This is a genomic window from Psychrobacter sp. CAM01 (genome assembly GCF_032842965.1).
GTDB lineage: Bacteria > Pseudomonadota > Gammaproteobacteria > Pseudomonadales > Moraxellaceae > Psychrobacter > Psychrobacter celer.
In genome coordinates, this window is the sequence record NZ_JAWJBL010000017.1 from 1 (window position 1) to 115343 (window position 115343).

Annotated in this window: 109 protein-coding genes and 2 tRNA genes (1 of these 111 running past the window's edge); 87 read left to right on the forward strand and 24 right to left on the reverse strand. The window is 47.0% G+C overall.

All coding sequences use genetic code 11. The features are described from left to right. Window positions 1-364 precede the first annotated feature (364 nt). From R0I52_RS08415 to R0I52_RS08460, 10 genes are all read left to right on the forward strand, one after another. Window positions 365-1441 (forward strand): triacylglycerol lipase, encoded by a 1077-nt coding sequence (locus tag R0I52_RS08415; RefSeq protein WP_317053965.1) that lies wholly within the window; start codon window positions 365-367, stop codon window positions 1439-1441. Between the two features lie 27 nt (window positions 1442-1468). Then, complete coding sequence (locus R0I52_RS08420; protein ID WP_317053966.1) at window positions 1469-2569, forward strand: lipase secretion chaperone; 1101 nt, start codon at window positions 1469-1471, stop codon at window positions 2567-2569. Between the two features lie 304 nt (window positions 2570-2873). Then, window positions 2874-3005, forward strand: coding sequence for a hypothetical protein (locus tag R0I52_RS08425; RefSeq protein ID WP_317053967.1), 132 nt, complete (start codon window positions 2874-2876; stop codon window positions 3003-3005). 428 nt (window positions 3006-3433) lie between these two features. Next, complete coding sequence (locus R0I52_RS08430; RefSeq protein ID WP_105244875.1) at window positions 3434-3922, forward strand: META domain-containing protein; 489 nt, start codon at window positions 3434-3436, stop codon at window positions 3920-3922. A 171-nt stretch (window positions 3923-4093) separates the two neighbouring features. After that, window positions 4094-4627 carry a hypothetical protein gene (locus R0I52_RS08435; RefSeq protein ID WP_317053968.1) on the forward strand — a complete coding sequence of 178 codons (534 nt, stop codon included), beginning with the start codon at window positions 4094-4096 and terminating at the stop codon, window positions 4625-4627. Window positions 4628-4632: 5 nt separating this feature from the next. After that, the gene (locus R0I52_RS08440) at window positions 4633-5073 is read left to right on the forward strand and encodes a hypothetical protein (protein WP_317053969.1); all 441 of its coding nucleotides are present in this window, start codon (window positions 4633-4635) and stop codon (window positions 5071-5073) included. Between the two features lie 107 nt (window positions 5074-5180). Further along, complete coding sequence (locus R0I52_RS08445; RefSeq protein ID WP_317053970.1) at window positions 5181-5837, forward strand: hypothetical protein; 657 nt, start codon at window positions 5181-5183, stop codon at window positions 5835-5837. A gap of 219 nt (window positions 5838-6056) precedes the next feature. After that, on the forward strand, window positions 6057-8078 hold the full coding sequence (locus tag R0I52_RS08450; RefSeq protein ID WP_317053971.1) for a hypothetical protein: 2022 nt from the start codon (window positions 6057-6059) through the stop codon (window positions 8076-8078). Between the two features lie 219 nt (window positions 8079-8297). Further along, the gene (locus tag R0I52_RS08455) at window positions 8298-14471 is read left to right on the forward strand and encodes a DNA repair ATPase (protein WP_317053972.1); all 6174 of its coding nucleotides are present in this window, start codon (window positions 8298-8300) and stop codon (window positions 14469-14471) included. Between the two features lie 15 nt (window positions 14472-14486). Then, window positions 14487-14633 carry a DUF2256 domain-containing protein gene (locus R0I52_RS08460; RefSeq protein WP_207969334.1) on the forward strand — a complete coding sequence of 49 codons (147 nt, stop codon included), beginning with the start codon at window positions 14487-14489 and terminating at the stop codon, window positions 14631-14633. A gap of 71 nt (window positions 14634-14704) precedes the next feature. On the opposite strand, the gene R0I52_RS08465 is transcribed toward R0I52_RS08460, so the two are convergent. The 3 genes from R0I52_RS08465 to R0I52_RS08475 all read right to left on the reverse strand — a co-directional run bounded on the left by R0I52_RS08465 (window position 14705) and on the right by R0I52_RS08475 (window position 22684). After that, window positions 14705-16252, reverse strand: coding sequence for a hypothetical protein (locus tag R0I52_RS08465; protein WP_317053973.1), 1548 nt, complete (start codon window positions 16250-16252; stop codon window positions 14705-14707). A gap of 424 nt (window positions 16253-16676) precedes the next feature. Further along, complete coding sequence (gene metH / locus R0I52_RS08470; protein ID WP_317053974.1) at window positions 16677-20489, reverse strand: methionine synthase; 3813 nt, start codon at window positions 20487-20489, stop codon at window positions 16677-16679. A gap of 635 nt (window positions 20490-21124) precedes the next feature. After that, window positions 21125-22684: an alanine/glycine:cation symporter family protein gene (locus R0I52_RS08475; protein WP_317053975.1), complete on the reverse strand. Its 1560-nt coding sequence runs from the start codon at window positions 22682-22684 to the stop codon at window positions 21125-21127. A 1090-nt stretch (window positions 22685-23774) separates the two neighbouring features. Here R0I52_RS08475 and R0I52_RS08480 point away from each other — a divergent pair. The 4 genes from R0I52_RS08480 (at window position 23775) to R0I52_RS08495 (ending at window position 27522) form a co-directional block, all read left to right on the forward strand. Further along, window positions 23775-24407 carry a LemA family protein gene (locus tag R0I52_RS08480; protein WP_317053976.1) on the forward strand — a complete coding sequence of 211 codons (633 nt, stop codon included), beginning with the start codon at window positions 23775-23777 and terminating at the stop codon, window positions 24405-24407. A gap of 169 nt (window positions 24408-24576) precedes the next feature. Next, a complete protein-coding gene (locus R0I52_RS08485; RefSeq protein ID WP_317053977.1) occupies window positions 24577-25728 on the forward strand; it encodes a TPM domain-containing protein in 1152 nt (383 codons plus the stop codon). Between the two features lie 56 nt (window positions 25729-25784). Next, window positions 25785-26309 (forward strand): TPM domain-containing protein, encoded by a 525-nt coding sequence (locus tag R0I52_RS08490; protein ID WP_075102557.1) that lies wholly within the window; start codon window positions 25785-25787, stop codon window positions 26307-26309. Window positions 26310-26523: 214 nt separating this feature from the next. Then, window positions 26524-27522, forward strand: a complete 999-nt coding sequence (locus R0I52_RS08495; RefSeq protein ID WP_317053978.1) for an adenosine deaminase — start codon at window positions 26524-26526, stop codon at window positions 27520-27522. A gap of 120 nt (window positions 27523-27642) precedes the next feature. Here the strand turns inward: R0I52_RS08495 and R0I52_RS08500 are convergent, their stop codons facing one another. Beyond that, complete coding sequence (locus tag R0I52_RS08500; RefSeq protein ID WP_317053979.1) at window positions 27643-28479, reverse strand: NAD-dependent deacylase; 837 nt, start codon at window positions 28477-28479, stop codon at window positions 27643-27645. A 35-nt stretch (window positions 28480-28514) separates the two neighbouring features. Between R0I52_RS08500 and R0I52_RS08505 the strand changes: the two genes are divergently transcribed. Then, window positions 28515-28877 (forward strand): hypothetical protein, encoded by a 363-nt coding sequence (locus R0I52_RS08505; RefSeq protein ID WP_317053980.1) that lies wholly within the window; start codon window positions 28515-28517, stop codon window positions 28875-28877. Window positions 28878-29141: 264 nt separating this feature from the next. Here the strand turns inward: R0I52_RS08505 and R0I52_RS08510 are convergent. Then, window positions 29142-29218, reverse strand: a tRNA-Arg gene (locus R0I52_RS08510). Window positions 29219-29519: 301 nt separating this feature from the next. Here R0I52_RS08510 and R0I52_RS08515 point away from each other — a divergent pair. The 4 genes from R0I52_RS08515 (at window position 29520) to queF (ending at window position 33236) form a co-directional block, all read left to right on the forward strand. Next, the gene (locus R0I52_RS08515) at window positions 29520-30188 is read left to right on the forward strand and encodes a c-type cytochrome (RefSeq protein ID WP_317053981.1); all 669 of its coding nucleotides are present in this window, start codon (window positions 29520-29522) and stop codon (window positions 30186-30188) included. A 315-nt stretch (window positions 30189-30503) separates the two neighbouring features. Continuing rightward, on the forward strand, window positions 30504-31466 hold the full coding sequence (locus R0I52_RS08520) for an ABC transporter ATP-binding protein (protein WP_317053982.1): 963 nt from the start codon (window positions 30504-30506) through the stop codon (window positions 31464-31466). Window positions 31467-31513: 47 nt separating this feature from the next. Then, window positions 31514-32287, forward strand: a complete 774-nt coding sequence (locus R0I52_RS08525) for an ABC transporter permease (RefSeq protein WP_317054029.1) — start codon at window positions 31514-31516, stop codon at window positions 32285-32287. Between the two features lie 79 nt (window positions 32288-32366). Continuing rightward, window positions 32367-33236 carry an NADPH-dependent 7-cyano-7-deazaguanine reductase QueF gene (gene queF / locus R0I52_RS08530; protein WP_317053983.1) on the forward strand — a complete coding sequence of 290 codons (870 nt, stop codon included), beginning with the start codon at window positions 32367-32369 and terminating at the stop codon, window positions 33234-33236. Window positions 33237-33330: 94 nt separating this feature from the next. On the opposite strand, the gene R0I52_RS08535 is transcribed toward queF, so the two are convergent. Continuing rightward, window positions 33331-35055, reverse strand: coding sequence for a proline--tRNA ligase (locus R0I52_RS08535; protein WP_317053984.1), 1725 nt, complete (start codon window positions 35053-35055; stop codon window positions 33331-33333). A gap of 758 nt (window positions 35056-35813) precedes the next feature. Here R0I52_RS08535 and R0I52_RS08540 point away from each other — a divergent pair. After that, window positions 35814-36593: a DUF4230 domain-containing protein gene (locus R0I52_RS08540; protein ID WP_317053985.1), complete on the forward strand. Its 780-nt coding sequence runs from the start codon at window positions 35814-35816 to the stop codon at window positions 36591-36593. Between the two features lie 17 nt (window positions 36594-36610). On the opposite strand, the gene R0I52_RS08545 is transcribed toward R0I52_RS08540, so the two are convergent. Then, window positions 36611-38215 carry a cryptochrome/photolyase family protein gene (locus R0I52_RS08545; RefSeq protein WP_317053986.1) on the reverse strand — a complete coding sequence of 535 codons (1605 nt, stop codon included), beginning with the start codon at window positions 38213-38215 and terminating at the stop codon, window positions 36611-36613. 245 nt (window positions 38216-38460) lie between these two features. Here R0I52_RS08545 and R0I52_RS08550 point away from each other — a divergent pair, with 245 nt between their 5' ends. From R0I52_RS08550 to R0I52_RS08580, 7 genes are all read left to right on the forward strand, one after another. Further along, entirely contained in the window at window positions 38461-39132 is a 672-nt protein-coding gene (locus tag R0I52_RS08550; protein WP_317053987.1) for a phosphoribosylanthranilate isomerase, read from the forward strand. 164 nt (window positions 39133-39296) lie between these two features. Continuing rightward, the gene (gene trpB / locus R0I52_RS08555) at window positions 39297-40571 is read left to right on the forward strand and encodes a tryptophan synthase subunit beta (RefSeq protein ID WP_317053988.1); all 1275 of its coding nucleotides are present in this window, start codon (window positions 39297-39299) and stop codon (window positions 40569-40571) included. A gap of 130 nt (window positions 40572-40701) precedes the next feature. After that, window positions 40702-41526 (forward strand): tryptophan synthase subunit alpha, encoded by an 825-nt coding sequence (gene trpA, locus R0I52_RS08560; protein WP_317053989.1) that lies wholly within the window; start codon window positions 40702-40704, stop codon window positions 41524-41526. 317 nt (window positions 41527-41843) lie between these two features. Further along, entirely contained in the window at window positions 41844-42821 is a 978-nt protein-coding gene (gene accD / locus R0I52_RS08565) for an acetyl-CoA carboxylase, carboxyltransferase subunit beta (protein ID WP_178377953.1), read from the forward strand. Window positions 42822-42983: 162 nt separating this feature from the next. Then, complete coding sequence (folC, locus tag R0I52_RS08570; protein ID WP_317053990.1) at window positions 42984-44351, forward strand: bifunctional tetrahydrofolate synthase/dihydrofolate synthase; 1368 nt, start codon at window positions 42984-42986, stop codon at window positions 44349-44351. 375 nt (window positions 44352-44726) lie between these two features. After that, window positions 44727-45947, forward strand: coding sequence for a LysM peptidoglycan-binding domain-containing protein (locus R0I52_RS08575; RefSeq protein ID WP_317053991.1), 1221 nt, complete (start codon window positions 44727-44729; stop codon window positions 45945-45947). Window positions 45948-46233: 286 nt separating this feature from the next. Beyond that, window positions 46234-46764 carry a DUF2726 domain-containing protein gene (locus R0I52_RS08580; protein ID WP_100749076.1) on the forward strand — a complete coding sequence of 177 codons (531 nt, stop codon included), beginning with the start codon at window positions 46234-46236 and terminating at the stop codon, window positions 46762-46764. A gap of 54 nt (window positions 46765-46818) precedes the next feature. Here R0I52_RS08580 and R0I52_RS08585 read toward each other — a convergent pair whose 3' ends face one another. Further along, window positions 46819-47778: a DUF1853 family protein gene (locus R0I52_RS08585; protein ID WP_317053992.1), complete on the reverse strand. Its 960-nt coding sequence runs from the start codon at window positions 47776-47778 to the stop codon at window positions 46819-46821. A gap of 139 nt (window positions 47779-47917) precedes the next feature. Between R0I52_RS08585 and R0I52_RS08590 the strand changes: the two genes are divergently transcribed. Then, window positions 47918-48220 (forward strand): monooxygenase, encoded by a 303-nt coding sequence (locus R0I52_RS08590; RefSeq protein WP_317053993.1) that lies wholly within the window; start codon window positions 47918-47920, stop codon window positions 48218-48220. Between the two features lie 79 nt (window positions 48221-48299). Here the strand turns inward: R0I52_RS08590 and R0I52_RS08595 are convergent. From R0I52_RS08595 to gatC, 4 genes are all read right to left on the reverse strand, one after another. Continuing rightward, a tRNA-Pro gene (locus tag R0I52_RS08595) sits at window positions 48300-48376 on the reverse strand. Between the two features lie 115 nt (window positions 48377-48491). Further along, window positions 48492-50018, reverse strand: coding sequence for an Asp-tRNA(Asn)/Glu-tRNA(Gln) amidotransferase subunit GatB (gatB, locus tag R0I52_RS08600; protein ID WP_317053994.1), 1527 nt, complete (start codon window positions 50016-50018; stop codon window positions 48492-48494). Further along, window positions 50018-51514 carry an Asp-tRNA(Asn)/Glu-tRNA(Gln) amidotransferase subunit GatA gene (gene gatA / locus R0I52_RS08605; RefSeq protein ID WP_317053995.1) on the reverse strand — a complete coding sequence of 499 codons (1497 nt, stop codon included), beginning with the start codon at window positions 51512-51514 and terminating at the stop codon, window positions 50018-50020. The genes gatB and gatA overlap by 1 nt, the downstream gene beginning before the upstream one ends. Before the next feature lie 75 nt (window positions 51515-51589). Then, window positions 51590-51904 (reverse strand): Asp-tRNA(Asn)/Glu-tRNA(Gln) amidotransferase subunit GatC, encoded by a 315-nt coding sequence (gene gatC, locus R0I52_RS08610; protein WP_317053996.1) that lies wholly within the window; start codon window positions 51902-51904, stop codon window positions 51590-51592. Between the two features lie 620 nt (window positions 51905-52524). Here gatC and R0I52_RS08615 point away from each other — a divergent pair. From R0I52_RS08615 to rplQ, 33 genes are all read left to right on the forward strand, one after another. Then, window positions 52525-53553 carry a rod shape-determining protein gene (locus R0I52_RS08615; RefSeq protein ID WP_083608617.1) on the forward strand — a complete coding sequence of 343 codons (1029 nt, stop codon included), beginning with the start codon at window positions 52525-52527 and terminating at the stop codon, window positions 53551-53553. A 273-nt stretch (window positions 53554-53826) separates the two neighbouring features. Beyond that, window positions 53827-54681: a rod shape-determining protein MreC gene (gene mreC, locus R0I52_RS08620; protein ID WP_317053997.1), complete on the forward strand. Its 855-nt coding sequence runs from the start codon at window positions 53827-53829 to the stop codon at window positions 54679-54681. 74 nt (window positions 54682-54755) lie between these two features. Next, window positions 54756-55241 (forward strand): rod shape-determining protein MreD, encoded by a 486-nt coding sequence (mreD, locus tag R0I52_RS08625; RefSeq protein ID WP_075102266.1) that lies wholly within the window; start codon window positions 54756-54758, stop codon window positions 55239-55241. Window positions 55242-55419: 178 nt separating this feature from the next. Further along, window positions 55420-56130 carry a nucleoside triphosphate pyrophosphatase gene (locus tag R0I52_RS08630; protein ID WP_317053998.1) on the forward strand — a complete coding sequence of 237 codons (711 nt, stop codon included), beginning with the start codon at window positions 55420-55422 and terminating at the stop codon, window positions 56128-56130. Between the two features lie 152 nt (window positions 56131-56282). After that, window positions 56283-57920: an Rne/Rng family ribonuclease gene (locus tag R0I52_RS08635; protein ID WP_317053999.1), complete on the forward strand. Its 1638-nt coding sequence runs from the start codon at window positions 56283-56285 to the stop codon at window positions 57918-57920. 441 nt (window positions 57921-58361) lie between these two features. Next, window positions 58362-58673 (forward strand): 30S ribosomal protein S10, encoded by a 312-nt coding sequence (rpsJ, locus tag R0I52_RS08640; protein ID WP_010196670.1) that lies wholly within the window; start codon window positions 58362-58364, stop codon window positions 58671-58673. A gap of 47 nt (window positions 58674-58720) precedes the next feature. Further along, window positions 58721-59359 (forward strand): 50S ribosomal protein L3, encoded by a 639-nt coding sequence (rplC, locus tag R0I52_RS08645; protein WP_075102269.1) that lies wholly within the window; start codon window positions 58721-58723, stop codon window positions 59357-59359. 14 nt (window positions 59360-59373) lie between these two features. Next, on the forward strand, window positions 59374-59976 hold the full coding sequence (rplD, locus tag R0I52_RS08650; protein ID WP_075102270.1) for a 50S ribosomal protein L4: 603 nt from the start codon (window positions 59374-59376) through the stop codon (window positions 59974-59976). After that, complete coding sequence (gene rplW / locus R0I52_RS08655; RefSeq protein ID WP_075102271.1) at window positions 59973-60323, forward strand: 50S ribosomal protein L23; 351 nt, start codon at window positions 59973-59975, stop codon at window positions 60321-60323. The genes rplD and rplW overlap by 4 nt, the downstream gene beginning before the upstream one ends. 11 nt (window positions 60324-60334) lie before the next feature. Then, complete coding sequence (gene rplB / locus R0I52_RS08660) at window positions 60335-61165, forward strand: 50S ribosomal protein L2 (RefSeq protein ID WP_075102272.1); 831 nt, start codon at window positions 60335-60337, stop codon at window positions 61163-61165. A 12-nt stretch (window positions 61166-61177) separates the two neighbouring features. After that, a complete protein-coding gene (gene rpsS / locus R0I52_RS08665) occupies window positions 61178-61453 on the forward strand; it encodes a 30S ribosomal protein S19 (RefSeq protein ID WP_010196682.1) in 276 nt (91 codons plus the stop codon). A 10-nt stretch (window positions 61454-61463) separates the two neighbouring features. Then, window positions 61464-61793: a 50S ribosomal protein L22 gene (gene rplV, locus R0I52_RS08670; protein WP_045446615.1), complete on the forward strand. Its 330-nt coding sequence runs from the start codon at window positions 61464-61466 to the stop codon at window positions 61791-61793. Window positions 61794-61796: 3 nt separating this feature from the next. Continuing rightward, window positions 61797-62519 carry a 30S ribosomal protein S3 gene (gene rpsC, locus R0I52_RS08675; protein ID WP_075102273.1) on the forward strand — a complete coding sequence of 241 codons (723 nt, stop codon included), beginning with the start codon at window positions 61797-61799 and terminating at the stop codon, window positions 62517-62519. 3 nt (window positions 62520-62522) lie between these two features. Next, window positions 62523-62936, forward strand: a complete 414-nt coding sequence (rplP, locus tag R0I52_RS08680; RefSeq protein WP_075102274.1) for a 50S ribosomal protein L16 — start codon at window positions 62523-62525, stop codon at window positions 62934-62936. Beyond that, on the forward strand, window positions 62936-63133 hold the full coding sequence (gene rpmC, locus R0I52_RS08685; protein ID WP_025644397.1) for a 50S ribosomal protein L29: 198 nt from the start codon (window positions 62936-62938) through the stop codon (window positions 63131-63133). The genes rplP and rpmC overlap by 1 nt, the downstream gene beginning before the upstream one ends. Next, the gene (gene rpsQ, locus R0I52_RS08690; protein ID WP_021813375.1) at window positions 63130-63405 is read left to right on the forward strand and encodes a 30S ribosomal protein S17; all 276 of its coding nucleotides are present in this window, start codon (window positions 63130-63132) and stop codon (window positions 63403-63405) included. Before rpmC ends, rpsQ begins: the two co-directional genes overlap by 4 nt. A gap of 182 nt (window positions 63406-63587) precedes the next feature. Beyond that, on the forward strand, window positions 63588-63956 hold the full coding sequence (gene rplN, locus R0I52_RS08695; protein WP_010196702.1) for a 50S ribosomal protein L14: 369 nt from the start codon (window positions 63588-63590) through the stop codon (window positions 63954-63956). Window positions 63957-63964: 8 nt separating this feature from the next. After that, window positions 63965-64282, forward strand: coding sequence for a 50S ribosomal protein L24 (gene rplX / locus R0I52_RS08700; RefSeq protein WP_317054000.1), 318 nt, complete (start codon window positions 63965-63967; stop codon window positions 64280-64282). A gap of 21 nt (window positions 64283-64303) precedes the next feature. Beyond that, window positions 64304-64840: a 50S ribosomal protein L5 gene (rplE, locus tag R0I52_RS08705; protein WP_075102276.1), complete on the forward strand. Its 537-nt coding sequence runs from the start codon at window positions 64304-64306 to the stop codon at window positions 64838-64840. 12 nt (window positions 64841-64852) lie between these two features. Further along, window positions 64853-65158: a 30S ribosomal protein S14 gene (gene rpsN, locus R0I52_RS08710; RefSeq protein WP_075102277.1), complete on the forward strand. Its 306-nt coding sequence runs from the start codon at window positions 64853-64855 to the stop codon at window positions 65156-65158. Between the two features lie 11 nt (window positions 65159-65169). After that, entirely contained in the window at window positions 65170-65568 is a 399-nt protein-coding gene (gene rpsH, locus R0I52_RS08715; RefSeq protein ID WP_100749085.1) for a 30S ribosomal protein S8, read from the forward strand. Window positions 65569-65788: 220 nt separating this feature from the next. Beyond that, window positions 65789-66322 carry a 50S ribosomal protein L6 gene (gene rplF, locus R0I52_RS08720; RefSeq protein ID WP_075102279.1) on the forward strand — a complete coding sequence of 178 codons (534 nt, stop codon included), beginning with the start codon at window positions 65789-65791 and terminating at the stop codon, window positions 66320-66322. An 11-nt stretch (window positions 66323-66333) separates the two neighbouring features. Beyond that, window positions 66334-66684, forward strand: a complete 351-nt coding sequence (gene rplR / locus R0I52_RS08725; protein ID WP_317054001.1) for a 50S ribosomal protein L18 — start codon at window positions 66334-66336, stop codon at window positions 66682-66684. Window positions 66685-66686: 2 nt separating this feature from the next. Further along, the gene (gene rpsE / locus R0I52_RS08730) at window positions 66687-67202 is read left to right on the forward strand and encodes a 30S ribosomal protein S5 (RefSeq protein ID WP_075102281.1); all 516 of its coding nucleotides are present in this window, start codon (window positions 66687-66689) and stop codon (window positions 67200-67202) included. A 20-nt stretch (window positions 67203-67222) separates the two neighbouring features. Further along, window positions 67223-67402: a 50S ribosomal protein L30 gene (gene rpmD, locus R0I52_RS08735; RefSeq protein ID WP_071003155.1), complete on the forward strand. Its 180-nt coding sequence runs from the start codon at window positions 67223-67225 to the stop codon at window positions 67400-67402. Next, window positions 67402-67842 carry a 50S ribosomal protein L15 gene (rplO, locus tag R0I52_RS08740; RefSeq protein ID WP_198336875.1) on the forward strand — a complete coding sequence of 147 codons (441 nt, stop codon included), beginning with the start codon at window positions 67402-67404 and terminating at the stop codon, window positions 67840-67842. The genes rpmD and rplO overlap by 1 nt, the downstream gene beginning before the upstream one ends. Before the next feature lie 19 nt (window positions 67843-67861). After that, window positions 67862-69193, forward strand: coding sequence for a preprotein translocase subunit SecY (gene secY / locus R0I52_RS08745; protein WP_178377954.1), 1332 nt, complete (start codon window positions 67862-67864; stop codon window positions 69191-69193). Window positions 69194-69225: 32 nt separating this feature from the next. Further along, window positions 69226-69342, forward strand: coding sequence for a 50S ribosomal protein L36 (gene rpmJ, locus R0I52_RS08750; RefSeq protein WP_011279805.1), 117 nt, complete (start codon window positions 69226-69228; stop codon window positions 69340-69342). 251 nt (window positions 69343-69593) lie between these two features. Then, window positions 69594-69950, forward strand: a complete 357-nt coding sequence (gene rpsM / locus R0I52_RS08755) for a 30S ribosomal protein S13 (protein ID WP_075102284.1) — start codon at window positions 69594-69596, stop codon at window positions 69948-69950. 20 nt (window positions 69951-69970) lie between these two features. Continuing rightward, complete coding sequence (gene rpsK / locus R0I52_RS08760) at window positions 69971-70360, forward strand: 30S ribosomal protein S11 (protein WP_058368279.1); 390 nt, start codon at window positions 69971-69973, stop codon at window positions 70358-70360. Between the two features lie 48 nt (window positions 70361-70408). Continuing rightward, window positions 70409-71050: a 30S ribosomal protein S4 gene (gene rpsD / locus R0I52_RS08765; RefSeq protein WP_186475030.1), complete on the forward strand. Its 642-nt coding sequence runs from the start codon at window positions 70409-70411 to the stop codon at window positions 71048-71050. Between the two features lie 81 nt (window positions 71051-71131). Next, window positions 71132-72139: a DNA-directed RNA polymerase subunit alpha gene (locus tag R0I52_RS08770; protein WP_317054002.1), complete on the forward strand. Its 1008-nt coding sequence runs from the start codon at window positions 71132-71134 to the stop codon at window positions 72137-72139. Window positions 72140-72158: 19 nt separating this feature from the next. Continuing rightward, the gene (gene rplQ, locus R0I52_RS08775) at window positions 72159-72518 is read left to right on the forward strand and encodes a 50S ribosomal protein L17 (protein ID WP_075102287.1); all 360 of its coding nucleotides are present in this window, start codon (window positions 72159-72161) and stop codon (window positions 72516-72518) included. A 79-nt stretch (window positions 72519-72597) separates the two neighbouring features. On the opposite strand, the gene R0I52_RS08780 is transcribed toward rplQ, so the two are convergent. Both R0I52_RS08780 and R0I52_RS08785 read right to left on the reverse strand, forming a co-directional pair. Then, the gene (locus R0I52_RS08780) at window positions 72598-73218 is read right to left on the reverse strand and encodes an L-threonylcarbamoyladenylate synthase (RefSeq protein ID WP_317054003.1); all 621 of its coding nucleotides are present in this window, start codon (window positions 73216-73218) and stop codon (window positions 72598-72600) included. A gap of 396 nt (window positions 73219-73614) precedes the next feature. Next, entirely contained in the window at window positions 73615-74331 is a 717-nt protein-coding gene (locus R0I52_RS08785; protein WP_317054004.1) for an elongation factor P hydroxylase, read from the reverse strand. Window positions 74332-74526: 195 nt separating this feature from the next. Between R0I52_RS08785 and R0I52_RS08790 the strand changes: the two genes are divergently transcribed. From R0I52_RS08790 to lysM, 6 genes are all read left to right on the forward strand, one after another. Beyond that, window positions 74527-75120: a DUF177 domain-containing protein gene (locus R0I52_RS08790; RefSeq protein WP_317054005.1), complete on the forward strand. Its 594-nt coding sequence runs from the start codon at window positions 74527-74529 to the stop codon at window positions 75118-75120. A gap of 319 nt (window positions 75121-75439) precedes the next feature. Beyond that, window positions 75440-75622 carry a 50S ribosomal protein L32 gene (gene rpmF, locus R0I52_RS08795; RefSeq protein WP_010196743.1) on the forward strand — a complete coding sequence of 61 codons (183 nt, stop codon included), beginning with the start codon at window positions 75440-75442 and terminating at the stop codon, window positions 75620-75622. 422 nt (window positions 75623-76044) lie between these two features. Next, window positions 76045-77013 (forward strand): ACP S-malonyltransferase, encoded by a 969-nt coding sequence (fabD, locus tag R0I52_RS08800; protein ID WP_317054006.1) that lies wholly within the window; start codon window positions 76045-76047, stop codon window positions 77011-77013. Beyond that, on the forward strand, window positions 77010-77738 hold the full coding sequence (fabG, locus tag R0I52_RS08805) for a 3-oxoacyl-ACP reductase FabG (protein ID WP_075102292.1): 729 nt from the start codon (window positions 77010-77012) through the stop codon (window positions 77736-77738). The genes fabD and fabG overlap by 4 nt, the downstream gene beginning before the upstream one ends. Window positions 77739-78014: 276 nt before the next feature. Further along, window positions 78015-78251: an acyl carrier protein gene (gene acpP, locus R0I52_RS08810; RefSeq protein ID WP_068034635.1), complete on the forward strand. Its 237-nt coding sequence runs from the start codon at window positions 78015-78017 to the stop codon at window positions 78249-78251. Between the two features lie 388 nt (window positions 78252-78639). Then, on the forward strand, window positions 78640-79149 hold the full coding sequence (gene lysM, locus R0I52_RS08815; protein ID WP_105244917.1) for a peptidoglycan-binding protein LysM: 510 nt from the start codon (window positions 78640-78642) through the stop codon (window positions 79147-79149). Between the two features lie 202 nt (window positions 79150-79351). On the opposite strand, the gene queG is transcribed toward lysM, so the two are convergent. Beyond that, a complete protein-coding gene (queG, locus tag R0I52_RS08820; RefSeq protein ID WP_317054007.1) occupies window positions 79352-80587 on the reverse strand; it encodes a tRNA epoxyqueuosine(34) reductase QueG in 1236 nt (411 codons plus the stop codon). A gap of 85 nt (window positions 80588-80672) precedes the next feature. On the opposite strand from queG, the gene R0I52_RS08825 reads away from it, so the two are divergent. Next, window positions 80673-82493: an NAD(P)H-hydrate dehydratase gene (locus tag R0I52_RS08825; protein WP_317054008.1), complete on the forward strand. Its 1821-nt coding sequence runs from the start codon at window positions 80673-80675 to the stop codon at window positions 82491-82493. A gap of 137 nt (window positions 82494-82630) precedes the next feature. On the opposite strand, the gene R0I52_RS08830 is transcribed toward R0I52_RS08825, so the two are convergent. Beyond that, on the reverse strand, window positions 82631-83137 hold the full coding sequence (locus R0I52_RS08830; RefSeq protein ID WP_317054009.1) for a DUF4124 domain-containing protein: 507 nt from the start codon (window positions 83135-83137) through the stop codon (window positions 82631-82633). A gap of 1035 nt (window positions 83138-84172) precedes the next feature. On the opposite strand from R0I52_RS08830, the gene R0I52_RS08835 reads away from it, so the two are divergent. The 9 genes from R0I52_RS08835 (at window position 84173) to R0I52_RS08875 (ending at window position 93472) form a co-directional block, all read left to right on the forward strand. Next, window positions 84173-85885: an acetolactate synthase 3 large subunit gene (locus tag R0I52_RS08835; RefSeq protein ID WP_317054030.1), complete on the forward strand. Its 1713-nt coding sequence runs from the start codon at window positions 84173-84175 to the stop codon at window positions 85883-85885. Then, window positions 85885-86382 carry an acetolactate synthase small subunit gene (gene ilvN, locus R0I52_RS08840; protein WP_075102296.1) on the forward strand — a complete coding sequence of 166 codons (498 nt, stop codon included), beginning with the start codon at window positions 85885-85887 and terminating at the stop codon, window positions 86380-86382. The genes R0I52_RS08835 and ilvN overlap by 1 nt, the downstream gene beginning before the upstream one ends. Window positions 86383-86523: 141 nt before the next feature. Beyond that, window positions 86524-87540, forward strand: coding sequence for a ketol-acid reductoisomerase (gene ilvC, locus R0I52_RS08845; RefSeq protein WP_075102297.1), 1017 nt, complete (start codon window positions 86524-86526; stop codon window positions 87538-87540). A gap of 334 nt (window positions 87541-87874) precedes the next feature. Then, on the forward strand, window positions 87875-88303 hold the full coding sequence (locus R0I52_RS08850) for a hypothetical protein (protein WP_075102299.1): 429 nt from the start codon (window positions 87875-87877) through the stop codon (window positions 88301-88303). Window positions 88304-88690: 387 nt separating this feature from the next. Further along, window positions 88691-88903 (forward strand): cold-shock protein, encoded by a 213-nt coding sequence (locus R0I52_RS08855; RefSeq protein WP_071003179.1) that lies wholly within the window; start codon window positions 88691-88693, stop codon window positions 88901-88903. 209 nt (window positions 88904-89112) lie between these two features. Further along, window positions 89113-89676 carry a DUF421 domain-containing protein gene (locus R0I52_RS08860; protein ID WP_317054010.1) on the forward strand — a complete coding sequence of 188 codons (564 nt, stop codon included), beginning with the start codon at window positions 89113-89115 and terminating at the stop codon, window positions 89674-89676. Window positions 89677-90149: 473 nt separating this feature from the next. Continuing rightward, window positions 90150-90899 carry an electron transfer flavoprotein subunit beta/FixA family protein gene (locus tag R0I52_RS08865; protein WP_075102301.1) on the forward strand — a complete coding sequence of 250 codons (750 nt, stop codon included), beginning with the start codon at window positions 90150-90152 and terminating at the stop codon, window positions 90897-90899. 155 nt (window positions 90900-91054) lie between these two features. After that, entirely contained in the window at window positions 91055-91987 is a 933-nt protein-coding gene (locus R0I52_RS08870; RefSeq protein ID WP_075102302.1) for an electron transfer flavoprotein subunit alpha/FixB family protein, read from the forward strand. Between the two features lie 276 nt (window positions 91988-92263). Continuing rightward, on the forward strand, window positions 92264-93472 hold the full coding sequence (locus tag R0I52_RS08875) for a cupin-like domain-containing protein (protein ID WP_317054011.1): 1209 nt from the start codon (window positions 92264-92266) through the stop codon (window positions 93470-93472). Between the two features lie 128 nt (window positions 93473-93600). Here R0I52_RS08875 and R0I52_RS08880 read toward each other — a convergent pair whose 3' ends face one another. Together R0I52_RS08880 and R0I52_RS08885 are read right to left on the reverse strand one after the other, a co-directional pair. Next, the gene (locus tag R0I52_RS08880) at window positions 93601-94401 is read right to left on the reverse strand and encodes an RNA methyltransferase (protein ID WP_317054012.1); all 801 of its coding nucleotides are present in this window, start codon (window positions 94399-94401) and stop codon (window positions 93601-93603) included. 100 nt (window positions 94402-94501) lie between these two features. After that, window positions 94502-95485 carry a class 1 fructose-bisphosphatase gene (locus R0I52_RS08885; RefSeq protein WP_317054013.1) on the reverse strand — a complete coding sequence of 328 codons (984 nt, stop codon included), beginning with the start codon at window positions 95483-95485 and terminating at the stop codon, window positions 94502-94504. A gap of 394 nt (window positions 95486-95879) precedes the next feature. Here R0I52_RS08885 and R0I52_RS08890 point away from each other — a divergent pair, with 394 nt between their 5' ends. Genes R0I52_RS08890 through R0I52_RS08900 form a run of 3 tightly spaced genes read left to right on the forward strand, consistent with a single transcriptional unit; the run spans window position 95880 to window position 98766 of the window. Further along, window positions 95880-96953 (forward strand): aspartate carbamoyltransferase catalytic subunit, encoded by a 1074-nt coding sequence (locus R0I52_RS08890; protein WP_317054014.1) that lies wholly within the window; start codon window positions 95880-95882, stop codon window positions 96951-96953. Between the two features lie 60 nt (window positions 96954-97013). Beyond that, complete coding sequence (locus R0I52_RS08895; protein ID WP_410524052.1) at window positions 97014-98225, forward strand: dihydroorotase; 1212 nt, start codon at window positions 97014-97016, stop codon at window positions 98223-98225. Next, window positions 98218-98766: a DUF2127 domain-containing protein gene (locus tag R0I52_RS08900; RefSeq protein ID WP_317054015.1), complete on the forward strand. Its 549-nt coding sequence runs from the start codon at window positions 98218-98220 to the stop codon at window positions 98764-98766. The genes R0I52_RS08895 and R0I52_RS08900 overlap by 8 nt, the downstream gene beginning before the upstream one ends. 265 nt (window positions 98767-99031) lie before the next feature. Here the strand turns inward: R0I52_RS08900 and R0I52_RS08905 are convergent, their stop codons facing one another. From R0I52_RS08905 to R0I52_RS08920, 4 genes are all read right to left on the reverse strand, one after another. Then, entirely contained in the window at window positions 99032-100306 is a 1275-nt protein-coding gene (locus R0I52_RS08905) for a sodium:proton antiporter (RefSeq protein WP_317054016.1), read from the reverse strand. A 48-nt stretch (window positions 100307-100354) separates the two neighbouring features. Continuing rightward, window positions 100355-101944, reverse strand: a complete 1590-nt coding sequence (locus tag R0I52_RS08910) for a DUF2254 domain-containing protein (RefSeq protein ID WP_317054017.1) — start codon at window positions 101942-101944, stop codon at window positions 100355-100357. Between the two features lie 303 nt (window positions 101945-102247). Next, the gene (locus R0I52_RS08915; protein WP_317054018.1) at window positions 102248-105247 is read right to left on the reverse strand and encodes a M66 family metalloprotease; all 3000 of its coding nucleotides are present in this window, start codon (window positions 105245-105247) and stop codon (window positions 102248-102250) included. A 167-nt stretch (window positions 105248-105414) separates the two neighbouring features. Further along, window positions 105415-106986, reverse strand: coding sequence for a YihY/virulence factor BrkB family protein (locus R0I52_RS08920; protein WP_317054019.1), 1572 nt, complete (start codon window positions 106984-106986; stop codon window positions 105415-105417). 282 nt (window positions 106987-107268) lie between these two features. On the opposite strand from R0I52_RS08920, the gene wrbA reads away from it, so the two are divergent. Both wrbA and R0I52_RS08930 read left to right on the forward strand, forming a co-directional pair. After that, a complete protein-coding gene (wrbA, locus tag R0I52_RS08925) occupies window positions 107269-107886 on the forward strand; it encodes an NAD(P)H:quinone oxidoreductase (RefSeq protein WP_207969307.1) in 618 nt (205 codons plus the stop codon). 91 nt (window positions 107887-107977) lie between these two features. Further along, a complete protein-coding gene (locus R0I52_RS08930; protein WP_317054020.1) occupies window positions 107978-108466 on the forward strand; it encodes a hypothetical protein in 489 nt (162 codons plus the stop codon). A 135-nt stretch (window positions 108467-108601) separates the two neighbouring features. Here the strand turns inward: R0I52_RS08930 and R0I52_RS08935 are convergent, their stop codons facing one another. Then, window positions 108602-109354 (reverse strand): DUF3108 domain-containing protein, encoded by a 753-nt coding sequence (locus tag R0I52_RS08935; protein WP_317054021.1) that lies wholly within the window; start codon window positions 109352-109354, stop codon window positions 108602-108604. 458 nt (window positions 109355-109812) lie between these two features. On the opposite strand from R0I52_RS08935, the gene R0I52_RS08940 reads away from it, so the two are divergent. Further along, entirely contained in the window at window positions 109813-110103 is a 291-nt protein-coding gene (locus R0I52_RS08940) for a co-chaperone GroES (RefSeq protein WP_075102316.1), read from the forward strand. 162 nt (window positions 110104-110265) lie between these two features. After that, on the forward strand, window positions 110266-111918 hold the full coding sequence (groL, locus tag R0I52_RS08945; RefSeq protein WP_317054022.1) for a chaperonin GroEL: 1653 nt from the start codon (window positions 110266-110268) through the stop codon (window positions 111916-111918). 272 nt (window positions 111919-112190) lie between these two features. Here groL and yaaA read toward each other — a convergent pair whose 3' ends face one another. Continuing rightward, on the reverse strand, window positions 112191-112991 hold the full coding sequence (gene yaaA, locus R0I52_RS08950; RefSeq protein WP_317054023.1) for a peroxide stress protein YaaA: 801 nt from the start codon (window positions 112989-112991) through the stop codon (window positions 112191-112193). A gap of 496 nt (window positions 112992-113487) precedes the next feature. On the opposite strand from yaaA, the gene R0I52_RS08955 reads away from it, so the two are divergent. The 3 genes from R0I52_RS08955 to R0I52_RS08965 form a co-directional block, all read left to right on the forward strand. Continuing rightward, window positions 113488-114645 carry an NAD(P) transhydrogenase subunit alpha gene (locus R0I52_RS08955; RefSeq protein ID WP_317054024.1) on the forward strand — a complete coding sequence of 386 codons (1158 nt, stop codon included), beginning with the start codon at window positions 113488-113490 and terminating at the stop codon, window positions 114643-114645. A 97-nt stretch (window positions 114646-114742) separates the two neighbouring features. After that, entirely contained in the window at window positions 114743-115090 is a 348-nt protein-coding gene (locus tag R0I52_RS08960; RefSeq protein WP_317054031.1) for a proton-translocating transhydrogenase family protein, read from the forward strand. Beyond that, a protein-coding gene (locus R0I52_RS08965; protein ID WP_317054025.1) for an NAD(P)(+) transhydrogenase (Re/Si-specific) subunit beta crosses the window boundary here: on the forward strand, window positions 115087-115343 show its 5' end (the start). The gene runs 1144 nt beyond the window's last position; only the first 257 of its 1401 coding nucleotides appear in the window; the start codon lies at window positions 115087-115089; its stop codon lies off the right edge, out of view. Before R0I52_RS08960 ends, R0I52_RS08965 begins: the two co-directional genes overlap by 4 nt.

The window sequence follows — 115343 nt, forward strand, 5'->3', positions numbered from 1 at the left end:
GGTGGCTTTATGAATGCCAGTGTAGCGTTTAAAACCAGCGTCACTTTGTTTGAGTAGCTTATCTATGTTTGGCATATCTATTAAGTAAGTAGAGTTCAATAATATACGTTGTGTCTTACAACTACTTTTGCAAGAGGTCTATTGATATTAAATCTATCATTATTATTGACAATAGTTGCTTTACAGCCCCATCCGAACCGTTATGACCCTCCAGTCACGATAATATATTCATATTTTGACAATTTAGTTGAATCTTGTAAAAGATAGAAGTAATGTAATTTTGCATGCTAAAGGGATTAGCAGCAGTCTTTGCCGACGTTATGAGGTAAAGGCACTCACCATTAATGATGACAAGGATGTTGTTATGACGCTCTCCTCGTACGTTCGTGCTGCGCTCACGCCGCGCACTTTTTTACCAATACTGGGCTCTATCAGTACTGGCGTTTTATTAATGACCATGCAAACCACTTCAGCGCAAGCGGCAGGGCAGTACTATAATTGTGCCAACGCCAATGGCTGCACGCTAGTCGATAGCAAATACTTTACCTCCAGTTATACCAAGACTCAGTATCCAGTGGTCATGGCTCATGGGCTTGGCGGTTTTACCAAGATGTTTGGGGTCTTAGATTATTTCAACGGGATTCCTAGTGAGCTGATGAAAGGTGGATCAGAGGTGTACACCACCAAAACATCAGCGGTGAATAATAGCGAAGTTCGCGGCGAGCAGCTATTACAGCAAGTCAAAACCATCACTGCCATTTCAGGCGATCCAAAAGTCAATTTGTTTGGGCACAGTCAAGGCGGTATAGACATCCGCTATGTCGCTGGCGTTGCACCAAAATACGTCGCCTCGGTCACCGCCGTATCAAGCCCAGAGCAGGGCTCAAAAACAGCCGATTTTGTCAAAAACGTCCTTGAACCAAACAATGACACAGGTGAGCCATCAAACGTCACGACACAGCTGGTATCAGGGGTGTTTAATTTGATTGGCGGCTTTATAGATGTGGGATCAGGCATCAGCTTTAAAGAGATACAAGCGCAAGATGGCTGGCAATCACTCATGGCGCTATCAACCGATGGTGCGGCCAAATTCAATGCCAAATTCCCCGCAGCAATGCCAACAAGTTACTGTGGTCAGCCAACCAGTACCTCTGCAAACGGTATCAAATATTACTCATTTAGTGGGGTAGGACAAGTCGTGAGAGCCCTTGACCCTAGTGATTATCTGCTTGCAGCAACAAGCGTACCGTTTTTATTTGATGCCAATGATGGTCTGGTTTCTGCCTGCTCAAGCCGACTTGGGTATGTGATTCGTGACAACTACCTCATGAACCATTTGGATTCAGCAGACCAAGTACTAGGTCTGACGGCATGGGGCGAGTCTAAGCCAAAATCTATCTATCGTACTCAGGTCAATCGCCTAAAAAACGCCAATCTTTAAGCTGACTTGTAAAAAGAACTCTCATCTATGTCGAATAATCGCCGTCCAGCCTATTTACCAATCGCTATCATCGCTGTGGTCATCATAGTCATCGCGGCGGCGGTGATTGTGTGGTTTAAACCAGATAATAAACCGATGGCGACTCAGCAGTCGCTATCTGCTTCACCCACTGATAAGTCTGAGAGTACGCTGTCCACGGCGCAAAGCAATACTCAAGCTGAGGCACCATTTGCTCAAAGCGATGCTTTATTTGTCACTGGGTTAGAGCGTTTGCCGCGCTCATTAAGAGGCACGCAAGTGGACGGCGAAATCATCATTGATGAAAACAAGCAATTGGTCGTCACTGAAGGTCTGCGGCGTTTATTCGATTATTTTTTATCAGCAATAGGAGAGGAGGACGAAGCGGTTATTTTTGCGCGTGTTGAGCGTTATATCCGTCACCATACCCCAGAGCCTGCGGCCAGCCAAGCGGTCGCTATCTTTGGCAACTATGTGGCATATCTCAAAGCACTGCCTGATATAGAAAAACGCTATGGCAATCTGCAATTACAAGCGAGCAAAAGCGGTGAGCTGGATTTGAATGCCATTGCTCAGCAAAGGCAAGAGGTGGCGAGTTTACGTCAGCAGTATTTTGACAAAACCACCATCGAAGCCTTCTTTGGTGCAGAAGATAACTACGATGACTATAGTATGGAAATGGTCAGAATCAATCAAAACGAGCAAATGAGTGAGGCACAAAAACAGGCTGCCAGACAAGATTATGTGAGCCGTCTACCAGATGGTGCGATCAAAACCAATATCAAGCAGCAAGCCAATCTTAATGAGCTTATGGCTCGTACTGAGCGGATGAAAGCGGCAGGTGCCAGTCCTGAAGCGCTATACAATATGCGCCGAGAGTTAGTGGGCGCACCAGCGGCCGAGAGACTGGCGCAAGTCGATCAAGAGGATGCCAATTTTGACCAGCGCTTTACTCAGTATGAAACGCAAAAGGCGCAGCTATTGAGTCAAAGTGCCAATCCAGCAGAGGCGCAAAGTCAGATCGAGCAGCTTGAGCAGCAACTGTTTGATGACGCTGAGCGCAAGCGTCTGTCTGGCTATGCTGCGCTGCAAAAAACACAGACTCAATAGATGCATTTTACTAACATTAAATAACTTACTGTAATGTAAGGGACAGGTATGCTAAAAGTGTGAACAAGCGATGTGATTGGGAAAAGTACCATCCAATGGCTGTGGCTTTAATGCAACGATAGTGATACTTTGCTACAACCAACCATTTATTAAAATTATTCTAGCCTATATAGTCAATTCAAAACAAAACTGTCATAAGTTCCAAAGCGCTACTGGGATGAATTTTTCGCAGCCTCTGTGTATACAGCACGCAAGGAAAATTTATACCAGTAGCGCTATAACATTTTTAAATTGAATCTAATATATGAAAAACTTAACCAAAGCATTGATGACAGGCATTGTCATGGTCACCGTACTGGTCAGTTGCCAGTCGATGTCAAGTATGACAGCGCCCGCTACTGAAGAGCCAAACATTACTGGTACAGATGTGATATAAAATAGTGGTACATACGCTTATTAAGACTGACGTTGTATCTACCGTTTTGATAAGTGATATCAGTCATCAGATGCGATAGTTGCACGATAAAAACACCTCACTATTTAGTGGGGTATTTTGGTTTGAGAGAAATATCACCAGCCAAAACCATCAAAAGTTATCGCGCTTTTGGTGAGTTGGTGAATTGGTGAGTTGGATGACTGGAGCTTACCCTCAATTGCCAACATTGTCGCGATTGTATCGGGCAACAAATATCTGCCAAGTAATAACTCAATTAATAATGACAGCAAGCGCTGGGTGAGACACTATATCGCGACTGCTCAAGATCATTCATAGCAATAAAAAAATTTTGATTGGGTCTTTAGCAGTTGCCCTAAGCGCAAGCTTAAGACGCGATAAACTTGTTGAATTCAATAGAAGGAATAAGTATGAAAAATATGACAAAAATGATAATGGGTGCCACCTTTGTTGCAGGTGCGCTTACTGCTGGTTGTCAAACGACGGCGACTCTCCCAGCGCCAGTCAGTCAGCCAGTGACCGAAACGGCGCTCCAAGCGCACAACTGGCAGCTGGTTGATGCCAAACGTATGAATGGTGAGCGAGTAACTGCACTATTTTTTGATCCAGCCAAGCCGCTCACTTTGAGCTTTATGAATGATAACGGTAGAAACTACGTCGCATTTATGAATACCTGCAACAACATGAGCGCAGGTTACAGTGTCGTCAATGGTGATGTGCAGATCAAAAATGGCATCAGTACAATGATGGCCTGTCCTGAACCGCAAGCCAGCTTCGATACAGCAGCAGTCGCCACGGTACAAGGCAAGTATAGCCTCAGCAAAAACGCCAAAAAAGTGCCAATCTTAACCATCAAAAATGACAATCAAGTGGCTTACTTTAAAGCTGTGTCTAAATAAGCTAACGATGTATAAGAGCAATATAAACACTTTGTTTAGATTTGATAAGGCCTCACTCATATGTGGGGCCTTTTTTTATCCGAAGTTTGTCGAATTTTGCGCTACACTAGCGTACAGCTGCTGTTATGCCTTATAGATTTCACTGGATACTACTTTATGTTTAAAACCATTATGTCGAAACCAACCACAAATAACATCATGATAAAAGGGGCGACGACGATCGCTATACTGGCAGCTCTCACTGGCTGTCAGACATTGCCTAGCACTGAAATCAAAAAGCCGAACAATATAGTAGTGGATAGTAACCCGTTAACTGCTGCTATGCCTGCCATTGATCGTCAAGGACACATTGCTTACGTAGAAGAGCAAGGGGTAGGAAGCGCCAAAGTATCGACACTCTATAGTATCCGTCCTGATGGCAGTGATCTTCAGCGCATTGATCAAATCAATGGCTATATCTATGCGCCAGCGTGGTCAGCGGATGGTCAACAGCTCGCCTATAGCAAACAAGCGCCAAACCAGCACCCAAATATCTATATCCATGACCGTAACCGCGATACGCATAACCTAGTGGTCAATGCGCAAGGGAGCATCTGTCTGCCTCGTTTTCACCAGATGGCCATCATCTGCTATATAGCTCAACGGTCGCTGGCAATGCAGATATTTATAAAAAGCGCCTCAGTGATGGCGACACCCGCCAGCTGACGACGTTGCTCAGTACCGAAGTGCAGCCAAGCTATGCGCCTGATGCTCAGAGTTTTGTCTATGTCAGTGACAAAGTACGTGCAGGCAGTCCTCGTCTTTATCGTTATTACTTTGCTACCCAGACGGCCGTGCCTATCACCACCGCTGGCTATGCTGCCAGTCCGCAGTTGAGTATGGATGGACGGCATCTGGCGTATCTCAATGGTCGCAAGGCTGCGGTGATGACGCTGGCGACTGGGCATGTGCTCAATTTGGCAGATACAGGGCTTGATGAGCCAGCGCGTCTGTCGCCTTCGGGTACGTACGCCGTTTATCCAGCGTATGCGCCAGATGTAGACGGCTCGCAGCGCAGTCATGTGGTGATTCACTCACTGTCTGGTCATCCAAGCTATACCATCAGCAGCCAAGATGGCGGGGTGATACGCTCGCCAGTTTGGGGACGTTGACGACAAAAGTTGTATATTGAACCTGATAAATAGGTATAATCGGTAATAACGAAACATAAGTCGGTTGCAACAGCCGGTTTGGTTGTAGGATAAGGAGTGTGCGTTTGATGCAGGAGTCTTTTGCGGTATTTATCACTAAGATAAGTCTTTATCCGACAGTGATCTTTACGGGTTTGGTGATGTTTGTCACCTTGTATTGGCTGGTATCGTTACTTGGCATGGCCGACATGGATACGGTCGAGCTTGGCGACGCTGGCGGTGAGGCAGATATCTCCGATCTGTCATCGACGGGCTTTTTTACCGGTCTTATGCTCAAATTTGGTCTTTATGGCGTGCCGCTTATTATTATCTTAACCCTTATTAGCCTTATCGGCTGGCTGCTTAGCTATCTGTATACCAGCTTTTTACATCAATACTTTCATTCAGGTGCGCTTTATTATGTGTTTGGTACCGGGGCGTTGGTGTTTGTCTTGGTGGTATCGATGTGGCTAACTGGTCTTATCATCTCGCCCATCCGCAAGAACATCGCCAACATTCCCAAACGCAGCGCCGCAAGCAACATCGGTAAAGTTGCCATCGTGCGGACGCTAAGCGTGACCGACAAGCATGGCGAGGCTGAGCTGGCTGATGGCGGTGCAGGACTGATTCTCAAGGTGCGCTCACAGAGCGCTGACAATCTATTGAAACAAGGCGATAAGGTCATATTGGCTGAGTATATCGCAGACGCCAATGCCTACTATGTGACGGCGGCCAAAGACGAGTAACGGCGATATATTGTATCGATGACAGGCGACAAGCACTGGGCTGTGTGTTTATTAGACTAAAAAGTGTGGCAGTGAGACCAACTGCTAACTATCCGTCAATCAATATCCACCAATAAATACCCGCCGCTGTGGCGATACCGCAGTCAAATTTTATGAAAGAGACGATATATAGCTTTACATTATATAGTTTTACACTTGCGTTTTATTAGAGGAATAAATATGGACATACTTATCATCGTCGGCGTGGTTGTGGTGCTGGCGTTTGTTTTTATTATGGCAGCTCTTTTGATGCTCAAGGCCTTTTATTTTAAGGTAGAGCAGGGCAAAGCACTGATTATCAACGGCGTGAACAAAATCGCGGTGCGTTTTGATGGTGGCTTTGTCTGGCCGATTATCAACAAAAAAGAGCTGATGCGTATCTCGCTTATCACCTTAGAGGTCGATCGCCGCGGCAAAGAAGGGCTGATCTGCGCTGATAATATGCGTGCCGACATCACGGTGGCGTTTTATTTACGAGTCAACGAAACCGAAGAAGATGTGCTCAAAGTTGCCAAATCGGTCGGGGTGGAGCGAGCCTCTGATAAAGTGGCGGTCAATGAGCTGTTTAATGCCAAATTTTCCGAAGCACTAAAGACGGTCGGCAAACAAATCGACTTTGTCAAACTCTTCGAAAACCGTAGCGAGTTTCGTGACAGCATCGTGCAAGAAATCGGTAATGATCTCAATGGTTATGTGTTAGAAGACGTGGCGATTGACTATCTGGAGCAAACGCCAAAAGTGTCGCTGGATGCCAGTAATATCTTGGACTCTGAAGGCATCAAAAAAATCACCCAGCTGACCGCGATGCAAAACGTCATCACCAATGAGCTTGAGCGTGACGAAGAGCTGGCGGTGAAGAAGAAAAACGTCGAAACCGTCGAGGCGATGCTGGAGCTGGAGCGTCAGCAAGCAGATGCCGAGGCCAAACAAAAACGCGAAATTGCGTCAGTCATCGCTCGTGAAACGGCCGAGACGCGCAAGATTGAAGAAGAAGAGCGTAAAAAATCAGAAACCGCTATCATCATCGTCGAGCAGGATCTGGCGATTCAGCGCGAAAACCAGCAGCGCGAAATCGAGGTTGCAGAGCAAAACCGTATGCGCGCCGTCATCATCGAGCAAGAAAAAGTGACGCGAGCGCAGGATCTAGAGATCGTCTCGCGTGAGCGTGAAGTTGACTTGCAGCGCATCGAAGCTGAGCGTGCCATCGAGCTTGAGAAAAAAGAAATCGCCAACGTCATCCGTGAGCGTATCGCAGTCGATAAGACCGTGGCGCAAGAAGAAGAGCGCATCAAAGAAGTCCGCGAAGTCAGTGAGGCGGAGCGTGACAAGCAAACGCGCGTCCTTGCCGCTGAGGCAGATGCAGAAGAGCTCAAAGTGCGTCAAGTCAAAAAAGCCGAAGCTGAAGAGCTGTCAGCGAAGCATAAGGCGGTGGAGATTACCACCCTTGCCAATGCCAATTTAGAGGCGTCGGCCAAAGATGCTGAGGCCAAAGTTAAGCTGGCTGAAGGAATCAAGGCCGAAGAGTCGGCGCATGGTTTTGCCGAAGCGGCCATCCAAGAAGCCAAGGCCATGTCGCTAGAAAAAGAAGGCATCGCCAAAGCCAATATCATCAAAGCAACAGGGCAGGCCGAAGCGCAATCTGAGCGCGAAAAAGGTCTGGCCGATGCCGAGGTAATCGCCGCTCGCGGTGAGTCAAACGCCAAAGCCGAGCGCGATGTCGGTATGGCCAATGCGCAAGTCGTTGCCGCTCGCGGTGAGTCGGATGCCAAGGCGGAACGCGACGTCGGTCTGGCCAAAGCCGAAGTCACGCGTGCGCACTTCCAAGCTGAGGCCGATGGTCTGGTCGAGAAGTTCAACGCCATGGGCAGCATGAGTAAAGAGGCTCGTGAGCACGAGGAGTTCCGTATGGGGCTTGAGACTGCCTTGCAAGAAGCCATGGCATCTATCGATGCTGGTAAAGAGATTGCCAAAGAAAATGCTGACGTATTGGCTGTGGCGCTACAAAAAGCCAAAATCGATATCGTCGGCGGCGAAGCCCACTTCTTTGACAACTTTGCCAAATCACTCTCTATCGGCAAAGCCATCGATGGCCTTGCTGGTAAGTCAGATACCCTAAGCGGTATCCTCAATGGTGTGCTGGCCAATCAGGCGATGAATAAAGCCAACAAGTCAGATAACGCGCCGACTCAATATAATGATTAGTATATTTGATAGTCAAAAATCTGCTGCTGTGGCGGCAGGTTTTTTGGTCAGCTCATGACAGTACCGAGCTGGCTGGTCTAAAAAAGCTTATCCACGTCTTTGTCGCTTAACGTTACTTTTCGTTTTTTTAGACCAGTCAATATTTTCTTAGATTTATCTCATCTTTTCTTATTGCCCAAAATTCTCTTATTATATAAAAACAGAAGTGGACGACTCACGATGGCGGATACGCAAAACTCACCCAATCTAGATAGCACCGACAACGACAGCCAAGCCAATCAAGCCCAGCCCAGCAGTCAAGCCGATCAGGCCGTCGCTTCAGGTAACGCCTATGAGCTTATAAAAAAACGCCTTATCGAGCAAGGTAGCCGCTTAGAGCAGCAAACCGCGACCTTGAATAATGCGCGCCTACAAGAGTTTGGCAGCACGCAGATGCAAGTGATTGCCCGCACGCGTATTCGTACCGAATATAACTGTGTGGCGCAAGATATGGTACAGGTCGGTGATTATTTGCTATTTGGTTACAACGTCTTTATGGGGCTTAAGCGCGCCAGTAGTATCAAGGATGTGCTATCGCTATATCGTCTGAGCAAGGCAACTGATGGTGGCGATACGGCTGAGGAGGACGCACAGAAAAGCCAAGCCAATCAAGAAGAGGCGTATCAGTTAGAAGAAGTCGAGTTGGCAGGGACGTTTTTAGATCAAGATGCTTTTGTGCAAGACTTCAACGAGCTATACCGCTATTACAAGCAAACGCGCCTTATGCAGCTGACGGTCAAAGACAGCAAGCTTTTGCTGGCGTTTCAGATCGGTGAGCGTATCAGCGATATTCGGGTGTTTCGATTTGCGCTTGATTTTAGCGAAGGCACACCAGAGGCTGCGCAAGTGGCTTATGTCGACAATCGCGGTGAGCGCGATATTGAGCTACCACCTGCTTATGATTTTGAGTGGATAGAGACCACGCGTGAGCAGATGATTAATGGCAAATATCCGCACATGAATATCCTAGACACCATCTTTGTGGAAACGGTCGGCGGTGACTTGACCATCAAAATCGAAAACAATACCGAGTCAGGGCAGGGCATCTATAGCGAGCCGGTCGATGACCGCACCCAGTCGCTTACCGATGCTCAGATTGATTATGCCAAGGTGGGCAGCTTGATTTTGCTTAAGATATTACCGTATCGCGAAGACAGCTATCGCTACTTTGTTTATAACACCTTGACCGAGGCTGTGCTGCGGCTGGATGCCATCGGGCAGTCGTGTGTGCAGCTGCCTGAGGATCACGGCATCATCTTCCCTGGAGGCTACTATCTGCAGACAGGCGAGTATAAACTGTTTGATGCTCATAATGGCGATGCCAACACCAGTACGGGTAGCGGCACGGGAAAAAACCTAAAGTTTAAACGTAAGATCATCTCGCCCAATGGCGAAGATGTATTGTTTTTGTTTTATGACCGAGCACTTGGCGTCACGGGGTTATTTCCTTACAACCTTATCAAAAAACAGCTGGCAAACCCCATTTATTGTAACGGCATGGCGCTGGCTGAAAACGGCCGTTTGGTGCTGTTTAGTGCGCAAAATGAGCCGTCACGCATTCATCCAATGCAGATATGGCATACGCCGTATGCGTCTCATGAGTATGTCAGCGAGTTGCCTGAAAGCACGAGCTTTTATGGCAAAATCGGTAACAAAGAGCTGGTACGCGGTATCTCAGATCTTTATAGCATCACTCGCCTCATTGACAATCAAAGCGTCTCGCAAAAGCTTTATGAAGAGCTCGCCGACAATACCAGCCGTCTCTTTGATAGCTATTATTGGTTGTCCGAGCCAGAGCTGGGCGATATTGCAAGCAGTATCAAAGACGTCACCGCCACCGCCGAGCTGGTCATTGATGAGTTTGCCAAAGTCCAAAGTATCCAAAAGCAGACCCAAACAGCACTAGCGGATGCCGACGCTCAGCAAAATGATATCCTGCAGCAAATAAAAATCACAAACTTTGAGTCAGCCAGTGACTATGTGGCGCAGCTATCGGCGCTCAGGCGGCAAAAAGGTCGGCTGGTCGGCTTAGAGGACTTGCGCTATCTAGATACCGATAAGTTACAAGCATTGCAAAAGCAATTGGAGGAAGCAGAGAGCGAGCTGGCCGAAAAAACCGTGACGTTTTTAAGCGGTGAGGAGGCATTATCCAGCTATGAGGATATCTTAGCAGATGTCAGCGAACGTCTAAACACCGCCGAAACCAATAGCGAGCTCAAACCGGTGCTTGAGCAAATCGACGATACCGCTGCAGGGCTGGACTTGTTGACCGAGCTGCTGGGCACTCTCGATGTCGCTGATGCCACCGTCCGTACGCAAATCATCGATGACATATCGTCCATTTACTCGCGCCTCAATCAAAACAAGGCCAAGCTCAATCATAAACGTAAAAGCTTAGGTTCTGACGAAGCGATTGCGCAATTTGGGGCGCAGTTTAAGCTGTTTGGTCAGTCGATTGCCAATGCCTTATCGATTGCCAATACGCCGGAGAAATCAGATGAGCAAATGGCCAAGCTACTGGTGCAGCTAGAGGAGCTTGAGAGTCAGTTTGCTGATCCTGAGACGGGGGGCGGCGATCAGTTTTTGGCAGATATCATCACCAAGCGCGAAGAGATTTTTGATACTTTTGAAAATCATAAACAGCAGCAGCTCGATGCCCGTAATCGCCGGGCGCAAAACCTAGGTGATGGCGCACTGCGGATGCTTGAGAGTATCAAAAAACGCACCCAAAGCACTGGCGTCACTGGATTTGCCGAGGAAGAAGCGCTCAATACTTACTTTGCCTCTGATGGTCTGGTACAAAAAGTGCGGAGCATCGCCAAAGACTTGCAACAGATGGGGTTTAGCGTCAAAGCAGACGATATCGACGCACGCCTCAAAGCCATTCAGGTTGAAAGCTATAAGAGCCTCAAAGACAAGTCGGATCTGTTTGAAGACGGTGGGCAGATCATCAAGCTTGGCCGTCATCGCTTTTCGGTCAACACTCAGCCGCTGGACTTAACGCTGCTTAGTCGTCAGCAGTCCGATGGTACGCGCGTGCTCAATTTGCATCTGACGGGTACCGACTATTATGAAGTGCTCGATAATGCAGAATTAAATGCGCTGCGCCCGTATTGGGACATGAGTATCGCCTCTGAGTCTGATACGGTGTACCGCGCTGAATACTTGGCCTATCGCATCATCGAGAGCGCGAAAAACAATCAAGACGGCCTGACACAGGCGCGTCTGTATCAGGCTTATGACGACACGGTCAGTATGGCCAATACGGCTCATACGATAGATAGCAGCGGCGAGATTACTGCCAGCAGTCCACTGGCCACATTGGTCAAAGCGTATGCCACGCCGCGTTATCAACTTGGGTTTGACAAAGGCATTCATGATCATGATGCCACATTGCTATTGCTCCAAATCCTGCCCACGCTACGCGATGCCGGTTTACTTATTTATACGCCGCAAGTGCGCGCGCTGGCGCAGCTGTTTTATTGGCAACTGTCCCTTGTACAAGCGCTTGGCCTAGAAGCTCTGCGACCCTTTGGCTATGACACTTGGCTAAATGAAAACGTGCTGATACAAGTCGGCAGCTGGCTCGATAGAGCAGTAACTGCCGAGCAGCTGCGGCGTAGCCTTGGCAGCGATCGGGCGCAGGCGCTATTAATTGCTGATATGACCATGCTCATGCGCGAGTTTGTTACGGCTTATGATGGCAGCCATACAGGCAGTAATAGTCATCATACTAGCAATAGCAATGACGCCACTATCTTTCAACACCAGCACGTACAGCAAGCCTGCGAATACTTGGTCAGTGTCATGGGGCAGGCTGGCACTGATGCAAGTGGGATGCTCGCCAGTGGTCTAGATAGTGATACTATCGATCACAAGCTATCATTATCATGGCAAACCAGCCAGCAAGCGCAAGCGCTGTGTGATCAGCTGCGCCAAGCATTGGATGCTAACCCAAGCGGTGGGCAAGCTACTCAAAGCATGACGCAGCTGCAGTCCTCTATTGGCAAGCTGACCTTGCAGCCCAAATCTGCCTATGAGCTACTAGCCACTTGGTTTTATGCTTTGCTAGATAGCATAGCTACAGATCAGACTACAGATGGTAGCAGTGATGATGATGGTGATGCGCCTAGCGAAGATGCGCGCACTAAGCGAGCAGAAGAGGAAGCGCGGCGTCAGCAGCAGGTGGAGATCGGTCGCCATTATGTACCTGAAGCGATTGCTATTATGCTTACCCAGTTAGATGACCCCATGCGCGCATCTTTATTGCAGCGCTTGAGTACGTCGGGCGTCAGCGTTGATGCAAGGGCGTCGGAGCAAGCCTCGGCATCGACCTTATCCTTTATAGCAGCATCCTCGTCTTTATCCAATGGCAAACACCCGCTAAATCAAGTACAAAGCTTTGCACGTAGTACAAGTAAGGTGGCGCTTGAGATACAGGTAGGCAGCTTATTGGGCGAGCATCAGCGTATTCATCAGCAGACCCTCACCTTTGCGGTCGATGATTTTTTAAGCCGTTTGCATCATCACGACAGCCAAGTCATTCCGGCCTATAGGCGCTATCTGGCGATGCGTACTGAGATATTGCATGAGGCAAAAGACGCGCTGCGGCTAAATGAGTTTATGCCGCGTCCGCTATCATCCTTTGTGCGTAACCGCCTGATTAATGAGAGCTATCTGCCATTGATTGGTGACAATCTTGCCAAGCAAATGGGTACCGTCGGTGAGGACAAGCGTACCGATCTGATGGGTATCCTTATGATGATATCACCGCCAGGGTACGGCAAAACCACCTTGATGGAATATGTGGCGAGCCGCTTAGGGCTTATTTTTATGAAGATAAACTGTCCCTCGCTCGGTCATGATGTCACCTCCCTCGACCCCGAAAAAGCGCCCAATGCCACCGCACGCGAGGAGCTAAACAAGATTAACCTTGCCTTTGAGATGGGCAGCAACGTCATGCTCTATCTGGATGACATCCAGCATACGCATGCCGAGTTTTTACAAAAATTCATCTCACTGGGCGATGGCACGCGGCGCATCGATGGCGTTTGGCAAGGCAAGACCAAAACCTATGACATGCGCGGCAAAAAGTTCTGTGTGGTCATGGCGGGTAACCCCTATACCGAAAGCGGCGAAGCCTTTAAAGTGCCTGATATGCTCGCCAACCGCGCCGATATCTATAATCTTGGCGATATCATGAGCGGTATGGAGGAGGTGTTTGCGCTCAGTTATATCGAAAACGCCTTGACCTCAAACAAGGTACTCGCGCCCCTTGCCAATCGTGATTTAAGCGATGTGCATCGACTGGTCAAAATGGCAAAGGCCGACAATGCAAACCTCGCGCAAGCCCAAGCTAGCGAGCTGAGCTATCCGTATAGCACCTCAGAAGTTAATGAAATTGTTGCTGTCTTGCGTCATATGTTTGCCGTGCAAGCAGTCATCCTTGATGTCAATCAGGCCTACATCGCCTCGGCCTCGCAAGATGATAAATACCGCACCGAGCCGATATTTAAGCTGCAAGGCAGTTACCGCAACATGAATAAGATGACCGAGAAACTATCGGCCGTCATGAATCAAGCAGAGCTGGATCAGCTAATCGATGATCACTATTTGGGCGAGTCGCAGCTACTCACCCAAGGCGCAGAGAGCAATCTACTGAAGCTTGGTGAGATGCGCGGCGTGCTGACAGAGGATGAAAAGGCACGCTGGGCGCAAATCAAAGCCGACTTTTTGCGTAACAAAGCCATGGGCGGCGAGGATGGCGATATCGGCGCACGTATCGTCGCGCAGCTTGTCGACTTGGCGAGCGGCTTTCATGCCATTAGCAGTCAGTTTGAGAGCTATGTAACAAAAAATGATCCTGAGCAGCTGGCGCGTTTAAACGAGTCAGCTGAGCAAATTAAACGAGACGCCCAGCTTGAGTCACAAAAAATCCTTGCCGATAGCTTTATTAACAATGCTAAAGTCGTCAGCGATAGTATCGATAATGGCTTTGAGAAAAGTATGAACCAGCTAACACAGCTCTACAAGCACGACCATAAAGCCGAAGGCGAGTACCTCAAGCAAAACCAAGAGATGCAAAAACAGCTGATGGTACAACTAGTGGGCGCGCTCGAGCAATTGGCACAGCAGATGGCTCAGAGTCTATCGAGCCGTACTGACGATCAAGCATCGACCACCGATGTCACAGAGCAGGCTGCGCTGATAGCACACGCTCTCAAAGATGCGCTTGCACCGCTAACGATGCGTATGGATGAGAAGCTGGCGATTGACAGCAGCACCGATCAATCTGGTAAGCTGATCGTCAATAGCCTAAATAGGCTGAATAAAATATTTGATGATTATGAGTAATCGGTAAGGGTCATCATGGCACATAAAAAGGTAAATCTACCTGAGAAAATATGCCCCGTCTGCCAGCGTCTTTTTACATGGCGCAAGAAAAGGGAGAAGGATTGGGACAATGTGGTGTATTGTTCGGAGCGCTGTCGGCGGAGTAAGACAAAAAGCGAGTAGTCCAAATAAAAACTCAGCCTATGAATCGATAAGCTGAGTTTGATTCTGATAAGTTCATTTTTTATTATTAATTATTGACGTTCAAAATCTAGTGATTCATTGCTGTCTATCACACCGTTACTATTGTCATCGAACTCAAGAGTAAGTACATCTCCAGATACCCGTGCATATCGAGTCAGAGGGTCTGAGAGTCCAGTACTACCATTATTGTCGAATAGTTGATTGACGGTTAAAGCTCCTGTCGTCGTATTTAAAGTGTAATTTCCCCATTCCATACCAGAGGGTTCATTTACGGTATTGTCATAAGGAGCTTCTTCATCGACTTCTAGATGAACATAGGTGCCATCGTCAAAGAAAGCAAGCGCTAATAGCTCATTTCCAGTAATGTCATTTTTCCACAGACCTAAAATGTTTTCAGATTTAGCTTTTGAGAACGTAAACGACTCATTGCTTTCTATAATACCGTTTTTATTTTCATCCACTGATAACGTGAGGGTATTACCAGAAACACTTACATAACGATCAAGAGGGTCTGAGAGTCCAGTGTCACCGTTATTGTCAAACCTCTGATTAACGGTTAGTGCTCCCGTTCTATTATTTAATGTGTAATTACCCCATTCCATACCTGATATCTCATTATTTGGAGTATCAAACGGTATATCTTCATCGACTTCTAGATGAATATAGCTACCATCCTCCAAAAATGCCAAAGTTAACAGTTCATTATCGGTATTTTTATTTTCCCAAAGTCCTATTAGCTCCTTTGTGTCTATTTGGTCTAAGGGGATATTGTCAGCGGTACGCTTTGAAAACCCAAACCTCTCATTATCGTCTATAACTCCATTTTTGTTATTATCGACTTCAATGACCAAACTGCTATTAACTAATCGAACATATCGATCGAGAGAGTCCGATAACCCTGAGCTGCCATTATTATCAAATCGCTGAGTGGTAGTCAGTAATCCGGTTTCATCGATAATATAGGTACCCCATTCCATACCGTTTTGAGGATTGTTAGTTGACTCGTCTTCATCGACTCGTATATGAACATAAGTACCGTCTTCAAAAAAAGCCAAACCTAACAGGCCGTCATCAATATCATCACTACCCCAAGCGCCTAAGAGACCTTCAGACTTAGTTTCTGAGTAATCAAAAGTTTCATTTTCATCTATAGTACCGTCATTGTTTTCATCCACTTCAAGTATGAGATTACCATCTGACACTCGAGCATAACGAGTGACAGCATCTGATAGCCCAGCATTGCCATTATTATCGAAAATAGGTGTTGTGGTTAGTTCTCCAGTGACCTCGTCAATAGTGTATTCACCCCATTCCATACCACCCTCTGGGTTAACTACAGCTTGTTTTAGAGATTGTACGCTTGCTAGTCGCGGTGTATTGGGTGTGTTGTTTGCTTCTAAATGAATATAGGTGCCATCATCTAAGAAGGCGAGTGTCAGAAGCTCATCGTCGCTATCACTACCATTCCAAATCCCAAGTATTTCAGTCGTAATATCTGGTGGATCAGAGGGCATAGCAGACGTATCATTATCATCACCACATCCTTGTAAAAACAGCGCGGTAGTAATGGCCAGTAGTGTCAATTTAAAGGGTTTCATTTTTATCTCTCCTTGAATAAAAAAATGTAAAATCGAGCTAAGCTCACACGAACGTCCTTGTTCTTCCTTTTATTAAAAAAAGCCTTGAAGATAACGGCATGGTAAATAGTTTAAAAACACGATTTATATCTGCAGTTATAAATATATCAAAGAAATCCGGATATGCGAATAAAAATATGAAAAATTTCAAATATTAGGAATATGGTGTAAATGACTGAAGTGAAAAATATACAAACGTTGTTTTATACCAAAAGAGAGCCTTTTGGATGATGCCTAGAAAACAAAAAGTGACAGTGCTATTGTTAGATAGTGTTAAATGAGATACGGCGAGAATTATGACAATAAAAATAGTAATGAAAAAACGGCGTACTAACTCTTGGTTAGTACGCCGTTGGCTAAAAACATCTCGCTAAATATCAATAACCTACAAATTCGGATTTAACCACTTCTCCGCAGTATTTATATCCCACTCTTTACGGGTGGCATAATCCTCTAACTGATCACGGTCTATTTTACCGACGTTAAAGTAGTTGCTATCAGGATGCGAGTAATAAAAGCCGCTGACCGAAGATGCCGGCCACATGGCAAAGCTTTCAGTTAGTGTTGTGCCGATAGCGTCCACTGTACCCAGCCAATCAAATAGTTTGCCTTTTTCCGTATGCTCAGGGCAGGCAGGGTAGCCAGGCGCGGGGCGGATGCCGACGTACTTTTCTTTGATCAGCTCATCGTTGGTAAGCTCTTCATCAGCCTGATAGCCCCAATAGTCTTTACGGATGCGCTCATGCAAATGCTCGGCAAAGGCTTCGGCTAGACGATCAGACAGTGCTTGTACCATGATGGCATTATAATCATCACCTGCCGCTTTATACTTCTCAGCGAGATCTTCAGTACCGACGATGGAGACGGTAAAGCCGCCTAGATAGTCAGTGTGCTGCTCTGATGGTGAGATAAAGTCGGCCAAGCTAAAGTTTGGCTTGCCGCTGGCTTTGTCGCTTTGTTGGCGCAGATGCTCAAAGGTATGGGTTGGCTGCCCGCCATTGGTAGGCGCTTTATCATAAACGGTGAGGGTATCGTTACCTGTGCGCCGCGCGGGCATGATTTTAAATACCCCTTTAGCGACGACTAACTTTTCATCGATCATTTTTTGTAGCAGATTTTGCGCATTATTAAACAAGTCACGCGCGGCTTCTCCAACGACCTCATCCTGCAAGATTTTTGGATACTTACCCGTCAATCCCCACGAGATAAAGAATGGCGTCCAGTCGACATAAGGCAGCAGGGTTGGGATCGGATAGTCGTCAAGTATCACTTGGCCAAGTTTATTAGACTTAGGTGGCACATAGTTATCCCAGTCATAGTCAAAACCACGCTTGATGGCGTCAGCGTATGATATCTTGGCCGCTTTAGGCTGGCGCTTGGCCAGACGCTCGCGCACCTTGATATATTCTTCGCGGGTTTCATCGATGAGGCCTTGACGGTGCTCTTTCGACAGCAGCTTGGTCACCACGCCGACCGAGCGTGAGGCGTCCGAGACGTAGATGACCGCATCGTTTTGGTATTGCGGTTCGACTTTTACCGCGGTGTGCGCCTTGGAGGTCGTTGCACCGCCGATCATCAGTGGCAGAGTCATGCCGCGCTCTTGCATTTGCTTGGCGACATAGACCATCTCATCGAGGCTCGGGGTAATGAGTCCTGATAGGCCGATGATATCGACTTTTTCTTTGATGGCGGTATCGAGAATGGTCTCGCACGGCACCATCACGCCCAGATCGACGATATCATAGCCGTTACAGCCGAGCACCACACCGACGATGTTTTTGCCGATGTCATGGACGTCACCCTTGACCGTTGCCATCAAGATCTTACCTTTGACTTCGCCCTCGACTTTTTCTGCTTCGATATAAGGGTTGAGCCAAGCGACCGATTGTTTCATGACGCGCGCCGACTTGACCACTTGCGGCAAAAACATTTTACCCGAGCCAAATAAGTCACCGACGATGTTCATGCCATCCATCAAAGGCCCTTCGATGACGTCGAGTGGTTTGGGGTATTTCTCCCATGCTTCTTTAGTATCGGCTTCGATAAAGGTGGTGATGCCTTTGACCAGTGCATGGGCAATGCGCTCTTCTACCGTACCTTCACGCCAGCTCATATCGATGGTACTGTCCTTTTTCTTACCGCCATCTTGATAGCTCTCAGCGATGGTCATCAGACGTTCGGTGGCATCTTGTCCACTCTCGCCTTGATTGCGATTGAGCATCACATCCTCAATCGCCTCGCGCGCCTCGACAGGAATATCGTCATAAACCTCAAGCATTGATGGGTTGACGATACCCATGGTCAGACCATTTTTGATCGCATGATAGAGAAATACCGAGTTAATCGCTTCACGAATCGGGTTACCACGGAAGCTAAACGAAACGTTGGACACGCCGCCTGAGACCATGGCATTGGGTAGATTTTCAGTGATCCATTTAGTGGCGTTAATAAAGTCAGCGCCGTAATTGTTGTGCTCGGTGATACCAGTGGCGACCGCAAAGATATTGGGGTCAAAGATGATGTCTTCAGATGGGAAGCCAACTTCATTGACCAACACGTCATAGCTGCGCTGGCAGATCTCGATTTTGCGCTCATAAGTATCCGCTTGCCCATCTTCATCGAAAGCCATGACGATGACCGCAGCCCCGTAGCGCATACAGAGCTTGGCATGCTTGACAAACTCATCGTAGCCTTCTTTTAACGAGATGGAGTTGACGACAGACTTACCTTGAATACGTTTAAGCCCTTCTTCGATGATCTCCCACTTAGAGGAATCCATCATCAGCGGTACACGGCTGATATCTGGCTCGCCTGAGACCAAATTGACAAAATGAATCATCGCTTGTTTGGAGTCGAGCATGCCCTCGTCCATGTTGATATCGACGATTTGCGCGCCGCCTTCGACCTGATCGCGCGCCACATCTAACGCTTCGGTATAGGCTTCGGTTTTGATTAGTCGCAAAAACTTCTTCGAGCCTGTGACATTGGTACGCTCACCGACGTTGACAAACAGACTATCGGCGGTGATGTTAAATGGCTCAAGCCCAGACAGACGGCAGGCAGGGGCAATCTCTGGTATCACGCGCGGCGGATAGTTTGCCACCATATCCGCAATATGGCGGATATGCTCAGGAGTAGTACCACAGCAGCCACCGACGATGTTTAGGATGCCCGCTTTGGCAAAGCCTTCAAGCAGGGCAGCCGTTTGCTCGGCGGTCTCATCATACTCACCAAACTCATTGGGCAAGCCAGCATTAGGGTGGGCTGAGACATAAGTGTCAGCGATGTTTGAGAGCGTCTGAATATGCGGGCGCAGCGCATCAGCACCGAGCGCACAGTTAAAGCCAACTGACAACGGCTTGGCGTGACGGATTGAGTTATAAAACGCTTCCGCCGTCTGACCAGATAGGGTACGGCCTGAGGCATCGGTGATGGTACCTGATATCATAATCGGCAGCTCAAAACCAATATCATCAAATACGCCGGTGATGGCAAATATCGCCGCTTTAGCGTTTAGAGTATCAAAGATGGTCTCAATCAACAGGATATCGACGCCGCCTTCGATCAGCGCCAGTGTCGCCTCGCGGTAATTGAGCACTAACTCATCAAAGGTGATATTGCGAAAGGCAGGGTCGTTGACATCGGGAGAGATCGAACAGGTGCGTGAGGTGGGGCCAATGACCCCAGCGACAAAGCGCGGCTTCTCAGGGGTTTTTGTGGTAAATTCGTCAGCTGCCTTACGTGCTATCTGCGCTGCGGTCTTGTTCAGCTCTGGCACCAGATATTCCATATCGTAGTCAGACATCGATAGCCGCGTACCATTAAAACTATTGGTCTCGATGATATCAGCGCCTGCTGCGAGATGATCGTGATGAATGTCGCGTATCATCTGCGGCTGTGTGAGCACCAGCAGATCATTATTGCCGCGCACGTCTTGCTCGATATCAGCGAAGCGCTCACCGCGATAGTCGGCTTCCTCGAGCTTATATGTCTGAATCTGTGTTCCCATCGCCCCATCAAGCACTAAGATACGTGACTTCATTTGCTCAGTGATACGCACGCGAGCGCTGAGCTGCTGCTTTTTATAAGGAAAGACGGCAGGTGGTGTTAGTACAAAGCCGTCCGCTGACGGTACTGATTGATCGGTTTGCGAAGAAGCCTGAGAGGTTGGCTGTTGAATCGTCGGCTGTTGAGTCATAGGAGCGCTGCTTATTTCGTCAATATTTCAAGAAAGGGGAGGGCAAAAAGGTGTCAGTACATAACGCGTATATAAATACCGGTTATTACCACAAAATAGAATAGGCAAATACGCATTATTTTAGCATGAAAAATCTATCACACACGGGCAAGCCGATATTCCTTTGTGTCATATGATAATGAAGCGTTCTTGCATGGGTTATCACGCGTGGCACAAAAATCATGCTTTTATAAAAGCTTGTCAGCTGAGCTGTGGTTTTTTAGCTGATAGCAGTTTAGACCATTTGATAAACGGGTACAAATGAATATCATTTCGCCTAAAGATTACATAAAGCTTTGACTTTACTAACATATATAAAGGGCAGCTGGTGGATAAAATGCGTCGTACCACCAACATCACTAAAACTAAAGATGCGGCGAGCAAGGGGATGATAGATGTGGTGGATCATGTATTGATCTAGACTCTCGCATCCTGACCAATCCTATTATCCAGCTTTGATTAATGAAGACATATCCTAGTGCTGCGGTGTTTTTTATGGGTAAGTGTTAAAAATAATGAAGAAAAACAACGGTTAAAAAAACCCGAGACACTGGTCTCGGGTTTTTATATTGTTAAGACTCAATACCATCGAGCGATTATTTAGGCTCTTTATGTAAAGGGTTCGCATTCACTCTTTGTTGCTCCTTTATATGACGCTCTTCCCAATAGGTGGCGTTTTTGATACCAAACTTCTTAGGATCAAAGGTGAACCTGTTAGAAGTAGTACCGCCGCCTGCTTTGAGCTGGGCTTCATAGTCTCGCAAAATATCGATAGCAGGACGTGCCACAAAGAAGATGACGATGATACCAACGATGTTAAGCCATGCCATGAGACCAACACCAACGTCGCCGAGGCCCCAGATGTAGCCTGAGCTGTTAAGCGCGCCGTAAGCTACCATAAACATGATAACGAGCTTCACAATAAACTGACCTGTCTTACTCGCGCCTTTACCCATTGAGCGGGTCAGGAATGAGATATTGACTTCCGCGATATAGTAGTATGCCAAAATAGTGGTGAAGGCAAAGAAGAATACCGCGACAGCAATAAAGGTGTCACCAAAGTTGCCGTACACAGACTCCATCGCCATTTGGGTGAATGATGGAGAGTTGATCTCAACATCAGCGGCGACGTTTTGGACGATAAACTGTCCTTCAGCCAGCTCGCCTTGAATGTTGTACATGCCAGTTGATAAGATCATAAAAGCAGTAGCAGAACAAACAAGCAAGGTATCTACATAGACTGAAAATGCTTGTACCAAACCTTGCTGAGCTGGGTGATCGACCGCAGCGGCAGAGGCGGCGTGAGGACCCGTGCCTTGACCTGCTTCGTTTGAGTAAATACCACGTTTTACGCCCCAACCAATGGCAGCACCAAAGCCTGCTTGAGCAGTAAAGGCATCACCAATGATTGCGCCAAATACTTGCGGGATCATGCTGAAATTGGTAAACATGATAAGTAAGGCAAGGATAATGTAGCCTAGCGCCATAAATGGTACCGCATACTCAGTAAAGGTTGCGATACGCTTGATACCACCAAAGATAATAAAGCCTAAAACCACCAAAATGATAGTAAGGGCTATCAGACGCGTGGTACCCGTCTCTATGCCGGCTAGGGTTATCGCCGAGCCTTCACCTGCGACCTGCGCGACAGCGTTGATGACGCCGTTTGCCTGTACGCCAGGTAAGAACACACCACAAGCGACAATAGAGGCTATGGCGAATAAGATACCATACCACTTTTGGCCAAGGGCACGCTCAAAGTAATATGCAGGGCCACCGCGATATTCGCCCGTAACGACGTCGCGCTCTTTATAGATTTGACCCAAAGTCGATTCGACATACGCGGTAGATGCGCCCAAGAACGCCACGATCCACATCCAAAATACCGCACCTGGACCACCAAAGCCGATCGCTGCTGCCACCCCAGCGATGTTACCCATACCAACGCGGCCTGCGAGCGAGACGGCAAGCGCCTGAAATGATGAGATACCATCATTGTCTGGCTTGCCTTTAAACAACAGTCGGAGCATCTCCCCAAATAGACGAACTTGCACAAAGCGCGTCATAATGGAATAAAATAGACCTGCGCCCAAGCATAAATAGACCAGCGCTGGGCTCCAAATAATTCCATTTGCTAAATTGACTAAACCTTCCATATTATGTATTCCTAGTACTGTCTCAAAGTGGCGCTGTATGCTAGGCGTAAACTAACTGGTTAACTTACTTATTCAAGTTAAGCAGTTAAATTATCAGCATCGACTTACCTGTGCTAGCGTAGTCTCATACGTTGTGTCACCACTAAGAATGGACTGTAGTTGTCTGTATTTGTCCGTAGGGCTGATCAGCAAATCACTCTACTGCTCGCCGCTTATCTGTACTATATCAGTCACGGCTACGATTTATTGCTGTCTGAGCATGAGGTACGGTATAAATGACCAAGGGCTCAGATATGTTATAAGTAGACCCACAAACAAAACAGGCGGTTATATAATTTAAATAGCCATCAAACTGATAGCAGGGCTTGCTATGAGCAGCACGGTGCGATGACAGGGTGTTGGACCAATAACAAACGAATCTGTTTAGTGAGTGTGGCGCAGTTTGTCAATGTTTTCATCAAGCTATCGATGGACTGCTAATACTAATCAAACCATAAGTCCACTACCAAATGTATTCAAACCGTACGGCTACGTAACTGCAATTTGCCATATTTTTCTATTAATTACTAGAATTTTCTTTATATATAAGCGTATATATTCATATTTAAGAAGGCTGTTTTCTCAAGGGTGGCAAGGAAACAGACCTATGTTTATGCCTGTCCTGGCAGCAGCTTTTTGTTAAAAAACGATACAGGCGTCTGCTTACCGGCAACATCGCGGTTGTGTTTTGGTAACGATGAATTGTAAAAGCAGTACGATAGCGCCATTATTACTACCATATTGTATAAGCTATAATAATAAAAATAGACGCGAAATAGACGTAAACAGGTCCTGCAAAAAGTGAAAAAAGAGAAAGATAAATAAGCGGCTTGCGCTCGTGACTGTTTGGGTTTTTGATTTTGAGTTTTGACTATGGAGTCCGTCTATTAAATCATAAAGCTTACCTATATAAGTGATAAACCAATTTAGGGTGTGGGCAGAGGCTAATGACAAACAAGGTCGGCGCATATCAGCACGATTGACAAAAAGAGCATACATAAGTTGCGATATATTTCTTATTATTTTGTTATTTATTATTAGGAGAGAAGTGATGACACGTAAATCTATGGTAAAACCCATGCTGATAGCAGCGGTACTAGCGACGTCTAGTGCCGGGCTCAGCGGCTGCGGCTATAATAATTTGCAAGCGCAAGATGAGCAGGTGACCGCATCGTGGTCAGAGGTAGTCAACCAGTATCAGCGCCGCGCAGATTTGGTGCCAAACTTAGTCAAAGTAGTACAGCAGTATGCGGAGCAAGAGCAAGAGGTGTTTACTCAAGTGGCCGAAGCGCGTGCGCGTGCCGGCAGCATTACCGTCACGCCAGAGGTGCTCAACGACCCAGAAGCGATGGAACGTTATGCCGCCGCCCAAGAGCAGATGACAGGGGCGCTGTCGCGTTTGATGGCAGTGTCTGAGCGCTATCCTGAGCTCAAATCAGATGCGTTGTTTCAAGATTTACAAGCGCAGCTAGAAGGCACAGAAAACCGTATCGCCGTCGCGCGCAACCGTTATATCCAAGAAGTGCAGGGCTATAACACCACCGTGCGTCAGTTCCCGACCAATATCACTGCCAAAGTGTTTGGAATGGATACTAAGCCAAACTTTAGCGTGAATAACGAAGAGGCCATTTCGACTGCGCCAAGCGTCGATTTTGGTGGCTCGGCAAACACGAGCGCTGAGTAGCTCCTAAGTCGCCATAATAAGTCGCCATAAAATAAAGCGGTGTTGGCCGCTTTATTTGCTTTAGGGGTTGTGGCACTGGTGTTTATGATCCAGACTTTTATGAGCCTAATTTTTAGTATTTTATAATTTTACAACAAGTACAGCGGTCACTTAAGGTGGTATAGATTAGATGAATCATTCAAAAGCAATCTTATCAGTATTACTATTTACACTGAGTCTGGGCGGTGCACCGATGCTGCACGCCGCGCCCAATGACGCTACTGATAGTGCGATCGCTGTAGATAATGGCTCAAACGTGCAGAGCCGCAGTGTCGAAGAATTGGTCGCAATTGCCAAAGCAGGCGAATCCAATGAAGCCATTAATGAGGCAGTATTGGGGAATGAGGCGATCAACGAAACCATTCTTAGCAATGACAGTAAAGATGGCAATGACGCCATTAATTCTAATGCAGCGCAAACGACTGCTGCGCCAATACAATCAAGCGCCAAAAGCGTCGATGCTGACAAACTGATCCTAAATTCGCCTGTGGTGGATCAAGCCAATATCTTAAATCCGCAAGAAAAACAGCGCTTAGAGGCGCAGCTTAAGAGTATCTATCAGCAAGGTCTGGCGCAGGCGGCGGTTGTGATTGTACCGACGACCAACGGGCTGCCGATATTTGACTATGCCTTGCAAGTGGCAGAAAAATGGCAGCTGGGCGATCAAGATATCGATGATGGTCTGCTGATGGTGGTCGCGGTCAATGACCGTAATATGTATGTTTTGACCGGTTATGGGCTTGAGGGTGTGTTGCCTGATGCTGCGGTCAATCGCATCATTCGAGAAGACATCACCCCTTTGTTTAAACAAAACAATTATGGCGCTGGTATATTGGCAGGGGTAGACGCGCTAAAGACACGCCTGAGCGCTGATCCTGAGGTGCTGGCGCGTGCCGATGCCCAAGCAGCAGAGCGTAGTGCGCAGCAGGGAGGTGACGAGGTACCATCGCCGATCTTTTTGTTTATCATAGCGATGATTTTCGGTGGTTTTATCACCAACATATTTGGCCGTGTGTTTGGCTCTATCCTGACAGCTGGCGGCTTTTTTGCAGGCTCACTGGCGCTGGGTGGTGGGTTTTTTATGACCGTCATTATGGCGATATTTTTGTGGATGTTCCTTATCTCACGTGGCTCAGGCGGCGGCAGTGGTGGCCGCGGCGGCGGTGGTGGCATGATTTTCTTACCGGGCATGGGCGGCGGTAGTGGCGGCAGCTTCGGTGGTGGTGGTTTTGGTGGCGGCGGTGGTGGCTTTGGCGGCGGCGGTGCCGGTGGCTCTTGGTAGCCTGATACAATGAAAAAAACAATCGTGAGCAACGACGTATTTGAGGAAGTAATATAATGGCAGAAAACAATACTGCACATCCCAGCTTTGCCCGCTGGTGGCGCCAAGTCTTGTTTGTGCCTTTGATGCACAGCAAATGGCTGACAGCGGCTGCCAAAGCGCGCTTGACAGCAAAAGTAACCAGCGCGGAGCGTGGTCATCGCGGCGAGGTGTTTTTGATTATCGAAAATCACCTTCCTATTCAGCAGGCTTATCATATGGGCTGCCGTGAGCGCGCCATTGATTTGTTTAGTGAGTACCGCGTTTGGGATACCGAAGAAAACACAGGCGTGCTGGTCTATGTCAATATCTGTGAGCACAGTTTAGAGATTGTGGCAGATCGCGGCATCAGTGCCCATGTCAGCCCGACAGTGTGGCGCGCCATGTGTGACAAAGCTGTCGCTGGTATTGCCAACCAAAAAACAGAAGAAAGCTTGCTTGAGCTATTAGATGAAGTGGGGCAGGTGCTGCGGCAGTATTATCATCTCGAGCATGACCCTGCAGGCAACGAGCTGTCTGATACAGTGGTGTATTTGAAGTAAGCTTGCTAGTCTTTACTTGCTAGTGTTTAAAGAAAGCCTGATCAACACGCCCTAAGCATTTTTACTAAATGTTTTCACTTAGGAGCTTTTACTTAGCAGGCTTTTGTTAAATTCTTAAAGCGCTGTGCTGCTCACTTATTCACCTGTAGGGTTTTTGCGTCAATTCAAATATAATATCGTCTGTCCTAAGACAAACCGCCCTTACTGAGATATTATGATTGAATTAATAAAAAAACTGCCAAAAGCTGAGCTACATTTGCACATCGAAGGCTCGCTCGAGCCTGAGCTGATGTTTCGATTGGCGCAAAAAAACGACATCCAAATACCTTATAAAGACATAGACGACGTCCGCCGCGCCTATAACTTTACTAACCTACAGACCTTTTTAGATATCTATTATGCTGGTGCCAACGTCCTTATCACCCAGCAGGATTTTTATGATTTGACGTGGGCCTATATCCTAAAGTGCGTCGAAGACAACGTCATTCATACCGAGATATTTTTTGACCCGCAGACCCATACCGAAAGAGGTGTTGAGTTTGCAACCGTTATTAATGGTATCAAATCAGCGCTGGCAGATGCCAAGGCTGAGTACGGTATCAGCTCTTGTATCATCATGTGTTTTTTACGGCATTTGTCGCAAGATGCAGCATTTGAAACTTTAGAGGCGGCCATGGCATTCAAAGATGATATCGTCGGAGTGGGCCTTGACTCATCCGAGCTGGGCAACCCGCCGTCTAAGTTTACAGAAGTATTTAGACAGGCCAAAGCCGCTGGCTTTAAAGTGGTCGCCCATGCTGGCGAAGAGGCGGATTTTTCTTATATTTATGAGGCGTTAGATGTTTTGCGCAGTGACAGGATCGATCACGGCGTGCAGGCGATACATAGCGCGGCACTGATGCAGCGCCTAAAAGAGGAGCAAATACCGCTGACCGTTTGCCCGAATTCAAATATCGAGCTTAAGGTGTTTGAGAGCTATCAAAATCATAATATAAAAACGCTGTTAGACTATGGGCTAAATGTCAGCGTTAACTCTGACGACCCTGCGTATTTTAAAGGCTATATCAATCAAAACTTTATCAATCTGGTAGAAAACTTGCCGCTGACAGAAGACGATATCGTCACTTTGATAAAAAACTCCTTTAGAGCGTCATTCATAGATGATGATCTAAAACGAGCGTATTTGGCACGAGTGGATCTTGCGCTGCAATAAGCACGGCTCACGATGTCAAAAAAGGGGGAGCGCTTTATATAACGCGCTCCCCCTTTTTATTGCGCGACTTGATAGCGACGTATCTGAGTTATTTGGACTCAACGATATCACTGGCCGCACTTATAAATCAGTAATCGCTTCTATCAGCGGCGGCAGTATCACGCCTGCTTTTTCTGCAAATGTGATATCGACGATGGTGTTTGGTGTGGGATTGGGATTTATCTCCATAACTTGCGCGCCGTTTTGTTTGGCTAACTGCGCCAATCCCGCAGCAGGATAGACGAGGCTTGAGGTCCCGATGCTGATAAACACCTCGCAATGGGCCGCGGCTTCCTCTGCAGTCTGCCACGCCTGTACAGGCAGGGCTTCGCCAAACCAAACGATATCTGGTCTGATATAACCATCGCAATGCGGACAGGTGAGCAAGGTATCGTCAAAGCTCATATCAAGACGCGTATTAACGCTCATTGTGTCTTGCATCGTGTCTTGATGGTCGGATGCGGCGCTTGATTGCTCCTGATAGGGCGCATTACATTGACCACAGCGGTTGCGCCACAGATGCCCATGTAGGTGAGTCACCGGGCTACCCGCTTGTTCGTGCAAGTCATCGACATTCTGGGTGATGAGTGTCACTGTTTGATCGGAGGTTTGCGCATGATATTGCCACTGAGCCAATGCATAATGAGCAGGGTTTGGTGCTTTATCAGCCACCAACTGCCTGCGCCACTGATACCAAGACCATACAAGCTTTGGATCACGAGTAAAGGCTTCAGGGGTTGCCAAATCTTCGATGCCGTAGTTTTCCCATAACCCTGTCTGCTTATCTCGAAATGTTGGGATGCCGCTTTCTGCAGAAATACCAGCCCCAGTCAAAATGCAAATTCGTGATTTCGATTTCAACAGTTGTGCGGCACGCTCTACTTCTGCTATGAGTGCGGGTGTTAATTCTGCTAACATGAGCCAACCCTTGTTAATGATGGATATGTTTTCTTATGATAGACGGAATGTGGTGGCTTGTCATACTCTTCGCTGTGATTGTCGCCTTGTGGCTATTGGCAAAATCACGTGGTACAAAGACGGATGCAGGGCGCAGTGGTAAGCAATCAAACCAGCTGCCCTCCAATGACGCGCTACAAAAAACCTCAGTGCTGTTTAAGCAGTTTTTTCCTGATTATCAAGTCACGCGTAAAGCCAAGCATTTGCTCATTCGTAAGCACAATAAAAAAGTGGCGATGATTACCATTGATAAGACACTGGCAGCCGGCCAGCGCCGTTTGGGCGATATTCCTGTGATCAATTATCACCGCGTGCCCAGCCGCGCCCAGCTCGCTACTCATTTGCAAGAGGCAGAGTAGGCGGCGCTTGTATTAGTGGACAAAGTGCAAGTAGGTATTTTAAAAGAAAGTTTTTTAGAGCTGGTCATTTAACAAGCTAGCCGTTTAAAAAGGGCGACTTAAATAGTCACGTGACGAATAACAAGCGAGAGGCTGCGAGTACATTTAACAACACTTGATAGAAGCTACTAGGTCATGATAAATAATATCAAAAGATTTGAAGTGCTGATATTAAAGGGCTCTAGAGGTATGAGGTAATGCTGATGAGGGGTGAAATACGATGATTGGTGCGCTCGGCGGGAATCGAACCCACGACCCTCGGCTTCGGAAACCGATACTCTATCCAACTGAGCTACGAGCGCATAAAACAGACTTAAAAATCAAGACCGCTTAGTCTAACAAATAAAAGTCAGAAAGCCAATAAACGAAGGCAGAGATTGAGGTTTTTTAAGAAAAAACAGGATAGTCATTAAACAAGCATGGCAATCTACCCGCCTTTTCCCTTATAATGTCAGGGAGAATTCATATTTATAATCACCGATTGCAAGTGTGCTGGCACGCGGGATGGCTGTTTGCTATTGATGACGAGAGGTCGTCAAAGGAGGACAGACAGAATGTCCAAGCCGTGCCAGCCTTTGTATACGTAATAAGAGAACGTGACGAATGAGAAAAGTAGTTATGTTATCGGCAGCTGCCATTCTAGGAATCGCTAGTATCGCGGTGAGCCAAGCTGAAAGTGTTGTCGACACGCCTGTGACTGTCTCTGATGTAGCAGAAGCGCAGGAAGTGGTAGAAAACGCACCTGAGCAATTGGGCGATGACCCACAAGCTGCTGCAGATACCACTGATGGCGACGCTGCGACTGACGCTGCGGCCTCAGAAGATGGCCAAGCAGATGACGCAGTAGAAACTGCCGCTGCCGCACCTACCGCCGAAGAAGAGATTCCACAAGATACGCCGCAAGTGCAAAAGCTGATCGCGCTATATCCAAACTTGATTGCTCGTATTCAGCCAGTTGCCAAAGTCTGCTTCGAAGACGACGAAGTGTGTGACGTGACCGCGCGCGCCGCTGGCCCAGCCGCTGGCGATGGTCCTCGCGACGGCAAAGCTGTGTATAATGCGGTATGTCAGACTTGTCACGGTGCAGGCCTACTTGGCTCACCTGTGTTAGGCGATGCTGGCGCATGGGGTCCACGTATCTCAAAAGGTAAAGACACCCTATATACCCATGCCATCAATGGCTTTAACGCCATGCCTGCCAAAGGTGGTGCTGATATCCCTGATGAAGAAGTCCAAAACGCTGTCGATTATATGGTTGATCAAGCAAGCTAAGTAGTTGCTTTTATCGACTTGGGGTGTCTGATGTAGATTAAATAGGCATCCGTAACCTGTCACGGTCTATTGGCTTGTCGTGAGCGACTTGCCGCAAACCATATGTATCCGTAAGCTATATGTAGCCTATAAATCGCCTATTTCATTTTATGAGGTAGGCGTTTTTTTATGATGAGTATTATCAAACGAATGGTTCTGGTAAGGCACCGTTGAAATCCGACCTTAGTAGCCTCATTTTATGAGATTACATCGTCTCATTTAGCTGTTTTTCTCTTCTCAAACGCTTTTACATCGATAATCAATAAAGAGGTATTCATGTCTGAGGTACCAGCACTTGCTATCCAGAATTTATCCAAAACCTATGGTAATGGGTTTTCGGCACTCAAAGATGTCAGTTTAACCGTCCCGCAGGGTGGTTTTTTTGCGCTGCTGGGGCCAAACGGTGCTGGTAAGTCAACGATGATTGGCATTATTAGCTCACTTTTTAAACCCACCACTGGTAGTGTCAAAATCTTTGGCACCGATTTGCTCGAAAACCCAGCGCTGGCCAAGCAGTATCTTGGTGTGGTGCCGCAAGAGTTTAACTTTAATCAATTTGAAAAAGTCCAAGACATCTTGATTACCCAGGCAGGGTATTTTGGTATCCCGGCCAAAGAAGCCCGTCCGCGGGCGAAGCGCTTGTTGACCGCGCTTGGGCTGTGGGATAAGCGCAACAGTAAATCACGCGAGCTATCTGGCGGGATGAAACGTCGTCTGATGATTGCTCGTGCTTTGATTCACAAACCAAAACTATTGATTTTGGATGAGCCGACGGCTGGGGTCGATATCGAGCTGCGTCGCTCTATGTGGGAGTTTATGCAGCAGATCAATATCGAAGAAAAAACCACCATTATCTTGACCACTCACTATCTTGAAGAAGCAGAGCAGCTGTGTAAACGCATTGCGATTTTGGACCATGGTGAGATACGCATCAATACCGAAATGAAAGATTTGCTCGCTCAACTGTCGGTGGAGACATTTGTTTTTGATCTTGAAGCGCCGTTGACCCAGCTGCTAGAGCTGGATGGGGTGACAGGGTTGTCGCAGCCTGATGAGCAGACCCTGGAGGTAACCTTGACAGAAGGCGAGTCGCTAAATGGTGTGTTTAACCAATTATCTGCTCAAGGCATTACGGTGGCCAGTATGCGCAACAAAGCCAACCGCTTAGAAGAGCTATTTATGCGCTTGGTAGAAAAAAACATTCAAAGTGCAGACAGTATGAAGGAGGCGGGATTATGAGTCAAAAGGCCGTGGATCAAAATCAGAGCATCGACTATCACAAAACCATGTCGTGGAATAAAAAATGGATCTCTTTTCGTACCATCTGGCTAAAAGAGGTGCGCCGAATCCTGCGTATCTGGCCGCAGACCCTACTGCCACCTGTCATTACCATGAGCCTGTATTTTGTCATCTTTGGTAAGATGATCGGCTCACGTGTCGGTGAGATGGGCGGGGTGCCGTATATGCAGTTTATCGTGCCTGGTCTAATCATGATGGCGATTATCACCAACAGTTACTCCAACGTTGTCTCAAGCTTTTTTAGTGCCAAGTTTACCGCCAGTATTGAGGAGCTTTTGGTCTCACCGGTCTCCAAGCATGCGATTTTGATGGGGTATATCAGCGGTGGTATTTTTCGCGGGCTGGCGATCGGTTTGATTGTCTCGATTGTGGCGTTGTTTTTTACCGATTTGGGTATTGAGCACTTGTTTGTCACGGTGTTTACCGTCCTTGGTACCTCGATTTTGTTTTCATTGGGCGGCTTTATCAACGCGGTATTTGCTCGTTCGTTTGATGACATCTCTATCATTCCAAGCTTTGTATTGACGCCGCTTACTTATCTTGGCGGGGTATTTTATTCGATGGAAAACCTCTCACCGTTTTGGCAAAACGTCTCGTTATTGAACCCTATTGTCTATATGGTCAACTCTTTCCGCTACGGTATTTTGGGGTATTCTGATGTCAACGTTTGGTACTCGATGGCGGCGATTTTTGTATTCTGTGCGATATTTTATACCATCGCTTATCGTTTATTGAGTAGTGGCTCACGCGTACGCTTATAATTGTCAGCGTGTTAAGTGATGGTCCAAAGCGCTGTCGGTTGAGCAGTTAGGGTTTAACGATTAAATATTAGGAAAGTAAATGAGCATACACGGCATCTTAGGTGAGCAAACCACCGATTATCCGACGCAGTATAGTCCAGAGACGCTATATCCGATTGCGCGTAGTCTGGGTCGTGACGCGATTGGTTGGCAAGACGATAAATTAGCCGTGGGGGTGGACTGGTGGCAAGCCTTTGAGATGTCTTGGTTAAATAAGCAAGGCGTCTCGCAAGTTGCCATTGCGCGCTTTGCTATTCCTGCCAGCTCGCCATTTATTGTCGAGTCAAAATCGTTGAAGCTTTACTTAAACAGCCTAAATTTTACCGAGTTTGCCAGCTGGGACGACGTGCAGGCACTGATAGCCAAAGACTTATCAGCCTGCGTGCAAGCTCAGGTAACCGTTGAGTTGTTTCGCTTAGATGATGAGACATCAGGGCTGCACATTGCTCAGCCTGATGGCGTCTGTATTGATGATGCCTTGGCAAATAGTAGCGAAAAGGTAACACTGTGTGCGCATCCCGATGCGTCATTGCTGCGTGATGAAGCAGAGGTGCGTGGTGAGAGTGTGATAAGTGATGGCACTCAGCCTTATCATTTTTATTCTAATTTGCTGCGTAGTAACTGTCCGGTGACCAACCAGCCGGATTGGGGTACATTAGCTGTGTCAATCACAACGGACCAGCCCATTCATACGGCTAATATGCTGCGCTATCTCTTAAGCTTCCGTCAGCACAATGGTTTTCATGAGCAATGTGTTGAGCAGATATTTGCTGACTTGAGTCAACACTATCAGCCACGCGCATTGATGGTTCGTGCGTGGTACACCCGCCGCGGCGGTATCGATATCAATCCTTGCCGCGTCAGTGATATGAGTTTGTTGCTGACGCCAAGTCGTTTGATTCGTCAATAGAGCCATAGTTGAAATAGCTTGGCTGATACAAAAAAAGCGCCTGTCTTATTCAATAAGACAGGCGCTTTTTATCGCATAGATTTTACTAATAAAACTATTTGCTACTTACTTTTGCCATGACTTCTTCGCGGCTGAGCATTTGTTTTTCTGATTCACGGCGATTGACGTATTCAAACTTGCCTTCGGCCAAGTTACGGTCAGAGACCACGATGCGATGCGGAATGCCAATCAGCTCAAGATCGGCAAACTTGACCCCTGGACGCTCGTTACGGTCGTCTAGCAATACGTTGACGCCCTGCGCTTTTAGCTCTTCGTATAACGCGGTGGCCGTTTGCATGACGGTTTCTTCTTTAGACTTCATCGGAATGATAGCGACTTCAAAAGGCGCAATCGAGTCCTCGACGGTCGGCGTTTGTGGCCACATGATGCCGTTTTCGTCGTTATTTTGCTCGATGGCTGCTGCGATGATACGGCTGACGCCGATACCATAACAGCCCATCATCATGGTCACAGGCTTGCCATCCTCACCAGAGACGGTTGCGTTCATCGCTTGCGAGTATTTATCGCCCAACTGGAAGATATGACCGACTTCGATGCCGCGTTTGATTTTGAGCGTGCCTTTACCATCAGGAGAAGGGTCGCCTTCTTGCACATTACGCACATCAACGATACGCGTAATGCTGGCGTCACGTGCCCAGTTCATGCCGATGGTATGTTTATTCACTTTATTCGCGCCTGTCACAAAGTCTGACAAGGTCGCCGCTGAGCGATCGACAAATACCGGCATATCCAAATCCACACCGATATAGCCTTTATGCAGGCCAGCGGCTTTTAGCTCTTCATCAGAGGCCAAGGTCAATGGCACGTTGGCTTCTTCGATTTTCTCAGCTTTGATGGTATTAAGCTGATGGTCACCGCGTAGTACCACCGCAATCAGCTGCGGCGTGCCATCTTCTTTATGACCATGGACGATCAAGGTTTTGACGGTATTGGCAAGCGGGATATCTAAGTGTTCCGCCACCATCTTACAAGTGGTCATGCCTTCGGTGAGCACATCTTTGCGCTCTTGCTTTGGCGGTTGGCGTTCAGCCATATTAAATGAGATAGATTCGGCAAGCTCGACGTTGGCCGCATAGTCTGAGGAGTCAGAAAAAGCGATATCATCTTCACCGCTGTCAGCCAACACATGAAACTCATGCGAGGCAAAGCCGCCGATAGAGCCGGTATCCGCTTGTACCGCACGGAAATCTAAGCCTAAGCGGGTGAAGATACGCGTATAAGCCTCATACATATCATGATAAGTCTTTGCGAGCGAAACTTGATCGACATGGAACGAGTAGGCGTCTTTCATAGTGAACTCACGCGCGCGCATCACGCCAAAGCGGGGACGAATCTCGTCGCGGAATTTACCTTGGATTTGAAAGAAGGTAATCGGTAGCTGCTTATAGCTGCGAAGCTCGCCTTGGGCCAGATTGGTAATGACCTCTTCGTGCGTTGGGCCTAGCACAAAATCCCGATCGTGACGGTCTTTAAAGCGCAATAGCTCAGGACCATAGTCATCAAAACGCCCGGTGGTCTGCCACAGCTCAGCGGGCTGCGTCATCGGCATCAGGACTTCTTGAGCGCCTACGTTTTGCATCTCTTCACGAACAATACGTTCGACCTTTTGCAAGACGCGTAACCCCATGGGCAACCAGATATAAAGCCCCGAGGCGATTTTGCGAATAAGACCGGCGCGCACCATCAACTGACTTGAGACGATGTCGGCGTCGCTTGGGGTTTCTTTTAGAGTGGCAAATAAAAATTGACTGGCTTTCATAAATAAAGCGTAACCTTATCAACGATAAAAAAATAAGAAATAGTGGGGTGTTGAGCATAGGGCTATCGTTTCATGGACGCCGTAAGCTTACCTTTATCACTTAGCAATGAACTAGGGGCTTCCTAGTAGATAATGTGTCGCAACTGGTCTCTAACCACTAATCGCGGGCAACTACGCTTTTGCGGCCAAGACACTGGTAAAGCAGTATCGTCACAAAACTGCTCTCACAATAAAAGGGCAGATTTTGATTGACGTATCGATAGAGTAGGCGGCGACATATCGGAATTGAACAAGTCATCAAACGTGTGATGAAAACCTATCCTGCAAAAAACCTGACCAATAAATCTGTGCCGACATTTTATCAATACAATCTGTCTATGTTAGGTAAAGTTCGCCCAAGACGCAATGACTTTTTGTTTTTTCAGCCGCAACTTCGGTCAAAGAATGGCAGATGATTATTGAGACTCGATTATTTACCAGTGTTAAGCTGATTTATGGCAAATGGCGCGCGTATTTTTACTCATAATCTGGTTGCAGGTTATGTTGCGTCTTGGTAGCTATTACTTGAAGTAATAGGTGATTAGTAGCATTTATAGTTAGTAGCATTGATAGACAGGCGGATGAGATAGGCAGGTGGCATCACGCAGCGAGATAAAAGTACGATTTGCTAATAGCGAGGCAATAAACAACGCTGTTAAGTCGCTGTCGCCAAGAGACTCATCTGATCTATATAACTGATAATACTGAAGGTGGTGTCAATGAATCATCCCAACAACCAAGCGCCTGCGGATAACGCGCGCGACAATAAATATCCAGCGCCAAATCCACCAACAAAAAAGCCCATTGTCTTTATGTCGTGGCTGATGTTGTTGATTGGCTTGGCAGCGCTGGCATTTGCTATCTATAGTATGCAGCCGGTAAGTGAAGAAACGCCTATCGAAACCATCAGTCGTGAGGGCGTGGTGACGCAAATTCAGCAGTTAAACCGCCTACAGACGGTCGCCTTTAGTGTCGATACGGTGATTACCAGTGAGCGGCAAGGCAGCTGGATGAAGCTGTGGCAAGATGAACAAAAGGGGCTGTTTATCGCTCGCGGGCGAGTCGATGCAGGGATCGATTTGAGTGCGCTGACGCCTGAGATGGTACAAGTCATCCAGCCCGATCCAGCGACTGACAGTGAAGCGCTGCGCAAAGCTGCCCAAAATGACACGCAGGCCACAACTGTCAATACCGCTGCCACGATGCCGCAAATCAATATCACTTTACCGCCGTCAGAGATATTTTCAGTATATCTGGATGATATTGAGATTTATGACTGGCAGACGGGCGCGTTTGGGCTGATGCAGGTCGATCCCAAGATACTTGCGCAAGCACAGACCATGGCAAAAAAAGAAGTGCTAGAGCGTGCCTGCCGCGGTGATGTGATGAATATTGCTTTGCAAAACGCCCAAACGCAGCTGCAACAGTTATTTGCCATGACGGGCGCGGTGGTGACGGTGACTACGCAAGGAGCAGGGGCTTGTCAGATGCCCTCGTAGCACGTCCGTCGACTGTATTACGATTTTTTAAACTCAGCAATGGCCAACTGACGAGCCGCTTTATGCTCAACCATCGGCACAGGGTAGTTGATATCAGCAAACCTGCCGCCCTTTGCCAGCTCTTTACGCATCTTGTCCTCACTATGCAAGATGCTGGCAGGAATATCTTTTAATTCAGGTAGCCAAGTTTTGATAAACACGCCATCCTTGTCATGCGTTTTGCCTTGGCTAAAGGGATTCATGATCCGAAAGTAAGGCGCAGAGTCCGTACCGGTTGAGGCGCTCCACTGCCAGCCGCCGTTATTAGAGGCAAAGTCGCCATCGATCAGCTGCTGCATAAAATAGCGCTCGCCTAAGCGCCAATCAATCAGCAAGTCTTTGGTCAAAAACATCGCTGTGACCATACGCAGGCGATTGTGCATAAAGCCAGTCGCATTTAGGCCGCGCATCGCCGCATCAACGAGTGGCACACCTGTCTTGCCAGTACACCATGCCTCAAGGTCATCCTTGTCATACGACCAATCAATCTTCTTATCTGTCTGTTCTTTATAGGCCTTGTGGCGGATAAGGGCAGACTTGTCCACTAGCACATGACGATAAAAGTCGCGCCATGCCAGCTCACTTATCCAGCGATTGATGTCTTCATTGTCGCCATCATTGCCGTGTAGCTTTTCTTGCGCTAGTCTTGCCTGTAGATAGCATAATCTAGGACTGATGACGCCAATGGTTAGGTAGGCGGATAGCTGACTGGTGGCCTCGAGGCTAGGCGTATCACGGCTGATATCATAGTCGTCGATGTCGTCGGCAATAAAGTCGTTTAGGCGCTGACAGGCGGCTGTTTCGCCTGCAGGGTAGGCGGCGCGGGCTTTTGTTAATTGAGCATCCGTATCGAGATGCTGCGATAAATCAGCCGTTTGTCGTGATTCTTGATAAGCACTGACCACCTTATTACTCAATGCTTCGATGTCTTTGATAGTAGTCGCGCTGTCTTTTGATAATTTCAGCTTGGTTTTATTATTATTTATGGCGGTGGCTTCATGCATTTGTATGCTGCTGATATCCAAAGTATGCCGCCATTTTTTATAAAACGGGGTAAACACTTGATACATGCTATCGCCATCATTGGTGGTGAGGCTCTGTGGTGGCAAGATACATTGGTCATGCCAGCGTACAAACTCGATATTGTCCTTTGCAAGCCGCTTTGCTAATTTTTCATCACGGTCGATCTCATTGCCTTCGTACTCATGATTGGCCATGATACAGCGGATGTTATTGTCCTGACATAGTGTGCTGAGCGCGTCGATGCAGTCGGCAAAGCTGGGGCAAAGTTGTACAGTCAATGTGATGTTTAGCTGCGTTTGTAGCGCCTTGGCAAGTATGGGCAAGGTGCGGGCGATATGATCCACCTGTACTAAGGAAGTATCGTGCGCATGCCACTGCTCAGGCGTCAAAAAAAACACCGCACTGACGCGCGCCTGATCTGCCTGCGCGCGCTCACAAAGTGCCGTCAGCGCTGTATTGTCATGCAGTCGTAAATCTCGGCGAAACCACATTAGATAATGCGGCATATTCACATCCGTAGTATCATCGCTATCGTCATTAGCAGACGCAGTCTTAGACATGCAAGTATCCTTATACCAATCAATCGTAATCATAAATAAAACTATGAATAAAAGTATGCTAGGATAAGTTTTTCGATGCAATGGGTTTGGCAGATGAGTAACAAATCAGCATCATAGCGTCAGGTCAATATAAAAGGGATACAACGAGATTGGGAACACCAGACTCTCAGTGCAATATATGCTCAGGACAAGGGTAAATATTGAACCTATTAAATTTTTTAAGCCTTTCAAATTAAGGTCAGACAATGCAGGTGAAGTTTTGCGGGTTTACCCAGCTCAGTGATGTTCAGACTGCTGTGCAGTTGGGTGTGGATGCGGTTGGTTTGGTGTTTTATCCACCAAGCCCGCGTGCTGTCACGCCCAAACAGGCGCAGGCATTGAGTGCGGCTGTACCGGCGTTCGTCAGTGTCGTGGCACTGGTGGTCAATATGACTCATGATGAGCTGCTGGCGCTGGCAAACCATGTGCCTTTTGATGTCATTCAATTCCACGGCGACGAAACGCCTGAGCAGTGCCAGCAGCTGGCAAACGCGGTCAATAAACGCTGGATCAAGGCGCTACGTATCGATGCCGAGCAAGACACGGCAGCTAGCGTGCGTGCGCGTATCGATAGCTTTGCCGCGATGGGTGCCAGTAGTATCTTGCTCGATGCCTATCATCCGCAAAAATACGGCGGTACGGGCGCGCGCTTTGATTGGAGCTTGATACCACAGGACAGCGCGCTACCGATTGTCTTAGCCGGCGGCCTCGCTGCTGATAATGTCGCAGGCACACTTAATTTACCTATCTATGGCGTCGATGTCAGCGGCGGTATCGAATCTGCTAAAGGCAAAAAAGACGCTGCCAAAATGCGCGCCTTTATGAAGGCAGTCAAACGTGACCGATGGCAAAACGAGACGGTCACTGACGGGCTCTAAGATAATTGCTATATTGGTGTCTATGTGATGTCTATATATTGTTATTTGCTCGTTATTCCGAATTTTTGCTTGTCGCCTAGTTATATGACGATATGGCGGCAAGCCTAGACGCTTTATCTCCTTCATCTTTATATTAAAAGCCCCCACTTATCGTAGGAATTATCATGAGTCATGCCTCAAACAAAGCGCTATCTGATGCTGCAAAATCTATCAATACCTTTACCAATCCAGCAGATGTGCAAGACTTTAATCAATACCCTGATGCACGCGGACACTTTGGTGTCCATGGCGGTCGTTTTGTTTCTGAAACGCTGATGGCGGCATTAGAAGAGCTTGAAACCTTATACACCAAAGTCAAAGCCGCCCCGGCTTTTTGGGAAGAATATCACAACGATTTGGTCAATTATGTCGGTCGCCCAACCCCGCTTTATCATGCCAAACGCCTGAGTGATGAGATCGGCGGCGCGCAGATTTATTTTAAACGTGAAGACCTCAATCACACAGGCGCACACAAGGTCAATAATACCATCGGGCAGGCACTACTTGCCAAGATGTGCGGCAAAAAACGCATCATCGCCGAGACGGGCGCAGGACAGCATGGCGTGGCGACAGCGACAATTGCCGCGCGCCTAGGCTTAGAGTGCATCGTCTATATGGGCGCTGATGACGTCGAGCGCCAAAAGATGAACGTCTATCGTATGCGCCTGCTTGGTGCGACAGTGGTGCCAGTGACGTCTGGCTCGCGCACTCTCAAGGACGCGATGAACGAAGCGATGCGCGACTGGGTGACCAACGTTGACACCACTTATTACATCATCGGCACCGTTGCAGGGCCGCATCCTTATCCGCTACTGGTACGTGATTTCCAAGCGATTATCGGTAAAGAAGCCCGTATTCAACATTTAGAAAAAACCGGCAAATTGCCTGATGCGTTGGTTGCCTGTGTTGGTGGTGGCTCCAACGCGATTGGGCTGTTTTTTGATTTCTTAAACGATACTGACGTTAAAATGTATGGCGTCGAAGCAACGGGTGACGGTATAGAGACTGGCCGCCATTCAGCGCCATTGGCCGCTGGTCGCATCGGCGTGCTGCATGGCAACCGCACTTACCTGATGGCAGACGATGAAGGTCAAATCCAAGAGACGCACTCTATCTCAGCGGGTCTTGATTACCCTGGCGTCGGTCCTGAGCATAGCTTCTTAAAAGACATGAAACGCGTCGAATATGTCGGCTGCACTGATAAAGAGTCGTTGCACGCCTTTCATGAAGTCACGCGCAAAGAAGGCATCATACCTGCATTAGAGTCTGCGCATGCTGTCGCCTATGCATTGAAACTGGCGAAAACCATGACCCCTGATCAGACAATCATCGTCAATATGTCGGGTCGCGGTGATAAAGACTTGCATTCAGTGATGAAGGCAGAAGGGATTGCGTTGTAGTGGTGAGCATTGTTTTTGCGACAAACCCACGTTGATGACATACATTGAGTGGCTCTTTGATTGAATGATCAAGCGCCACTGTAGCCAGTTTTTATTAATTTTAGAGACGATTATGACCCGAGTTAAAAGTATGACCAGAATTGAAAGCACTTTTAAAGCTTTAAAATCACAAAACAAGAAAGCCCTGATTCCTTATGTGATGGCAGGCGATCCAAATCCTGCGACGACTGTAGGTCTATTGCATGACTTAGTCAAGCATGGCGCGGATATGATCGAAGTGGGTTTGCCGTTTTCTGACCCCATGGCCGATGGGCCAACTGTTGCCTTGGCAGGCGAGCGCGCCTTAGCAGCTGGTACTAGTACGCGTGATGCGCTAAATATGGTGGCAGAGTTTCGCAAACAAGACACGCAAACGCCAATTATCCTCATGGGTTATCTAAACCCTGTCGAGATCATTGGTTATGATAATTTTGTCACCTTATGCGAGCAGGCAGGCGTCGATGGTATTTTGATGGTGGATTTGCCGCCAGCGGAGGCGGGGAGCTTTACTCAGCATTTAACTGAGCACGCGATGAATGAGATTTTCTTATTATCGCCCACCACTTTGCCTGAGCGCCGTGAGCAAGTGCTGACCCACTGCGGTGGCTATATTTATTATGTGTCGCTCAAAGGCGTGACGGGCTCAGCGACGCTCGATACCGATGATGTCGCCATTCAAGTACAAGCCATCAAAGCAGAGACCGATTTGCCGGTCTGCGTGGGTTTTGGTATCCGTGATGCGGCCTCTGCTAAAGCGATCGGTCAGCATGCTGATGGGATTATCGTTGGTAGTGCGCTGGTACAAAACTTCGCCGATATCGATGCTAGTGATGCGGCGGCAGTGGCCAATGCTCAACAAAAAATCATGGCAAAAATGGACGAGCTGCGCGGTGCTTTAGACAGTTTGACAGTTTAACGGACGGTATCATAGGTAAGCGGTGAGTTGTTCAAGGTGTCCTTAGGGGTGATGAGCTGAGGCGACGGCGCGCTGGACGAATGACAAGGTTTATCATAACAGGGTTTATAATAACAATGTCTATAAAGACAGCACGAAATGGCTTTGCTAAAGTTAGTTTACGTGTGTAAACTAACCTCACATATAAATTGTGACCGTCTCGCATGAGCGTACCTGTTGATGGCTTATATCATCGAGTGCTGTGACGATTAAATTGATTTTATAAATGGACTCTTAGGGACAAGTAAACGAGCCAACTTGCCTGTAAGCCTTTGATAATGGCGAATACTATGACTGATACAATAACCAAAGCTGATATGACAACTCCAAATAATATCGAAAAAACCGCAACTGACAAACCCAGCGCCGAAAAAAACGGCAATGCTGCTGGCCAATCTTGGTTTAATCGCCCAATACCTGGTATTAAGCAGCAACTGACCGCTCCATTGACTGCGGTTGAGACTGAACCATCGACCAAGTGTAGCAACTGCCACTCGATGATTACCAATACCGCGCTGATTTTTAACTGTTATGTGTGTCCGCATTGTGACCATCATCTACCGATGAGCGCCCGTGAGCGTCTAAATTGGCTGCTCGATCAAGTAGATGGCGAGCTGGGGCAAGAGTTCAATGCAAAAGATCCATTGAGTTTCGTCGATAGTAAGCCGTATCCGCAGCGCATGAGCGAAGCACAAGACAAGACAGGCGAGTCTGAAGCGCTGATCGTGATGTATGGCAAGCTGCGCAATCTAGACATTGTCACGTGTGCCTTTGATTTTCGCTTTATGGGCGGCTCGATGGGATCGGTGGTCGGCGATCGGTTTGTACAAGCCGCTGAAAAAGCCCTTGAGGAAAAAATACCACTGGTCTGTTTTGCAGCCTCAGGCGGCGCGCGTATGCAAGAAGGCTTGCTGTCGTTGATGCAAATGGCGCGCACCGCCGCTGCGATTGAGCGCTTGCGATTGGCGGGCGTACCGTATATTGTGGTGTTGACCAACCCCGTCTATGGCGGCGTGACAGCCTCGCTGGCGATGCTAGGAGATATTCATTTGGCAGAGCCAAAAGCGATGATTGGTTTTGCTGGCAAGCGCGTGATCGAGCAGACGGTACGCGAAACCTTAGAAGAGCCGTTTCAGCGCGCTGAGTTTTTGTTAGAGCATGGGGTGGTGGATGAAGTGGTGCATCGTCATCAGCTGATCGATACCATTTATCGTCTGCTGGCAAAACTGTGTCACGTCACCAATGTGGATGCGTAACGCCGCACCGGTTATGGCGCTTATCGCATAGGCATAGCTACAAAGCTGCTCTTAAAAATAGCATTTATCGTCAATCACGGTAAATGCTATTTTTGCTTTTTGGCTGGGTAGTTATATACTGTCTTCAGTTTTTATTTGATTCTTTTTTGATAGGTTTTCTTCATGTCTGACTCCTTAGTTGCTACCTCAAGTACGCCCGATAACCAGTCTAGTTTGACCGAATGGCTCAATTATATGCAGCAGATCCATGTGTCGGCGATTGACATGGGGCTGTCGCGCGTGTTGCCAGTGGCTGAGGCGCTAGGCTTGGTACAGTCCGCCAAAAACGATGCTTATGTATTTACTGTAGCGGGCACCAATGGTAAAGGCTCAACGACCGCAGTGATTGCGCAAATGTGCCAAGCGGCAGGGTATAAAACGGCGCTGTATCAATCACCGCATTTAAGCGTTTTTAATGAGCGGGTGCGCATCGATGGCGAGATGGTCAGCGATGAGACCTTAATCAATGCCTTTAGTAAGGTGGAGGCAGCGCGGCTGCAGTGCGATTTGACATTGTCGTTCTTTGAGATGACGACACTTGCTGCATTATTGATATTTGCCGAAGCAAACTGCGCGGTATGGGTATTAGAAGTGGGGCTGGGCGGTCGCTTGGATGTGGTCAATATCATCGATCCTGACATGGCGGTGATTACCAATATCGGTATCGATCATATCGATTGGTTGGGCGACAATGTCGAGGATATCGGACGCGAAAAGGCAGGTATCTTGCGTGAGGATATCACGCTGATTTATGGGGCGACTACGATGCCAGATAGCGTGCAGCAGGCGATTGATCAGCATCAAGCGCGCTGCTATCAGGTCGAGCAGGACTTTGCTTACCAAAGCCTCGACTCAGCCACATGGCAGTATAGCAATGCCGCTGTCACGATGCAGCTACCACGCCCAGCATTGTCGCTTATGAACACTGCCAATGCCTTATCGGCTGTGCTAGCCAGTCCATTAGATATCGATATCAGTGCCATCGAGCAGGCTCTGCAGACAGTCAAGCTGGCAGGACGGTTTGATTACCGCCATACCCAGCAGCATCATTGGCTATTTGATGTGGCGCACAATGAGCAAGGTGTCGAGTTTTTATTGACGCAGCTTGTACCGCTTTGGCAGCAGCACCTCGCCGAGCAGCACGAGTCTAAAGACAGTCATAGCGGAAGCCAACCTGCCAGCATCAAAATGTTGTTTTCTATGTTAGGTGATAAAGATATCGACCATGTCGTCCAGCGCTTAAGCCAAGCTGGCTTGCCGATCAGCGAGTGGTTTATCGCGGAGATTGACTATCCACGTGCCGCGAGTACCGAGCATTTATACAGCGTCCTGTCTCGCCATGTCGAGCAGACGCAGATACATCAGTTTGACAGATTAAAAGATGCCACGCAGGCGGTGATGCAAGTGAGCAGCGCACAGGATCTCATCGTGGTGTGTGGCTCGTTTCATACCATCGGTGAGGCATTAGCAGCATTGACCACCGATCAGTGATAATTGATGAAGTGACGACCCGTGATTAATTATAGTCGATACACTGTAAAAATGTCATAGCGCTACTGGGATGAATTTTGCGCAGCCTCTGGGAACGCAGCACGCAAGTAAAATTTATACCAGTAGCGCGTTTAAATCCATAACAGTTTTACATTCAGCTAACTATAAAAGGGCTTTGCTTTCGTGTTACGCTTAGCACAAGTGTGATAGCAGACAGCGCGAAAAATATGCTTTATAATCAAAGTGATTGAAATATAGCGTATAACGCCAAAAAACTGACGGATGGGTAAACTTTTAGAGCCTTGCCCGCCAAGGTCTTAGAGCGATAGCTGCGCCGCTCAATCAACCTTATTACCAACTAAGAGACGTAAACGGATGAACTTTTCGAGACAAGCCTTATTGGGCATTGGGATGATTATCGGCGGTAGCGTGATGCTATACGCTATGGTGCAACAAATCGGCGATAATAGTCAGACTGCGCCGACCTCAGCGATGGTCGAAAGCTCAAGCACTGAGCAAACCACGCAGCCGCCATTGACAACAGACATCGAAACAGAAAAACGCATCTTGGCACAAAAACAAAAAGAGCGCGCCGCTCGCGTCGCAGAGCAAGAAAGACGTGCTCAGCAGTTTTTGATTGAGCAAGAAGCCGCTGAAGCTGAAGCACTGGCCAAAGCGCGCGCAGAAAGCCAGCAATATATAACAAATACTACCGCTGCTGACGATAGCGACAGCGCCGCGGCTAAGAAAAAAGACGATACCGCTTCGGCGACAGCAAGCCTTGAAGGTACGGAAAGTTCTGAAAGCGCTGATAGCAATACGGCGCAAGCCGCCGCAGCCGAAAAATTAAAAACTGCCCAGCAGCAAGAAGCCAAACGTCAAGCCGCTCTCAAAGAGAAACAAGCCGCCAAAGAATTGGCACAGCGGCAACAGCAAGCGGAACAAGCCAAACGTCAAGCAGAAGCTGAGCGTCAGGCTGCCGAGCAGGCCGCTGCAAAAAAGCAAGCGGCTGAAAAAGCTGCCGAAGCCGCCAAAAAAGAGCCGCCCAAATCCCCCACTGACTATGAAGTCAAACGAGGCGACGGCCTGATTAAACTTGCCAGGCAGTATAACGTACCGGTGGAAGCGCTGGCTCAGGCAAATAATATGTCACCCTCGACCTCACTGCAGCTGGGTCAGACACTGACTATTCCCTCACGCAAACAAGTACAGCGTCTAGAGCGAGAAGCAGCGGCAGCCGAAAAAGCGCGTGAAGCGCAGCGCAAAAAAGAAGAAGCATTGGCAAAAAAGTCAGCAGAGGCCAAACGTGATGCGCAGCAAAAACTGCGTGATGCCCGCCAACAGGTCAAGGAAACCGATGCCAAAGGAAGCTTTGGGGTGCAAGTCGCACTTGCCAATGATCAGGCCAAAGCAGATGAATTGGCCAAAAAGTTTCAGGCAGCAGGGTATCAAGTAAAGACCAGTCCGACCAGTCGCGGTGTCCGCGTCATCGTCGGTCCTGAGCGCGGTAAAGTGGCAGCGCTGGCGCTCAAAGACAAGATCAACAGCGACCCTAAAGTAAACACCACCAGCGCTTGGGTATTATACTGGCGCTAAACCGCGACTAATGTATCGCCACTGGTAGTGAGTGCTGGTAGTGAGTATAGACGCCTTCGCTGTTTCGATGATATGAGAAAACACGACACTAGATGTCGTGTTTTTTGTTTTATTGATTGCTCAGCTGGGTAGGTTTCGCTACCATGCTGCGCATTTATTTTGTTTTTGTATCACCTGTCAGCCTAAAAAGGTTGACCTGCCGTGATTATTCAAATTCCCAGCTGTGCTTGTGTGTCGGCGCAGCTGGGACTTGGATAATCACTTGTTTATTTTATAAGGTAAAACCATGTCGTTTGGCGTTGTATTTTTAATATTGGCCGTTGGGTTTTTAGGGCTGATTACGTTACCAAAACTATCCTCAAAGCGTCAAAGCATCGAGCCTGAGCCAAAGCCTGTGCGCGGTGATGAATTGGCCATTTGGCCATTTGCACCGATGCCCATCATGACCGATACTGAGGTGATTTTTTTTAAAAAATTAAAAAACGCTTTGCCTGAGTATCACATATTTGTACAGGTGCAGCTGTCGCGAATCATCGAAGCCAATAGCGATGAGACCTCCGAGCGTAGTTTTTGGTTTAACCGCATTTGTCGTCAGAGTGTCGATTATGTCATCGTCGATATCGACGCACAGACCACCTTGGTGGCTATCGAGCTTGATGATTGGACACATAGCAGCAAATCACGCCAAAAAGCCGATGACAAAAAGGACAAAGCCCTTGCTAGTGCAGGTATTCCTATCGTGCGCTTTCACGCTGAGCGTATGCCAAGCGCAGATATGCTCAGATATGAGCTGATGCAGGTGATTGAGACGTACTGATAATGATCGTCATTGGCCGTGATTAAAACTGACCTCTCGGATTGAGGGTGCGGGCTACTCACACTGCCTCGGATAGATGACAATTGGCCTGTCACCTTCAAAATACAGTCCTGTCTTTGGCAAGCTCTTCTCTGACCAAACCTGTGCAAGCGCTCGTCTGGCGTAACGGTCATAAAAGCTGCGTTTGGTAAACCACTCAATATAGTACGCGCGCCGCAGAGTGCTCGTATCGAGGGTCGCAAGACTGACGGCGTCGCTTTTATCGCACCATTCATGCAGTGGAAAGCTGGGCGTTAGCCAGTCTGGTTTATCAAAGCCATAGGTATTGAGCGGTAAAAAAAAGCGGCCTTTGATAATACCGTAGCGTTTGTCGATTTTTACTTGTCCGTGATTAGCGGTATCGACCCACACAGCGCGGAACTGCTTGGTCTGCATGTGGGTCATTTTGCGCTGTAAGTTATCATTGGAATTGATACCGACCCAGTTTACAGGCTCAAACGGCGGTGCCCCCATAAAAAACTTGATCGCCAGCTCCCAGTGTTCGGTCAGATTGTCCTGATGATTGTATAAAATCAGATCCAGCTCGCCCGTCGTCTGTTTGCCGTTATACAACTGCACATTGTTAGCAAGCGTCTCGTACGGATGTAATTTGCGCACAAAGCCATCTTCTAGCCAAAATGATAACAATCCCTCAAAGTGAAAACCTAAGCGATTGGGACTGGGACGTGCCAGTAGATATCGCGTCAGCGCCTGATACGCATTGGTGGTATCGAGTTCCTCTAAGCGCGTCTGATAGGCTGCAAACTGCTGCTGCCAAAAGTGCGCGCTATGGACCGACACGGTATGTGTGTTCTGATGCGGCGCAACGTCCAACCACTTTGTTAAGACAGTGGGGCAGGCCAGCACATAAGCCAAATCGCGCACACAAGGGCGCCGATAGGCTTCCCACGGTGCGGTATGTAGATAAGTAAACGGGCCATGAGCCGTCGGCTCGATCATAGGATAAACCATCATTACAGTGTACGTTTACCCTAGCGGCTCATGTACCAAAAGTCTATAGTCAATCGATGACGTATTATATTATGCTAAAACTGCAACTGTCTGGCCGCTAATGGGCGGCTATTTACCCATCTTATATGATGAGGAATACGCCATGAAATACCTATTACAAATCGACTTTCCCTATAGTGGGCCTTTTGGTCACGAGTTCTTTGCCGCGATGAAAGAGCTGGCCGCTGATATCGCAAACGAGAGCGGTCTGGTCTATAAACTATGGAAAGAAAATAAAGACACGCAAGAAGCGGGTGGTATTTATGTGTTTGATAACTTAGATGACGCTAATCGGTATTTGGCCAAGCATATCGAGCGCTTAGAGTCGTTTGGGTTTACAGGCATCAAGTCTAAAGTGTTTGTCATCAATGAAGCGTTGAGCGCAATTACGAAGGCATCTTTGTAGTATTTGGTAAGAAGTCATTAACCATAAAAAAAGCCAACCATTGATAGCAATGGTTGACTTTTTCTTTAACTACGATGTTTGGTCGGAACGGCAGGATTTGAACCTGCGACCACCACACCCCCAGTGTGGTGCGCTACCAGACTGCGCTACGCCCCGAATGACTGACTATTTTACGCAAAATTAGGCATATTGCAAGGGCTATTTATCTTGCCACCCTTTTGCCCCAAAATTTGACATATCCATAGCCAGTATGAGCGACATATTGGCAGAGCTATCCCAACAGCTCTTTTAAAATTTGGTTGACTTGCTGCGGGTTGGCACTACCGCGACTGGCTTTCATCACTTGCCCGACCAGACCGTTGAAGGCTTTTTGCTTGCCGCCTTTGTACTCATCTACCATCGTTTGATTGTTGGCGATGACCTCTTCGACCATGGCTTTGATAGCGCCAGTGTCCGTTTCTTGTTTTAGGCCCTTTTCTTCGATGATTTTATCTGCCGCATCATCGCCGTCGCCGCCTTCGCGCTCATATAAGGCGCTAAAGACTTTTTTGGCCAATTTACCAGATAGCGTGTCGTCTTTGATACGAGCCAGCATACCAGCCAATTGCTTGGCGCTGATAGGGGAGTGGGTGATGTCTTTGTCGTCTTTATTGAGGGCACCGAGCAAGTCGCCCATCACCCAGTTGGCTGCCATTTTGGCATCTTGCTGGCCCACTTCTGCCACCACAGCTTCGAAATAATCAGCAAGCTGACGGCTGCCTGTTAGGATACGAGCATCGTATTCTGACAGACCAAGCGCTACCTCAAAGCGCTCGCGGCGAGCCACAGGCAGCTCAGGCATGGCAGCACGAATGCTGTCAATCGTATGCTGCTCGATATGGACAGGCAGTAAGTCAGGGTCAGGGAAATAACGATAATCGTTGGCGTCTTCTTTGGTGCGCATGGTGCGGGTTTCGTCGCGCTCAGGATCGTAGAGCATCGTTGCCTGCACGACTTTACCGCCGTCCTCGATGATATCGATTTGACGTTCGATTTCGCGGTTAATAGCACGCTCGATAAAACGGAACGAGTTTAGGTTTTTAAGCTCAGTACGGGTACCGAGCTCGCCGCCAGGTTTGCGCACAGAGACGTTACAGTCACAGCGGAATGAGCCTTCTGCCATGACCGCATCCGAGATGCCCAACCAAGTGACCAGCTGATGAATGGCCTTGATATAAGCCAGCGCTTCATCCGCTGAGCGCATGTCAGGCTCAGAGACGATCTCGATGAGTGGCGTGCCCGCACGGTTGAGATCGACACCCGTCATGCCATCGACGGCATCGTGGACTGATTTACCCGCGTCTTCTTCTAGGTGCGCGCGGGTGATACCCATCCGTTTTGGGTATTCGTTTTTTTCGCCTTCATTAACCATCACATCGATATAGCCGGCACCCACAATAGGATTGGCCATTTGGGTGATTTGATAGCCTTTGGGCAAATCAGGATAAAAGTAGTTTTTGCGATCAAAGGTGTTAAAAAGACCCAGCTCAGCATTGACGCCCATACCGAACTTCAGTGCGCGCTCGACCACGCCAGCGTTGAGTACCGGTAGCACGCCAGGTAAGCCTAAATCGACGATGTTGGCTTGGCTGTTTGGCTCGTGGCCGAAGTCAGTTGGTGCGCTAGAGAAAATTTTACTGTCAGTGTTTAGCTGGCAGTGAATCTCAATGCCGATGACCACCTCGTAACCATCGACAAACAATTCGGGGCGAACGCTGTCGTTGTGAGCGGTATTCTCAGTCGTAGTAGCTGTGTTCATTATACCGTCTCCTTTGCGACGAGTGAGTGTTGTAGATGATGATCGGTATGCTGCTGGAACAGATGAGCGGTCGTTAGCAGCTGACTTTCTTGCCAGTGCTTACCGATTAACTGTAAACCGATCGGCAGACCGTCTGAGGTCAAACCAACGGGCTGACTGAGTGCGGGCAGACCAGCTAGGTTGACTGCGATGGTATACACGTCGCCTAGGTACATGGTTGCAGGGTCGAGGTCTTCTGCCAGCTTATAAGCTGCGGTCGGCGCGGTGGGACTGGCGATGACGTCACAATTGGCAAAAGCATCATCAAAGTCTTTGACAATTAAGCGGCGCACTTTTTGTGCTTTGGTGTAGTAAGCATCGAAATAGCCTGCCGATAGCGCATAAGTACCAGTAAGGATACGGCGCTGTACTTCAGGGCCAAAGCCTTCAGAGCGTGAGCGCGTGTATAGGTCAATCAGATCTTTTGGTGCTTCACAGCGATAGCCAAAGCGCACGCCATCGAAGCGTGATAGGTTGGAAGACGCTTCGGCAGGGGCGAGCATATAGTAAGTGGCCAGCGTGATATCAGGATCGGTGATATTGACCTCGACGATGGTCGCTCCTAGCTCTTCGTACTTTTTGAGTGCGGCACGGGCGGCTTGTTCGACTTCGCTGTCGAGGCCTTTGCTAAAGTATTCTTTAGCGACGCCGATACGTAGTCCTGCAAAGGGTTTGTCGCCTGCAGCGGCCTCTGCATCATTGATGTCTTGTACATAATCTGGCATGTCGTGCTTGATGGAGGTGGCATCGCGCGGGTCATGACCGATCATCGGCTGCAGCAGATAGGCACAGTCTTTGGCGCTTTTGCCCATGCTACCGGCTTGGTCGAGACTTGAGGCATAGGCAATCATGCCAAAGCGTGACACACGGCCATAAGTGGGCTTGATGCCGGTGAGGCCACAAAATGAAGCTGGCTGACGAATCGAGCCGCCCGTATCACTACCGGTCGCCACAGGCACAAACCCGGCGGCGACAGCGGCTGCACTACCACCAGATGAGCCGCCAGGGACGCGTTCCAAATTCCATGGGTTTTGTACCGTGCCATAGTAAGAGCTGCTGTTGTCCGAGCCCATTGCAAACTCATCCATATTGAGCTTACCTAGGCTGATCATGCCGGCTTTTTCGATATTGGTCACGATGGTGGCATTATAAGGCGAGACAAAATTGTGTAGCATCTTTGAGCCACAAGTGGTCAGCACGCCTTGGGTACAAAAGATGTCTTTATGTGCCATGGGCACGCCAAGCAGGGGACGCTTATCGCCTTGGGCGCGCATCTCGTCCGCGGCTTTCGCTTGCGCGCGCGCCGTCTCAGCGGTGTGGGTGATAAAGCTGTTGACCTTAGCGTCTAGGGCGTCGATACGTTTGATATAGTGTTCGGTTAATTCTGCGCTGCTAAACTGCTTTTCTTGCAAGCCTGTAATCAGCTGCTCGGTACTTAATAGGTGAATCTCAGACATAGGGTGTCGTCCGTCAAAGTGTTAATAGCATAAAATAAGATAAAGCCAATAAAGCTAATAAAGTCATGCAAGTCGTTATTCAATCACTTGTGGCACCAGATATAGGCCGTCTTCGACTGCTGGTGCGACCGACTGATTGCGCGTGCGATCGATATCATGTTTGGCGACGTCAGCACGCAGCTCTTGGCAGGCTTCATGGATGTTTGATAAAGGCTTGATGCCCGCGGTGTCGACAGTACTTAGGGTATGCATCAGTTTTAACACTTTGCTGATGTCGTCCGCGTAGCTGCTCGCCGTGCTTTCATCCACGCCCAAACGGGCAAGGTTGGCAACTTCTAATATTTCTTCACGGCTGACGTTGTTGTCAGGCGTTGCTGGTTGCTGTGACATAGTTTCTCCAATGAAGGACAGTTTTGGTTAGTGTCAATTTGGGTGGTGTCAAGACGTGACCACTAAAAATAAGAGGACTGCTAAATAAGATTGTATCTTGAGTTGGCTTATTATAAAGCATCTGGCCTAAGTTTACAGAGCACAGCATTTGATTGATGCATAATATCAACCAAGTTAAAATGATTTACAAAACTGACCGTATAGTTAGTGTTTCATTTTTAAATGCTCACCCATTGTTCGCTGAAATACGTTACAGTATGCACCTGCTATTGAGCAAAATCATCATCTGTCTGTAGCGCCTTGTTAGTTATTGAATTAAATGGTCTTTCATGAAGTCAAATGGTATTGCTGACGATTTCAAACTTTGTAACAACTTTTAGCATTTAGGACCAAAATCCTGACTGACTGACGCAAATATCTGTGTTTTTTTTGAGCCAAATCGGTATAATTTGCCTCAGTTTTTTCATTTCATTATTATTGCTTAGGTTTGACTTGTTGCGAGGTTCAATTTTCGCTACAGGTAATGTCTATCGACGACCTGCTCAACACTGACGAGGAACGCCTCAGTCACTCTCATTCGCCTCATTCGCCTCATTTGTAATACGCTGGAAATATTAGTCATGAACCTGTTTGGATTTTTATCAAATAATATCGCTATCGACCTCGGTACTGCGAACACCCTCATTTTTATTCCTAATAAAGGCGTCGTGCTTGACGAGCCTACGGTGGTCGCGCTACGAAGTAATCGTACTCAAAACCCTACCGTCGCCGCTGTTGGTATCGATGCCAAGCAGATGCTAGGCCGTACACCTGCCAATATCACCGCCATTCGTCCACTAAAAGACGGGGTGATTGCAGACTTTGAGGTGACCCAAAAAATGCTAAAACACTTTATCACTAAGGTAAAAGCCAAGCGTTTTATGGCGGAGCCAAATGTGGTGGTATGTGTGCCATGCAAGTCTACTTTGGTAGAGCGTAAAGCAATACGTGAGGCGGTGTCATCAGCAGGCGCCAATAAAGTATTGCTGCTTGAGGAGCCAATGGCAGCAGCAATCGGTGCTGGCATGCCTGTCCATGAAGCCAGCGGTTCGATGGTGGTGGATATCGGTGGTGGTACCACTGAGATTGCCGTGATTGCACTATCTGGCTGCGTCTATGCCGAGTCGATTCGTATCGGCGGCGATATGTTTGATGAGGCCATTATCACCCACGTACGCCGTACTCATGGCTGCGTCATCGGTGAGACGACGGCTGAGCGTATCAAACAAGAAGTGGGCTCCGCACTAAACGAAGACAGCCAGCTAGAGGTAGAAGTACGTGGTCGTAGCATGGCAGAGGGTGTGCCAAAGACCTTTACCGTCAATTCAGAAGAAGTACAAAAAGCCCTTAGCGATCCATTAAGCGGTATCGTCAGTGCGGTCAAAGCAGCACTCGAGCAAACGCCACCTGAGCTATCATCAGACATCGCTGAGCGTGGTATTGTCTTGACAGGAGGCGGTGCGCTATTACGTGATTTAGACAAGCTTATCTCCAAAGAGACCGGTCTGCCAGTGACGGTCGCCGAAGACCCATTGACCTGCGTGAGCCGCGGCGGTGGTATTGCACTTGATTTTATCAACAACAAAAGCCTAAACATGATCTTTGTCTAAACGGTTTTAGCAGGCGCATGGCTGGGGTAGTACTAGCTGTGCGCTGATGAGGGCAGTAGAGCGCGTGGCAGTATCCATCATGTTCAACAGATCCGAATACAGGTATCGCTTTATGGGCAAGTGAAGTAAAAAAGGTGAAAGCAAGGTGGCCAGATGCGCGGCCTTTTATCTCACTGATAAGTATAAAGCACGCTAATAAGTACAAAGTACGCTCAAGCCATGAAAAGCAAGACCATATCCTTGCTTATTTTAAAATTGCTAATTAGACCTCTTATGATTCCAAGTATTTTTGCCCGTCAGCCGTTATCAATTCGTAAGACTGCCATTGTATTGATAGTCGCATCGATACTGATGTGGTTTGATAGCAAAAACTCAGAGTGGTTTAACCCTATCCGTAATACCAGCCATGCAGCCATGCAGCCTATCTATCAGCTATCACTGTTGCCGAGTTATGCTCAGCACTGGGCTAGTGGTCGTTTGCAGTCCAAAGAAGCCCTGCGCCGCGAAAACATGCAGCTAAAATCACAGCTGATCCACGCGCAGGCCAAGCTGCAACAGCAAGATTATATCTTGGCACAAAACGCTCGCTTGCAAGGCATTTTGTCGACCACCAAGCCTGAGCAGTTCGATCTTAATTTGGCGCAAGTGATTGGTACCGACACCAACTTGCTCAGGCAAATTGTGGTCATCAATAAAGGCGCGCAAGATGGCGTACAAGTGGGTCAGACGGTCATCGACGAAGATGGTATATTGGGGCAAATCATCAATGTCTATCCCAATACCAGCCGATTACTACTAATCACCGACGAGCAGCAGTCTGTGGCGGTGACGGTCAAACGTACCGGTCAGCGTGCCATCGTGACAGGCAAAGGCATCCCGACGTCTTTGAGTTTGGATTATGTGTTTAAAACCTCAGATGTACGGGTGGGTGATGAGCTGGTGTCGTCAGGGTTGGGTGGCCGTATCCCAGCAGGGTATCGCGTTGGCCGTATCGCTCAGATCGAGGACACGCAGGCGGATAACTTTAGAAGCATCGAGGTCACACCCACTGCCAATTTTATTGACAATGCCTATGTACTGATATTGCAAGACAAGCTGATCAATAAAAACAATACCGTCATCAACTAGCTATCGCCTAAGTCTAAGAAGGTGTCTCATCGTTTGGCGTTTGCAGCCGCTACGCCTCATTAAGGTAAGTGCTCATGTCGTATCCTGATTCTGAGAATGAAACAGTACTGCTGATTGCTGTCATTATTGTCAGTATCGTCGTGGCCTCATCCCTCAATGTCTATCCATTAAGCCCCAGTATGGCCACCTTGCGACCCATGGTCATGATTATGGTGCTGATTTTTTGGCTGCTGTTTCAGCCGCGCTATGTCGGTATCTTTACCGCCTTTACGGTGGGTATTATTGCCGATTTGTTGATGGATACCCATTTAGGTCAGCAAGCCTTTGCTGCTGTATTGGTCGCTTTTGTTATCAAAGTCACCAGTATTTATGTCAGACAATTAAATACATGGAGCGCTTGGCTACTTGCCAGTTTTAGTTTACTGATCTTTCAGTTGACGCTGTGGATATTGCAGATGTTTATCCAAAATGTGTTTGTCGCTCAGTCCGCTTTGTCATTAGTCATGAGTATCCTTAGCTGGCCTTTGGTGCTTTTGGTGCTACGTAAGTTTGCGCGTTGATATTGACGCATTCATGAGCAAATCGATCATCCTGTAAGACAAGCGCGCTCATTGTGCGTGCTGCTAGCAAAATACGCCCTCATGAAATGTTAAAACGAATCGACATGACCGTATCTGCAAACGCTGTCAGCCCAAAAATTTATACAATAAGACAAGTTTATATAATAAGAGATTAATGATGGATATTATTTTAGCGTCCGGCTCGCCGCGTCGTCGAGAGCTGCTGTCTAGAGCGCAGCTGGACTTTACGGTCATGAGTGTCGATATCGACGAAACCCCGCATGCTAATGAATCCCCCAAAGACTATATCGAGCGCATGGTCGCGACCAAAGCGGCCGCCGCGGTACAGCAGCTAAATGCTACCAGCAGGGAAGAAGATGCTGATAAAGATGTCGAGCCGCGCCTGGTGTTAACAGCCGATACCATCGGTGTCCTAGCAGACGGCAAGACGGTGCTGGTCAAGCCTACAAGCCGTGAGCAGGCGTATGAGATGTGGCAGCAGATGTCTGATACGGCGCATGAGGTATGGACAGCGGTGCAAGCGACCCTTATCTCTCGCTCTGCTCATCTGGTGTCCTGCGATGACGCCGCTGCCCATGCAACAGCCGCCCATGCACTCAAGCAGCCTGTATGGCAGGTCGTTTCTCAGCAGCAGCTCACGGAGCGCACGGAGGTGACCTTTATCCCCTTAACGGCGCAGATGATGCGTGAGTATTGGGAGACGGGCGAGCCTCAAGACAAAGCAGGGGGTTATGGCATTCAGGGGTTAGGCGCTGCTTGGGTGAGCCGTATCAACGGTAGCTATACCAATGTCGTCGGCTTGCCACTTGCGCAAACGTTGGCACTAATCAATACCGTCAGCCAACACAGTAGCGCAAGCGTGTCGTGATAATCAGCCGCTGAGTTGTTTTTTATGTGCACTTTTTATGCACATAATGACACGCTAGGATAATGGGCAAGCACAAGGCGCATTTGTTACACTGTAAGCCTAATAGGCGATGAACGTCGAATAAGAAAGCTGAGAGATAAGAGAAAAACATTATGTCCGAAGAGCTGCTGATTAATATTAGTCCAATGGAGTCGCGTGTCGCCGTGCTAGACAACGGTGTTTTGGGCGAGATTTATATTGAGCGTCATCATAAATTGGGGTTGGTGGGCAATATTTATTTGGGTACAGTGGTACGGGTCCTGCCAGGTATGCAGGCCGCTTTCGTTGATATCGGTCAATCACGCACAGCGTTTTTACATGTCAACGATATGCAGCGCGAGCCGCGCCCGGCAGTAGATAAGACAAACGCAATAGCCAAAGACAGTCACGCCCAAGCTGGTGCTACTGTCGCTGGTATGGCCAACGAGCGTACGATTAGCGATGGCACCGTGATCGGTGCGACGAACGATATAGCAGTGACGCCGCCTGTGGTCGAGGTACAGAGCACAGAGGTGGTGCCAGCTGCCAAGACTTTGATTCAGCACCGTTTGCATGAGAGCCAACGTATCCTTGTGCAAGTGACCAAAGATCAGCTTGGTAGTAAAGGCGCGCGCTTGACCACCAATATCTCGCTGCCTTCACGTTATTTGGTTTATCTACCATCGAGCGACCATATCGGCATCTCACAGCGTATCGATGGCGCTGATGAGCGCACACGTCTAAAAACCGAGTTAACCAGTCTGATGCAGACAGTCAATCTCAAGGGCGGCCTGATTGCACGTACGGCCGCTGAGCGCGTACCAGTCGCAAAACTAGAAGAAGATATCTACTATCTGTTACAGTTGTGGCGGACGATCTGCGCACGCCGTCAAGAGATCAATCATCATCAAAGCTCAGAGCTTATCTATCAAGAGTTATCCTTACCGCTGCGCTCGATACGCGATTTGGTACATAGTGATACCGAAAAAGTCGTCATCGATAATAAGCAGGTGTATGAGCAAGTCAGATACTTTGCCAAAGAGTTTGTACCCTTTATCTATGATCGCATCGTTCACTACACGGCAGAGCAATCACTGTTTGATGTGCACCGAGTCGAAGATGATCTGCGAGATGCGCTCAAACGCCGTGTCGATCTCAAATCTGGCGGCTATTTGATTATCGATCAAACCGAAGCCATGACCACCATAGATGTCAACACTGGCTCTTTCGTCGGTGGTCGCTCATTAGAGGATACGGTCTATAAGACCAATCTTGAAGCCACCCATGCCATCGCCCGCCAACTACGACTGCGCAATCTGGGCGGTATTATTATCCTCGACTTTATCGATATGCTTGAGCAGCAGCACAAAGATGACGTATTAACCAGCCTGCAAGAGCAGTTGGCGCAAGATTATGCTAAGACCAAAATCACCCAAGTCAGTGAGCTGGGCTTGGTTGAAATGACGCGCAAACGTACCCGTGAGTCGCTGGGGCAGCAGCTCTGTGAACCGTGCTCTACCTGCCAAGGTCGCGGCTTTGTTAAGACCGCTGAGACCGTCTGCTTTGAGATTTTCCGTGAAATCATGCGCTGCGCTCGCACTTATAATTCTCCAAAAAAGTTTACCGTGGTGGCCCATGCAGCCGTAATCGACTTACTGCTCACCTCAGAATCAGACACCGTCGCAGAGTTGGAGTATTTATTAGGTCGCGTCATCACCTTCGATGTCGAAAATCTCTACACCCAAGAGCAATATGATATTGTTTTAGACTAGAATAACAGCCATTGTTGAGAGAGTTTATTGATGTTTTATCAAGGTATAAAAGAGACTTTAATAAAAATATTATCGATAAAAACGCTTGTTTATAAAGGGTAAAATCTCAAGCGCCCATTGATATTGCTCTTGCAATGACCAAAATTCTATGTATAATACACACCACTGAATTATATATGCGCAGCCAATAAAACAGCTGGCGCTATGACAGCTAGAGCATCGTTTCTAGCACTATTTCATTATGCCTTTGCTGACATCCATAAAAGTGGGAGGGTTGGCGGGGCTTTAAATTATTTTGCTTTTAGCACGCTGCTGGTTCTCTCGAAGAACAGATTCTGTAAAGAATGGGAAGCCGCTTGAAGTAAATCTTTAACCAAACGGCTTTTGATCATAATCTTGCAGCGCAAGAATGACAAAGGCACATATTAGGAGCTTGCTGGCATGGCTAACCAGAGAATCCGTATCCGTCTCAAGTCATTTGATCATCGTCTGATTGATCAGTCGGCCCAAGAGATTGTCGATACTGCAAAGCGCACCGGTGCGCAAGTTTGTGGTCCTGTACCGTTGCCGACTCGCATTGAGCGTTTCAACGTTCTAACCTCACCACACGTCAACAAAGACGCACGTGACCAGTACGAAATTCGTACCCACAAGCGCATGGTTGATATTGTTCAGCCTACTGACAAAACTGTGGATGCGCTAATGAAGCTTGATTTAGCGGCGGGTGTTGACGTTCAAATTGCTTTGGGTTAATGCAAAACACACCCAACCCATTAATATAAGATATAAAGAGGTCTAAAATGGCGATCGGTTTAGTCGGTAAAAAATGCGGCATGACCCGTGTCTTCACTGAAGCAGGCGCATCTATCCCTGTCACAGTGGTTGAGGTCGATGCAAACCGCATTACTCAAGTAAAAAATACTGATGTAGATGGTTATCAAGCCATCCAAATCACCACAGGTACCCGTCGTGACAGCCGCGTAACGGCCGCACAAAAAGGTCACTTCGCGAAAGCTGGCGTTAAAGCTGGCCGTGGTGTTTGGGAATTTCGTGTCAATGATAGCGAACTTGAAGGTCGTGAGATTGGCGGTGAGATCCTAGCTGACTTGTTCGAGCAAGGTCAGATGGTTGATGTCACAGGACAAAGTAAAGGTAAAGGCTTTCAAGGCGGCGTAAAGCGTCACAACTTTAGTATGCAAGATGCGACTCACGGTAACTCAGTATCTCACCGTGCCCTTGGTTCAACTGGTCAGAACCAGTCACCAGGTAAAGTCTTCAAAGGCAAAAAGATGCCAGGTCAAATGGGTAACAAGCGCGTTACCGTTCAGGGCCTAGAAGTGATATCAGTGGATGCCGAAAAAGGGTTACTTGTCATCAAGGGTGCTATCCCAGGTGCCACCGGTGGCGATGTCATCGTACGTCCGTCAGTCAAAGCCTAAGCAAGGGGATTAACGTGGATTTAAAAACAGTTACAGGTGCGGCGGTTGAGCTTTCTGATACGGCTTTTGGTCGTGAATTCAACGAAGCATTAGTGCATCAGGTCGTCACCGCATATCTTGCAGGTAGCCGTCAAGGTACACGTGCGCAAAAAACCCGTGCCGAAGTTTCTGGCGGTGGCATCAAGCCATGGCGCCAAAAAGGTACTGGTCGCGCTCGTGCAGGCTCTATTCGTAGCCCAATCTGGCGTTCAGGTGGTCGTGCATTTGCTGCAAAACCACAAGATTGGTCACAGAAAGTAAACCGTAAAATGTATCGCGGTGCGATGCAGTGTATCCTAGCCGAATTGATTCGCCAAGAGCGTTTGATTTTGGTAGAAGAGCTAAGCGTTTCTGAGCCAAAGACCAAAGAGCTGATTGCAAAGTTAAATGAGCTTAATGCACCTCGTGCACTCATCGTCACCAAAGAAGTTGACGAAAATTTATACTTAGCCGCTCGCAACATTCCACACGTCAATGTACTTGGTACAAACGAAGTGGATCCAGTGAGTTTGATCGCATTTGATAAAGTGATCATGTCAGTTGAAGCTGCGAAACAATTTGAGGAAGCACTAGCATGAATAACGCAAGACTTTATCAGGTCTTAAGAGGGCCTGTATTCTCAGAAAAATCTCAAATGCTTGGCGACTCACTTGGTGTGCAGGTATTTAAAGTTGACTCTAACGCTACTAAGCTAGAAGTCAAAAAAGCAGTTGAGATGATGTTCGAAGGTGTTGAAGTTACTAAAGTGAACACTTTGAATGTTAAAGGTAAGACAAAGCGTTTTGGTAAGAGTATCGGCCGTCGTAACGACTATAAAAAAGCCTATGTTACCTTAAAAGCTGGTCAAGATGTACAAATGGCTGATGCTGGTGAAGAAGTTGCAAACGCGACTGATTCTACTAGTGAAACAGCGAACAACGAATAAGGATTACACTCATGCCTATCGTAAAAGCAAAGCCAACATCACCAGGCCGTCGTTTTGTTGAAAAAGTGGTGCATCCACACCTTTACAAAGGTCGTCCTTATGCAGCGCTTGTCGAATCAAAAAGTAAGTCAGGTGGTCGTAACAATAACGGTCGTATAACCACTCGTCACGTTGGTGGTGGTCACAAGCATCATTATCGTGTTATCGATTTCAAACGTACTAAAGACAATATCCCAGCAACGGTCGAGCGTATCGAATACGATCCTAACCGTACTGCTCATATTGCACTACTTAAGTACGCTGATGGCGAACGTCGTTATATTATTGCACCAAAGAAACTAGCTGCTGGCGATACTGTACAGTCAGGCGAAGCTTCTCCAATCCGCCCAGGTAACTGCTTACCGCTAAAAAACATCCCATTGGGTACTGTGATTCACAATATCGAGCTTAAAATCGGTAAAGGTGCACAGATTGCTCGCTCTGCGGGTGCTAGCGTTCAGCTACTAGGCCGTGATGGTATCTACGCAATTCTACGTCTACGTTCTGGCGAGACTCGCCGTGTACACGTGAACTGCCGTGCGGTTATCGGTGAAGTATCTAATACTGAAAATAACTTGAAATCACTTGGTAAAGCCGGTGCTTCACGTTGGCGCGGTGTTCGTCCTTCAGTTCGTGGTGTCGCTATGAACCCGGTTGATCACCCACATGGTGGTGGTGAAGGTCGTAACAAAGGTCGCCATCCTACTAGCCCTTGGGGTCAGAAGTCTAAAGGACTTAAAACGCGTCACAATAAGCGTACTGACAGTATGATCATCCGTCGCCGTCGCGCCAAGAAGAAATAAAGGAAGAGTTTCATGCCTCGTTCATTGAAAAAAGGTCCATTCATAGACGCGCATTTGTTTGCCAAAGTTGAGAATGCATTAGACACCAACTCTCGCAAGCCAATTAAGACTTGGTCGCGCCGCTCGATGATTCTGCCACAAATGGTTGGCCTAACTTTATCTGTGCACAACGGCCGTACTCACGTACCGGTTATCGTAAGCGAGCAGATGGTTGGTCATAAACTAGGTGAATTTGCCCCGACTCGTACATATCGTGGTCATGGCATTGACAAAAAAGCTAAGAGATAAGGTGCTTACCATGGAAGTAACTGCAAAATTACGCGGTGCCGCCATATCGGCACAAAAAGTTAGACTCGTTGCTGATGAAGTTCGTGGCAAATCGATTGAGCGTGCTTTGGATATCCTAACGTATAGCAACAAAAAAGGCGCTGTGTTTGTTAAGAAATGCCTTAACTCAGCCATCGCCAATGCCGAACACAACAACGGCTTAGATATCGATACTCTAAAAGTATCAACCATCTACGTTGATGAAGGCATTACGCTAAAACGTATCCTACCACGTGCTAAAGGTCGCGCTGATCGTATCAGTAAGCGTACTTGTCACATCACTATAAAGGTAGGAGAATAAGTTATGGGTCAAAAAGTACATCCAATCGGAATTCGTCTTGGTGTTGTAAAAAAGCATAACGCAAACTGGTATGCTAACCCTAAACAATACTCAGAATACCTCATCAACGATATTCAAGTTCGTGAGTATCTGCGCAAAAAGCTAGACAACGCGATGATCAGCAACATCATGATCGAGCGTCCTACTGGCGCAGCTAAGATCACCATCGCTACTGCGCGTCCTGGTATCGTGATCGGTAAAAAAGGCGAAGATATCGAAAGACTTCAAAAAGAATTGACCAAAATCATGGGCGTACCTGCTCAGGTCAACATTGAAGAAATCACATCGCCTGATCTAGATGCACGTTTGGTAGCTGACGGTATCGGTAGCCAGCTTGAGCGCCGTGTTATGTTCCGTCGTGCCATGAAGCGCGCCGTACAAAACAGCATGCGCTCTGGTGCTAAAGGTATTAAAGTTGAGCTGTCTGGCCGTCTTGGCGGTGCTGAGATTGCTCGTACTGAATGGTACCGTGAAGGTCGTGTGCCATTGCATACACTCCGTGCGGATATTGACTATGCGTCAATTCGCGCCGAGACAACTTACGGCACCATCGGTGTTAAAGTTTGGATTTTCCGCGGAGAGATCCTTGACGGTATGAACAGTGTTTACAATCCCGTCAACGAAGAGAAGCCTCGTGCGCCAAAACGCCGTGGTCGTGGAAACCGTCGAAACTCAGACAGAGGTTAAACTATGTTACAGCCAAAACGTACCAAGTTTCGTAAAATGCACAAAGGTCGTAACACAGGTCTTGCTCATCGTGGAAGCACCGTTGCATTCGGACAAATTGGTCTAAAATCACTGACGCGTGGTCGTATGACAGCTCGTCAAATTGAAGCAGCACGTCGTACCATCACTCGTAAAATCAAGCGTGGCGGTAAAATTTGGATTCGTGTATTCCCAGACAAACCAATCACCAACAAGCCTCTAGAAGTACGTATGGGTAAAGGTAAAGGTCCTGTCGAGTATTGGGTATGCGAAATCAAACCTGGTAAAGTGCTATATGAAATCGAAGGGGTCTCAGAAGAGCTTGCTCGCGAAGCCTTAACGCTTGCTGCGGCAAAACTGCCCTTTAAAACTACCATTGTTAAGCGGACGATAATGTAATGAAGATCAGTGAATTACGTGATAAATCATTAGAAGAACTGACCCAGTTACTTGATGAAAAGCAACTTGATGCTTTCCGTATTCGTATGGCTAAAGCAACTGGTCAGTTGGGTAATACCCATGAAGTACGTGCCAATCGTCGTACGATTGCTCAGCTTCAGACTTTGATTAACGAGAAACAACGAGGCGACTCATGAGCGATAACAATCAAACAGCTACCAATGCTAGCGTATTGACAGGACGAGTTGTCAGCGACAAGATGGACAAATCCATCACAGTTTTGATTGAGCGTCTGGTTCGTCATCCTTTGTATGGCAAACAGCTTCGTCGTTCTACAAAAATCAAAGCCCATGATGAGAATAACGTTTGCCAACAAGGCGACCTTGTCCGCATCAAAGAAACGCGTCCAATCTCAAAAACTAAGTCTTGGACTTTAGTTGATGTGGTTGAAAAAGTAGAAAAAATCTAAGTAAATTGCATTAAAAGCCAGAAGCTGTTAAAATAGCCGCCTTTTTAAGGATGCTGATTGCGCCCGTCGCATATCACTCACATTAAGAGTAAGTCGCGGTTATTTATAAAGAAAAGCCGTCTACTCATACTGTGCTAGCGGCAGCAACTGGTTTTTATTGCTCATACGTGTGGAGTAACGCTATGATTCAGGTTGAGTCAATGCTGGAAGTTGCAGACAATAGCGGTGCAAGGCGAGTTCAGTGCATTAAAGTACTGGGTGGTTCTCATCGTCGTTATGCATCAGTTGGCGACATTATTAAAGTAACGGTTAAAGAAGCCATTCCGCGTGGTCGTGTCAAAAAAGGCGACGTGATGAATGCAGTAGTTGTACGTACCAAAAAAGGCGTTCGTCGTCCTGATGGTTCTGTCCTGCGTTTTGATGACAATGCTGCGGTATTGTTGAACCAAAATAAAGCACCGATTGCAACTCGTATTTTTGGACCGGTAACTCGTGAACTACGTGGTGATCAGTTTATGAAAATTGTATCACTAGCACCAGAAGTATTGTGAGGTAATCCATGTCAAAATTACGTAAAGGCGATACAGTTATCGTGATTGCTGGGAAAGACAAAGGCAAGCAAGGTACTGTACTAGCTGTAAAAAATGATCGTATTAAAGTAGAAGGCATTAACATCGTCACCAAGCACCAAAAGCCAAATCAGGCGACTGGTACTGAAGGTGGTATCGTTAAGCAAGAAGCTTTTTTGCATATTTCAAATGTCGCAATCTTAAATGCGCAAACCCAAAAAGCAGATCGTATTACTTATCAGTTTGACGAAGACGGCAACAAACAACGCGTCTATCGTTCAAACGGTGAAGTAGTGGCGACTGCGTAAGACACTAAGGGTGTAATGGTAATGGCAAGATTAAAATCTTTATATAACGATAAATTAAAACAGCAAATCAAAGAAGAGCTTGGTTTGGCAAACGTGATGCAGGTGCCTAAAATCACCAAAATCACACTAAATATGGGTGTGGGCGGCGCGTCTCAAGACAAGAAATTGCTTGAAGGTGCTGTATCTGACATGACCGCAATCGCTGGTCAAAAACCTGTTATCACCAAAGCGCGCAAATCAGTTGCTGGTTTTAAGATTCGTGAAGAATGGCCGATTGGCTGTAAAGTAACGCTACGCGGTGAGCAAATGTACGAATTTTTAGATCGTCTCATTGCCATTGCAATTCCTCGTATTCGTGATTTCCGCGGTTTTTCGCCTAAAGCCTTTGACGGACGTGGCAACTACTCATTGGGTATCAAAGAACAAATCGTATTCCCAGAAGTAGATTTTGACAAGATCGATCGCATCCGCGGTATGGATGTGACCATCACCACGTCAGCAGGTACTGATGAAGAAGGTCGTGCGTTGCTTAAAGCATTCGGCTTCCCATTTAAATAAGGTAAAGACGTTATGGCAAAGAAGAGCATGATTAACCGCGAATTAAAACGCGAAAAAATGGTTGCTAAGTATGCTGAAAAGCGTATCAAGCTAAAACAAACTATCAGTGATATCAACGCATCAGACGAAGAGCGTATGGACGCGATGTTAGAGCTACAAGCGCTACCACGCAACGCCTCACCAGTACGTCTACGCAATCGTTGTGCTATCACCGGTCGTCCTCACGGTTACTTCCGCAAGTTTGGCTTATCACGCAATATGCTGCGTGAGCGTGTCATGCAAGGCGATGTGCCTGGTGTTCGTAAAGCAAGCTGGTAAGGAGTAACTACATGAGTATGCAAGATACCGTTGGGGATATGCTAACCCGTATTCGTAACGCACAAATGGCCAATAAAGTGTCGGTAGCAATGCCGAGCTCTAAACTACGTAAATCAATCGCTGATTTATTGGTTGCAGAAGGTTATGTGGCGAGCGCAGTTGTGACAGAAGAAGAAAACAACAAAGCGACACTAACTATCGAGTTAAAATATTTCGAAGGCCGCCCTGTCATCGAAACGATCCAACGTTATAGCCGTCCTGGCCTACGCCAGCATCGCGGCAAAGACGCTATCCCTACTGTTAAGCAAGGTATGGGTGTTGCTATCGTATCAACCAGTCAAGGCATCATGAGCGATCGTGCTGCACGCGCTGCTGGTATCGGTGGTGAAATCGTCGCATTCGTTGCCTAATTAGCATTTATTGCTTAGGTAATCGGACGATAAAGTCTACTTGAACCCATTAAGCTTGTCGTGATTTATAGTGATATATGACAAGCTGAGAAAGCTAAACATCAGATTTTAATAAAATTGTATGGTGTTTAACGGGGACAATTATGCTAAACTAGCAGGCTTTTTAGCCTGTTAGTTTTTTCGCTAATAAAAGCAAGTTAATTTTTTAAGGAATATTCCTATGTCTCGTGTGGCTAAAGCCCCAGTGACGCTGCCAAACGGCGTAAGCGTTACTTTGAACGATCGGCAGGTCGAAGTTAAAGGCAAGAACGGCACTATGTCTTTACGCCTGCATGAATTGGTCGAGCTGAAACAGGAAGATGATGCTATCATTTTCTCACCTGCAGTCGATTCAAAAGAAGCTATGATGCACACAGGCACCATGCGCGCACTGTTAAACAACTATGTGACAGGCGTGAGCGAAGGCTTTGAAAAACGTCTTCAGCTAATTGGTGTTGGTTATCGCGCACAAGCTACTGGCAACAAAGTAACCCTAAACGTTGGTTACTCACATCCAGTAGAGTATACGCTACCTGAAGGTGTGTCAGCTGAAACCCCAACGCAAACTGAAATCGTTTTAAAATCAAACGATAAGCAGCAGCTTGGTCAAGCAGCGGCTAATATCCGTGGTTTCCGCCCACCTGAGCCTTATAAAGGTAAAGGTATTCGTTATAGTGACGAGCATGTGATTCGCAAAGAAGCTAAGAAAAAATAAGGTGAGTTGAAATGTTTGATAAAAAAGCAGCTCGTCTACGTCGAGCAAAGAAAACCCGTGCGCATATCCGTCATCTAGGCGTTCATCGCTTAACGGTTAACCGTACACCAAGACATATGTATGCCCAGATTATCTCTCCAAACGGTGGTGAAGTGATTGCTCAGGCATCTACCTTAGACAGCAGCTTACGCTCTGGCTCAACTGGTAATGTTGATGCAGCAACGTCTGTAGGCCAAATGATCGCAGAACGCGCAAAAGCAGCTGGCATTACGAAAGTTGCCTTTGACCGTAGTGGTTTTAAATATCATGGTCGAGTAAAAGCTTTGGCTGAAGCTGCTCGCGAAAACGGATTGGAGTTTTAATCATGGCTAGAAATGATAAAAATGATAAAAATGAACAGACTGACGGTCTAGTAGAACGCTTAGTTACCGTTGATCGTGTTGCAAAAGTAGTTAAAGGTGGTCGTATTTTCTCATTCACCGCTTTGACGGTAGTGGGTGATGGTAATGGTCGTGTTGGTTTTGGTCGTGGCAAAGCACGTGAAGTGCCAGCTGCTATCCAAAAAGCACTAGAAGCTGCTAAGCGCAACATGATTACTGTTGAGCTAAATGATGCAACTTTGTATCATCCGATCAAAGCACGTCATGGTGCTAGTAAAGTCTTTATGCAGCCTGCATCTGAAGGTACTGGCGTAATCGCCGGTGGCGCAATGCGTGCGGTATTAGAAGTTGCTGGTGTCAAAGATGTTTTGACTAAATGTTATGGTTCTACCAATACTGCTAACGTTGTTCGTGCAACGTTTAACGGTTTACGTGATATGTCAACTCCAGAAAAGATGGCAGCAAAGCGTGGTAAATCTGTAGACGAAATCTTGGGTTAACTTAGACTAGGTGAGTTACGATGAAAAAAATGAAAGTCACTCAATTTAAATCGGGTGCCCATCGCCTAAAGAGCCACAAAGCGAGCTTGAAAGGATTGGGTTTACGCCGTATTGGTCATAGTGTGGTCGTTGAAGATACTCCTTCAACCCGTGGTATGGTTAATCGCGTCAACTACATGGTAAAAGTGGAGGAAGCGTAATGGGTCTTAGATTAAATGAATTATCACCAGGTGTTGGCGCAAAGAAAACTGCCCAACGTCGTGGTCGTGGTATCGGTTCAGGTCTTGGTAAGACTGGTGGCCGCGGTGTGAAAGGCCAAAAATCTCGTTCAGGTTCTAGCATTCGCTCAGGATTTGAAGGTGGTCAAATGCCTTTATATCGCCGTCTACCAAAATTCGGTTTTACCAGTAAAATGGCAATGACAACTGCAGAAGTTCGTCTGTCTGAGCTGAACAAAATTGAAGGCGATGTGGTTAGCATTGAAACGCTAAAAGCAGCCAATCTTATCCGTCACGATATGAAACGTGCCCGCGTTATGCTATCTGGCGAAGTTACTAAAGCTTATACCTTCAAAGGTATCAAAGTAACAAAAGGCGCTAAGCAAGCAATCGAAGCTGCTGGTGGTAGCATCGAGGAGTAGTAACGTGTCAAAACAATCAATGACCTCAAGTGGTATACCGCTCAATCCATTTGCCTTCATACGCAAGTATGATGAGCTATGGACGCGTTTATTATTCTTAATTGGCGCATTGATTGTTTATCGTTTAGGGTCGCATATTCCAGTACCGGGTATCAATCCGGTTAATTTGGCTGATCTGTTTTCGCGCAACGAAAACACCATTTTGAGCATGTTCAATATGTTTTCAGGTGGTGCGCTAGAGCGTATGTCGATCATGGCACTTGGCATTATGCCATATATTTCAGCATCGATTATTGTACAGATGATGTCTGCGGTATTGCCATCGCTTGAAGCCCTCAAAAAAGAAGGTGAAGCAGGACGACGCAAGCTAAACAAGTATACCCGTCAAGGAACGCTTGCTCTGGCTCTAGTACAGTCATTAGGAATGTGTGCTGGCTTAATCAGCCAAAATCTTACTTTATCTACCGGCCTGACCTTTTATATTCCAGCGGTTACTTCGCTGGTAGCAGGCGCTATGTTCTTGATGTGGCTTGGTGAGCAGATTACAGAGCGCGGTGTCGGTAACGGTATCTCAATGCTGATTTTTGCCAGTATTGTTGCCGGTACGCCAGGTATGATTTCGCAGTCTATCGAACAGGTCAATCAAGGTCAGATGAATTTGATTGTACTGTTTATTTTTGTGTTATTAGGCATCGCGGTGACCGCTGGTATCGTTTATATTGAACGTGCTCAGCGCCGAGTCCCTGTCAACTACGCGCAAAAGCAGCAGCAAGGGCGCAAGATTTATGCTCAGCAGCAATCACATTTGCCGTTGAAACTAAATATGGCAGGGGTTATCCCCGCCATTTTTGCCAGTTCTTTATTGTTGTTTCCAGCCAGTTTAGGACAGTGGGTCGGTCAATCAACAGATCCTACTTTTACACAGAAGATATTGCAAAATATGGCATTGGTACTGTCGCCAGGACAACCGCTATATTTAGTACTGTTTGGCGCAATGATTATTTTCTTCTGCTATTTTTATACGGCATTGGTCTTTAGCCCGCGTGAAGTAGCAGAAAACCTTAAACGTAGTGGTGCGTATATTCCAGGTATTCGCCCCGGACAACAAACTCAGCGTTACCTCGATCATGTATTAAACCGACTGACCTTTATTGGCGCGATGTATATGACGGTTATTTGTTTAATGCCAATGGTCGTCCAGTCATCGTTTGGTGTACCTTTCCAGCTTGGTGGTACGTCTTTGCTGATTATGGTGGTTGTGGTAATGGACTTCATCTCGCAGATCCAAGCGCATTTGATGACCCATCAATATCATGATCAGACGTTAATTCAATCGCCCACTCAACCTTAAATGAGCGGTACGATATCTCAAAGGAGCATGCTATGAAAGTTCAAGCATCAGTTAAAAAGATTTGTGGTAGCTGTAAAGTTGTGCGCCGTAAAGGCCGTGTACATGTTATTTGTACAGCAGAACCTCGCCACAAGCAACGTCAAGGTTAATATCTAGTAGCAACAAACCCTCGGTTTTGTTACTATATCAATTAATACTTGAAAAATAACGGCGGATGCGATATCATCCGCCACTTGCCGTAGTTTATGCAAAACTTTTATAATACTGTCGATGAATAGGCTTGTTGATGAGTCAAAGCAGCGACAATCATTATAAAAGCTTTCGTATTGACAGCAACAAATCTGAAAAATACAGCCTTATTGATAAATAACGCTTATTTTTCTTTAATGGAGAGAAATCAATGGCTCGTATTGCCGGCGTAAACATTCCGGATAATAAGCATGCTGTTATTTCACTAACTTACATCTTTGGTGTAGGCCGTACCACTGCTCAGAAAATTTTAGACGCAGTTGGCATCGCTCCTACTACTAAAGTCAGTCAGTTAGATGATACACAGTTAGATGCTATCCGTGCACAAGTTGCAGAATACATGACTGAAGGTGATCTTCGTCGTGAAGTGTCTATGAATATCAAGCGTTTGGTTGATCTAGGCTGTTACCGTGGCATTCGCCATCGCCGTAACCTGCCTGTTCGTGGTCAAAACACCAAAAACAACGCTCGTACTCGCAAGGGTCCGACACGCCCTCTCAAAAGATAATTAACTTAGGAAGCTAAAAGATGGCTAAAGACACTCGTAGTCGCAAAAAAGTGACTCGTCGTTCAGTATCGGAGGGCGTTGCCCATATCCATGCGTCTTTTAATAACACCATTGTTACGATTACCGATCGTCAAGGTAATGCACTGGCTTGGGCCACTTCAGGTGGACAAGGCTTCCGTGGTTCACGTAAATCTACACCATTTGCAGCCCAGGTTGCAGCTGAAGTTGCTGGTAAAGCCGCTCAAGAGTATGGTGTTAAGAATATCGATGTTTTGGTCAAAGGACCAGGACCGGGTCGTGAGTCTGCGGTAAGAGCACTTGGTGCATTGGGTTATAAAGTAAACAGCATTTCTGATGTAACCCCAATCCCACACAATGGTTGCCGTGCGCCGAAAAAGCGCCGCGTCTAATATTAAAGACGAAGCTTTTTATTATAAGAGCTTATAGGAGACATAACAATGGCCCGTTATATTGGACCAAAACTCAAATTATCACGTCGTGAAGGCACAGACTTAGGCCTTAAGTCTGGTGTTAAGCCATATGACGTAAAAACAAAGAAAGCTGCTCGTCCACCTGGTCAACATGGTGTGAGCCGTAACAAAAGCTCAGAGTACTCTTTGCAGCTACGTGAAAAACAAAAAGTTAAGCGTATCTACGGTGTGCTAGAGCGTCAGTTTGCAAACTACTATAAAGAAGCTGCTCGCAAGCGTGGTGCTACTGGTGAAAACCTACTAGCCATGCTTGAAAGCCGTCTAGACAACGTGGTTTACCGCATGGGCTTTGGCTCAACTCGCGCCGAAGCACGTCAGCTAGTCAGCCACCGCGCTGTTATGGTAAAAAAAGCTGGCCGTGATGAGTTTGTTCGTGTGAACATTCCATCAATTCAGTTGCAAGATGGTGATGTCATCGCTATCCAAGAGAAGTCTCGCGAACAGCTACGTATCAAAAACGCTATCGAACTAGCGACACAACGTGGCATTCCAGAATGGCTAGATGTTGATCACAGCAAACTACAAGGCACGTTTAAACAAGCGCCTGATCGTATTGATCTACCTGCTGACATCAATGAAAGCTTGATCGTTGAGCTATACTCTAAGTAAATGACGTACCGCTCAATGTCATAATCATGGCGTTGAGCCATAAACGTTAATTAAACCAGTTTAATAAATCGAGGTGACATCATGATGCTAAATGCAACTGAGTTTCTAACGCCGAACGCCATTAATGTGGATACGGTGAATGAAACGATTGCGAAAGTCACGCTCGAACCGTTAGAACGCGGCTTTGGGCATACCCTCGGGAATGCTCTGCGTCGCATCTTGTTATCTTCATTACCTGGTGCTGCAGTCATTGAAGCTGAGATTGATGGTGTTGACCATGAATACTCAACGCTTGAAGGACTACAAGAAGACGTACTTGACTTGCTTTTGAACCTAAAAGGCTTGGCGATTACCCTTCATGACCAAAATGAAGTATTTTTGACCTTGGATAAACAAGGTCCAGGCACTATTACTGCTGCAGACATCACGCTACCGCATAATGTCGATATCATCAATCCAGATTTGGTGTTGGGTACATTAAGTGACCGTGGTCATCTTAAGATGCGTTTGCGCGTAGTAATGGGTCGTGGATATGAGCCAGCAAACCAGCGCCGTGAAGATGGTGACACCAAAGCAATTGGACGTTTAAAGCTTGATGCAAGTTTTAGTCCTGTGCTACGTGTTGCTTATCAGGTTGAGAACGCTCGCGTAGAGCAGCGTACTGATCTTGATCGTCTTATCATTGAGCTTGAAACTAATGGCACTATAGATCCAGAAGAAGCAATTCGTAAAGCAGCCACTATTTTACAACAACAGATTTCTATCTTTGTTGACCTAGAAGCTGAAGAAGCGCCTGAGCCTGTGAAAGAAAAAGAAGAGGTCGATCCGGTGCTATTACGCCCTGTGGACGATCTTGAACTAACGGTTCGCTCAGCCAACTGCTTGAAAGCTGAAAACATTTACTATATCGGTGATTTGGTACAGCGTTCAGAGACTGAACTACTAAAAACCCCAAATCTTGGTAAGAAATCATTGACCGAAATCAAAGACGTGTTAGCGTCTAAAGATTTAGAGCTCGGTATGCGCCTAGACAACTGGCCGCCAGCTGACCTTCGTGTCGATGATCGCTTTTCTTATCGTAGCCGTTAAACTTTAAGGATTTTTGACTATGCGCCATCGTAAGAGTGGAGTCAAGCTGGGTCGTACCGGCAGTCATCGTAAGGCAATGTTTCAGAACATGACCAACTCATTGTTTGAGCATGAACTGATCAAAACCACTTTGCCAAAAGCTAAAGAATTGCGCCGCGTTGCTGAGCCATTGATCACTTTGGCTAAAGAAGACAGCGTTGCTAATCGCCGTTTGGCATTTAGCCGTATGCGTAGCAAAGCTATGGTCGGTAAACTATTTGGCACGTTAGGTCCTCGTTACCAAACGCGTCCAGGTGGTTATTTACGTATCGTAAAATGTGGTCATCGTGATGGTGACAACGCGCCAATGGCTTATGTAGAATTGGTTGATCGCGACTAATTTTGCATTGACGATATAATGTATAAAAAAGGCTCCAATTCAATTGGAGCCTTTTTTTATGTTTCGAGTTTGTCGCTAATTACAATAATAATGAATCAACATCGGCTGCACCTTGTCTGATGATTTCAGGCATCCCACCGGTCATATCTACAATGGTCGTCAACTTGGTAGTCTTGATACCAGCATTAACTAAGCCATCAATTCGATTGCTTAATAACTCTTCGATTTCAAAAGGATCATCAAGGATGTCGTCATGTTCGGGGAGTATCAGTGAGCTGGTCAAAATTGGTTCATCCATGGCTTCTAATAATGCTTGAGCGATAGGGTTGCTTGGTACACGGATACCAATGGTTTTTTTCTTAGGATGCGCCAGTTTTTTGGGAACATCTTTTGTCGCATTCAGGATAAAAGTAATCGGGGCTGGGGTATGCGCTTTTAGTTGTTTATACTGAGCATTGTTTACGGTCGCATAGGTGGCAATCTCGCTTAAATCGCGACAAAGTAAAGTAAATTGGTGTTTGTCATCAAGTGCGCGGATTTGCTTAAGTTTGTCTAACGCCTCCTTTGCGCCCAAACGGCACCCAAAAGCGTAGCTGGTATCGGTAGGGTAAATGATTAATTGATCTTTGCGTAGTAGTTCGGCTGCTTGAGCGATCAGACGAGGTTGCGGATTGTCGGGATGAATATAAAAAACTTGCATAATCGTTCCTTATTTTATAATTATAACAGTATCGAAGATCGTTATTACGTCGCCTTATTGTGAGTCATACTCTGGGTCAATGACTGCTGACGCAAGTATGTGATATAGGGGGATAAAGACAAGCGCAGAGCAATCCTTATGCTTGTTAATACTTGTATCACACCCATACCTTATAAAGGAGCTTTACTGGTTTAGTATAGCGCAAGGCAAATATAAGTTTAGTGGTAGGGCGTTACGATGCGTAGAAAATCGTTAACGGTTTATGATGATATCAAAAGCGCCTGCTTTATTTTAGCCACGCTTATGGTGACTTTATAGACGATGCTGCGCGAGATAAATACCAGCCGCACAGAGCACATATACTACGTGTCCGTTTTATTTAAGATGAATTATAAGTTAATTGCACACGCACAAAAGAGTATGCAATAAGGTTTTAGCATCGCGTGGCAGGGTATGAGGGCGGGCGATATAGTCCTCAGCTTGCTGATATACATCGAGTGCAAAGGTGCTACCGCTGGTATCAAAGTCCGCAAACAAGTTGTCTTGTGACACTCGAAACACGCGCCCGTATGCTAAGGTGAATAAACACTCTAGAGCTTGCGGTTTGATCTCTACGCGCTCAAACGCTTGCTGCTGCGCTTCACTACGGCCATCTGGGGCATACCAGTAGCCAAAGTCTGCCAACTGCCGACGCGCCTCACCAGCGATGCACCAGTGACTTAATTCGTGCAGAGCGCTGGCAAAGAACCCATGCGCGAACTCAATTCTCGCTGGTAGAGAGTCTGTTGCAGGGAAGTATTCTGGCTCACCCTGACCACGAACCAATACAACCTTTTGATGCGCAAATACTGTATTAAACAGGCCAATCAGCCAATCAGTCGCCGCTTTCTCACTATCTGCTTCTGAAGGCTGCTGGCCACTGTCTACCTTTGTAGTAGATATTTTTTGCCAGCCCTCTTGCCAGATTGATAGGTGCGCATTTGTCATGAGTGATGGTAGTGCACTATCTGGGCGGCTAGAGGCTATTAAATGGCTTAGACGCTGACGTAATATCGGTGCGTGAATACGAGGCTGGAGAGTAGAAAAGTCCATTGGATCGGTAAAACAAGTCATAGATCGAGTACAGAGTAAATAGAGAATAAAGAAAAAAGACCTTGTGAGAGGAGGCCAAGTGACAGTGCTAAGCGGCAATGCGGTAAAATATAGCCGGTATCAAAAAATAGTAACATACTAGCGCTGGCACCCCTCGGTGCTTTCCGTTAGTATGGCAAGCAATATTATACACCGTTTTGATGAATGAGGCCGCGCATGTCAAACACTTTAGAAAATAAGCCGTCAGCAAACAACTCTGACCATAAAAAAGCGCCCGTATCAAGCGTTATGCCTGAGAATATCTCTTTAGATAAATGGGCCGACAGTGGGTTTGAGTGGGTAGGAGAGGTGGAACCACGTCGTTTTGAGCGTTTGGCTGCCATATTGACTACAGAGCATGAGCAACAAACAATACAGCTAAACACTCAATTATACCGTCATAATAATGTGCTGCATCTCGCCTTTACCTTGGCGGGCGATATCTGGCTCACCTGTCAGCGCTGTTTGCAGCCAATTGCCATTGATTTGTCTGATGATTATGACATCGCGTTGTTGGATGATGACAGCCAAATAAGCTTGGTCGATGAAGAACAAGATTATTTATTACTTGATGAAATCATTCCTGAGCAATCCCCGGAAAACTTGCTGCCATTAAAAAAACTGATAGAAGATGAGATATTGCTCAAAGCACCTATGGCTCCTAAGCACGATGATTGTGAAATGAGTGTTGAGCAGTTTGGTGAGATTCCAGAGGAAGAAGAAAACGAAAATCCTTTTGCAGCATTGGCATCGCTCAAAGGCAAACTATAACCGCGATGGCAAATGAGCCTCCGGCAGATCGTGATGCCTTTTATCCGCTTTCTATCAAAGAGTGGAAGGCAGGGCTTTATTAATCCATCAAACATGCGTATAATGTCCGGTTTATTGCATTCTAGCAACAAGTTGCTTGCTGATAGAAGCTGACTGGGCAAATTTCCCATCGATTTTAGACGTAGTCAGCACTTTATGTAGGTGGCAATCTATTTAACTAATGATGCTTAAGACTTAGGTTGTTGTGATTATATAGCCTCTGTCAGTATCGACTAAAGCTGAATTTTAAGCTTATCCCTTTAAGTATAGGAGCTATATCATGGCTGTTCAAAAAAGTCGTAAAAGCCGTTCTCGTCGTGACATGCGCCGTTCACACCATCGTATGGAAGTGGCTGAGCTAAGCGTAGATGCTACCACTGGTGAAAAACATCGTCGTCACCACATGACTAAAGATGGTTTCTACCGTGGCCGTCAGTTATTTAAGGTCAGTCAAGACGCTTAAGTCGTTGGTTCTATAATGGTCAATACAAAATAATGATAGTACAGGTGACTATCATTATTTTTGTGTTGCTATTATGAAGCAATTCGCTTTAAGCCAAAAAAAGCCAAGTTATTTCGCTATCATAAATTATGTGGCTGGATAACTTGGCTTTTTGCTATCGTTTTTTTAGACTTTTTATCTAAAAAGCGTATGATGTTACTCTCTTTTGTAGACAAGCACCGATGCAGCTACTATCCATTAAGTCAGAGTTTTGCTCAGCTTTGCCGCACCACCTACTATGATAATAGTGTGTGTCAGTGTATAGTTTACGAATGTTCCGTTTTTTAGACCAAACGTCAAATCAACGGCTTTATACAGTATTTAATAATATAATAACCCCCATTGATTTAGGGATATTTCCAATTAAATAAGGAATATTGGTTATGGCCTCTATACCCGATATGGTAAAAAAGCAGCCGACTCGTATGGCGGTGATTTTTCCTGGACAAGGATCGCAAGTAGTCGGGATGACTAGCGAGCTTGCTGACATCTACCCAGAGATTCGTGAAACCTTTACCGAAGCCAGCGATGCGCTTGGCGAGGACTTGTGGGCAATCTGTCAAGACGAAGAAAAGCTCAATCAAACCCAATATACGCAGCCTGCGCTACTGACAGCAAGTATGGCAATTTGGCGTATCTTACAACAAAAAATCACCACAGCGCCTTGCTACCTAGCGGGTCATTCATTAGGTGAGTACAGCGCCCTTTGCGCTGCTGAAGTGATCTCACTTGCCGATGCCGTCACCTTAGTGCATAAACGCGGCCAGTTGATGCAAGAAGCTGTGGTCGGTGTGGATACCGCTATGGCAGCTGTGTTGGGATTAGAGGATCACCGAGTCGAAAACCTCTGCGAGCAAGCGACCGAGCATGTTGATGATGCCATCGTGGGCGCTGCTAACTTTAACAGCCCAGGGCAAGTGGTCATCTCGGGCAACGCAGCTGGCGTAAATGCCGTCATCGATAAAGTGCAAAATACCGGCAAAAAATCCATACCTTTGAAGGTCAGTGTACCGTCTCACTGCGCATTGATGGCGCCTGCAAGTGACGCCCTAGCCGAGATATTGGCAGGCATCAAGTTTGATCAAGCCACCATTCCTGTGATTCAAAACCGCCATGCGCGCGTTGAAACCAGTGCCGCTGGTATCAAACAAGCACTGACTGAGCAACTAAGCCAACCGGTCTTGTGGTCGCAGACCATGCAAGAGCTGGCTGATAAACAAATCAATGTATTAATTGAATGCGGCAGTGGTAACGTACTCAGCAACTTGGCCAAGCGCCAAGCACAGCCGATTACTAGCTATCCTACAGATAAGCCTGCCCGTCTAGATAAGTTAATGGAGGTGTTATCATGAGCCGCACAATCACCCTAGTCACTGGTGCCAGTCGCGGTATCGGTAAAGCCGTTGCCAAGCGATTTGCAAAAGAAGGACACTTTGTGATTGGCACGGCGACCACCGAAAAGGGCGCTGAGCTGATTGATGAGTATCTACACGATACCGGTGGTATCGGCCGCGTGTTAGACGTCCGCGATACCGCGCAAATCGAAAAGTTATTTGAAGAGATTGAAAGCGTCTATGGTGCTGTACAAGTGTTGGTCAACAATGCCGGTATCACCCAAGACGGGTTGCTGATGCGTATGAAAGACGAGGATTGGGAAAACGTCGTCGATACCAACTTAACCTCAGTCTATCGTATGAGCAAACGTGCGGTACGCGGCATGATGAAAGCACGCCGTGGACGTATCATCAACATCACTTCTGTGGTGGCGCAGATGGGCAATGCAGGTCAGTCCAACTATGCTGCTACCAAAGCGGGTGTCGAAGGCTTTAGTCGGACGCTGGCGCGCGAGATTGGCTCAAGACAGGTAACCATCAACTGTGTCGCACCAGGTCTGATTGAAACGGACATGACGGACGAGTTGGACGAGCGTTTGCTAAACTCGATGCTCGACGCTGTTCCTATCAGCCGTTTGGGTCAGCCAGAAGATATCGCTGCGGCTGTACACTTCCTAGCCAGCGATGAGGCCAGCTATATAACTGGCGCGGTCATTCCAGTCAATGGCGGGATGTATATGTAAAGTGACGCACAAGTGTTACATAGAAATAATAAAAAACTGTGTGAACGAGTGTAAACTATAATAAAGGGTGTTATAATGACGGATACTTTTATGTCAAAGCACTGTATCATGACAGGACTTTAGTAGACATTAGACAGACTGTATCAGGTGTCATAGAGTACTCAGACGGCGATGTCGCTGATCTGGCAAATCCCATTTTATATACTATGCTATAGAGTGTAGACCGCACGCTATAGCAGTTTATTAAAAATAATAGATGATAAAGGAGCAATCTACATGAGCAACGATACCGAGCTAAGAGTTAAATCAGCTGTGGCTGAGCAATTGGGTATGAACGTTGAAGACATTAACAACGATGCCTCATTCATGGAAGATCTAGGTGCAGATTCACTAGATTTGGTTGAGTTGGTAATGTCATTTGAAAGTGATTTTGGTATCACTATTCCTGACGAAGACTCTGCAGAGTTGACCACGGTTCAAAAAGCAATCGACTACGTACAAGCCCAGCTATAACGCTGTAGTCATCTGATTGGCTCAGCCAGTCTAAAAAGCCGCTTGCCCTATGGGTTGGCGGTTTTTTTTGTGCTTGTCGCATTTCATATATGGATTTCAGGGGTACATTTGAGTGTTTAGCAATCTCAAAGTATTAACATATACTTTATGAAATTAACATTACTCAACATACTCTTACTATTTAAATGAAGCAGTTTTGTTATACTCAAAATGTCGACGTGATGCAGACATCGTTGTATATGGATTGATGCTATGTATGAATTAATTGCATATGAAGTCATTGGCTGACGTTGATATACGATGAATATTACTGACATCACTGATAGTGAGACATTATCTACAACAATAACGATGCATAACAAATAACAATAGTTCAAGGAGTAGTTAGATGGGTATTTTTAGTTTTGCAAAAGACATCGGCGAAAAAATCTTTAACCGTGATGATGCCAAACATGACGCCAAATCAGAGACCAAAGCAGATGCCAACACCCCAGTACAGAGCACTGAGCCTTCTGCCCAGTCAGTAGCCAATATTTTGCTTCGCCGTATTCAGCAGCAAAATCTGAATATCAGCAATCTAAAGATCAAATATAATGGTACGACAGATACTGCAGAAATCAGCGGTAATGCCAAAACACAAGCAGACCGCGAAAAAGCCATTATCGCCATCGGTAACGTGCAAAATGTAGCAAAAGTCATCGATAATATCGATATCGAAGAAGATGCTCCAGAATCAACCATGTATACGGTAAAATCTGGCGATAGCTTATCGAAGATTGCCAAAGAAGTGTATGGCTCATCTGGGGATTACATGAAGATTTTTGAGGCCAATAAGCCCATGTTATCTGACCCAGACAAAATTTACCCAGGCCAAGTCTTACGTATTCCAAAACCTTAATGTGATAGCTTAATAAAATAGGCAGATAAGCCTGAGATTACTGTATTAAAAAAATTGCTCATTGGCAAAAAAGCGTCTCTTACATAAGAGGCGCTTTTTATTGGGTGAGAGATTGTTGACATCACTGGTTAAAGCTATTTGACTAAGCAGCGACTCGCCATAAGAAGCGACTAACCATAAGCAGCTGTGATAAGACAAAATATTAAGCATCAGTATCGCTGAGCTTTTGTTGTTGTTCAGCGATTGCCCAATGTATATGCTCGTCTAGCATGGTGTTATGGGTCTGCAGCTTAGCCTGCAACTGGGTAATGACCTCTTGACTGCCGTTGGCATTGCCAAGTGCAATCGCGATATTGCGTAAAAAATTAACGTAGCCTGTGCGTCTAAGCGGGCTGCCTTGGGTTTTTTGCATAAAATCCGCTTCTTGCCATTGCCACAGCTCAAGCAAACTGCTGTTGTCAAGACTGTGCCGCGGTGCAAAGTCTTCGACAGTTGTGATATTGGCATAACGGTTCCACGGACAGATGAGCTGGCAATCATCACAGCCAAAGACGCGATTGCCAATGGCGCGGCGATATTTTTCATCGATGATACCATCATGTTCGATGGTCAAATAAGAGATACAAGCAGAGGCGTTTAGCTCATAAGGCGCGACAATAGCCTGAGTGGGGCAGACATCAATACAAGCGCTACAACTGCCGCAATGTGACTTGACAGGAGCGTCGTCTGGTAGCTCGAGACTGATGAACAGCTCTCCTAGTACAAAAAAAGAGCCTGCTTGTTTGTTGAGCAGCAAAGTATGTTTGCCTGTCCAGCCAAGACCAGCGGCATCTGCGATTGGCCGCTCAAAGATGGGGGCTGAGTCACTAAATGGCCGAAAAACAAACTCTTGCGCCGAGCCGATATCCAGGTGTTGCCACTCAGGAAGCATGGCTTCGATTTGTAATGCCAATTGCTTTAGACGACTGCGCATGGTTTTATGATAGTCGCGCCCTCGTGCATAACGAGCTATGATGCCTTGATTGGGAAAATCGTTATCAGCGACCGTCCGCGGCGTAGGCGTCTGCGTCAAATAATCCATGCGCACACTGATGATGGTTTTGGCACCTTCTACCAGTTGATCGGGGTGAGCGCGCAAATGGTGATTGTTGTGCATAAACTGCAGCTGTCCTTCATAGCCTTGTGCCAGCCATTGCTGTAGCTGCGTCATCTGCTGAGCAAATAACGGATGATGTACGGAGAGAAAACCACAGTTCCCAAACCCCAACGCCTGTGCTTGAGACTTAATCCACTGCTTGACATCCTCGGCACTTGTGAAGGGTGAGTCATTTTTGACGTCGATTTTTTTGCTGGGTACCTGCGATAGGTGAGCAGGCGGCGCAGCCGCTGTCTGGCCGTTAGAGGTGTCAGGTAGGTCGGGTTTTGAGAGAGTAGACATAAAGAATAATAAAAATCAAAGAAGTACCGCTATGATAAGGCAGTGAGTATGGAGTGCAAGCATAAAAATGAATAAAGGAGCAAATATGAAACCGGATTGTCATTTAGCAACATTAGCATCGATAATGCCCAATGAGACCACCGCACTGTATAACAGTGAGCAGGTCTATGCCATGGAGCAGGCTTGGTTTGCACAAGGGCACGATAGCTTTGGGCTTATGCAGCAAGCAGCATGGCAGATGGCGCAGTATATACAAAAGGCAAATGAACAAAAATGCGCGACGGCCTCTATCAGCGGTACACCTGCCCGTCGTCATAGGTATCAGCAGCGGGCCAGTATCTGGGTAGGTAAAGGCAATAACGGCGGTGATGGCTGGCTCATTGCGCATTATCTACGGCGCATGGGCTGGCAGGTACAAGTCGTGACAGTTGGTTTTAGCAAAGACGATCTTGAGACAGATGACTCTATAATAAAGGATGCTGATATAAATAGTGCGACGTCTATCTCTGATGCCGAACGAGCAAAACAAATAGCATTGGCACAGGAGTGTCGTTATCAGCGCTTTGAAGAGATGTGCACTGAGTGGGACGCTAGCCCTGATATCGATGCTGATGCGAGTACATGGCAAGCGAGTGGTTATGCAGCGGATGCTGATGTCTATATCGATGCAATCTTTGGTATCGGGTTGGACCGTGCGCCAGCAGGCATCTACCAGAGCGCTATTTATCGATTTAACCAATGGGCCAAATGCTATAAGCCATTTGTGATTGCGGTGGACATTCCTAGTGGTTTGGTCGCGGCGACAGGTGAGGTGTTTTCTGGTGCCGCGATACAGGCAGATATGACTCTGTGCTTGGTGGCGCGTAAGTTTGGTCTGCATACCAAAGATGGTATGGATTATAGTGGCCAAGTTGTTGACATCGCGCTGATACCTTATGCGCTGGAGGATGATGCTCTTAAACCGGTGGCAAAGCTGGTCACAAGTGCGTACGCTCTGACCTCTCGCCAGCAAAACAGCTATAAAGGCAGCTATGGCCATGTGCTCATCATCGGTGGCAACCGTGTGGATGGCTCGCAAGGGATGGGCGGTGCGGCGATACTATCAGCTTCTAGTGCCATGGCGACGGGAGCAGGTAAGATCACTGTGGCATGTCATGAGGCTTTTCATGCAGCCTTGCTGACCTCATTGCCCGATGCTATGACGATAAATCTACATGATGTCGATGGAATAAGGCAATTGCTGAAGGAGGCCAGCGTCATCGCTATCGGTATGGGCTTGGGACGTGATGATAAAGCCAAAAAATTATTTGTCTGCTATCTAAAAGCTGCCATTACAGAAAAAAAACCAATCGTCATCGACGCTGATGGCTTGTATCATCTGGCGGCTTTGCATAAGGAGCATCACCCGCTTATCGCGGCTTTGCAGCAGCATAGCGTCCATTACTCAGTCTGCCTGACACCGCACAGTGGTGAAGCCGCAAAGCTATTAAATATTGAGGTCAGTCAAGTAGAGAGCGACAGATTGGCGGCTATTAGACAGTGTGCGACAGATTATGGCGGTGATTGGGTATTAAAGGGTGCAGGGTCGTTGGTGCTAGAGCAAAGAGATCAGCAGGCGCAGATCTATGTCTGTGCGACAGGCAATGCGGGTATGGCGACAGCAGGCATGGGCGATGTCTTATCTGGTCTGATTGCTGGACTGTTGGCGCAAAAGGATTTGATAAGAGAATCGCGTGGTCTACAGCAAGCAGTGCTTCTACACGGTATGGCAGGCGATATGTTGATCAACCAAACCGATAAAACGGCGTTATTGATTGGTCAACGAGGGCTACAGGCGCAAGATATGCCGGCGGCCATTCGTCATGTCATGCAGGAAATTACCGTCAGTGATGATAGCTGGTACTAAGACCAATAGGAAGACCGATAACGCTATAAGTAGGGCGTGTCCTCAATTAAGTCGATAGTCATCTAAATGGACGAGAGTTGAAAACACGTCCCAATCAGCTGGTATAAGCGGCAAACCGCCATGCCCAGAGCGGCAGTTTACAAGGCTGTAGAGTTGCCACAATATTGATCGATGGCTTGCTGCACCCGTTCACGTTTTAGCTCAATCTCTCGGCCGTCTAAATATTGGCGTTTGCCATTGGCATCCATTTCATAGATACGGCCACCGACATTGAGGTTGGTCAAGTTATTTCGTAGTGACTGACAACGCTGTGCATTGGCTTGTGCCTCTTGCTCCTTGATACGAGCCTCTAGCTGTGCCACGCGTTGCTGCTCGGCGGTCTGAGCATTGCTACTTTGACTGGCATCTGTTTTTCCCGCCATTTCTCCTGCGTTGTTTTGCCGTCCATCGCTGCGAAACTCAATCAACTCGACATTTTTGCCATTTTGCGGTGCATGTTGGCTATATTTTACCTCACCATGCGCGCCGATAGACTTATACACTTGAATAGCATGACTGGCGCTCATCGACAGCATTAGCATACCTGCTATACTCGCACTGACAAGGAGTTTGGTAGCAGTATATTGTGAAAACGCATATGCCATAGCAGAGTTCCTCTTAAGCGGCAAAATAAAAATATCGATATAAATATAACACTTTAGTATTGGGATGGTACTAAAAATGTACCGAGGTTTGATTCTATCAAATAATTCTTATCAATGTATATTATTTAATAACCAATAGTTAGGGATAGGGGATATAAGTTTTTCTTGACAATAGCTGATAAACCATCGAATATAAGACCAGTTGATTGGTCAGTGAGCGGCTTTTATGATATTGCCGTGGCACTTGAGGACAAGGACCACAGGTTACTTATCGGTAGCTTGCAGGTTTTGTTTTCTTTGTGATGATGTGTGTTGTGAGGGTGGTCAGGAAGACCACTACAAATCACAATATACATTGTCTCCGGACTTATCTGTCTACAATGACTAAGATAAACTTGTTATTTGAACCCTACTAAGTGTCATGCTTACGTTTGTCTCAAAAACGGCTCGATATGTAATGATAATACGAAATCAATAGTCGGTTATAGGACTTAACGACCTTGTTATACGCCACTAACCATGAGTGCTATCTGATTTGTTTATGATGATTTATGTATCTTGTGTCAACGCCTTTGCATCCGTTAGTCTGACAGATGCTAAGTTTTGAAAACAACGGTTTTGAAAATGAAGGTTTTGAGAACAGCTGCTTGGTAATCCCCTTCAATAATAAGCTTCTTTTATAGATGCGCTCGCATCTTGTCATCGTACATCGATAATTTCCTGTCACAAACTGACCTCAATACCTTGCTGTATTTGAGTCTGATGCTGTGTCCAAACAGTATGGCTTACGTATGGTGGGCACACATTCTTGATATGGATAAGAGTTGGCGCTTGTTTTATGGTGCTAAAAATCACACCAGTCGGTAATGGTTTTTTATTATAAAACACCGCAAATTCTCGCCGCAAAAAAAGGTGATGACAGTGACGCAAACCACGCAAAGTCCGAATATGACCGGACATACCCAGACGGGTAATGCCGCAAAAAACTTCGAAGAAAAACAGCAACGTCTTGCAGAGGATAGTGCGCAGCCAGTGATGTTATCTGGTGCTGAGATGTTGGTGCAATCGCTGACCGATGAAGGGGTTGACTATATTTTTGGTTACCCAGGTGGCGCGGTACTTCATATTTATGATGCTTTGTTTCAACAAGACGCCATCGAGCATATTTTGGTACGTCATGAGCAGGCCGCAGGTCATATGGCAGATGCCTATTCACGCGTGACAGGCAAGACAGGGGTGGTGCTCGCCACTTCAGGCCCTGGTGCGACCAACACGGTGACGGCCATCGCAACCGCCTTTATGGATTCAGTCCCGATGGTGGTGATTTCAGGTCAGGTGCCAAGTAGCTTAATCGGTGAAGACGCTTTCCAAGAAACAGATATGGTGGGGGTATCACGCCCTATCGTCAAGCACAGCTTTCAGGTGCGTCATGCCAGCGAAATTCCGATGATCGTCAAAAAAGCCTTTTATATCGCCCAGTCTGGACGTCCAGGTCCTGTGGTTATCGATGTGCCAAAAGACATGACGGCTCCTAGTGAAAAGTACGTTTACGAGTATCCTGCTGAGGTATTCTTGCGCTCGTATCAGCCATCGCAAAAAGGCCATAGCGGTCAAATCAAAAAAGCGGTTGAGACTCTGTTATCAGCGCAGCGCCCTGTCGTCTATGCTGGCGGCGGCGTGATTTGGAGTAAAGCCCACGAAGAGCTGACCGATCTTGCTCATCGTTTAAATTTACCTGTGACCAATACCTTGATGGGGCTTGGCACCTTCCCAGGCTCCGACCGTCAGTTTTTGGGTATGCTAGGTATGCATGGCACTTATGAGGCCAACATGACCATGCACCACGCGGATGTCATCTTGGCAATTGGCGCACGCTTCGATGACCGCGTGACCAATAACGTCAAAAAATTCTGTCCAAATGCGACGATTATCCATATCGATATCGATCCGGCTTCTATTTCTAAGACGATCAATGCCCATATTCCAATCGTCGGAGATGTCAAAGCGGTCTTGACAGATATGCTGGGTATCATCGGTGATGACAAAGAGCTTGAGCAGCATGCCTTGCAAGACTGGTGGTCGCAAATCAACGAGTGGCGTACGCGTCACGGCTTGCGCTACGACACCAGTACCGATGAAGGTATCAAGCCGCAAAGCGTCGTCCAAGCCCTGTGCAAAGTGACAGATGGCAAAGCCATCATTACCAGTGACGTCGGTCAGCATCAGATGTTTGCCGCTTTGTATTACACCTATGATGAGCCGCGTCAATGGCTAAACTCAGGTGGCCTTGGCACCATGGGTGTGGGACTGCCTTATGCAATGGCGGCCAAGCTTGTCAGGCCTGAGCGCGATGTGGTGTGCATCACTGGTGAAGGCTCTATTCAGATGAATATCCAAGAGCTATCGACTTGCTTGCAATATAATCTACCTGTCAAAATATTAAACCTAAACAATGCTCAGCTGGGTATGGTTAAGCAGTGGCAAGACATGCTGTATGAAGGCCGTCACGCACAGTCTTATATGAATTCACTACCAGATTTTGTGAAGTTGGCAGAGAGCTACGGTCATGTCGGTATCAAAATCACCGATCCTGCGACAATGGAGGCTCAGCTGGCCGAAGCCATGGCAATCAAAGACAGACTGGTATTTATCGATGTTTATGTCGATCGTCATGAGCATGTATATCCAATGCAAATCGCGGGTCAATCTATGCGTGATATGTGGTTAACAAAAGGGGAGCGCACCTAATGCAACAACAACATCTGATTTCGGTATTGATGGAAAACGAAGCGGGTTCGTTGTCGCGATTGGTCGGCTTGTTTTCCCAGCGTGGCTATAACATCGAGACGCTAAACGTTGCGCCCACTGATGACCCAAGTATCTCGCGCCTGACCGTGACGACCATTACCTCACCTGAGCGAATCGAGCAAATCACGAAACAATTGCATAAATTAATCGAAGTGGTTAAGGTACTGAATCTGACGGATAACGTCCATGTAGAGCGTGAGCTGATGTTGATCAAAGTGCGCGCGACTGGCAGCGTACGCGAGGAGATTAAGCGTAGTGCTGATATCTTCCGCGCACAAATCGTGGATGTCACATCCAATCTATATACCATCCAAATCGTCGGTGATAAAGCCAAGCTAGACGGCTTTATCGATGTGATTGGCCGCGAGCGTATTATGGAAGTGGTTCGCTCAGGCGTCATCGGTATCGCACGTGGAGAAAAAACCCTAAGTCTTTAGTCGGCAGTAGTGACTAATACTGTTACCAACGTAGTTTATTATCAACAGCGCGCTCATCTTAGCCCATACTTTATGAGAATGGTTGGAGTAGGAGCGCCTACTATCCATGGCACGCCATGATTGAGGAAAAGGACTCTATTTATGAACGTTTATTATGATAAAGATTGTGATCTATCGATTATCCAAGGCAAAAAAGTAGCCATCATTGGCTACGGCTCACAAGGTCACGCCCACGCGCTGAACCTACAAGACTCAGACGTCGATGTCACCGTGGGCCTACGTGCCAACTCGGGTTCATGGAAAAAAGCTGAAAATGCTGGTCTAAAAGTCGCTGAAGTCGAAGAGGCGGTAAAGGCGGCCGACGTTGTCATGATTTTGACGCCTGATGAGTTTCAAAAGCAGCTGTATAATGACGTGATCGAACCCAACATCAAAGAAGGCGCTACCTTAGCTTTCGCTCACGGTTTTGCCATTCATTACAACCAAGTAGTGCCGCGCGGTGATCTTGATGTCATCATGGTCGCACCAAAAGCGCCAGGTCATACTGTTCGCTCAGAGTTTACCAAAGGCGGCGGTATCCCTGATCTTATCGCGGTTTACCAAGACGCATCCGGTCAAGCCAAGCAGTTGGCGCTATCTTATGCAGCAGGCGTGGGTGGTGGCCGCTCGGGTATTATCGAGACGACGTTTAAAGATGAGACAGAAACCGATCTATTCGGCGAGCAAGCAGTGCTTTGTGGCGGCGCAGTAGAGCTGGTCAAAATGGGCTTTGAGACGCTAACAGAAGCAGGTTATGCACCAGAAATGGCCTATTTTGAGTGCTTGCATGAGCTAAAGCTTATCGTCGATCTCATGTATGAAGGCGGTATCGCTGACATGAACTACTCAATCAGTAACAACGCTGAATATGGCGAATACGTTACTGGTACAGAGGTCATCAACGAGCAATCACGTGAAGCCATGCGTAATGCCCTAAAACGCATCCAGTCTGGTGAGTACGCGAAAATGTTTATCTCTGAAGGCGCGACCAACTACCCATCAATGACTGCCCGTCGCCGTAACAACGCTGAGCATCAAATCGAAATCACTGGTGCCAAGCTGCGCGCTATGATGCCATGGATTGGTGGCAACAAGATCATCGATAAAGACAAAAACTAAACCAAAACCCCAAGCCTACGCTTATAAATAGCCATATGCGCTATCTTTGTACTGGCTGAGTTAAACAAACCCATGTTATCAATAGATAGCGTGGGTTTTTTGTAGGTGGGTATGGGCCAAGAATATATGATATGGGTTGAAAATCAAAAAACGCTGCCCAATATAGGCAGGCATTACTGCCTTAATTATGGTAGCTAATAGTGATGGTAGTCGGTGCGTATAGCAGTTAGCTGGCGCGCATTTTTTGTTGATGGTTGCCGCCATCAGTGTTTTTTTTTGTCTTTGTCTCATTGTCGCAAAGTGCTTCTTTTTTCTAGAATACAGGTTGTCTGTTGTGCAAATATCTTATCCTGATTGGCTAACGCCGCAATTCGTTTACATTACTCTGAGCGCTGTGGTAGCAGTCTTGATTTGGATAGAAGGGGAGATGCTCAAAAAAACAGACGGTAAGCTGCCCAAATCAAAATTTTTTCAGATCAGCTCATTATTGGACACATCGTGGTTTTTTGTCTCTGTCGTCATGCTCTATGCCATAGACCTAACGCCATTGGCCATTACCGTCCCAGCGGCCTATGGTATCTATACCACCTTTGGCTGGGTCTATGGCACGCGCCTGCTCAAACGTAAGGGTATTCCAGACTCACCGCAGGATCTGGTAGTTCCGGCCAAATACATCGCTTATAGCCAGTCGTTTTCATTGATATTTTTTGCGCTTTGTCTATTGGTACTCAGTGCGCCATGGCTCCCGATATCGCAGGGGTAGGTGGCTATTTAGTCATCTCGTTAGAGGAATGATTAGAAGAATAAAAGGATGACCAAATAAAAGCAACGTCAAGCATAACGAAAGCCGTTGAGGTTATTATTGATAATTCCTTTATTATCAAATAATTATATTGCATCAGTGCTGCCGGTGATCATTGGTTTGTATTCCTCATAACTATTTACAAAAATCATCAATTTAAGCTGTTGCCGTTAGGAAAAGCTGTTATAATCGGCTTGTACCCAAAGGATTTAAAGCAATAACTTTGCTTTATTTAACAGGGGTTTGGTGGTTTTTTACCATTTCGCTGTAGCAAAAGCTATTTGGGTATATATCAATTAATCGGTGATGACATCAGTCTCGCCAACAGTTAAAGAGTTAGGAAAATTTATGTCAGATAAAGTTGAAGGCACTGTAAAGTGGTTTAATGAAGCTAAAGGTTTTGGTTTTATCGCTCAAGACAACGGCGGACAAGACGTATTCGCTCACTACAGCGCTATCCAAGGTAGTGGTTTCAAAACTCTAGCCGAAGGCCAAAAAGTGTCGTTCATCTTAGGTGAGGGCAAAAAAGGTCCACAAGCTGAGCAAATCGAAGCACTATAATCTCTTTTCTGTTTGGGCACACTGATGTTCAGTACGCTCGATGACAGTTAGAGTGACGATATGCGTAAAATTTTTGTTTATAAAAACAATAAAAATACTGTTTAGACTTTAAAAAAAGCAACCTCTTATCAGGTTGCTTTTTTTGTGGGGTTTGTTTTTAGTTTATTTGCGATATAGGATTATTGATAATAGCGATATAAGGTTGATTTATGAAGTGGCAGACATGGTTTTCGATCGATTGGCAACAGCTGGTGGGTATATCTTTATCTGCTGTGGGGTTTTATGTGGGCTTGATGCTCTTTACTCGCTTGATGGGGCTGCGCAGTTTTTCAAAGATATCTAGCCACGACTTTGCTATGACGGTTGCTATCGGTAGTATTTTAGCTTCTACAGTGTTGTCTGATTCGCCGTCATTGATGCAGGGTCTATTTGCTGTGGCGGTGTTATTTGTCATGCAAGGGCTGATTTCTATGATCAGACGTAAGGTTAAACCACTCAAATCGTTGATTGACAATAAAGCCATTATATTGATGGCCCACGGCGAGTATTTTGCAGACAATTTGGCCGAGGCAAATTTGAGTACCAGTGATGTACAAGAAGTGCTGCGCAAAAATGGCCTAAAGTCCAAGACAGAAGTGTTTGCGGTGATTATGGAGACGACAGGAGACATGAGTGTCATCAAAAACAATGATGTCACGCCTGATTGGGCGTTGTTTGATGACATACGTGATAGCGAGCTGTTGATGAGACCGAGCCACCATGAGTCAAGCTAAGCTCAGGCTGCTTTGATGAGCAATGACGCACCAAACGCTGGTAAGGTAAGAAGTCATAACAAAGCCTTAAGTAAGCTGTATGCTGGCAATGCTATAACGAAGTGAAGAATAAAGCTTGGGGTCAAAAAAAGAAGAGGACATCAGGGGGAGGTTGTGCGTTTATAAACTATTTATTATAGAGTGGTGACAAATTTATGACGCATTATTCACGGCGTTGTCTTGACCTTAGGCCTGTGCTCACGCAAGATACGTAGGTCTAATAATAGCGGCGGGCTTAGCCTTAGTGGATTTTATTAATAAGAAATATGCGACAAATATGCGTTTTGGTATTGTTTCATCTCTCTTAATTAACTACTATCTATTGACGCAGTATAAACCTTAAGTAGTATTTTGAACGACAGTTTGAATAACCATGAACCTTTGGTTCTTAACTGGCAATTTTTTAATTCATAACATTAATAAACGAGGAACGTATGAAAGCATTAGTAGCGGTCAAGCGTGTCATTGATTACAACGTAAAAGTTCGTGTAAAAGCTGATAACTCTGGCGTTGACTTATCAAACACCAAGATGTCAATCAACCCTTTTGATGAGATTGCAGTAGAAGAAGCAGTTCGTCTAAAAGAAGCTGGCGTCATTGACGAGATTATTGTTGCCTCTATTGGTCCTAAAGAGTCACAAGAGCAGATTCGTGCGGCCTTGGCACTGGGCGCAGATCGTGGTGTTTTAGTATTGACTGACGACAAGCCATACCCTCTACAAGTCGCTAAAATCCTAAAAAACATCGCCGAAAGCGAAAGCACCGATATCATTCTTTTGGGTAAACAAGCGATCGATGATGACAACAACCAAACAGGTCAGATGCTCGCAGCATTGATGGGTATCGGTCAGGGCACCTTTGCATCAGAAGTAAAAGTAGAAGGCGATAAAGTAAACGTCACTCGTGAAATTGATGGCGGCTTACAGACAGTTGCGCTTGATTTGCCAGCAGTCATTACCACTGACTTGCGCTTGAATGAGCCACGTTATGCCAAATTGCCAAACATCATGAAAGCGAAGAAAAAACCGCTTGATGAAAAAACGCCAGCTGATTTTGGTGTAGATATGGCATCTAAGCAAGAGATTATCAAAGTCGTACCACCTGCTGAACGCAAAGCTGGTATCACAGTGGGTTCTGTTGATGAGTTGGTCGATAAGCTAAAAAATGAAGCAAAAGTAATCTAATATCTCAATGATTGGATACTTCGCGGCGGCACATTGTGTACAAGGTTACATCTATAAAGCTGCGTCTATAAAGATAAGTCATAGGGCCATATAGACCACGTTGTACACAAACCACTTCATGAATCGATGATACGAACAAATAAAGGATTAAAACAATGGCAATTTTGGTATATGCAGAACATGACAATGCCAGTCTAAAAAAGGCAACTTTGAACACCATCGCAGCAGCAAAACAAATGGGCGATGACGTTCATGTATTGGTCGCAGGTAGCGGCGCGCAAGCAGTCGCTGATGAAGCAGCAAAAGCTGAAGGCGTGACCAAAGTATTATTGGCAGACAACGCAGCATATGAGCACCAATTAGCGGGTAATGTGGCTCTATTGGTTGCTGATGTGGCCGGCGATTATAGTCATATCGTCGCTGCAGCGACCACCACTGGCAAAAACTTCATGCCACGTGTGGCCGCATTGCTAGATGTGAGCATGCTCTCTGAAGTCTCAGCAGTCGTAGATGCGCAAACCTTTGAGCGTCCTATCTATGCTGGTAACGCGACCGCTACTGTGAAGACATCAGAAGATAAAGTGGTCGTTACGGTTCGTACCACAGCGTTTGATCCAGTAGCTGCTGAAGGCGGCTCGGCTGCGGTTGAGACTATTGACAGTGTGCAAGAGACGGGTAAAGCAAGCTTTGTCAATGAAGAGATGGCACAATCTGACCGTCCTGAGCTGACGTCAGCGAGTATCGTTGTCTCTGGTGGCCGTGCATTGGCAAACGGTGAGAACTTCACCAAATACATCGAGCCATTAGCTGACAAGCTAGGCGCTGCGGTTGGTGCATCACGTGCCGCTGTGGATGCAGGTTATGTACCAAACGATATGCAGGTCGGTCAAACCGGTAAAATCGTTGCGCCGCAGCTATATATCGCAGCTGGTATCTCAGGTGCGATTCAGCATTTGGCCGGTATGAAAGACTCTAAAGTCATCGTGGCGATCAACAATGACCCAGAAGCGCCAATCGCTAGCGTTGCTGATTACTTCTTAGAAGCAGATTTGTTTGAAGCGCTTCCTGAGCTAACCAGCAAAATCTAAGCTTATATGACTAAGCGCTCGTCTGTGCTTATACATAGTTAATGGTAAGTTAAAGGCCTTCGGTTTCTTAAATCGAAGGCTTTTTTATGAGCGTCTTATCACAGATGCCAGAGACGATAATGTCGTGATGATTGGCTGATAACGTGCTATGTTATACGGCTGAAAGGCAACGACGGCAGTGATGACGCTGTCCATTAATGGCTTTATAAAGCAAAGGATTTATAAAGCCCAAGCATCAATCAAGGAATGAGCAATCTAAAGGATTAGGAGATACCAATGAGTGCAGCACTACATACGGCAACAGCTTTGCCCCAAGAGTGGCAAGAGTGGGTGATGACCAATATCATGCGCGGCGTACAAACAGACGCCATCATCGACACCCTAAAAAACCATCGCTTTTCTGATGCTCAGATCAAAGCTGCGTTAAGCGACGAGCCAGAGCTGGCAGCGAATGAGAGCAAGCAGACCATACGCAAGCTGCCAAATAATTGGAAAGAGTGGGTCGCTAGCAACTTGCTTGCAGGAACGAGCAAGGCGGGTATAGCTAAGAGGCTGGCGCAACAAGGGTTTAGCAGCGCTGAGATTGCGCTAGAAATACAAACCGCGAGCAAAAGCCCTTATCTACGAGCAGCGGCAAAAACCGCTCAGACCCTCAAAAAACGTGAATGGCTACTTGCGACTTGTGACCACCTCGCGCGGTTAGATCCTGGTTATAATCAGCAGATTGATGTCATCGATACGCCAGCTTTCGAGGTGTTTATTAAAAATCACTACAGTAAGCACAAACCCGTCGTGCTCCAAAACGGCATCGAGCATTGGCCAGCGCTCAAAAAATGGAGCCCGCGATACTTTGCTGAGGTTTTGGGCGCGGCTGAGATTCAAGTACAGTTTGACCGCGAAAGTGATGCATTGTTTGAGCGTCATTCTGATAAATACCGCAAATCGATGCGCATGTCTGAATTTGTCGATATGATAGAAAATGATGGTGAAAGCAACAATTATTATATGACTGCCAACAATACACAGCAAAATGTCGATGCCATTAGGCCTGCATTTGCCGATATTGGAGACTTTGGGGACGGCTATCGTCAGCTTTTGGCTGATGATCCAGCCTTTAGCACGTATTTTTGGATGGGACCAAAAGGCACTTTTACGCCGTTACATCATGATTTGACCAATAACATGCTGGTGCAAATCTATGGCCGCAAAAAAGTCACCTTGATTCCAGCGTGGCAGGTGCCGTGGATGTACAACGATTTGCATGTCTATAGTGAAGTGGACTTTCCCAATGTGGATCTAAAAACTCACCCGCTAATGCAGCATGTCACGCCTGTTGAGGTGACGATTGCGGCAGGCGATGCGTTGTTTATTCCGATTGGATGGTGGCACTGTGTGGAAGGATTGGATAAGTCCATTAGTATCAGCTTTACCAATTTCAATGCACCAAACAGCTATGCAGAAGGCTTTAAAAAAGCACAGGGCTGAGCGGCATCATAAAGGTTTTTCGGTTTTTTGACTTCAACGAAAAAGGACTGATAACCTACTGCGTTATCAGTCCTTTTCATGCGTATCTCGAAAGCTGAGGCAAGCGTTTTAGCACAAAGGAAGGTGCGCTAAAGGGTAGCGTATTTTCGTTGGCGCAATGTCTCATATAGACATAGGGAACCTGCGATGGCGACGTTGAGGCTTTCTTGACCATTGGGCTGTGGTAGGGCAATGGGCGTGGCGCATTGCACTAGCTCAGCAGACACCCCTTGACCCTCATGACCCATAATCCAAGCAATAGGCTGGGTCAAATCGTGCTGATAGATAAGCGTATCAGTGTGGGAGCTGGTGGCAAATAACGGCGCTTGCACATGATCTAAGATGTCTTGAATACTTAAGCCTTCATATATATTTAGGGCAAACTGAGCACCCATACCTGCTCGTAAGGTCTTAGGCGACCAAGCCTGCGCCGTCGCGCTGGTGCATAAAATATGAGGGATACCAACGGCCGCCGCTGTGCGTAGCAAGGTGCCTACATTGCCGCTGTCTTGTACGTCATTGAGGATCAAACAATCCTCTGCAAGCATCGGTAAGCTGGGCATGGGTATGGTAATCAGCGCCATGATATCGATACCCGTACCGAGACTACGAATACTCTCGTACAGCGAATCTGATAGCGTTATGATAGGCGTATGACTTGGTAGACGTGTCAATAGTTGCCCAACCTCAGGATGCGTATGCGCTGATTCAGCCAGCAAGATTTGGGCAAATGGATAATCACTACGCAAGGCGGCATCAATTAAATGTACGCCTTCGAGCACGGTCTGGCTGTGTTTTTTGCGCTGGCGGGCTTGCGTCAACAAACCTTTGACCAGCTTGACGGTATTATTCTTATCTGAGGTAATCAGCTCGGTGGGGTTTGCTACCATAATAGATCGCTTAGAGAAAAATATAAGTGGAGCAATCAGGATAAGGCGCGATTAAACAACATAAGCGTTATCCTGATTGCGATAAACCGATGGGTCAAGCTTATGAGTGAGCGTGCTGTACGTGCAAGTCTTTGACATAGTTGACTTCGTTTTTGCTGCCTAATACCACGGGCACACGCTGGTGAATGTCAGTCGGCTCGATATCCAAAATACGGTTGATGGCATCTGTCGCCGCGCCGCCTGCCCGCTCAATCAGCAAGCTCATCGGATTGGCCTCATACATCAAACGCAGCTTACCTGCCTTGTTAGGGTATTTGGTGTCGAATGGGTAAGTAAAGAGACCGCCGCGGCATAAAATGCGATGAACATCACCGACCATTGCAGCGACCCAGCGCGTATTAAAATCACGGCCGCGAACGCCCGTCTTGCCCGCGATAAGCTCATCGATATATTGCTGCATCGGCGCCAGCCAGTAGCGATAGTTGGAAGCATTAATAGCATATTCGCTGGTGTCGGCGGCGATTTGCACATGGTCATTGATAAGAATATAGTCGCCACTGTCTGGGTCTAGGCTAAACATCACCACCTTATCGTCGATGGTCAGTGCCAGCACTGTAGAGGTGCCATATAGCAAGTAACCTGCTGCTAGCTGCTGATTGCCCGCTTGCAAAAAGTCACTATTTTCGCTGGTTTGCCCTTGGCGCTCATACGGTAAGATAGAAAAAATGGTGCCAACCGCCATGTTGATGTCGATGTTTGATGAGCCATCGAGCGGGTCAAATAACACCAAGAGGCTACCATCCGCATTGGCAGGAGTGGCATCATCTAATTCTTCTGAGGCGACGCCTGCGCAGTGAGTATTTTTTGCTAAGGCGTCCAGTAGTAAGTCATTGGCCAGCACGTCTAGCTTTTTTTGCTCTTCGCCTTGGACGTTTTGATTGCCCACTTCGCCCAAGATATCGGCGAGCGCGCCTTTTTTGAGCAGCCCAGAGATGGTCTTGCCCACCTCCGTCACGGTGGTGATTACGTCGCTAAGCGCAGGGTCTTTAGCATGCGTGTCTAGATAATTTGCTAAGGTGCTCATAAGGCTTCCTGATAAGTTATATGAAGAGATAAAATAAAAAACGGATCATGATAAAAAGATGTCGTGGCCAGCGCTCAACGGCTAAGCAAATTTCGAAATAGCTGATAGCGCGTCTTTGTCCTGACCACAAAATCAGCTACACTATGTGCATTGTTAATGATTTATGGTTTGACTCGGCGGCGTCCTAAAGGTGACAAGATATCTCACCGATAAGACGCTTGTGTCATTAGGGTAAATTGTAGCAAATAAGCGCTAAAAAGTCCCCGTGTCTGCCCATGCCAGCACCAAATGATCGAATAAAAGCCAATAAAGACTGACGGGCTGTGTATTGTGGTCGTATCTTATACAGTCCCTCATATAGCCTCATATCAACTCACAATAAAGACGTGTCCTTATGCCAAACTCTATCGATAACCCCTTAACGCAGTCGGTCTCACCCACTGATTATGCCAAGTTTGACCCCAATACCATTCATCAAAGGCTCAACACCTCATTGAGTCGTCCGCAGCTCAATGCAGACAGTAGTATTCGTCACTTTTTGGGCGTAGAGGGACTCAATAAGGCTCAGCTGCAAGCAATCATCGCCAAAGCAGAGACTTTTTTTGACGAAAATGGACAACTGATTAACCGTCCTGAGCTTGAAGGCTATACGGTGATGAACTTATTTTTTGAGCCATCGACGCGTACCCGTACGACCTTTGAGGTGGCTGAAAAACGTCTGGGTGCCAATGTGCTCAATATCGATATCGAACGCTCTAGTACCAAAAAAGGCGAGAGCCTACGCGATACCTTGTGGAATCTGCAAGCCATGACCGCAGATATCTTTGTAGTGCGTCATTCGGCCTCGGGTGCAGCGCACTTTATGGCGACAGAGGTGACGCCTGATATTGCTATCATCAATGGTGGGGATGGCTGGCATGCGCATCCGACTCAAGGTATGCTCGATATGCTGACGATTCACCGCGAAGCACCGCGGCCGTTTGAGGCGCTATCAGTAGCCATTATTGGTGATATCAAACACTCTCGGGTAGCTCGCTCGGACATCAGTGCGCTGCAGACCTTAGGCGTAAAAGACATTCGTGTCTGCGCGCCGCGTACCCTACTGCCCAAAGGTATTGAGCGGTATGGTGTCAAGGTCTATGAAGACATGAATGCGTGCGTCAGTGATTGTGATGTCATCATGGGCTTGAGAATTCAAAATGAGCGTATTGGCTCACCGCTACTGGCGTCATCTAGCGAGTATTACAAACATTATGGCATCACCCCAGAGCGGGTGGCATTGGCCAAGCCTGATGCCCTCGTCATGCACCCAGGGCCGATGAACCGCGGAGTAGAGATTGCCTCAAGTGTGGCTGATGGCGCTCAGTCGGTCATCTTAAAGCAGGTGAATAATGGTATTGCGATTCGTATGGCGGTGTTGGCATTGGCCATGGAAGGTCAGCGCGCCCATCAGGCGTCTCGCCTATAAAGCCCAAACGATTATTTTACTCTTTTTTATTTTTATTTTATCGATACGGTAATAACGCTCATGTCTACTACACTTAATACAGATGCGCCGATATTTGACCACCTGCCGGCTGCCATCAAACAATCATTACCAAGCACCGTCTATGACAAGCTCGCAAGCTTAGAGGCGGGGCGCGAGATGTGGCTGCTCCCACCATTGGTCGACCTGTGCGCGCGTTTGCGCGAGCCAGGTCAGCAGCAGCATGGCACCTTACAGTCAGAAGGGTCGGCGGCGCGTGGCAATGGTTTTTTGCATGTGGTCATTCCGCCCGACACGACCCCCATTTTAGAAAACGGCTCATTATTAAAAGGCCTACGCGAGCGTGCGCTGAGCGATGGCGGCATTCATTTGCATATTTTAGGCGCATTGACAGCAGGTCTAGAAGGTGAGCGCCCCTCTAACATCGCTGGCTTAAAAAAAGGCGGCTGCATCGCAGTTTCTAATGCTCGCAGACCCTTTAGCAATGATCTGGTGCTGCTACGCACGCTTGAGTACGCGGCCACGTTTGGTATGAAGGTATTCTTTTATCCCAATGAGCCAAGTCTGGCGGGAGAAGGGGTGGCACATGAGGGCTATATTGCATCTTATCATGGCTTACAAGGTATTCCGTGGATCGCTGAGACAGTCGCTTTGTCTACGCAGCTGCTGATGGTGGAAGAAACAGGCATTGCCGCCCACTTTAGCCAGCTGTCTTGCAAGTCTTCGATTGAGCTGATGCGCTGGGCGAAAGATAAGGGCTTGCCTGTCACGTGTGATGTGGCCATGCATCAGCTGTATTTGACCGATGATAATTTGGAAGGTTTTAACGCCCAAGCGTATGTGCTGCCGCCGCTGCGTAGTAATACCGATCAGCAAGCCATCCGCCGTGGTCTAAAAGACGGGACCATCGATGCCATCTGTAGCCATCATGAGCCACTCAATAGCACCGCCAAAAAAGCTCCGTTTGCTGAGAGCACCCCTGGTATCTCAAACTTTGATACTTTTATGGCGCTGGCTTGTCAGTTGGTACACGATGAGGTTTTAACGCTCGAGCAACTGGTAGATAAAATCTGTCTCAATCCTGCCAAAATCGCAGGCATCAGTGAGCAATATGAGCACATCGGTGGCGCGGTATTGGTCGATCCTGCGCTAAAATGGCAGGTTACCAAGGAATCTATGCTCTCAAACGGCAAAAACACGCCATTCTTTAACCAGCAGTTGCAAGGCCGCGTCGTGGAGACTTTCTTTGGCTAATTTGCCTCGATCAGATGATCGTTTGCCGCCATCTGTCGAGGATGGCTCTTCTCATGCGCCCAACCGATCACACAAGCCGGCGAGCACCGCCAGTGAATCTATCAAAGCGGTGGCCATCTATGAGGTGGTCAAAGGGGCGGGGGCTATTTTTGGCGCAGGGGCGTTATGGTCATGGCATGCACGCCTTGAGTACTGGCTAAGCCATGCAAATGACGCTTGGCAGCAAAGATTTGGTCAGCTGCTAGCGCCGCAGATGGAAAGTGCGGTGCGTATTGCCCAGCAGGCCAGTAAAAACTGGCCCGTGTTTTTGCTACTGATCGTTGCGTACGCCAGCTTGCGTTTTTTGGAGGCGTATGGCCTGTGGCAAGATAAGACATGGGCGTATTGGTTTGGCGTGCTGGGCTATGGCATATTTATACCTATCGAGATTTACTATTTGTTAGCCCACCCGTTTGATTGGTTTAAGCTTGCGATACTGCTCTCAAATATCGTTATCGTGTTTGTGGTTTATCGCAATATGAAACGAAAGGGGTTGATATAGCGATTTTATTTAGCTCATCAACTCAGTAGTACCGTCAAACATAGTCGAGTCCAAATAAAGCAGATACATGGCTATCAAGTCGCTCAATAAAACGTTGCTTTTCTTGCGTGCTGTGCCTACGCCGACAGAGGCTAGGAAAAACAACGTTTCATCTCACGGTATCGTTTTTATATCGGATTGACTGGGCAGCAGACCAGCATAGCAATAAATGCTTATGCTGGTCTTTTTTTGATGATAATAGAGGACTAAACGACTTTTAAACGAGTTATAGCGTGGCGGCCTGTTTATCAGGCGCAATGCTTTTTGCGACCTTACCAACGCTCAAGCCTTGTACCAAGATAGAGAAGATAACCACCGCATACGTGAGCGCCAGTAAAATATCACGCTCTGCGCCCGTTGGTAGCTGCAGCACCAGCGCCACCGAGATGCCGCCGCGCAGTCCGCCCCATGTCAGTACTTTCCACGCCCCAGTTGGCAAGTCAAGCTGCCGCTGAAGGGTCTTGGTGGTCATACCGACGACGATAAAACGGGCAAGCAAGGCAATAACAATCGTCAAACCTGCAGCGATAAACAGATTGCCAGAATATGCAATCATCACCACCTCAAGTCCAATTAAGACAAATAAAATCGCATTGAGAATCTCGTCAATCAGCTCCCAAAACAGATCGATATAGTGCCGTGTTTTGTCACTCATCGCCAGTGCTCGTCCGCGATTACCGACCATCAGCCCCATCATGACCATGGCCAGTGGCCCTGAGAGATGCCAATGACTGGCCAGCGCATAGCCGCCGATCACCCCCGCCAGCGTCAATAGTACCTCTTCTTGATAACTATCAATGCTCTTTAGCATATAGTACAAAATCGCCCCAAGCACCAGACCAAACACAATGCCGCCGCCTGCCTCAACGGCCAAGGTATGGGCCACATAGTTGGCTGTTGGGATATCGCCGCTGGACAAAATACCAAGTAGCAGGACAAAAATAACGACGCCGATACCATCATTAAACAACGACTCGCCTGCGATGACGGTCTCTAAGCTTTTTGGGGCGCCAGCGGATGATAAGATGCCCATCACCGCGATAGGGTCGGTCGGCGAGATTAAAGCGCCAAACAACAAACACCAAAGAAACGGCAAGCCAAATCCAAAGAAGGGCAACATAAGGTAGAGCGCAGTGGCGATTAGCAGGGCCGAGACTAGGGTACCCACGCAGGCGAGAATACCAATGGGCAGTCGATAGCGTTTTAAGTCACTGATATTGACATGCAGCGCCCCTGCAAATAAAAGCATCGAGAGCATACCGTCCAATAGCACCTCGGTAAAATCTAGCTGCTCTAGTAAGCTCACTTCATAATCAATGAGCTGGTCGAACCCCAAAAATCCCAAAAAAATCGCACCGATAGATAGGACAATCGAGATGACCATGACTCCAATGGTCGTGGGCAGACCGATAAAGCGATGATTGACATAGGTCAGCAGGGCAGTAATCGATAAAAAGATAGCGCTGATCTCAAGTATGGTCAGGCTGGTTGCAGATGCCATAAAACAGGTCTCTTATGAGTGATAAGTAGTAAAAGCAATCAGTACAAATTATTTAGCGTGCGTCTGTAGACTTTGGCGAATGCTGGCGGCAAAGTCACTGACATAGTGAAAGTGTTGGTGCTGCGAGTTTTTATCAATAATAAAGGCTTTGGCTTGCTGGCACATCGCGCTTAGGTCATCGATAAGCTCTTGGTAGCTTAGGTTTTCTTCTCCTGCGCGCTCAATCAGCTGTAGCTCATGCAGCAAGGTCTGCTGCTGTGCTTGATTGATACAGGCATAGTTGAGATTGACCATCGCTTGACCCAGCGCCTTTAGGACCATGGCATCAGCTGCGGCATAGCGCCGAATCTCTCCAAGTGAGGTATTGATGAATTCTGATATTTTGGGCGTATAAGTCACCACGGCCAAGATAGCCACGCGCTGCTGCGCCACCACTTGTTTTGGTATGGTGGTATGCGGCGGTTTGTCACGGTGCTCGGCAGGTACATAAAAATGATAGGGGCTGGGCGGCTGACGACGCATCATAATGCTCAGACAACTGGTGAGCGATTGTACGCAGTTGACGGCTGTTTTTGGGTCATTGATACCAGGTGAGAGGGCGCGCACCGCAATCTCGGTCATCTGCCCCAGACTATAGGCGATATCATTGGAGTGTGCCAGTCGCTGCTCGATACGAATACAACCGGCAAAGCGCTGCCAAAACATACCATCAGGGGCACGAGGCACCACGGCCAACTGCGGCGTTGCGGTTTTTTGCCGATTATTGGGATGGTCTGTCGGACGTTGATAAAAATGCCCAATGACGTTTTTGTCAGTGACATAATCACCGAGGTTGCTCTGTAGATGCACCACGCCGCCATACTCTTGAGTCAGGGTGATTAATGACTCCAAATAAATGTGCTGCAGGTAGCCCGATTGCGGCGGATAAATCGGCGTTGCCTGCCAATAGCGAAACTGCTCGACATCGTGTTGCTCGACATCGCGCTGATGCTGGATATCACAATAATCGCCATACCAGTAGTGAATATTATTAATGGCATCGTTACTGGCGTTTTGAATGACGTGCGAGGCCTGAATAGCGTGGACCATGTGCTGGACAAAATAGACCAATAAGAGCGCACAGATGATCGCCATGATAATCCCAAAGGTCACCGCCAATTGCGGTACGCCAAAGGCCACATCATACTTATGAATCGACTTGAGTACCAACAAGCTATAGCTAAAGGTGCCAATAAACGCCCCTAAGACAAACTGATTTGGTGTGTCTGTCAAAAAGTTGCGTAATAGCCGTGGGCCAAACTGAGAGGAGGCCATCGAAAGGACAGCGATAGTAATTGAGAACGTCGTACCTGCAACGCCCAATACAGCGCCAGCAATCGAGGTCATGATGGCGCGAGCCGCATCGTCATCGCCCGTAAAAGCAAAGGTAATCTCTCGAACGGTCTCGCGGTCAAAGTGCTGATCTATCGTCACCAATACTGGCGCCAGTAAGATGCCGGCGATGACGCAAGCAGTCGGAATAAACCAATAAGAGCCGATCAACTCCTGCCACAAGTTTCTTAAACGATCGGGCAGGTCAGCCAATGTCTGTAACGACCAAAGCTGCGAAAACGCCTTCATCCTCTGCAATGAAAACATGAATAGTCGTTTAAAAAAGCCGCTTTCAGGGTGTTTGTCCAATGTTCGCGCTCCAAAAATGACTGACGAGATCGTATATAGTGAATCTATTTTAAAATAGGTACCGTCCTATAGGTATTCATTTTTCTTGCGTGCTATGTCTACGTCCTATAACTGGTTCAAAATAAAGTGGTGATAAATTTAAGCGTGTCACTGAAGTAATCTTTTGATTGTTTATTACCTTATCATATAAATAATAATGATGAAAAATTTAGTAAAAATAAGCCCCTATCATAGGAGCTTATTTTTAACATTATTATGTATTTAGCTGATTAGACTATACAACCAAGTGCTTATCGCGTTGCTTACTCTCGCTAGTGTAGAGGGTTGTTGCTGATGATTACTGTTGGCACTTGCCAACTGCATTTGCATGGTGTCTGTCGTCACTGCTTGTTTTTGCATACTATCTATTATCAGTGGTAGGTTTTTGCCAGCGCTAGATAATATCAAGCTTGAGTTTTGCGTGAGCATCGTCCATTTTTGATTACCGCCATTATTACAACCATAACGAATTAAGCGTGCTCGATTATTATTCAAATAGCCATTTTCTAAGTCAAAGCATTGATTGCCTTGCTTGATGGCATTGGCGGATACATCCATTTGCCAAACTTGCGAGCTTGCTTGATCATTACAAGGGGCTAGGTTAATGACATTGCCACCTTGCGGCATTAGGCACTGATCTAGTGCCATTTTATTGTGGATACGACCTTTGCTGTCTTGAATCCATTGCTCAGAGTCATCTCCTGTGCAAGCACTTGGTCCGCTGATAAAAGCATTGAGCTTACCATCTTCTAAAGTCTCAACCTTAAGGCAGTTTTTACCATTCATGAGTGGACTGGCATGGGCTAGAGGTTGATCGTTTTGAAGTTCTAATTCGTTGACGAACTTATGAAAGGCAGTGATGACATCTGGTCCGCCCTCGACTAAATCATTACGATAAACATTGACCCAACGATTTAAGCGATACATGGTCTGTTGTTGTTGCTCATAACGCTCGAGTACCTGAAAGGCAAGCGGGCTGAGTGCTTGACTGAGCGCATCACGATCATCTTTATAAGAGTGGTATATCAGCTCACCCTCGGCGTCCAAATTGATAGTCGGGTTGGCCGATTGATCGATAAGTTGCCGCGCTAATAGTGGTAATTCGATCTTTCTTAAGGCGCTAAAGCCATGCTCTTTGCCAAAGGTAACGGCTGGCTTGATGGGGTCGCTATATGGACCAATAGCGGTTGATGATAATAATACCTGTGCTTCGTTGGCTTTTTTACAATACAAATCGACTTTGCTAGGGTTTTCAGAAATCGCTAAATTGACGTGAAATTTATTGGCATTGCTATTGCCATTCATGCGATGAGGGGCAAGGGCAATGTTATTGACCATGTTGTTACTGTAAGTAACGGTCAGCCAGCAGCTAGCGACGTCAGCTGAACTACTCGCCGCCGGTAAGTCAAAGACGTTACCCCAGTTACCACGCGCTGCCGGATAGATAATACCCTTTTGGGTGACAGGGTCATAACCGCCTAAAATAGTATAAACAGGCACGCCTTGCAAACGCGGTCTTAAATAGTTGCCATCGGCGCTGTTGTACCAAACATTATTAGATCGTGGTACTTTTGGTTGTGCGATCTGCATTTTTTGACGCTCAGCATCCCATTTTTTATAGCCCGTCGGTGAGTCACTGGCAAACATATAACGATCAAATGCTGGCTGGATTTTGGTTTTTGTACTATAGCCGGTGTAATGAGTATAGCGCGAGATGTCACTGTTATTAGAGCCACCAGACATGGCGTCACGACCATAGCTGTATAGACCTAAGAAAGTAGGTGAGTCTTCAGTACCGGCACCGACGTCTTTTCGCCACCATTCAAAGTTACCACGCATTCTATTTCTAAGGGGCATGTAACCCCAACCACTATCGGCATGGTGCTCTGACCAGAATTTTTTATCACCAACTTTACCTGGATAATGCCCCAATCCATAATGATGGCCAATTTCATGACTAAACTCATTACCGACCGAGTCAATCAAAGTCAGCATACCATTGCCACCGCTCAAGCCGTGGTTGAATGTACCGTTGGCGTATTTGCCACGTGCGTGGTGCGCATTGACATTTTGGGTGAGCTGCGGCTGCTCTTGGCTTAACATTGATGCGCTAGTGACGCCCCAGTTGGCAAGGTTAATACCGACGCCAAAGGTTGATTTGCCTGTGTTTTCGCGCATATCACCCCTGTATACGCTGCCATCTGAGCTGCTACCTGAAGCCGTATCATAAATAGTACCGTTCGCTACCATCACCCGATCAAGCACGACGTCATCGTATTTAGCAACGGTCATCTTTGCTGCTGGAATGGTTTGGAAATAATCTGCGCCCGCCTTTTCTGGCTGTAGCAGCATATAATGACCATTGTTGTTTACAGTCACTGGGCTCAAAAGACCAAGACGAATGTTGGTTAAGACCAGCTCACCTGGCGCCGCAAAGTCTATTTTATTTTCTAGTAATTCACCGCTACGATTTTGTTCATCGACAATGCGAATCTTAAGGCCGCTTTGTACTTCATCCCAGTTGAGTTTGGTTGACCAAGCGCGCTTACTATAGGCGACCCGTGGTCTATCATCGCTGTTGTTTTGGTCAGATGGTGGGATTTGGGTCGGGTCGTCTAAATTGACCCTGCGTAATAGCAGACCATCTTGATAAATCTCAGCAATCAGTTGATTGGTCGCGCCCATCTCAAGTGTAGGCGTGACCAATAATAACGCCTCTTTTTCTGCAGTTAGGCGGGGCATGTTTTTGGCTTCGTTGCCTTGGGGGTCTACCGTATGATTTTGCCCAAATTGAATCATGGCTTGGAATGAGCCAGTCAAGTCAGAACGGATCTCTCGCGTTTTACCGGCACCGTTATAGTCAAAGAAGCCTAATTGATAATAATCAGCGCGGTCTTTTTGTGGTTCTGGATATTTGATCGGCGTGCTTGGTTCCAGCGGCGTTAATGGCTCACTAGGTTTGATTGGCGTACTTGGTTCAAGTGGTGTTAATGGCACGCTAGGTTTGATCGGCGTACTTGGTTCCAGCGGCGTTAATGGCTCACTAGGTTTGATCGGCGTACTCGGCTCAAGTGGTGTTAATGGCTCGCTAGGTTTGATTGGCGTACTTGGTTCAAGCGGTGTTAGCGGCTCACTTGTATCAGGCGGAACCATAACAGGCGGCTTATCAGATGGTGCAGGCTGTGTGTTGTCATCATTACCTTCACCGCATGCAGATAACATTATAGAGATGATGCCGATACTTATGGTCTTTAATGGAAATGCTGTGCTATGTGTCAAAAGAATACCCCAACAAATGTGTTGCTGGGAATATAACAGCTATATTAATGAACTGTACTACATTTGTTTATTTGTTTCCAATTAGCTTTCTTTTATCTATTTTAGCAAATCTAATTTTTATCATTAGAGCCACGTTTAGGGTTGTCTGCTTCGGTGATGATTGTGCTTTTGTGTCCCCATCTGCTGGTTTGTGGAGACGGCGGCGTTTTTGGGTCTATAGGAATGATGATTTCATTATCATGTGCATCACATTCAACCTTACTGTCCTTGTCATAAGCGGCTGGATCAAAATGCGGGGTCGCTGCTGTGTCGGCTGACTGCTGGGCTGAGCTGTTAGGAGCGGCTTGCGATGTTTTTCTAAATTCAGGTTTTTTAAACAAAGGGTGTGGGGTGTTTTTATTCATGCCTTTATTGTCAGAACTTTTGCGCGGTTCGGCGTTGGTAAAGATAACATTCAACGGTAAATCTAGCTGCTGCTTGGCATAGGCTTCTGTGTGCTCAAATCGATCCACTAGGAGGCTGAGCCATGGCTTTTGCTCTTCCACTCTCATCTCATCGAGTTCGTCTTTGATCGGCAAAGGGTAGGGCAGAGTGCGATAAAAATCCCACAATGTCATCTTGCTCAAGTCTTTTTTGAGTACATAATCCTCATCTTCGGTCATGGTGATGAGGTTGCTGTCTTGAAGGTAGTTGATATAGGTGTACCATTTGGGTAGCTCTTTGCGTCCTAACACATTGCGCAGGGCTTGCTCACTGACCGCTTCACCTTTTAGATGATGGGTGTACACGAGGTTTAACATATCGAGCAAGCTGAGCAGCGGATGGCGCGGGTAGACTTCTTCGGTCTCAAAAATCGTCAAGGTATAGCTGATCTCAACGCCTAACAAAATCAAATTCCAAGACAGATATATCCATAACAAAAAGATAGGCAAGGCGGCAAAGGCGCCATAAATGGCTTCATAGCTGGTAAAGTTTGCCATCACTGTGCCAAACAGATGCTTCATCAGCTCAAAGATAATCGTCACCAAGACCCCAGCGATGGCTGCATTTTTTGCAGGCACACGGGCTTTGGGGATAAACCAATACATCCCTATAAAGCCGGCCATGGTGATACCAACCGACACCACTTGTACCCAAAACCCCCAATCAATACCGTAGCCTGCTATTTGGCGATTTAAAAAACTCAAGCTTTGTACTGTGCTCGAAGCGATAAACGCCGTACCCAAGACCATAGGCCCCAAGGTCACAATCGTCCAATAGCGCAGCAGACTCTTTATACCACCTGAGCGGCTCTCCACCCGCCAGATTTGATTAAAAGCACGCTCAATGGTGGTCAAGGTCATGATGGTGGTAAAAAATAACACCATGGCGCCGATGATGGTGAGGTTCGATGATTTTTCAGCGAAGCTATTGATATATTCACTGACTTGCATGCTCGATTGCGGCAATAAGTTGCTATAGATTACCTCGTATATCTGCGCTCTGACGGATGCCAGTGCCGGTACAGAGGACAGTATCATGAGCAAAACGGTCAATACAGGTACGATCGACAGCATGGTGGTATACGTAAGGGAGGCGGCTTTTTGCTGGCAGTTGTCTTCAAAGAAGTGCCGCGTCAAAAACCGTAAAAACTGGAACCAACGCTGATGTAAAAATGGGAGTCTTTTGCTTAAGTTTTCCATAGTGACCGTTTAGCAAGAAGTAGAGAGACAATAGTGTAACAAAGATGCGTCGTTATCATCTGCCGTTTAATTGTGTCAAAATGCACAGTTGCTCTTTGATAAGGCGTCACGTAGCTGAAGTAGGTGGTCGTAAAATAGTCGTCAGCTGGTTTGCATGTCGGTGAATGACTGGGGCATAATGAGCACATCATCGCATCGCCCATCGCGGGCGATATCGTTATTGATCGATAAATAATGACACATAGATAATAATATCAATGATTTTATGAGGAAGGACGGTTAATGAGTCAGGCCAACCCTTACGTTTTGGTGCTTTATTATTCAAATTATGGCACGACGAAGACATTAGCATACGCCATCGCTCAAGGTATCGAAGAGGCTGGGATGACAGCGCGCATCCGTACAGTGCCGACCGTCGCGCCTGAGACCACGTCCAGCAAACCTGCGATTCCTGATGAGGGCGATCTGTATTGCACTATGGACGATCTCAAAGACTGTAGCGGCCTTGCACTCGGTAGCCCCACTCACTTTGGCAATATGGCCGCGCCCATGAAATACTTTTGGGACAATACGGTCACGCTCTGGCTAGCGGGCAATCTACAAAACAAGCCTGCTTCGGTATTTACGGCGACAGGCTCGATGCATGGTGGCCAAGAGTCTACATTGCTGACGATGATGTTGCCATTGATGCATCACGGTATGATCATCGTTGGAGTGCCGTATGCTGAGCCTGCACTGAATCGGACGCATCGCGGCGGCACGCCTTATGGTGCCAGTCATGTAAGCGGTGCATTGCATGATCAGCCAGTCTCTGATGATGAGCGCGAGCTCGGTATCGCTCAAGGTCGGCGTTTGGCGATTAGTGCTCGCGCATTGGCGCAGGCCAATTGGCAACGATAAACGGCTTTTATCTTCTACTACCTTTATCTCTTACTATACTGTCAGTAGCCCCCAATCGTCGCTGCTGTGAATTAGGAAACCTGTATCTCTAATGGCTACCAACCACTCTGATAGCGACACCCATAGCAACGCGCCAGCTGTAGAATCTGGGCGCGCGGCCACACCGCAAAAACCTATTACGCCCATGCGTCAGCGCTTGATGATGACGTGGCTGATTTGGTTGGTATATAGACTGCTTGGGTTGCCTATCTTGATCAATGTGTTGAATGCCAGTCACCCTGATATTGTAGGCGGTATTGCCTGGCAAGCCTTGTGGCTGCTACCTGCCTTTATTTTGACGCCATGGATCGTGCGCGGGCGCTCGCCTTATGCGTTATTGGTCGGTAGTATGTTTACTCTAGTATATTTGGGCGCAAGTGGCGTGGTGCTGTTTACTCGCGTGTATGGCAGCAGCTGGGCGGAAATAGCGGTATATTTGTTTGATTTTGTATTGTTGTTTGCTATCAATGTTTGGCTGTTTATTTTACTAAAACGCCTGCCATCGATGAATAATGTCGTCAAGAAGCCGCGCGCTCGCTAGATTGGTTTTTACCTTTGCTATTGGCATAAAAAATCTTAGATAACAAAAAGATTGGATAAAAAAAGCGGCACTCCCATGCAGAGCGCCGCTTTTTTTTAAGACTCGCTCAACGTCAAGTGAGCGATAAGCTGGAATTTAATTGACCTTAGTCAGCTCTAAGTCCATCTTTTTACCATCGTTGGTTTGACTGACTTTTATGGGCAAATAATCCAAGCTCGGTGCTAACCAAAAGCTGGTTGAGCGGTCATTGTCGTCATGAATACGGTCAACACGGACAGTATCAAAGGTACCGGCTGGCACCGTGATTTTGGTATTGCCCGATTTTTTAAATGGCGTTTTTTCTACCTTGTCTTTTTTGGCCATGTAGTAGTTACCAGAGAACTTACCGTTTAGCAAATCTTGACGAATTTGTACCTCAAGACTTAAGTCATCAAAGGCTTGCTGCGCCATATCCATGGTCGTGGTTTTACCTTTATAGGTACTGGTGACTTTTTTGCTGCTTGGGTTAAAGCTTAGCTTGTGCGTACGGCCAAGACCCAGCAGTTTATAAGTGGTGCTGGCCTGCGTCGGAATGACGTTGCTGCCTTTGATGGTAAAGGTACTGCTTTGCGACGCATTGGCAACACCAGCCACCCGTGCTTTGACATTGTACTTCCAAGTATTGCCTGATTTTCCTAACGTACGGATGGCGGTGCCTTTGTATTTGTCTTCTACCGTAAAGCTATAACTGGCACTAGAGGGCTGGACGGTTTTGGCGCTGGCGAGGGTGGGTGCGGTCATACTCAAGGCTCCAATAGCAGCAATGCTCACGCCTGTGGTGAAGGCGGATAATACTGTCGACTTGCTGCGGGCAGGGTTATTGATGTTAGATTTAGATATAAAGCTCATAGATAGTCCTTAATAAATTCTGTTTAACACTGTCTGTTTAACACTAATTGAGCAGTGGTAACTTATTGCTATTATTATGATCTCAGAGACTATCATGGTCATACTCTGTTACACTTTCAAGGCAGGCGCTCCCAAGTGACGTTTGCCTCTTGTAGCCAATGTTGCTAGCCACGCGATCGCCCTATCTTTACGTAACTTGCTGTAAAACCAGTAACGCTGCCCACTCAGTTGCTTAATAAGGCTGCCTGATAGCTAGGATAACAGCAGGATAAAAAATTCTTGTAAATTTTTGGTTTTTACACTTGAACCAAACACCCCCTGCCCCCACTTTTTGATACAAGCTCAATGCTTATCTATGAGATGTCACTTTTTGGTCACATTTCTTATAGATACTGGTCTTGAGACCATTAATTCAAATAAACCCTTTAACGTTATAACCAACTTTTGGAGTCATATCGATGAACATTCGTCCTTTACATGACCGTATCGTCGTTCGCCGCGTAGAAGAAGAGCAAAAGACTGCTGGTGGTATCCTGCTACCTGGTTCGGCACAAGAAAAACCATCACAAGGTGAAGTGTTGGCAACAGGCAATGGTCAGATTCGTGACAATGGCGACATTCGCGCGTTAGATGTAAAAGCTGGCGACAAAGTCTTGTTCGGTCAATATGCTGGTCAAACCGTGAAAGTTGACGGCGAAGAACTACTTATTATGAAAGAGTCTGATGTGTTGGGTGTGCTAGAAGGCTAGTCCTTTTGAGTAAGATTAAGTACTCAGCATATTTTTGACCATAGACGTCTGTAATGACCTATATCTAAATCTAATGGCGCTCATTTAAGACGTCAAGCTGGTCAATACACTATCGACTCATTTGAATGTATTTTTATATTTATAATAATGGAGTAAGTTAACATGGCAAAAGATGTAAAATTCGGTATTGATGCTCGTAAACAAATGATGGACGGTGTCAACGTTTTGGCAAACGCCGTGAAAGTCACGCTAGGCCCTAAAGGTCGCAACGTGGTGATCGACAAGTCTTTTGGCGCGCCAACCATCACTAAAGACGGTGTTTCGGTTGCCAAAGAGATCGAGCTTGAAAACAAATTTGAAAATATGGGCGCGCAGTTGGTTCGTGAAGTCGCGAGCCGTACCAACGATGTCGCTGGTGACGGTACCACGACTGCAACCGTACTTGCTCAATCAATTTTGCAAGAAGGCATGAAGTCTGTCGCTGCTGGCATGAACCCAATGGATCTTAAGCGCGGTATCGACAAAGCGGTACGCGAAGCGGTTAGTGAGATTCATAACCTATCTACGCCAGCTGATGATCACAAAGCAATCGCTCAAGTAGGTTCTATCTCTGCCAACTCAGACGCCAAAATCGGTGAGCTGATCTCGCAAGCGATGGAAAAAGTCGGTAAGCAAGGCGTTATCACGGTTGAAGAAGGTTCAAGCTTTGAAGATACCCTAGAAGTGGTTGAAGGTATGCAGTTTGACCGTGGTTATATCAGCCCATACTTTGCCAACAAGCAAGACAGCCTAACTGCTGAATTTGAAAACCCATATATCTTATTGGTTGACAAAAAAATCAGCAACATCCGTGAAATCGTGCCATTGCTTGAGCAAGTCATGCAGCAAAGCAAGCCATTGCTAATCATTGCTGAAGACGTAGAAAACGAAGCATTGGCTACGCTAGTGGTCAACAACATGCGTGGCGGCCTAAAAACTTGTGCCGTTAAAGCACCAGGTTTCGGCGATCGCCGTAAGGCCATGCTAGAAGATATCGCAACGCTCACTGGCGGTACGGTCATCTCTGAAGAGATTGGTTTGAGCCTTGAGACTGCGACTCTAGAGCAATTGGGTACTGCGAAAAAAGTCACTGTTGGTAAAGAAAACACCGTTATCGTTGATGGTGCTGGTAACAAAGCAGACATCGATAACCGCGTTGAATCTATCAACCGTCAAATCGCAGAGTCTACCTCTGACTACGATAAAGAAAAGCTACAAGAGCGTGTGGCCAAACTGGCAGGCGGCGTAGCAGTTATCAAAGTCGGCGCGGCTACTGAAACAGAAATGAAAGAGAAAAAAGACCGCGTTGACGATGCGCTACATGCCACTCGCGCTGCGGTTGAAGAAGGCGTCGTCCCTGGTGGCGGTGTTGCGTTAGTGCGTGCGATGAATGCCTTGTCTGACCTAACTGGCGACAACGACGACCAAAACGCAGGTATCAACATCCTACGCCGTGCGATGGAAGCACCACTACGTCAAATCGTGACCAACGCAGGCGAAGAAGCGTCAGTAGTCGTCAACGAAGTGAAAGGCGGTAGCGGTAACTATGGCTACAACGCTGCGAGTGGCGAATATGGCGATATGCTAGAGATGGGTATCCTTGACCCTGCCAAAGTATCACGCTCAGCGCTAGAAAACGCCGCCTCTGTTGCTGGCCTCATGCTAACAACTGAAGCGATGATTACCGATCTACCAGAAAAAGAAGACCCAATGGCTGCTATGGGCGGCGCTGCTGGTGGAATGGGCGGTATGGGTGGAATGGGCGGCATGATGTAATTCTACTTCTGCTACAAAGCGATTTCTCTTTGTCAGACGCGCTCAATGTACAATAGGTACTATTTTCGCTCGTCTTCCTCGACAAATCGCTTTTCGCTAGAAGTATGACTAACATCATAAAGTCTGTTTGACTATTAAGAGCTCTGTTATCGTTAAGATAGCAGGGCTTTTTTTGATGACGGTTTTTATTCCAGTTTTCCCAAACAAAACCCCCGATAGGCTAAGCTTATCGGGGGGTTTCTATATAAAATAAGTATGTTTTGGCTAAAAGATTACGCATCTGCCTCATCACGACGAAACGTCCACGTCTTATCGTCGGACAGCTCATCGACATAGTAATATCCTGCCAAATCAAACTGCTTTAACTGCTCAGCCTTGGTCAGCTTATTGTCAGCGGCGTATTTGACCATCAATCCACGGGCTTTTTTGGCATAAAAGCTAATTACTTTATAGTTGCCGTTTTTTTCGTCCTCAAATCTAGGCGTGATAACCTTAGCATTTAACGTTTTCTTTTTTACCGACTTAAAATACTCATTAGACGCTAAATTAATCAATACCTTGTCTTCGCTATTTGCCAGCCGCGCATTGATTACCTTGGTGACTTCCTCGCCCCAAAACTCGTATAAGTTGTCTCCGCGCTCATTTTTTAGCTTAGTGCCCATCTCTAAGCGGTACGGCTGAATTAAGTCGAGCGGCTTTAATACGCCATACAGCCCCGACAAAATACCCAAATGCTCATTGACGTAGATGGCAGTGTCCTTGTCCATACCATACATATCGAGACCCGTATAAACATCGCCATCAAAGAGATAAGCGGCAGGTTTGGCGTTTTCGGTGGTAAAAGGTTTGTCATTATCCCATTGCCACTGCTGGTTGCGCGCCGCATTGAGCTGCGCCAGATCATCCGAGATACTCATCAGCGCTTGCAAATCAACCGGCTCTTTTGTCTTTAGTATTTTCATTAGTGCCTGTGCGTGGTCAATCAGCTCAGGCTGGCTATAGTAGTTGCCTAGATTGACAGGGATATCGTCTGTCTCATTTAAAGACTTGGCAGGTGAGAGTAAAAAATACATGGCTAATCCTTATTCTGTGAAGTCAATGATTTATCCATCGCGGTGTCAAGTGCTCTGATTATACCTTATATGCAATTTTAACGTGATTTAAGGTCATGGTTGGAGAGGTTTTGCTGCTTTATCGAATAATAATAAACATTTGAAGGGAGGGTAGGATGGCCAGTACGCTATATTTGGCAAGGGGTTAGCTTTCGTAGAAAAATAAAAGTTTTTAATATAACAATAAAAGTTATCCAGATGGTGTAAATGCCTAACTTTTAATTTTACTTGTTGGTCACCATTAGGCAATGAAAGTTGGCGGATGATGTCTCTATAATAAAAAGACATGATGGTGATGTAGTCATCATTTATTAAATTGATAGCCTTTGGTCAAAACCTTGAACCAACAACGACCAAAGGTTTTTTTGTCCCCTGTGCTTTTTAAATGTGCGTTGAGGGTATTAAAGGTAGTCATTGAGACGTAAATAAAGTCATTAGACGTAAGTAAGGAGACGGTATGAAAATCGGTGTAATCAGTGCAGATATCGCAAGCGAGAGCCGTGTCGCGCTAACCCCAGACGCGGTCAAAAAACTGCGTAAGCTTGGGTTTGAGGTCGTCATCCAGTCAGGTGCAGGGCAAGCAGCCTACTATGCTGATGCGCTGTATCAGGCGGCAGGAGCCGACATTGCCAGCAGTAGTGCCGAGGTGATTGCCCAGTCTCAAATTATTACCACCATTCACGATTTGCCCACCGAAGTGACAGAGCATTTGAGCGCAGGCCAAATCGTCGTCGGTATGCTAGACCCTTACCGCAATACGCAGCTAGACACTTATGCTGCTAAAGGCGTTACGGCCTTTGCGATGGAGCTATTGCCGCGCACACTGTCACGCGCGCAAAACATGGATGTGCTGTCGTCACAAGCCAACCTTGCAGGCTACAAAGCAGTGCTGCTGGCGGCCAATGAATACTCGCGTCCATTTCCGATGTTTATGACCTCGGCAGGGACAGTAAAGCCCGCCAAGGTGGTTATCTTGGGCGTCGGTGTTGCAGGGTTACAAGCCATCGCGACAGCCAAGCGTTTGGGCGCGGTGGTAGAAGCCAGTGACCTGCGCCCTGCTGCGAAAGAACAAGTGGAGTCGCTTGGCGGTAAGTGGCTGGATGTGCCAATGAGTGACGATGAAGCACAAAAAGCCAAGGCAACGGGCGGCTATGCGTGGACGCCATCAGGACAATATATCAAAGACCAAGCTGCAGTCGTCGACAAAGCATTAAGCAATGCTGATATTGTCATTACCACAGCACAAATTCCTGGTCGTCAAGCCCCGCGCTTGGTTCATCAGGCAACCCTTGCCAAAATGAAAGCTGGTTCGGTGCTGATCGACATGGCAGCTGGCACAGGCGGCAACGTCGAGGGCAGTGCGCCAAATGAGACCGTCATCACAGACAATGGCGTGCGTATCGTTGGCGCGGCCAATATCCCATCACAGCTAGCGGCGCAGTCTTCAGACTTGTATGCCAATAACCTTGTCAACTTTATCACCACCTTAATTGCACCAGCTGCTACAGATGATGCGTCAGCAAACAAACTGGCACTGAACTTAGATATGGAAGATGAGATTCAGGGTGCACTGGCAGTGACCCACGACAACCAAGTACGCTTGGCCAAACGCTAGTCCTTGCTGGTCGCCATGCATTTGCCAGACACGAATAAATTTTTAGGAGGATAAGATGATTGCCACCATTTTAGCGGCAGCGCCTGCCGGTGCCGCCATGAGTAGCACACCATTTGTCGCGATTTTTACCGTATTTGTACTCGCTATCTTTGTTGGATATTACGTCGTCTGGGGCGTGACCCCAGCGCTGCATACGCCATTGATGGCGGTGACCAACGCCTTATCAAGTATCGTGATCGTCGGTGCGATGCTACAGACCGTCCATATCGACGGCTCGATGATTACCCCGACCAGTTTGCTTGGTGCTTTTGCCGTATTTTTGGCCAGTATTAATATCTTTGGTGGTTTTGCGGTGACTGAGCGCATGCTCGCAATGTTTAAACCTAAAGCAAAAAAAGCACCTGCTCTTGAAGCCAGCTCGACGAAAAGCGGAGGTGATGCATGAGCGATTTAACCCAATTTATTGCCACCAATGCAGATTGGTTTTATTTAGTCGGCGCTATCCTCTTTGTTTTAACGTTACGCGGATTGTCGAGTCCAAAGACAGCGATTCGTGGTAACCGCTTTGGTATGGCAGCGATGGCGATTGCTGTTATCACCACCTTTTTCTTAGCAGAAGGTCCTGTACTGTGGTTGATCATCGGTGCGATGATCTTAGGTGCCATCGTCGGCATGTGGAAAGCAAAAACCGTCGCGAT

What these genes read in the sequence shown, in the direction of transcription:
- R0I52_RS08895 (WP_410524052.1), top strand. Translation starts at nt 97,014, where the DNA reads ATGTCTACTACACTTAATACAGATGCGCCGATATTTGACCACCTGCCG.
- R0I52_RS08525 (WP_317054029.1), top strand. Translation starts at nt 31,514, where the DNA reads ATGTCGTGGAATAAAAAATGGATCTCTTTTCGTACCATCTGGCTAAAA.
- fabG (WP_075102292.1), top strand. Translation starts at nt 77,010, where the DNA reads ATGAGCCGCACAATCACCCTAGTCACTGGTGCCAGTCGCGGTATCGGT.
- R0I52_RS08960 (WP_317054031.1), top strand. Translation starts at nt 114,743, where the DNA reads ATGAGTAGCACACCATTTGTCGCGATTTTTACCGTATTTGTACTCGCT.
- R0I52_RS08420 (WP_317053966.1), top strand. Translation starts at nt 1,469, where the DNA reads ATGTCGAATAATCGCCGTCCAGCCTATTTACCAATCGCTATCATCGCT.
- gatB (WP_317053994.1), bottom strand. Translation starts at nt 50,018, where the DNA reads ATGAACACAGCTACTACGACTGAGAATACCGCTCACAACGACAGCGTT.
- R0I52_RS08870 (WP_075102302.1), top strand. Translation starts at nt 91,055, where the DNA reads ATGGCAATTTTGGTATATGCAGAACATGACAATGCCAGTCTAAAAAAG.
- rpsD (WP_186475030.1), top strand. Translation starts at nt 70,409, where the DNA reads ATGGCCCGTTATATTGGACCAAAACTCAAATTATCACGTCGTGAAGGC.
- R0I52_RS08450 (WP_317053971.1), top strand. Translation starts at nt 6,057, where the DNA reads ATGGACATACTTATCATCGTCGGCGTGGTTGTGGTGCTGGCGTTTGTT.
- R0I52_RS08825 (WP_317054008.1), top strand. Translation starts at nt 80,673, where the DNA reads ATGAAACCGGATTGTCATTTAGCAACATTAGCATCGATAATGCCCAAT.
- R0I52_RS08545 (WP_317053986.1), bottom strand. Translation starts at nt 38,215, where the DNA reads ATGTCTAAGACTGCGTCTGCTAATGACGATAGCGATGATACTACGGAT.
- R0I52_RS08490 (WP_075102557.1), top strand. Translation starts at nt 25,785, where the DNA reads ATGGCAGAAAACAATACTGCACATCCCAGCTTTGCCCGCTGGTGGCGC.
- metH (WP_317053974.1), bottom strand. Translation starts at nt 20,489, where the DNA reads ATGACTCAACAGCCGACGATTCAACAGCCAACCTCTCAGGCTTCTTCG.
- rpsH (WP_100749085.1), top strand. Translation starts at nt 65,170, where the DNA reads ATGAGTATGCAAGATACCGTTGGGGATATGCTAACCCGTATTCGTAAC.
- R0I52_RS08435 (WP_317053968.1), top strand. Translation starts at nt 4,094, where the DNA reads ATGTCGAAACCAACCACAAATAACATCATGATAAAAGGGGCGACGACG.
- rpsN (WP_075102277.1), top strand. Translation starts at nt 64,853, where the DNA reads ATGGCAAAGAAGAGCATGATTAACCGCGAATTAAAACGCGAAAAAATG.
- R0I52_RS08520 (WP_317053982.1), top strand. Translation starts at nt 30,504, where the DNA reads ATGTCTGAGGTACCAGCACTTGCTATCCAGAATTTATCCAAAACCTAT.
- rplP (WP_075102274.1), top strand. Translation starts at nt 62,523, where the DNA reads ATGTTACAGCCAAAACGTACCAAGTTTCGTAAAATGCACAAAGGTCGT.
- R0I52_RS08915 (WP_317054018.1), bottom strand. Translation starts at nt 105,247, where the DNA reads ATGTTATCTGCATGCGGTGAAGGTAATGATGACAACACACAGCCTGCA.
- queG (WP_317054007.1), bottom strand. Translation starts at nt 80,587, where the DNA reads ATGTCTACTCTCTCAAAACCCGACCTACCTGACACCTCTAACGGCCAG.
- R0I52_RS08835 (WP_317054030.1), top strand. Translation starts at nt 84,173, where the DNA reads ATGTTATCTGGTGCTGAGATGTTGGTGCAATCGCTGACCGATGAAGGG.
- R0I52_RS08465 (WP_317053973.1), bottom strand. Translation starts at nt 16,252, where the DNA reads ATGAAACCCTTTAAATTGACACTACTGGCCATTACTACCGCGCTGTTT.
- R0I52_RS08890 (WP_317054014.1), top strand. Translation starts at nt 95,880, where the DNA reads ATGCCAAACTCTATCGATAACCCCTTAACGCAGTCGGTCTCACCCACT.
- R0I52_RS08635 (WP_317053999.1), top strand. Translation starts at nt 56,283, where the DNA reads ATGTCCGAAGAGCTGCTGATTAATATTAGTCCAATGGAGTCGCGTGTC.
- R0I52_RS08920 (WP_317054019.1), bottom strand. Translation starts at nt 106,986, where the DNA reads ATGGAAAACTTAAGCAAAAGACTCCCATTTTTACATCAGCGTTGGTTC.
- R0I52_RS08880 (WP_317054012.1), bottom strand. Translation starts at nt 94,401, where the DNA reads ATGGTAGCAAACCCCACCGAGCTGATTACCTCAGATAAGAATAATACC.
- rplF (WP_075102279.1), top strand. Translation starts at nt 65,789, where the DNA reads ATGTCTCGTGTGGCTAAAGCCCCAGTGACGCTGCCAAACGGCGTAAGC.
- ilvC (WP_075102297.1), top strand. Translation starts at nt 86,524, where the DNA reads ATGAACGTTTATTATGATAAAGATTGTGATCTATCGATTATCCAAGGC.
- secY (WP_178377954.1), top strand. Translation starts at nt 67,862, where the DNA reads ATGACCTCAAGTGGTATACCGCTCAATCCATTTGCCTTCATACGCAAG.
- R0I52_RS08855 (WP_071003179.1), top strand. Translation starts at nt 88,691, where the DNA reads ATGTCAGATAAAGTTGAAGGCACTGTAAAGTGGTTTAATGAAGCTAAA.
- R0I52_RS08415 (WP_317053965.1), top strand. Translation starts at nt 365, where the DNA reads ATGACGCTCTCCTCGTACGTTCGTGCTGCGCTCACGCCGCGCACTTTT.
- R0I52_RS08770 (WP_317054002.1), top strand. Translation starts at nt 71,132, where the DNA reads ATGATGCTAAATGCAACTGAGTTTCTAACGCCGAACGCCATTAATGTG.
- fabD (WP_317054006.1), top strand. Translation starts at nt 76,045, where the DNA reads ATGGCCTCTATACCCGATATGGTAAAAAAGCAGCCGACTCGTATGGCG.
- rplC (WP_075102269.1), top strand. Translation starts at nt 58,721, where the DNA reads ATGGCGATCGGTTTAGTCGGTAAAAAATGCGGCATGACCCGTGTCTTC.
- ilvN (WP_075102296.1), top strand. Translation starts at nt 85,885, where the DNA reads ATGCAACAACAACATCTGATTTCGGTATTGATGGAAAACGAAGCGGGT.
- trpA (WP_317053989.1), top strand. Translation starts at nt 40,702, where the DNA reads ATGACCAGAATTGAAAGCACTTTTAAAGCTTTAAAATCACAAAACAAG.
- R0I52_RS08935 (WP_317054021.1), bottom strand. Translation starts at nt 109,354, where the DNA reads ATGAGCTTTATATCTAAATCTAACATCAATAACCCTGCCCGCAGCAAG.
- R0I52_RS08630 (WP_317053998.1), top strand. Translation starts at nt 55,420, where the DNA reads ATGGATATTATTTTAGCGTCCGGCTCGCCGCGTCGTCGAGAGCTGCTG.
- rpsJ (WP_010196670.1), top strand. Translation starts at nt 58,362, where the DNA reads ATGGCTAACCAGAGAATCCGTATCCGTCTCAAGTCATTTGATCATCGT.
- rplW (WP_075102271.1), top strand. Translation starts at nt 59,973, where the DNA reads ATGAATAACGCAAGACTTTATCAGGTCTTAAGAGGGCCTGTATTCTCA.
- R0I52_RS08940 (WP_075102316.1), top strand. Translation starts at nt 109,813, where the DNA reads ATGAACATTCGTCCTTTACATGACCGTATCGTCGTTCGCCGCGTAGAA.
- R0I52_RS08885 (WP_317054013.1), bottom strand. Translation starts at nt 95,485, where the DNA reads ATGAGCACCTTAGCAAATTATCTAGACACGCATGCTAAAGACCCTGCG.
- R0I52_RS08785 (WP_317054004.1), bottom strand. Translation starts at nt 74,331, where the DNA reads ATGACTTGTTTTACCGATCCAATGGACTTTTCTACTCTCCAGCCTCGT.
- rpmF (WP_010196743.1), top strand. Translation starts at nt 75,440, where the DNA reads ATGGCTGTTCAAAAAAGTCGTAAAAGCCGTTCTCGTCGTGACATGCGC.
- R0I52_RS08930 (WP_317054020.1), top strand. Translation starts at nt 107,978, where the DNA reads ATGGCTACCAACCACTCTGATAGCGACACCCATAGCAACGCGCCAGCT.
- mreD (WP_075102266.1), top strand. Translation starts at nt 54,756, where the DNA reads ATGTCGTATCCTGATTCTGAGAATGAAACAGTACTGCTGATTGCTGTC.
- rplB (WP_075102272.1), top strand. Translation starts at nt 60,335, where the DNA reads ATGCCTATCGTAAAAGCAAAGCCAACATCACCAGGCCGTCGTTTTGTT.
- R0I52_RS08515 (WP_317053981.1), top strand. Translation starts at nt 29,520, where the DNA reads ATGAGAAAAGTAGTTATGTTATCGGCAGCTGCCATTCTAGGAATCGCT.
- rpsE (WP_075102281.1), top strand. Translation starts at nt 66,687, where the DNA reads ATGGCTAGAAATGATAAAAATGATAAAAATGAACAGACTGACGGTCTA.
- R0I52_RS08550 (WP_317053987.1), top strand. Translation starts at nt 38,461, where the DNA reads ATGCAGGTGAAGTTTTGCGGGTTTACCCAGCTCAGTGATGTTCAGACT.
- R0I52_RS08575 (WP_317053991.1), top strand. Translation starts at nt 44,727, where the DNA reads ATGAACTTTTCGAGACAAGCCTTATTGGGCATTGGGATGATTATCGGC.
- R0I52_RS08480 (WP_317053976.1), top strand. Translation starts at nt 23,775, where the DNA reads ATGACACGTAAATCTATGGTAAAACCCATGCTGATAGCAGCGGTACTA.
- R0I52_RS08910 (WP_317054017.1), bottom strand. Translation starts at nt 101,944, where the DNA reads ATGTTTTCATTGCAGAGGATGAAGGCGTTTTCGCAGCTTTGGTCGTTA.
- rpsM (WP_075102284.1), top strand. Translation starts at nt 69,594, where the DNA reads ATGGCTCGTATTGCCGGCGTAAACATTCCGGATAATAAGCATGCTGTT.
- rpmD (WP_071003155.1), top strand. Translation starts at nt 67,223, where the DNA reads ATGAAAAAAATGAAAGTCACTCAATTTAAATCGGGTGCCCATCGCCTA.
- lysM (WP_105244917.1), top strand. Translation starts at nt 78,640, where the DNA reads ATGGGTATTTTTAGTTTTGCAAAAGACATCGGCGAAAAAATCTTTAAC.
- R0I52_RS08540 (WP_317053985.1), top strand. Translation starts at nt 35,814, where the DNA reads ATGAATCATCCCAACAACCAAGCGCCTGCGGATAACGCGCGCGACAAT.
- rpsK (WP_058368279.1), top strand. Translation starts at nt 69,971, where the DNA reads ATGGCTAAAGACACTCGTAGTCGCAAAAAAGTGACTCGTCGTTCAGTA.
- rplQ (WP_075102287.1), top strand. Translation starts at nt 72,159, where the DNA reads ATGCGCCATCGTAAGAGTGGAGTCAAGCTGGGTCGTACCGGCAGTCAT.
- wrbA (WP_207969307.1), top strand. Translation starts at nt 107,269, where the DNA reads ATGAGTCAGGCCAACCCTTACGTTTTGGTGCTTTATTATTCAAATTAT.
- R0I52_RS08860 (WP_317054010.1), top strand. Translation starts at nt 89,113, where the DNA reads ATGAAGTGGCAGACATGGTTTTCGATCGATTGGCAACAGCTGGTGGGT.
- trpB (WP_317053988.1), top strand. Translation starts at nt 39,297, where the DNA reads ATGAGTCATGCCTCAAACAAAGCGCTATCTGATGCTGCAAAATCTATC.
- R0I52_RS08485 (WP_317053977.1), top strand. Translation starts at nt 24,577, where the DNA reads ATGAATCATTCAAAAGCAATCTTATCAGTATTACTATTTACACTGAGT.
- R0I52_RS08475 (WP_317053975.1), bottom strand. Translation starts at nt 22,684, where the DNA reads ATGGAAGGTTTAGTCAATTTAGCAAATGGAATTATTTGGAGCCCAGCG.
- rplR (WP_317054001.1), top strand. Translation starts at nt 66,334, where the DNA reads ATGTTTGATAAAAAAGCAGCTCGTCTACGTCGAGCAAAGAAAACCCGT.
- R0I52_RS08535 (WP_317053984.1), bottom strand. Translation starts at nt 35,055, where the DNA reads ATGAAAGCCAGTCAATTTTTATTTGCCACTCTAAAAGAAACCCCAAGC.
- mreC (WP_317053997.1), top strand. Translation starts at nt 53,827, where the DNA reads ATGATTCCAAGTATTTTTGCCCGTCAGCCGTTATCAATTCGTAAGACT.
- rpsQ (WP_021813375.1), top strand. Translation starts at nt 63,130, where the DNA reads ATGAGCGATAACAATCAAACAGCTACCAATGCTAGCGTATTGACAGGA.
- R0I52_RS08955 (WP_317054024.1), top strand. Translation starts at nt 113,488, where the DNA reads ATGAAAATCGGTGTAATCAGTGCAGATATCGCAAGCGAGAGCCGTGTC.
- R0I52_RS08865 (WP_075102301.1), top strand. Translation starts at nt 90,150, where the DNA reads ATGAAAGCATTAGTAGCGGTCAAGCGTGTCATTGATTACAACGTAAAA.
- queF (WP_317053983.1), top strand. Translation starts at nt 32,367, where the DNA reads ATGAGCATACACGGCATCTTAGGTGAGCAAACCACCGATTATCCGACG.
- R0I52_RS08590 (WP_317053993.1), top strand. Translation starts at nt 47,918, where the DNA reads ATGAAATACCTATTACAAATCGACTTTCCCTATAGTGGGCCTTTTGGT.
- R0I52_RS08455 (WP_317053972.1), top strand. Translation starts at nt 8,298, where the DNA reads ATGGCGGATACGCAAAACTCACCCAATCTAGATAGCACCGACAACGAC.
- R0I52_RS08875 (WP_317054011.1), top strand. Translation starts at nt 92,264, where the DNA reads ATGAGTGCAGCACTACATACGGCAACAGCTTTGCCCCAAGAGTGGCAA.
- accD (WP_178377953.1), top strand. Translation starts at nt 41,844, where the DNA reads ATGGCGAATACTATGACTGATACAATAACCAAAGCTGATATGACAACT.
- rpmJ (WP_011279805.1), top strand. Translation starts at nt 69,226, where the DNA reads ATGAAAGTTCAAGCATCAGTTAAAAAGATTTGTGGTAGCTGTAAAGTT.
- gatC (WP_317053996.1), bottom strand. Translation starts at nt 51,904, where the DNA reads ATGTCACAGCAACCAGCAACGCCTGACAACAACGTCAGCCGTGAAGAA.
- R0I52_RS08790 (WP_317054005.1), top strand. Translation starts at nt 74,527, where the DNA reads ATGTCAAACACTTTAGAAAATAAGCCGTCAGCAAACAACTCTGACCAT.
- R0I52_RS08830 (WP_317054009.1), bottom strand. Translation starts at nt 83,137, where the DNA reads ATGGCATATGCGTTTTCACAATATACTGCTACCAAACTCCTTGTCAGT.
- R0I52_RS08425 (WP_317053967.1), top strand. Translation starts at nt 2,874, where the DNA reads ATGAAAAACTTAACCAAAGCATTGATGACAGGCATTGTCATGGTCACC.
- folC (WP_317053990.1), top strand. Translation starts at nt 42,984, where the DNA reads ATGTCTGACTCCTTAGTTGCTACCTCAAGTACGCCCGATAACCAGTCT.
- R0I52_RS08430 (WP_105244875.1), top strand. Translation starts at nt 3,434, where the DNA reads ATGAAAAATATGACAAAAATGATAATGGGTGCCACCTTTGTTGCAGGT.
- acpP (WP_068034635.1), top strand. Translation starts at nt 78,015, where the DNA reads ATGAGCAACGATACCGAGCTAAGAGTTAAATCAGCTGTGGCTGAGCAA.
- R0I52_RS08505 (WP_317053980.1), top strand. Translation starts at nt 28,515, where the DNA reads ATGATAGACGGAATGTGGTGGCTTGTCATACTCTTCGCTGTGATTGTC.
- rpsS (WP_010196682.1), top strand. Translation starts at nt 61,178, where the DNA reads ATGCCTCGTTCATTGAAAAAAGGTCCATTCATAGACGCGCATTTGTTT.
- R0I52_RS08780 (WP_317054003.1), bottom strand. Translation starts at nt 73,218, where the DNA reads ATGCAAGTTTTTTATATTCATCCCGACAATCCGCAACCTCGTCTGATC.
- rpsC (WP_075102273.1), top strand. Translation starts at nt 61,797, where the DNA reads ATGGGTCAAAAAGTACATCCAATCGGAATTCGTCTTGGTGTTGTAAAA.
- R0I52_RS08460 (WP_207969334.1), top strand. Translation starts at nt 14,487, where the DNA reads ATGGCACATAAAAAGGTAAATCTACCTGAGAAAATATGCCCCGTCTGC.
- R0I52_RS08495 (WP_317053978.1), top strand. Translation starts at nt 26,524, where the DNA reads ATGATTGAATTAATAAAAAAACTGCCAAAAGCTGAGCTACATTTGCAC.
- R0I52_RS08445 (WP_317053970.1), top strand. Translation starts at nt 5,181, where the DNA reads ATGCAGGAGTCTTTTGCGGTATTTATCACTAAGATAAGTCTTTATCCG.
- gatA (WP_317053995.1), bottom strand. Translation starts at nt 51,514, where the DNA reads ATGTCTGAGATTCACCTATTAAGTACCGAGCAGCTGATTACAGGCTTG.
- rplE (WP_075102276.1), top strand. Translation starts at nt 64,304, where the DNA reads ATGGCAAGATTAAAATCTTTATATAACGATAAATTAAAACAGCAAATC.
- rplX (WP_317054000.1), top strand. Translation starts at nt 63,965, where the DNA reads ATGTCAAAATTACGTAAAGGCGATACAGTTATCGTGATTGCTGGGAAA.
- R0I52_RS08580 (WP_100749076.1), top strand. Translation starts at nt 46,234, where the DNA reads ATGTCGTTTGGCGTTGTATTTTTAATATTGGCCGTTGGGTTTTTAGGG.
- yaaA (WP_317054023.1), bottom strand. Translation starts at nt 112,991, where the DNA reads ATGTATTTTTTACTCTCACCTGCCAAGTCTTTAAATGAGACAGACGAT.
- rplO (WP_198336875.1), top strand. Translation starts at nt 67,402, where the DNA reads ATGGGTCTTAGATTAAATGAATTATCACCAGGTGTTGGCGCAAAGAAA.
- R0I52_RS08615 (WP_083608617.1), top strand. Translation starts at nt 52,525, where the DNA reads ATGAACCTGTTTGGATTTTTATCAAATAATATCGCTATCGACCTCGGT.
- R0I52_RS08585 (WP_317053992.1), bottom strand. Translation starts at nt 47,778, where the DNA reads ATGATGGTTTATCCTATGATCGAGCCGACGGCTCATGGCCCGTTTACT.
- rplV (WP_045446615.1), top strand. Translation starts at nt 61,464, where the DNA reads ATGGAAGTAACTGCAAAATTACGCGGTGCCGCCATATCGGCACAAAAA.
- rplN (WP_010196702.1), top strand. Translation starts at nt 63,588, where the DNA reads ATGATTCAGGTTGAGTCAATGCTGGAAGTTGCAGACAATAGCGGTGCA.
- rpmC (WP_025644397.1), top strand. Translation starts at nt 62,936, where the DNA reads ATGAAGATCAGTGAATTACGTGATAAATCATTAGAAGAACTGACCCAG.
- R0I52_RS08500 (WP_317053979.1), bottom strand. Translation starts at nt 28,479, where the DNA reads ATGTTAGCAGAATTAACACCCGCACTCATAGCAGAAGTAGAGCGTGCC.
- R0I52_RS08905 (WP_317054016.1), bottom strand. Translation starts at nt 100,306, where the DNA reads ATGGCATCTGCAACCAGCCTGACCATACTTGAGATCAGCGCTATCTTT.
- groL (WP_317054022.1), top strand. Translation starts at nt 110,266, where the DNA reads ATGGCAAAAGATGTAAAATTCGGTATTGATGCTCGTAAACAAATGATG.